Genomic DNA, 113,100 nt, shown 5'->3' with positions numbered 1-113,100 from the left:
ATATGAGCAGAAAGTTCCTTCCACTTGTCTTGCCACTCGTTAATTTGATCATTTAAGGAGTTTCCAGTTAATTGTTTCACGTAATCTGTGTATTGGTTATTGAACTGAGCAGTGAGTTGTTGTAGTTCTTTTTCTAGTTCATCTACTCCTGATGTTAATTTATGCAAAGCGTCTTGTTGTTGTTTTAATGTTTCTAAAGTAAGTTGCTCTAACTGTTTTCCAGCTGAAGAGAAAAGGGAAAGTGATTGAGACCAGTTTTTCCAAAATGCATCGACTAATTCGTATGGTTTAGTTTCCATTGTTTGACCCCCAAATGTTTTTTTGCATATTGTGAACGCAGATTACTCTGCTGTACCACCAGGTGAAGATGAAGAATCCTTTTCATCCTTTTCTGGAGAAGTAGAAAATGGAAAGAATGCATTGGTGTATAACGTGAAAAACGTTCGCAACATATTTTGATAATGTTCAAAAGAAGTCGCACAGGTTGTTAAATATTGCTCTCCATATTCAGTTAAAGAATAAATTCTTTTTGCCGGCCCTCCATCGCTTGTATCCCAAGTAGAAGAAATAAGGTTTTCTTTTTCTAATTTGCGTAGTGTTCTATAAACATTACCTTGGTCAACAGAAGAAAAGCCGATATCCATTAGCATTTGAATAAGTTTGTAACCATGAAGACTCCAGTCTTTTAGACAGAGAAGTAAGAAGGGAACTAAGAAGTTTTTTGGCATGGAGTTTGGTTGTTTCGCTTGGTTCTTCTCCAAACTTTCGCGTTGTTCTGGTTCATTTTGTAGCATGATTGTGCATCACCTCATGAATCAGTTAGATGGAATTTTTTGCTTATAAGTGCAATTTACACCTATCTGTTTTTAAAGTCAACACATTTGTTAGAAAATAGAAAAAAATAAAATATAGACTTGAAGTTTTATTCAGAATATTAGAAAATAGTGAATAGGTTGAATTGTTTCAAAAACGAAAAAGGGAGTGTAGGTAAAGTGATTGATCAAAAATTCGATCCACTACAAGCATGGAAAAATGCTTATGAACAAACCGAAACATTTTGGGGAAAAGCGCTCAATGAAACAATTAAAACAGAAGAATATTCAGCTTGGATGGGCAGCGTTCTAGATTTGAATTTGTTTTATCAAAAAGCATTAAATGATACGACAAAAAACTATTTAGAACAAGTAAATGTGCCGACGAAAGAGGATATCGCAAGAGTGGCTACGCTTGTTATTAACTTAGAAAATAAAGTAGATAACATTGAGGAGTTTCTAGAGGAGAAAGTAGATTCTTTAGGACAAGCCCCTACATTAAAGCGTGATGTGACGAAAGTGAAACAAGATATTCGTACGCTTGAAACAAAAGTAGATCGAATTGTAGAATTGCTAGAAAAGCAAAATGCAGTACTAGCTAAACTACAAGTACCTGTAAAAGAAGAGGTAAAGCCTACGAATAAACCAGAAAATAAAAAATGATAAAAGCGCTTGTTTATAACAGGTAAAAGAGAGCGGGAGAATCTCTTTTCACGTATAAACAGCGAAACATAATTATATATGGACTCTATAGTATGAGTACCAAAATGATTCATAACAATCGTTCACAAATTCATTTAAGGGGGAAAAGAAATGGTTCAATTAAATGGAAAAGTAGCAATCGTAACAGGTGGAGCAAAAGGAATTGGAAAAGCAATTACAGTAGCATTAGCACAAGAGGGAGCGAAAGTAGTTATTAACTATAATAGCAGTAAAGAAGCAGCTGAAAATTTAGTAAATGAATTAGGAAAAGACGGACATGACGTTTATGCAGTGCAAGCGGATGTTTCTAAAGTAGAAGATGCAAACCGACTTGTAGAAGAAGCTGTGAATCATTTTGGTAAAGTTGATATTCTTGTTAATAATGCTGGTATTACAAGAGATCGTACATTCAAAAAATTAAATCGTGAAGATTGGGAGCGCGTAATTGACGTGAATTTAAGCAGCGTATTTAATACGACAAGCGCGGTGCTTCCATACATAACGGAAGCGGAAGAAGGAAGAATTATTAGCATTTCTTCTATTATTGGTCAAGCAGGTGGATTTGGCCAAACAAACTACTCAGCAGCAAAAGCGGGTATGTTAGGATTTACAAAATCATTAGCATTAGAACTTGCAAAAACAAATGTCACTGTAAACGCTATCTGCCCAGGATTTATTGATACTGAAATGGTAGCAGAAGTACCAGAAGAAGTACGTCAAAAAATTGTTGCAAAAATCCCGAAAAAACGTTTTGGTCAAGCTGATGAAATTGCAAAAGGTGTAGTATACCTATGCCGTGATGGTGCGTATATCACAGGTCAACAATTAAACATTAACGGCGGATTATATATGTAATGAAGTAAGAAAAAAGTGCATATCCATAGCAGGAATGCACTTCTTTTTTTAAGAAGGAAATCGACCAAAAAGGAGATAAAAAAATGACTACATTCGCAACAGAATGGGAAAAGCAATTAGAGCTATACCCAGAAGAGTACCGAAAAGCGTACCGCCGAGTGAAAAGGGCGAGTGAAATTTTATTACGTGAACCAGAGCCGCAAGTCGGATTAACGCCGAAAGAGGTTATTTGGACGAAGAATAAGACGAAGCTTTATCGCTACATTCCAAAACAAGAAAAAACACAAAGAGTTCCAATTCTGTTAATATATGCTCTTATTAATAAACCATATATTATGGATTTAACTCCTGGAAATAGTTTAGTGGAATATCTAGTGGATCGTGGTTTTGATGTATATATGCTTGATTGGGGCACATTTGGTTTAGAAGATAGTCATTTGAAATTTGATGATTTCGTGTTTGATTATATTGCAAAAGCAGTAAAAAAAGTAATGCGAACTGCAAAATCGGACGAGATTTCTTTACTTGGTTATTGCATGGGTGGAACGCTAACTTCTATTTATGCAGCGCTTCATCCGCACATGCCAATTCGTAATTTAATTTTCATGACAAGTCCTTTTGATTTCTCTGAAACAGGATTGTATGGTCCTTTATTAGATGAGAAATACTTCAATTTAGATAAAGCGGTTGATACATTTGGAAATATTCCTCCAGAAATGATTGATTTCGGAAACAAAATGTTAAAGCCAATTACGAACTTTGTTGGTCCATATGTTGCTCTAGTAGATCGTTCAGAGAATGAACGCTTCGTCGAAAGCTGGAGATTGGTTCAAAAGTGGGTTGGTGATGGTATTCCGTTCCCAGGTGAATCATACAGACAGTGGATTCGTGATTTTTATCAAAATAATAAATTGGTTAAGGGTGAACTCGTTATTCGCGGACAAAAGGTAGATCTTGCAAATATTAAGGCGAATGTCTTAAATATTTCCGGGAAACGTGATCATATCGCTTTGCCATGTCAAGTAGAAGCATTACTAGACCATATTTCTAGCACAGATAAACAATATGTATGTTTACCAACAGGGCATATGTCTATCGTTTACGGTGGAACAGCTGTAAAACAAACATATCCGACGATTGGAAATTGGCTTGAAGAGCGTTCTAATTAAAAATAAAAAATCCAACTAGCCTATGCTAGTTGGATTTTTTTATGAAAAATAACAAAACATAGAAAGGAGAAATTTATATTTTAGGAGTATAATTATGAAACTTATGACAGGTAAGTTGTTTTGGAATACAGGAGTTTCAGTACCTTGTTATCCACCGTTAGGAAATGATATGATATGTGATGTGCTTGTAGTCGGAAGTGGCGAAGCAGGTGCCCATATAGCGTATTCTTTAGCGAAAATAGGTATGAGTGTAATGCTTATTGAAAAAAGAGAAATTGCATGTGGTAGTACATTTGCAAATGTAGGTGTATTACAGTTTCTTCATGATAAATCGTTAACCTCACTTATCCATACATTTGGTGAAGAAAAAGGGGTACGAGCATATAAACTGTGTTACGAAGCGTTACGGACAATGGAGAAAGTGGTACCTACTCTCGATATTGATCCCTATTTTATTCCGAGAAGTAGTTTATATTATGCAAGTAAAAGTGAGGATGTCTCATTTTTACAAGAGGAGTACAATACGTTACAGAATTATGGATTTCCTGTTGAGTATTTTACAGAATCTGATATTAAGAAACGTTATCCTTTCATAAAACAAGCGGCATTATATACACACGGTGATGCCGAGGTGAATCCGTATTTATTAGCGCACAGTCTTTTGCATAAAGCAAATCAAATGGGAGCTAATATATATGAACATACAGAGGCAATACATATAAAAAAACGCAAAAATGATTTAATTTGTTACACGAAAACAGGAAATCAAATTGTAGCAAAGAATATTATTATGGCGACAGGTTATGAAGCGCTTTTTGGAAAGAAAGAAAGAAAAAATACAACAGTAGACACCTCTTATGCAATTGTAACAAATGAAATATATCAGTTTGAAGGCTGGCATGAGCGATCGTTAATTTGGGAAACGGCACGGCCCTACTTATATTTTCGAACGTATCGAAACCGCATTATTGTAGGCGGATTAGATGAAGCGCTGCAAATTCAAACAATTGGTGATACGAAATTATTGCATAAGCGTGATATCCTTATTAATATTGTAAAAGAGATGTTCCCGCAGTATAAAAATATACAGGCAGACTACTATTGGGTAGCCGCGTTTGGTGGTACTCATGATGGTCTCCCCATTTTAAAAGAAGACGAAAAGATACATAATTTGTTTTACGCATTGCCGTATGGAGGTAATGGAACTGTATATGGAATGGTCTTTGCCAAATTATTTGAGCAGTTATTTACAAATAAAGAAAGTAAAGATTTTTCTTTATTTAATCGATAGAAAAAAGGTAGCGAAGTGATGGAATGAGAGATATAAAAAAGTTTTTACAAAAATTACGTCCTGTACAACTCATCGTTTTGTTTTATTTGTTAGCAGTAGTTGTATCGGTGATATTGCTTAGTTTACCGTTTGTTACGAAGCCTGGTGTGAAATGGACATTTATAGATGCGCTTTTTACATCGGTTAGTGCGGTAAGCGTTACGGGACTGTCTGTTATTACGATTTCAGATACGTTTACTACAGCAGGAATTATTGTTTTAGCCCTTATTCTACAATTAGGTGGCTTAGGAATTATGGCGCTTGGTACATTTGTTTGGATCATTACGGGGAAAAAGATTGGTTTGCAAAGAAGAAGATTAATTATGGCAGACCATAATCAAGGGAATTTATCGGGTCTTGTAGAATTGATGCGTTCTATTTTGATTGTAATTATTTCAATAGAACTTATTGGAGCAATCCTATTAGGTACAAGATTTTTACTTTACTTTCCGACTTGGAAAGAAGCTTATTTTCACGGTTTCTTTGCAGCTGTTAGTGCGACTACGAACGGCGGATTTGATTTAACAGGACAATCATTAATTCCTTATAAAAAAGATTATATTGTTCAAATGATTCATATGTTACTAATTATTTTAGGAGCGATTGGTTTCCCTGTGCTAATGGAAGTGAAACAATTCCTTAGTAAAAGGAGACAACAATTATTCCGTTTTTCATTATTTACAAAATTGACGACAACAACATTTTTTGCACTCGTTGTTGTTGGTACAATTATGATTTTTTTACTGGAGAGAAATCATTTTTTAGTAGGAAAGTCATGGCATGAAACTGTATTTTATACATTATTCCAATCTGTGACGACGCGAAGTGGTGGACTTGCTACGATGGATATACGTGAATTGTCACAACCGACGCTTTTATTTATGAGTATATTAATGTTTATAGGGGCATCTCCAAGTTCGGTTGGGGGCGGAATACGTACAACAACATTTGCTGTTAGTATATTGTCACTATACACCTTCGCAAGGGGCGGTAGAACAGTTAGAGTCTTCAAACGTCAGCTACATGAAGAGGATGTGCTGAAAGCATCTGTCGTTATGACGATGGGGATTTTGTTATGTGCTACTGCGCTATTCATTTTATCTATTACGGAAAATGTACCGCTTATGAGCTTAATTGTTGAAGTTTGTTCTGCTTTCGGAACGACGGGACTATCAACAGGTGTTACGCCTGATTTAACAACTGTTGGGAAACTTGTACTTATTGTGCTTATGTTTATCGGACGCGTTGGTATTTTAACATTTATACTAGCTAGTGGTGGAAGGGAACAACCACCTCGCTATAAATACCCGAAAGAGCGGATTATTATTGGATAGTATGAAACCATTCTACCTATGTTAGGTAGAATGGTTTTTTAGTCGTTAATGCCAAATTGTGGATGCATAAAAGCTTCATTTTTATTATCCACTTCGTTTTTTAGTAACTCTTGATTTTCTTCTGAAATCCACCCAATATCATTTGTAGGATGGATCCACTCATCGCCAGCCATAATGGCAGGATCTACTTCATCACTCCAATTGTTAAGCGGACTGTTCTCGGAATTATATTGACTGTCTCCAATTACAACATCATATTGATTCACAAAAGGTTGTTGCATCGTTCTTCCTGTTCCTTTAAAAGATGGAAAATTCATTTGATGCGGGAGCGTTTCGTCTAAAATTGGTGATTGAATCTTTTCTTTTTTCTTCAAAATTATCGCTCCTTTTTATAATGATTTCTTCATATGTAGTATTTCCATCTAACGCCTCTTATGTACTTGTTAACACTTGCCAGTAATAATTATTTTAGCTTGCTTCAAACTAGAGTAGAAAGTGATTTCTTGAGAGCAGGTGAATGTATTGGTAAAAAGAAAAGTGAAACAAAATGCGGCAATCAATAATAATAAAACTCCGAAAGAAAGCTTACCAGATGCAGAATTTGCATTAGAGTATGAAGGAGAAAATAGCGCAAAGTATGCTAATCGTAATTCAAAAAAAGGTAAACAAAAATGAGGCGTTTTTTACAAACGCCTCATTTTTTTGTGGGATTATAAAGGTTTTTTTAATTATTTGTAAATTTAGTGTTTTCTATTAGCAGAAAAATGCGAAAAAACATAGAAGTAGCAACGTATTACACAAAAACAAACAACAAACAAAAGATTAATGTTGGTTTAATACTGCTTTTACACTAGTTGTTTATATTTGAGTTGTACATAAGATTTGTAAAAGGAGAGAGAAACAGTGAAAAAAACAATCTTTAAAGCTGTAGCGACTGGAATGGTATTTTCGTTATTAATGGGTTGTGGTGCAAAGAAGGAAGAAAGTGCTGGAGCGAAAGTGAAAGATGACAAATTATCTGGATCATTAACTGTTTACACAGCGATTGAAGAAGAGCTTGTACCAATTTATCTTGATTCCTTTAAAAAGAAATATCCTGATGTGAAATTGAACATTGTACGTGATTCAACAGGAGTTATTACTGCGAAATTGCTAGCTGAAGGAAAAAATACACAAGCAGATGTTGTATGGGGAACTGCGGCATCAAGTCTATTAGCTTTAGATAAAAAAGATATGTTAAAAGGGTACTCTCCAAAAGGAGCGGACCGCGTTCTTTCGCAATTTAAAGATGACAAACAACCTGAAAAATGGGTAGGAAATACTGCATTTATGACGGGGATTGCTATAAATAAAGAAGAATTAAAGAAGAAAAATTTACCGATGCCAGAATCATACGAAGACTTAACGAAACCAGAATATAAAGGAACGCTTGTTATGCCACATCCGGCTTCTTCTGGAACAGGATTTTTAACAGTTTCTGCATGGCTACAAATTATGGGTGAAGATAAAGGCTGGGATTACATGAAGAAACTTCATGATAATATGGCAACTTATACGCATTCAGGCTCAAAACCAGCGAAATTAGCAGGTGCAGGTGAATATCCAGTTGGCGTATCGATGGTTTATAGTGCTTTAAAAGAGAAACAAAAAGGTGCACCAGTTGAAGTTGTATTGCCGAAAGAAGGATTAGGTTGGGAAGTAGAAGCGAACGCACTTATTAAAAAAGATAATGCAAAAAATGAAAAATTAGCGCAAGCATTTTTAGATTGGGCAATTACTGATGATGTAATGAAGTTATACTTCGAGAAAAATGGATTTGCGACAATTAAAAATGATTATAAACTTCCAGATGGATTCCCGAAAGATGTGACGGAAAAATTATATAAAAAGAATGACTTTAAGTGGGCAGCAGAAAATCGTGACAAAATTTTAGAAAAATGGGAAAAAGAGTTTGGCCAAAAAGCAGAACCGAAAAAGTAAGTGAGTGGGAGAGAGAAAAAATGAGCGAATATTTATCAATTCAACACATTCAAAAACAGTTTGATGCATTTACAGCGTTAAAGGATATTTCTTTTACTGTGAAAAAAAATGAGTTTGTATGTTTATTAGGCCCAAGTGGCTGTGGGAAAACAACATTGCTTCGAATTTTAGCAGGGCTAGAAGAGGCGACAACAGGTAGTATAGCTGTGAATGGAAAAGATATTACAGCATTACCTCCTGGAAAGAGGAATTTCGGAATGGTGTTTCAATCATATGCATTATTTCCGAATTTAACAGCACTTGAAAACATTGAATACGGCTTAAAGACAAAAAAGTATGGAAAAGCAGAAGTAAAAGAGAAGGCGCTATCGGCGTTAGAACTAGTTGATTTACTGAATGTAAAAGATAAATATCCTGCTCAAATGTCTGGTGGACAACAGCAGCGAGTAGCACTTGCACGTGCGCTCGCTCTGTCTCCGGATATTTTGTTACTCGATGAGCCGTTATCTGCTTTAGATGCAAAAGTACGTGAAAAGTTACGTAGAGAAATGCGTGATTTGCAAGAGAAAATAGGAGTAACGACGATTATGGTCACGCATGATCAAGAAGAGGCATTAACGATGGCTGATAAAATTGTTGTGATGAATCATGCGGAAATTATGCAGATTGGCACACCAGAGGAGATTTACCAAAGACCAGCAAATCCGTTTGTGGCAGATTTTATTGGTTCTATTAATTTCTTTTCAAAAAATAATGAAGAACATGCAATTCGTCCGGAGCATGTAACAGTCGTACAAAATAATGGCATTAAAACAATGGTAGAAAGCATGGAGTTTCGTGGGTCTGTATACCGGACAGAAGTGAGAGTTATAGATGAGAAAACACACCTATATAATGAGAAAATCGTTGTAGATATATTGGCATCAGAAGTAGAAAAAACAGCCATTAGGAAAGGGAAGCCAATTCAAATCTCTTTCTCAGAAAATCATATGTTGTCATATGGAAAGAAGGTTGTTGTATAGATGGAGATGTTAGAAGATTTAAAGGTAGAAAATACGGAAAAAAAGATTAAGAGACGTATCGGTAAAGAAGAGTGGGTACAACGACTATTAATTATTGGTATGATTTTTGCCTTTTTGATTATGCTTGTATTGCCGCTATTACAACTATTTACACAAGCTTTTTATGATAAAGATGGAGCTTTCATTGGTGTTGCGAATTTCAGTAAATATTTCACAACACCAACGCTAGTTCAATCATTACAAAATACGGTATGGGTTTCGGGTGCGACAACAATTATTGCAGTAACACTGGCTTTCGCTTACGCCTATGCGATCGCTCGTACGAATGTGTTTGGAAAGCGTGTATTTCAGTATGTAGCGTTATTACCATTGTTCGCACCAACGATGATGCACGGTATAGCACTTACATATTTATTTGGTAATCAAGGGCTAGTAACGAAAGGAATGTTTGGTTTATTTGAAGGTATACAAATCCCTTTATATGGCCCAGTAGGAATTGTAATAGCTGAAGTTATGTATACATTTCCGCAAGCCTTTCTTATATTGCTAATTGCCTTCCAAGGATCTGATTATCGTTTATATGAAGCTTCTAATATGTTAGGGGCGAGTAAAACAAAGCAATTTTTCACGGTTACTTTACCTAGTGTAAAGTACGGATTAATTAGTGCAATGTTTGTTGTGTTTACACTTAGTTTTACTGATTTTGGGGCACCAAAAATTGTTGGTGGTCAATATAATGTGCTTGCTACTGACGTATACAAACAAGTAATTGGACAGCAAAATATGCCGATGGGTGCAACTGTCGGAATGATTTTATTAATCCCAGCTATATTCGCATTTGTAGTTGATCGTATTACGCAAAGAAAGCAGGCAAATTTCTTATCTTCAAAAGCAGTACCATACAGAATAATAGCTAATAAGAAAAGAGATGTCATCTCATTCATATATTGTAGTGTGATTACACTTATGATCATTCTATTATTTGTTGCAGTTGGTATTGCTGCAAGTGTGAAAGTATGGCCATATAATATGAGTTTTACATTTGAGCATTTTAATTTTTCGAGTTTAACAGGAGATGGACTTGAAGCATTTAAAAATAGCGTAATTGTTTCAGCAGTTACAGCAGTTATTGGGGCGATTTTAACATTTGTATTCGCATATGCAATTGAGAAAATAGACCAGCTACAATTTTTCAGAAAAACAGGTTACTTTTTCTCTATCGTTCCTTTAGCGATACCAGGTTTAGTACTCGGATTAGGATATGTCTTTTTCTTTAGTCAACCAACGATTCAAATTCTGGGACTATCCGTAACGAATCCGTTTCATTCTTTATACGGAACAATTGCTGTGTTAGTACTAGTAAATATCATTCATTTTTATTCTGTAACATTTGTCACGGCAACGACGGCCTTAAAGAAATTAGACCGAGAGTTTGAGCTTGTTTCGCAGTCGATGGGTATTCCGTTTTATAAAACATTCTTCCGAGTAACAGTACCAATGTGTTTACCAGCAATTTTAGAAATGGTAATGTACTACTTCGTAAATTCAATGGTAACTGTATCGGCAGTTGTATTCCTATATGCAGCTGATTTTAAACTAGCTGCCGTATCAATCGTAAATATGGATGATGCAGGAAATGTAGCGCCAGCAGCTGCAATGAGTGTACTTATTGTTGTTACAAATATTGTAGTGAGAGTTGTATATGAACGGGGAACGAAAGCACTTCGTAACCGAACTTCACAATGGCAAAAAAGATAAGTAAGAAAGGTGATGGACAGAATGAAAATTGAAGCAGTTATTTTTGATTGGGCAGGTACGACGGTTGATTACGGATGTTTTGCACCACTAGAAGTATTCATGAAGATTTTTCAAAAACGCGGCGTTGAAATTACAGCAGAAGAAGCACGTAAGCCAATGGGATTATTAAAAATAGATCATGTAAGGGCACTAACAGAAATGCCTCGTATTGCGGATGAGTGGAAGCGTGTCTTCGGTCAATTACCAACAGAAGCAGACATTTATGAGATGTATGAAGAGTTTGAAGAAATTCTCTTTTCTATTTTACCAAGTTATGCTACGCCGATTGATGGGGTAAAAGAAGTAATCGCTTCTTTACGTGAGAGAGGCATTAAAATCGGTTCAACAACGGGCTATACGAGAGAAATGATGGAAATTGTAGCAAAGGAAGCAGCGTTACAAGGATATAAACCTGATTTTCTTGTTACGCCCGATGATGTTCCAGCAGGCCGTCCATATCCATGGATGTGCTATAAAAATGCAATGGAACTTGGTGTGTATCCGATGAACCATATGATAAAAGTAGGGGACACAGTATCAGATATGAAAGAAGGTAGAAATGCTGGAATGTGGACAGTTGGTGTAATTCTTGGAAGTAGTGAGCTCGGTTTAACGGAAGAGGAAGTGGAGAGTATGGATTCGGTAGAGCTTCGTGAAAAAATTGAAATAGTTCGTAATCGGTTTGTTGAAAATGGGGCTCATTTTACGATTGAAACGATGCAGGAGCTCGAAAACGTAATGGAACATATCGAGAAACAAGAACTTATTATTTCATAAAAGGGGCACGGGATCATGAATGAAAATCACTACTTATTATTAACACCAGGACCATTAACGACAACAAAATCAGTAAAAGAAGTTATGCTATACGATTGGTGTACGTGGGATGATGAATATAATACGATGGTGCAAGAAGTAAGAGCTAAACTTGTATCGTTAGCGACGAAGGAGGAAGAGAAATATACAACAGTGTTAATGCAAGGAAGCGGTACGTTTTCAGTTGAAGCAGTAATTGGTTCTGTTATTCCGGGAAATGGGAAGCTCCTCGTTTGTACAAATGGTGCGTACGGTAAGCGCATTGTGCAAATGGCAGAGATGTTACAGATTGATGTAGTGATCAGTCAAACAGAAGAGTGGGAACCTACTAATATTGTAGAAGTAGAAAAGTTATTGCAAGAAGATAAAGAGATTACACATATTGCAGTTGTTCATTGTGAAACGACGACAGGAATTATAAATCCAATTGTAGATGTATGTAAATTAGGACAACAGTATGGAAAGATTACAATTGTTGATGCGATGAGTAGTTTCGGCGGGATTGAAATAGACATTGCTGATTTACAAATTGATTTTTTAATTAGTAGTGCGAATAAGTGTATTCAAGGGGTTCCTGGATTCGGATTTGTAATCGCAAAACGTGATGAATTATTGAAGTGTAAAGGGCAAGGACGCTCTTTATCTCTTGATTTATATGATCAATGGGAAACGATGGAAAAACAAAATGGGAAATGGCGTTTTACTTCACCTACACATGTTGTACATGCTTTTTATCAAGCACTACTTGAACTAGAAAAAGAGGGAGGAGTAAGAGCGCGTTACAATCGATATTACAACAATCAAAAACTACTAGTAAATAGAATGGGAGAAATCGGATTTAAGCCACTAGTAGATGAGGAATATCAATCTCCTATTATTACATCTTTCATTTATCCAAAAGAGGGGTTTGTGTTTCAACAGTTATATAACGAATTAAAGCGTTATGGATTTGTTATTTACCCTGGAAAAATTTCGAAAGTAGATACGTTTCGCATTGGAAATATCGGTGATGTACATGAAGAAGATATTAATCGCTTAGTTGATAGTATTGCTAAAGGAGCTGTTATTGGGTGAAAGTATTTTGCTTAGGTGGAGCAGGTAAAATTTGTCGCGAAGCTATTTTAGATTTAGTTCAATTTTCATCTTTTGAGACGATTACTGTAGCTGATTTTAACGAGGTAGAGGGCCGTAAAGTAGTAGAATGGCTCAACGACCCTCGTGTTGATTTTGTAAAAGTAGATGTAACGAATCACGAGGATACGGTTGCAAAAATGATTGGTTATGACATTGTAATGGACGGTACGACGATAAAGCTAAACGGATTGTCGACTCGCTGTATTGCAGAAGCAGGCTGTCACGGTGTGAACTTAAATGGATTTGGTGAAGAAAATGAATCGCATGCTATATTTGTTCAAAATGAAAAAACATGTTTACCTGGATTTGGCATGACGCCAGGTGTAACGCAAATGATGGCAATGCATGCAGCAAATCAACTGGATACTGTAGAGTCCGTCCGTGTAAGTCACGGTTCGTATCGTCCGATTGCTTTTTCTGCTTCAATTACAGAGACAACGACATATGAATATGATCCACATTTACCATCGCGTATAGTGTATGAAGATGGTGAATTTAAGCAAGTACTTCCGTTTGCGCGTCCGAGAGAAATAGAATTGCCAGCGCCTTATGGTAAGGCAACGCAGTATATCATTCCGCATTCTGAAACGATTACGTTAGCAAAGGCACTAGAAAATAAAGGTGTCAAACTGATAGAGACGAGAGGAACTTGGCCAAAGCAAAATATGCAACTTGTACGTGCTTTATATGATTACGGCATATTGCGTAATGATCAGATTGAAATAAACGGGAAAGAAATAGGAATTATGGATTGTATTTCGCAGTATTTATTACAATCGAAAGAAGGACAAGAAACAGAGCTTTATGGATATGCACTTCATGTAGAAGTAATAGGTATGAAAAATAATGAGAAGCAAAGACATGTGTTATATCATACACACCCGTTATCTGATGGTTCTGTTGTAGGATGGGAAAAATTAAGAGCGTATACGAGAAACGTCGGTATTCCATTTGGGATTGCTGCAGAGTTAATTGCAAATGGAAATGTAAATAGGGTGGGTGTTGTTACGCCTGAAGAAGCCTTTGAAAATCCACAATTGATTTTTGATGAGCTAGCAAAGCGTGGTATTCATATTCATGAAGAAGTTGCTACTTACAAAGAAAATTATAACTTTGTATAAGTAAGGAAGTTTATGAGGGAGATATAAATGGGGTGAAGCTATGTCTGTAGTAGGAGAAGAAAGAAAGCGAACCATTCTTGAAAAGGTAGAATTTAAAGGGAAAGTAAAGGTTTCAGAATTAGCGAGAGAATTTGCTGTATCAACAGAAACGATTCGTCGATATTTAGAAGAATTAGATCGTGAAAAGAAGCTGAAAAAAGTGTATGGTGGAGCTGTTCAACTTCCAGGCGCTGGAGTAGAGGCACCAATGTTAGAAAGAGAAATGCTACATATAGAAGAGAAGAAAAGAATTGGTTATAAAGCAGCGACATTTGTAGAAGATGGTGATGTCATTGTAATTGATGATGGAAGTACACCGCTTCAAATGGTTCCATACCTTGTTCATCGTAAAAACTTAACAATTGTAACAAGTTCATTTCCAGTCGCAACACAATTAATTTCTTCTATTAATAAAAAGATGTTTCACGGTGAAGTTTTATTTATAGGTGGAAAAGTATCTCCAAAGCATTCGCGTGTATCAGGTTCTATTTCTCAGCAAGTCATACAGCAATTCCATTTTCATAAAGCGTTCGTTTCAATTGATGGGTTATTACCTAGTTTTGGAGTTTCCAGCTTTGAATTAGAAAAAGCGAAATTGTCAGAGGCGATGATGAAATTAGCTGAGAAAACATATATTTTATGTGATTATACGAAGGTAGGCGTGAAAGGGAATTATCGTATAGCAGCAATTTCGCGTATTCAACACGTAATTTGTGATAAAAAAATGCCATATAGCTTTGAAGAAGAACTTATGAAGCATAATATTCAGTGGACAGTTTGTTAAATACAGTGAAAGCACATAAACTCCCGCCTAATTTTTAGGAAGGAGTTTTATTGTCTGCAAATCGTAAAATAAAAGATTTGCATTTATGCAAAAAGTGGACACATTTTCTCACCTCTTTCATATAATTTACCAATACAAAAAAAGTTGGTCGAAGGAAAGAAGGGAGAACATGTCAGAACGAATATATAATAAACTTGTATTGTACGCGAATATTTTGCAAAAAATCGGTGTCATCAATGAGAAGGAAAAAAGTGAAATTCTTCATACGATAGGTAAAAAAGCCCTTTGAATAAAGGGCTTTTTTATTTTTATCTTTAAAAATATAAATTTAATGTAATATTCTCATTGACAATGATAATGATATTCATTATCATTTATTTGTGAGTAATTGATAAGTATTATCAATTAAGAAAATTATATATGATAGGGGATATTATTTTGAAAAAAAATTATATGAAGGCGCTAGTAGTAGCGACAACATTAGCAATTCCATTTGCTACGTACTCTACTCCAGCATTAGCGGCATTAAAAGTTGAAGCAAATCAATCGGTAGCAGCAGCGAGTGATCGCACGTATGATACTGAGATTAAAATATATAAGGACCAAAAAGACGAGCCATCTATGGTTTCTCAATATATAAAAGATCCTAAAGTAACGATTGCAGCTGGCAAAAAAGTTGTCACTGTAACAATGCAAGATAGCGATTATTTTCAATATCTTAGAATAGAAGATAAAAACCAGCCTGGTGTATTTCATGATGTGAAGGTTTTGTCAGAAGATAAGAGGAAGAATGGAACGAAGGTAGTTCAATTTGAAATTGGCGAGTTTGAGAAGAAGCACAATATGCAGATGCATATACTTATTCCAGCTATTGGATATGATCACAAATATCAAGTTCAATTTGAAATTAAAGATCCAACTGTAGGTAACAAAGAAACAGAGAAACCAGATGATAACTCTAATTCAGGAAATACGGAAACGGATAATCCAGTTGATAATCAAAATATGATAACAGATAACAAATTAAGAGAGCTTGTTAATAAAAAAGTATTTAATAGAAAAGATTTAAATACACCAATTACGAAAGAAGATTTATTACAAGTAAAGGATTTGTTTTTAAATACAAATGAGATACTTGATTATAGTGCATTAAAATATATGCCAAATTTAAAATCTTTAACAGTTGCGAATGCGAAGATAAAGGATCCGTCGTTCTTTGCGAACTTAAAACAATTAAATCATTTAGCTTTGCGTGGTAATGAATTTGCAGATGTAACGCCACTTGTTAAGATGGATAATTTAGAATCCCTTGATTTAAGTAATAATAAAATTACAAACGTTGCACCACTAACTGAAATGAAAAATGTAAAAAGTTTATTTTTATCAGGCAACCAAATAGAAGATGTAACAGCATTAGCGAAAATGGAACAACTAGATTACTTGAATTTAGCAAATAATAAAATTACGAACGTTGCTCCATTAAGCAATTTGAAAAATGTAACATACTTAACTTTAGCAGGTAATCAAATTGAAGATATTAAACCGCTTTATACGTTACCGTTAAAAGATTTAGTATTAACACGTAATAAAGTGAAAGATTTATCAGGCATTGATCAATTGAATCAATTACAAGAGCTATGGATAGGGAAAAATGAAATAACAGATGTTACTCCTCTAAGTAAGATGACACAGTTGAAAATTTTAAACTTACCCAACAACGAGTTAAAAGATATTACTCCATTATCAAGTTTAGTAAACTTACAAAAGCTTGATTTAGAAGCGAATTATATTTCAGACTTATCACCAGTTAGTAATTTAAAAAAATTAGTATTTCTAAGTTTTGTTGCAAATGAAATTCGTGATGTCCGACCAGTTATAGAACTAAGTAAGACGGCTTATATTAATGTCCAAAATCAAAAAGTATTTTTAGAGGAAACAGAAGTAAATAAAGAAGTAAAAGTACCTATATATGAAAAAGATGGTGAGATTTCTACGAAAATCCGTCTGAAGAGCGATAATGGTACGTATAGTAATGGTGTAGTGAAATGGAGTACACCAGGTGAGAAAGTATATGAATTTGGTGTGAAAGATCCATTCGCGGATACAGGAATCTTTTTTACAGGATCTGTTATTCAAAATGTAGTAGAAAGTAAAGACGGTAATACATCTAAAGAAGATGAGAAAACAGAAGTGGTAGAATTTAAAGATGTACCAAAGGGACATTGGTCAGAAGAAGCAATTAATTACTTAGCGAAAGAAAAATTATTTATAGGCTATGGAAATGGTGAATTTGGATTTGGTGATAACATTACTCGTGGACAAGTAGCACTTCTAATACAAAGGTATTTAAAATTAGAAAATAATCTAGAACAAAAAACGGCATTTACAGATACGAAAGGAAATATGTATGAATCGGCTATTGATGCAGTGGTTCAAGCTGGAATTATGACAGGCTATGGAAATGGTATGTTCCGTCCGGATGGAGTATTAACTCGATATGAAATGTCAGTAGTACTACAAAGAGTATTTCAGTTAAAAGAAAATGAAAATAGTGCAGAGAATTTTAAAGATGTACCAAATGGCCATTGGGCGAAAGGATATGTGAAAGCTTTAGTGGATAATAAAATATCAAAAGGCGACGGGGAAGGGAATTTTTTAGGAGATAATTTCGTAACACGTGAACAATACGCACAGTTTTTGTATAATGCAATAAAGAAATAAAGTGAAACTTTATTCAGTGGGGGTTTTGTTCATTCCCCACTGATTAGTAGCCCTCACCAATCGGGCTGCCCGTTAATGCGGAATAAAAAATGAGGAAAATACGCTATTCTTTAATTAAAGAATAGCGTATTTTTATGTGCAAAATGAAATAGGAAATAGATAGGAGTATAGACATATGAATAGCCTATTTTAAAGAAGAACCACGAAACTATATTGACAAAAAAGCGTTCTCATGTGATAATTCAATTAAATTTTTAGAATAATCAAAAAATATTCCTTTTACATAGAAAGGATTCGAACCTTATATGAATATTATGCCGGGGGTGACGAAATGTTATTTTTTCTGAAGAAATGGAATGAATTAAAAGATGTGAAATCTGAATTGGCACTTCGTGATTGGTTTTATGGTACCAAAATTAGCTTATCGCTATGTACGTCAAAAGAGCCGTTAACATTTTTAGTAAATGTTGAGGGAAGAGATAAAGGGCTATTTTCGGAAGAAGATTTTATTGTCGTAAATTGCATGTGCGAGTCAGTATTTGAAAATGAAGAAAAACCAGCTGCAGAGTCATTTATGCATGCGGATATTTATAAAAAAAGTAGTGCAGGATGTATTTTACAAGTGCAGACTGTAGATAGTCATTTAATATCAGAGTTATATGGGGAAGAAGGAGAAGTAACGTTCGATAAACGCAGTGTGGAGCGTGTTTTCGGAAAAGAAGGTATAACAGAAATGACAATTCCAATTGTAGAAGATGAAAAAAAATTCGCTGATTTATTAGAAAGCAATGTTCCGAATTTCATTGAAGGTGGAGGAGTAGTTCTTGTTCATAATTACGGCATGATTGTGTGGGGAAAAACGCCAGAAGAAGCGAAAAAATGGCTAGAGGGTATAGAATATTTAATGAACTATCATGTAAAGTTATTAATGATTAAGGGTGCAAGGAGCTCTGTTATATAAAAATGGATGTGATATGGATACAAGTTAACAAACAAATGAAAGCGTTTTAAAAATAATTTCACTCATAAAATATAGGTCTCCTTATTATATATAGATTACATGTTGACATGTAAGGAGGAACATATTTTGCGAGTTAAATATCATTTTCTGCCAAAGCAGCAAGTAACATTTTGCAAGATAAATGATTCTGGTGAAGAGGCACTGCAAATGATGAACGAAACGGGATTTCGAGCCATCCCGGTATTAGCAGAAGATGAGAAGAAATTCATGGGGATTATTTATAAAGTAGATTTATTAGAAAAAAAATGCAATAGCGGATTAGAGCATGTAAGTGCAGGAGATATGCTCGACGATTCCAATGCATTTATTTTTGAAAAGGATTCCTTCTTCAGAGCTTTTTATGTAATTCGTCGGCTTCCGTTTTTAGCCGTGCTAAATGATTATAATGAATTTGTCGGTATGTTAACGCATTCGAATATATTTGATGTTATTGAAGATTCATTTGGTATGCGAACAGGTGGTTATATATTAACAATTGCAACACAAGATTGTAAGGGAACGATTAAAGAGCTTGGGACATTGTTAAAAGCATATAATATTGGTGGCCTATTTACGCTAGATAACGGTGATCAATATATCCGCCGCGTCATTGTAAATATATCAGATGAGTTAGATGAAACAAAATTAAAGCAATTAATCGGAAAAATAGAGAAAAAAGGATTCAGAGTGAGTCACGTAGATTATATTTAAGTTAAAAAGAAAAGTACCTATCTATTATATATAGATAGGTACTTTTTTGTCCCACTATTTGTGGGTAGTAAAATCCACGCCTCAAAATTTGGTGAAAGCAAAGAAGTTAGGTGGGCGGGTGTTCCCCGTAAAAGCCTAATTGGTGAGGGCTGATTAAAGTTTCACTTTATGTGAGTAATGAACTTTATTTTGAAACAGGAGGCGGGGATAATGCTAGATCAGATAAGAAAATAAAGTCTGCGTGCTCACGAATTTTAGGAATAGAAGTTTCAATAACGCGTGATGTAATTTCACCTGGAGGGCCCACATGCCCGATAGCTACCATAATAGGTTTTTCTTGAATTTTTTTGATGAGTAATTGGGCTTGTTTTGAAATATGTCCTGCTGTATACACATCATCAAAAAATAGTTGGTTTTCAATAATAGGAACTCCTAATTCTTTTCCGATTTTTGGGACGACACTATTAGGATTCGTTTTACTATCTAAGTAAAATAAACCGTGTTTTTTACAAGCAGCAAGTATAAGGCGAACAATTCTTTCATCCGCTGTTACTTTTGACCCCATATGATTGTTCATTCCAATTGCATGCGGTACTTCTTGAATCGCTTGTTCAAGTCGGTTGTTTATTTCTTCATCGCTTAAATCAGTTGTAATTGCTTTCGGCCCAAGCCATTCTTTTTTACCTTTTATAGGTTCCATTGGCATATGTATAATAACTTCATGGCCTTTCTTATGGGCAGCTATTGCATCTTCTTTTGTGGAAGGAAGAAAAGGCATAACAGCAACAGTGAGTGGAATGGGAAGTGATAACATTTGATTAGTCCCCTTCATATTATTTCCGAAATCATCAATGACAATAGCAACTTTATTCGTATGAGCATTTGCTTGAATAGGAAATAAGAAGGACGGTAAAAACAAAATAATGATGAATAATGCAATCGTATATTTTCGCATATAAATATTTCCTTTCTATTGTTATCCCGCTATTTGTGGGGAGTAAGACTCCCACCTCAACATTGGGCTGGATAGGTGGGAGATTCACTGCCTACCCGATTGGTGAATGCTAATAATCAGTGGGGGCTGAACAAAAAACACTGATTAAAGTTTCACTTTATCAATCATCATTATGTTTTGCTTTTTTATATAAATTAAACAAAAAATGTCGAAGAAAAGTAGGTGGAAAATTAAGAATCCCTGGTTTACGTAGCATTTATAAAAAAACAAGATGAAAAAAATGTCTATTATTGCGAATGTATTTACAAAGATAGAATAATTTGTAATAATTCTCAAAGTGAGGGTAAAGATTTGTAAATTACAGGGAGAAAATGTTAAAATTTCTGATTCTTCAAATTTGCATATGATTAAGTAGTTAAAAAAGTCAATGGAGAAGTGAAGTTAAGAGCATGGAAGTATAATAAGGGGGATATGGATGTTTACTGTAAAAAGGAAGTACACATTAGAAAAGCTTTCACGTGATATTCATATGAAACGTGAAGAAATGATTCAACTAGGATTAACAAGTGGGCTAAATAGTAGGGAGACAATTCAAGTTAGTCAAGAATTGGACAAGCTTATTTTACAATATCAATGTTATAAAGAAAAACAAACACCGAAATGGTTTTCAATTATAAAAATACCTATTTTCCAAATCGGGTATGAAGGAAAATCAAATAATTTTTGGCGAATGCTTGTGGCTGGTTTTATGAAATAAGTATAATTACCCTTATAGGATAAGGATAATTATACTATGTGTAACGGAATTTCGATATGAACTGTCGTTCCTTCGTTTTCTGTACTGTCAATAAAAATATGCCCATTATACATCTCTACAATTCGTTTACATATGACAAGTCCAAGACCTGTTCCAGTATCTTTATTAGTAAAGAACGGATGAAAGAGGTGTTTTTGAATATGTTGCGGAATCCCTTTTCCAGTATCTGTAATCTGTAATTGTGCGTGTGTTTCATTGTTTTTTACTACAATGGTTAGTGTATCGCTAGAAGTCATGGCCTCAATTGCATTTTTTGTAATGTTTAAAACCACTTGTTTCATATGGTCTTTCGAACAACGGATATGAACAGGATGGTTTGGCAAATGTAAATGGAATACAATGTTATGTAAATTCGCCTCAGATTGAATAATTAATGCTACCTCATTTAGAATTTTTCTTACATCATACGTTTGTTCGATGATGGCGGTTGGCTTTCCGAGAATAAGAAATTCACTTACAATTTCATTGATTCGCTCTATTTCTTGTTCAATTACGGAAAAGTAGAACTGATCTTGCTCATCTTTATATTTCTCTTTTAATAGAGCGACGAGTCCTTTAATTCCAGTAAGAGGATTACGGATTTCGTGTGCTGTACTCGCTGCAAAAGTTCCAACTAATTCAATTTTTTGTAGTTCATTTTGTTGCCTTTCAAGTTTTGTTTGACGTTTTAACAACATATATTGAGCAAGTAAAAATAAAATAGACATTAAAAATAAAGTAGCTATACACTCTATTGCAACCCACTGGTATAAGGCTTTTTGATGAATAGGTAATGGAGAAACAGAGACCTTCCAATTTAATCTTTGGAGTGGGGTAGTAAGCATATTAGAATGCGTATCACTTGTGTCGTTATTATCATCGGTTAGAAAAACTACACCATGTTTATCAGTTACCTCAAAATGGTATTGTGGTTTAATGGCATTTAAAGAAGATGAAATGTAATCAAAGCGTAAACTAGCTAATAATAATCCTGAGAGCTCCTTCTGTTTATTAAATATGGGGGCAGCAATCATAATAGCTTTATGTCCAAGAACGCGATCAGTAATGACGGATGATACAGTGGTTTTTTTAGTTTGGAGCGCGTCTTGAATATATTTACGGTCCGAAACATCTATAGGCTTTGATTCATCTTCAGATGCAATTGTAATGACTCCTTCTGGTGTAGCGTAATATAGACCAGAAAAGCGTGCATCGTTTCCATCTGTATCATGTACAATTTGTTTAATGCCATTTATATTACCAGTCTCGGTGCCTACAACTTTTGCAAGCATGTCTAAAGCAGAAATTGCTTCACCAAGATGATGATCCAAATAATCTCTATATAAAAAGAGAACTGTATGAGCAGATAATTTGTTTTCCTGTTTCATTTTATATGTATGATACGAATAAAATGTAGCACCAATCCCTATTGTCGGTAGGATAACAAGCAATATATATACAATTATGCTTTGGAATTTGACTTTCAAATGTGGTACTCCTTCTTTTTTTATTATCATTATATATAAACTATGTTAAAATTGTCATGTTTTTATTCAAGAATGATCCTTAATATATTAGGGGAGAGGAAATGGATGAGTGAATGCTCATTCGGAATTCACAGGAAGTATGAACTGGCATTTTCTTTTTATTGCTGAGAATTTAAGTGAAGGGTTGAAAGTTGTATGACATCAAATAATGAACGAGAAGATATTTCTCAATCTTTAAAAGTATTTATTGCATTATCTCGTGTACATCGTTCTGTTATGGATACTACAAATAAATCTATACAAAGTAACGGGTTAAATCCAACTGAATTTGCTGTATTAGAACTGCTATATCATAAAGGCGGTCAACCACTTCAGCAAATTGGTGAGCGTATTTTAATAGCTAGTGGCAGCATTACATATGTTGTAGATAAGCTGGAGAAAAAGGGATTAGTAAAGAGAATTCCATGTCCGAATGACAGACGTGTTATTTACGCGCAATTAACTGAGTCTGGCGAGAACTTTATTGCTTCTATTTTTCCGGGGCATGAGAAAGTTATACATCAGTCTTTTGAAATGTTAACGAAAGATGAAAAAGATGAATTACTTGATTTATTAAAAAAAATTGGGAAGTATGAAAAATAATATGTTCCAAAGGAGCTTTGGATAAATAAATCCAAGGCTTTTTTATTTGTAATGAACTCAGGGCAATCACTGCCGAAATTTGTTGAAAATTAAGAGGGAATTCAAGAATACGTATTGAATTATAATAAAGGTATGTAATGGAGAGGAGGCCCGTTCATGTCATTTAAAGACTATGAATATAAACGCCCAAATATTGAAGAGTTAAAAGAGAAATTTACTGTTGCTTTAGAGAAGTTTGATAACGCAAAAACTGTAGAAGAACAAAAACAAGTCATTCATTCAATTAATGAGATTCGCAACGATTTTGGTACAATGGGAAACCTTTGTTACATTCGCCATTCTGTTGATACGACGGATACTTTTTATAAGGAGGAGCAGGATTTCTTTGATGAATTCTCTCCAGTTGTACAAGGATATGGTACAAAATATTATAAGGCACTCATTAATTCTCCATTTCGTGAAGAATTAGAGGCGTATTATGGAAAACAATTATTTGCTCTAGCAGAATGTGATTTAAAAACATATTCAGATGAAGTCGTGAAAGATTTGCAATTAGAAAATAAATTATCATCGCAATATACACAGTTATTAGCATCTGCAAAAATTGACTTTGCTGGAGAAGAAAGAACGTTATCGCAACTGATTCCGTTTATGCAAGGAAAAGAAAGAAGCGAACGTAAAGCAGCAAGTGAAGCATACTACGGATTTTTAGCTGGAAATGAGGAAGAACTAGATCGTATTTATGATGAGCTTGTTAAAGTGAGAACGAAAATCGCAAAATCTTTAGGTTTCAAAAACTTTGTTGAACTTGGATATGCAAGAATGTACCGTACAGATTATAATGCGGAGATGGTGGCTAATTACCGTCAGCAAGTGCTAGATTATATCGTTCCCGTTACAACGGAATTAAGAAAGCGACAACAAGCACGTATCGGTGTAGAGAAGTTAGCTTATTACGACGAAAACTTTGAGTTTGCTACAGGTAACCCAACTCCAAAAGGAGATGCGGATTGGATTGTTGATCATGGAAAGACAATGTATAAAGAGTTATCGGCTGAAACAGATGAATTTTTCAATTTCATGCTAGATAATGATTTATTAGATTTAGTTGCGAAAAAAGGAAAAGCTGGTGGCGGATATTGTACATATATTGAGAATTATAAAGCGCCATTTATTTTCTCAAACTTCAATGGAACATCTGGTGACATTGATGTATTAACACATGAAGCAGGTCATGCTTTCCAAGTATATGAAAGTCGTAAATTTGAAATTCCAGAATATAATTGGCCAACATATGAGGCGTGTGAAATCCACTCTATGAGTATGGAATTCTTTACATGGCCATGGATGAAGCTATTCTTTGAAGAAGATGCAGATAAATATTACTTCTCTCACTTAAGTTCAGCACTTCTGTTTTTACCTTATGGTGTATCTGTTGATGAATATCAACATTATGTATATGAAAATCCTGAAGCATCACCTGAAGAGCGTAAGACAGCATGGCGTAACATAGAGAAGAAATATTTACCACATCGTGATTATGAGGAGAATGATTATTTAGAGCGCGGTGGTTTTTGGCAACGTCAAGGGCATATTTATAGCTCACCGTTCTATTATATTGATTACACGCTTGCTCAAATTTGTGCGCTACAATTTTGGAAACGTGCAAGAGATAATAGACAAGAGGCGTGGGAAGATTATGTGAATCTGTGCCAACAAGGTGGAAGTAAATCGTTCTTAGAATTAGTAGAGGTTGCAAATTTAACATCACCATTTGCTGAAGGCTGTGTGAAAAGTGTTATTACAGAAATTGAAGCATGGTTACATGCGATTGACGACACAAAATTGTAAAAAACATGCGCTTTTTTTCACATGTTTAACATCGACATAATGGGAAAATGATGAGATAATAAAAGAAAATTCAGAATACTAAAGGGGTGTTTCTAATAAGGAGCACCTCTTTTCACCAACAAAAGGGGGGAACAAGTATGCTTCAATCTAATATGGATGTAAGTTTAGAAAGTTTAGTAAACTCATTACAGGCTACTCGAAGCACGCTATTATCAGAAATTGAAATGTTAAATGACACAGAAGTGAATGTAAAGCCACGCCGTGATAAATGGAGTATTATTCAAATTTTACACCACTTGCATTTAGTTGAACAATCTGTCACGTCTGCCCTTGTATATGCTTTACAAAAAAATGAAAGAAACATGACTCCATTTAAAGACCTCCAACTTACGCTTGATCGCACACATAAACGAGAAGCTCCTCAGCAAATGCAACCAACAGAAACTTTAATGAAAAAACAGCAAGGAATTCAATTGCTAGAACATTCACGCCAAGAACTATTACACGCGCTTCATAGTGTTATAGATGAAAAAGATTTATTTGAAAATGGATTAAAGCATCCTGTTTTTAATGATTTGAATTTGTATCAATGGGTTCAATTTCTTGATTTGCATGAACAAAGACATCTTACGCAGTTAAAAGAGGCAAAACATGCAATTTTGCAACGCTAAAGTGGCAGAAGTGGGAAACCACTTCTTTTTTGATACGTGCATAGTTTTCTTTCTTATTTTGGAATACTACATGGAGAAAGAAAAGAAGGAGTTGAAAAAACATGTCTAAGAAGAAGCGAGAAGAAGAGCGCGCCTGGAAAGCACGTAAAGAAAATCAACAACCGCACGGAAAAGTGAAAGCTTTTGCTGAATTAGTTGAAGGAACAGAAAAAACGTGATGAGTATTTCATCACGTTTTTTGTATGAGTGGAAAAGTTAATAAAAAGGTTGTACCGATTCCTTTTTCACTTATAATATCAATTTTTCCATTCATAGCTTGAACAACACTGAATACGACCATCATTCCAAGTCCAGTACCTTTTTCTTTCGTTGAATAAAAGGGCGAACCAAGACGTTTTACTTGTTCTGAATCCATACCGACTCCTGTATCTTTTATATATAACTGAATATGCTTATGATCAGGAACTAATGTGAAATAAAGATCACCGCCTTTTGGCATAGCCTCAATGCAATTTTTTAAAATATTTAATAAACATTGATTTAGTTTTTGCTTTTCTCCAGCGATAAAAAAAGAAGTGCTTTGCTTTATATAATGAGTACGTACATTTGTTAAATTAGCAAGCGGTGTAATTAACGACAATGCATGTAGTAATTCTTCTTCTAACTGTAATGTTTGTTCTTTTTCAATGCTTGGTTTAGCAAAGGTTAAATAATCTGTAAGAACATGATTTGCTTGTTCGATGCCATTAATGGCAATGTCGATATATAATTTTCGTTCCTGCTCAGTGCATGTATCTGATTGTAACAGTTGTAAAAAACCTTTCGTTGAAGTTAATGGATTGCGAATTTCATGAGAGATAGACGCTGCCATTTCACCAATTAAATGAAACTTTTCAGCATTTATAAGTTCGTTTTGGAGACGAACTTGAGTTTGTAATATGTGTAGTAAATATAAAATTAGAATCGTACCAAGCATTGAACATAATTCATACACAATAATATGCGGTATATAATCAGTCTTATTTGTAACCTTTGAAAGGAAGAAGGGTATCCAACTAAATCCGTATGTGAGACTGTAGATAATAGCAAGTGTTATTTTTATACGATTAGAAGTTCGATTGAAAAATTTATATGTTAATAATAGAACAATAAATAGAAGAACAGAACCGATAAGAGATGGGAAAACACCTACCCCACCTAATAATAAGCGATATATGTTTAATACAACTAAGATAGAACCACCAGCAATAGGCCCTCCCGTTAATGTACCGACAATTAATACAATATGGCGCATATCAAATTGAAAACCATTATTTGTTTTTGCTGCAAATGTAATACAGAGTACGGTAGCAAGGCAACAGAGTACAATGAATATAGCTGAATTTAATTTAGGAGAGCGTTTCCCTTTTTGATTCCAAAATAAATGATATACGAGCATTGTAATCAGGATGAATAATATATTTAAAAAGAGATAAATAATAAAGGGTTTCAGTGGGATGCCTCCTCTCTTCTTATATTAAATTAATCATACTATAAAATGAAAGAAATGAAATAATAAATAGCTGAAAAATCAGAAATTTTTACGCTAGTATACAATATGTTACAATAAGCTGTGTCAATGAAAGAAGAAATTCCGTGCACCGCGCGGGAGAGGTTCGCGAACTCCCTCTATAAAAAACTATGGAAACAACAATATCCTTAGGTATTGTTTTGTTTTTTTATTGTGACAGTTCAAGAACGTTCTTTCTTCTTATTTATAGTAGAGAAGGAGAATGAGTGAAATGAAAAAAGAAAAAGCAGTTGTTGTTTTTAGTGGAGGACAAGATAGTACGACATGTTTATTTTGGGCAATAGAGCAGTTTGCAGAGGTAGAAGCTGTAACGTTTAATTACAATCAACGTCATAAGCTAGAAATTGATTGTGCAGCGGAAATTGCAAAAGAACTAGGAATAAAGCATACGGTACTAGATATGACTCTATTAAATCAACTTGCTCCAAATGCGTTAACGAGAACGGATATGGAGATTACACATGAAGAAGGTGAATTGCCATCGACATTTGTAGATGGACGAAATTTACTCTTCTTATCATTTGCTGCTGTATTAGCAAAACAAGTTGGAGCACGTCATATTGTAACGGGTGTATGTGAAACTGATTTCAGTGGTTATCCAGACTGCCGTGACGTGTTTGTGAAATCGTTAAATGTTACTTTAAATTTATCTATGGATTACCCGTTTGTCATTCACACGCCACTTATGTGGATTGATAAGGCTGAAACATGGAAATTATCAGATGAACTTGGAGCATTTGAGTTTGTTCGAGAAAAAACATTAACATGTTATAACGGAATCATTGGTGATGGTTGCGGTGAATGTCCAGCATGTCAACTTCGTAAAGCAGGATTAGATACGTACCTACAAGAACGCGAAGGAGCGAACAACTAATGGATAACTTTTTTGGATTTCGCATCGTAGAGAATTTGCAAAAAATGGACAAGGATATTCAGCGTAAACAACTCAAATACCATAATAAAAGAGTAATGGTCAGCAAGGAATTTACATTTGATGCAGCACACCATTTACACTGTTATGAAGGGAAATGTAAAAACTTACATGGTCACACATATAAAGTTGTATTTGGAATTAGTGGATATGTAAATGAAATAGGTCTTGCAATTGACTTTGGAGATATAAAAGAAATTTGGAAGAATGAAATAGAAATTTATCTAGATCATCGTTATTTAAACGAAACGTTACCTGCAATGAATACGACTGCTGAAAATATGGTCGTTTGGATTTATGAAAAGATGGCAGAAGCACTAACAAAAGAGAATCGAGTGAACGAATATAAAGGAGCTCGCGTTGAATTTGTTCGTCTATTTGAGACGCCGACTAGTTATGCGGAAGTAAGACGGGAGTGGATGCTTGATGAGTAAAATCCCTGTCTTAGAAATATTCGGTCCGACTATTCAAGGTGAAGGAATGGTTGTAGGGCAAAAGACAATGTTTATCCGTACAGCTGGTTGTGATTATAGCTGTGCTTGGTGTGATTCTGCTTTTACGTGGGATGGATCAGCTAAAGATCAAATTAGACAGATGACACCAGAAGATATTTGGGATGAGCTTGTTGCAATTGGAGGAGAAAATTTTTCTCATGTTACGATTTCAGGTGGAAATCCGGCATTACTGAAAAATATTGAGTTTCTTCTTTCTATATTAAAAGAAAATGGAATGCGAACGGCAATTGAAACGCAAGGGAGTAAATGGCAAGATTGGTTACTTCAAATTGATGAGATAACAATTTCTCCAAAACCACCAAGTTCAACGATGAAAACAGATTTTCAGAGGCTAGATGCTATTATTCAGAAACTAGCAGGAAAAGATATTAGTTTAAAAGTAGTAGTATTCGATGATTATGATTTTGAATATGCAGTTAAGATGCACGAACGTTATCCAAAGGTACCATTTTTCTTACAAGTAGGAAACGATGATACAAAAACAGTGGATGATGCGATGCTTATAAAAAAATTATTAGATAAGTATGAATGGCTGATTGATAAAGCTGTAAATTGTAAAGAGATGAATGATGCAAAAGTATTGCCTCAGCTTCATGCGTTAGTATGGGGAAATAAGCGCGGCGTATAACGAGAAGGGATGTTTAAAATGACAGGAAGATTAGATGAAGATTTAAAAGATGTAACATTACTAGGGAATCAAAATACAAAATATTTATTTGAATATAGCCCAGAAATATTAGAGGTATTTGATAATAATCATCCAAACCGTGATTATTTTGTAAAATTCAATTGTCCTGAATTTACAAGTTTATGCCCGAAAACAGGACAACCAGATTTTGCAACAATTTATATTAGCTATATTCCAGAGCAAAAAATGGTAGAGAGTAAATCTTTAAAGTTGTATTTATTTAGTTTCCGCAATCATGGTGATTTCCATGAAGATTGCATGAACGTTATTATGAACGATTTAATTAAATTAATGGATCCACGTTATATTGAGGTATGGGGGAAATTCACACCACGTGGTGGCATTTCAATTGATCCATATTGCAACTACGGGCGCCCAGGGACGAAGTATGAACAAATGGCTGATTACCGCATGATGAACCACGATCTATATCCGGAAACAATTGATAATCGTTAATAGAAAGAAAGGGCCTGTATAGTATACAGGCCCTTTCTTTCTATTATATTATGCATTTTGATTAATGACAGTATAGTTTTTATGACTTACAACTGTAAGAGGTTCCATATCTAGTTCTCTAAAATTCTTCATAATTGTTATATCAACAATAACAGAGTTTTGATTTACTTTTTGAACACGGCCTTGCATTCCACCTTTAAATTCGATGATATCTCCAGTTTCTGCGATCTGCATAAGCAACTCTCCTTGTTACAGTTTTCCCAAAAAAAGAATAAATTTGGGTTTTTTTATTTCCTCCTATTTTGAACCATATTTCCTACTTTGTAAATGTTTCCAAAGTAAAAATTCGAAAAATATTCACTTTTTGTAAGAAAATATGTAGAAAATCCATGTTTTTTGGAAAAAATAGCAAAAATGCGAGAATCTTTATATCAAGGTATAATGAAAAAGTAGAATAACCTGCTGAAGTGGGAGAAATTAGAGGCGGTAAAATGATGTTTGAATTTGTGGGGAGTGTTATAGCTTTAATTTTATTTTTATTTTCTTATATGCATTTAAAAAAGATTCGTCAATATGATACGAGTACATATTTTGATGGGATGGATGGTATCCATGCTTCGATAACACATGATAGTGGTGGGGAGATGTAAAGGTATATAACTTTATTTTCTTGCGTGGTATGATGTTTAGAACTAGTGCATAATAGAGTTCATAAGTGATGAATGGAGAGTGAAAAGAATGAAGATTTCTTTTATTCGTCATGGTCGCTTAGATTGTACTATAGAACCAATGACGGTTACATCCTTTCATGAATGGATAAAAGGATATGACTTACATACTATAACAGAAAAACAACCTATACCATTGGAAACAAGAGAAGCGGTTGAAGTAGCGAAATTGATTGTAACGAGTGATCAAAAGTGTGCTGTACAGTCAGCAGCTGAATTAATGGATTCTTTATGTTTTATACAAAATTCTCTTTTTAGGGAAGCGGCAGTTCCGGCGAGCTTTTATGCGCCAAAATGGTTGAAGTGTAAACTTAACGTATGGATGTGTATTGGACGAGCATTATGGATACTTGGTTACCATAAAAATGTTGAATCTTATAAGGAAGTAAGAGAGAGGGCAAGGCAAGCAGCTTACGTATTACATCGTTATGCTCTCGTACATGGAAGTATTGCTCTTGTAGGTCATAATTATTTTAATTCGATGATTGGAACGGAGCTGAGGGCAATGGGATGGTCTGGTTCGCCTATTTTGCATAGAAAGCCATGGGGATGTACAACATATACGTTTCACGAGGCGATGGATGGAAATATATTAAATACGAATTTAACATAAAAGCACACGATTTATATAAATCGTGTGCTTTCTTTTTAAGATACAGAAATTTTGACGTTTAATGGTTTTACGAGATGAGCATAAGGTTCGCCTACTAGCATAACAATTTCATCTTTTTTATAACCTAACTTTTCGTATAGTGAATAGGCGCGTGTGTTTTCTAAATTAACAAGTAAAGCGATTTTTTCATGCCCTTTTTCAGTTGCATAGATTTCGGCAGCTTCAATTAATTTAGAACCGATACCTTTTCCGCCGTGTGCACTTGAAACTGATAGTGTATCAATGTAATACTCATCAAGCTCAGCTTCTTTTTCTAACGTAATTGATTCATCTTTATGTAATTCTCTTAAGTGATGTACAATTGGTGCGTCAAGCTGTGTTGCTTCACTACCGTGATAAGCGACAATAACTCCAACTGCACTCTCGTCTTGTTCATAGACAAAACAGTTTTCGTAGCTCAGACGGTTATTTTCTTTTGAGAACCATGTCTCAAGTCCTAGTAATACTTCTGCTTCATCTGTGCTACCTGTGATTTTTTCAGCAATTTCATGCAGAGCATTATACAATAAAGGAGCTATTGCCATTGCATCTGTCTTTTTTGCTTTCCGAATCATAGTATCCCTCCTAGTTCTATTTGTATATTGTAGCATAGTGGTATGGAACTTTGCATAATTGAATGCCGAAATGTTTGATATAGAGAAGTAGCTATGTTAGTATATGATATTTAGTGGACATATAGTAAAACGATATTGTTTGCGAAATAACGAAAATAAAATCATGGCATAACAACGAGATAAAGTGAAACGTTAATCAGTAAGATTTTTTGTTCATTCCACGACTGATTAGTAGTCAACACCAATCGCACTACCTGCAAATAGCGGGATAAATTTACAGTTGTTGACCTATAGAATATACGATAAAATAAAATATTGCAGAGAGGTGAAATACATGGATAAAGAATTAGCAAATACAATTTTAGATCAGCTAAAAAATGGTGAAATAAAGGAGTATGTTGTTACGAAAGATGTATTTTATACGTTCAGAGAAGTTGTTGTAAATAGAGAAGACTTTAAGCATTTCATTGGTAACGCACAGCGAGGCGGGCAAGTGATTTATACATATTCAGAAACGCCACGTTCATAAAGGGGAATTTTGATCAGCAGGGCATCTCTCACTGATTAGTAGCCTTTCACCAATCGGACGTTTAATGCGGGATAAATAAAAGATAAAGGAGAGGGGAATTATGGGCGATTTTAAACAAGGCATTTTACCACATTGGGATTATATGTGGAAAGATAGAGCCGGCAATCGATTTATGGGAATGGTTATGTATCCAGAGAAACGAAAATGTTCAGCAAAAATGCTTCAGAAAATAAAAAGAGCATATGAAGAAGCAGTAGAAATTAAAGTAACTGTACAAGTTCGACATACATATCAGTACGTAGAAGGAATGATTGTATACTTTGATGAAGAGGCTCCGGTATGTACAATGATTGATAAAGATGAAAATCCGCATCATATATTTGTAAAAGATATTTTGCGCATTGAGCACTCTGAATAAACTTTTCATAAATAAATTGAAGTTCCATAATAATAATCTTTTTCTATAATAGTTATCTTTTAGTATGTAACGAGAAACGAAAGTATATGTATAATATATTTAATAAGGTAAATTTGATAAATGTAATCGTTTTTTAGAGCAGATTATAGTTTCATATCTGTTCTTTTTTGCGTGATGCTGGAGAAATATATTTCTTCAGCATCTACCGTTTTATGACAAAATATATTGTTAACTTTTTTAAAAATAAGGTTAAATTCGTTGACAACTTTTTTGAAAAGCACTTTATTGACATGAGTTTTAGAATGTTGTTTCATAGTCATTGTATTGAAAAAAAACGGCTATCATGTCGAAAAGTAAAAGTTAAAAAAAGAAAGAATTTATACATATATCTTGTGTCTTATTTTGAAACGTAATACAATATATAGAGAAATCAAGAACAACATATAGAGAATATAGATTTGAGAGGGAGGGTCGGAAATGTTAGTTGCATATGATTCTATGACAGGAAACGTGAAGCGTTTCATTCACAAATTAAATATGCCGGCCGTTCAAATTGATGAAGATCTAGTAATAGATGAAGACTTTATTCTTATTACGTATACAACAGGTTTTGGCAATGTACCAGAACGTGTTTTAGACTTTTTAGAGCGCAATAATGAAAAATTAAAAGGCGTATCTGCAAGCGGCAATCGTAACTGGGGAGACATGTTCGGTGCAAGTGCTGACAAGATTTCTACTAAATATGAAGTGCCTATTGTATCAAAATTTGAGTTATCTGGAACAAATAACGATGTAGAATATTTTAAGGAAAGGGTGCGGGAGATTGCGACACATTGAACTGAATAATGAAATCACGCAAATGCAGGACGGTTTTTATCAGCTTCATAAAGATAAAGAGGCATTAGAAGTCTTTATGGAAGAAGCTAGAGAGAATACCGTTCCTTTTAATAGCGTGGCAGAGCGAATGGAGTATATGAAAGAACATGATTACTATTACAACGTTCTGGACGAGTATAGCTTGGAGGAAGTAGAGGAAGTATATAACATCGCTTATGGTGAAAACTTCGAGTTCCAATCTTATATGGCAGCATCTAAGTTCTACAAAGATTATGCGTTAAAAACGAATGATCAAAAACAATACTTAGAAAGCTATGAAGATCGTGTAGCAATTGTTTCATTATACTTAGGACGCGGTGATGTTTCGAAGGCAAGACAATTCGCAAGCATGATTGTAAAACAAAACTACCAACCAGCGACACCAACCTTTTTAAATGCGGGAAGAAGCAGAAGAGGAGAAATGGTGTCTTGTTTCTTGTTAGAGATGGACGATAGCTTAAATTCGATCGGCTTTAACATTAATACTGCGATGCAATTATCGAAAATCGGCGGGGGAGTAGCTTTAAACTTATCTAAGCTACGCGCACGCGGTGAGCAAATTAAAGGTATCGACAACGCTGCAAGTGGCGTAGTACCTGTTATGAAATTGCTTGAAGATTCGTTTTCATATGCGAATCAGCTTGGCCAACGAAAAGGTGCCGGTGCAGTATATTTAAACATTTTCCATTGGGATATTATTGAATTCCTTGATACAAAAAAAATAAATGCCGATGAGAAGAGCCGTATTCAGTCTCTATCAATCGGAATTATCGTTCCAAGTAAGTTCTTTGAGCTTGCTGAGAAAAACGAACCTTTCCATGTTTTCGCGCCTTATACGGTTTATAAAGAATATGGTAAGCATTTAGATGATATTGACATTGATGAAATGTACGATGAATTAATGAGCAATCCGAAAGTGAAGAAGAAGCCACTAGATATTAGTGCACGTGATATGCTTATTAAAATCGCTATGATTCAGCTTGAGTCTGGTTACCCATACTTAATGTTTAAATCAAATGCAAATAATCAACATCCATTGAAGGATATTGGAACTGTGAAGATGTCGAACTTATGTACAGAAATCTTCCAGCTTCAAGAAACTTCAGAAATAAATGATTACGGTACAGATGACATTATCCGTCGTGATATTAACTGTAACTTAGGATCGTTAAATATCGTAAACGTAATGGAAAATAAAGAAATTCGTGAAGCAGTTCATGCGGGAATGGAAGCTTTAACAGCTGTTTCTGATATGACGATTATTCCGAATGCACCAACTGTGAAAAAAGCAAATGACGAGCTTCATTCAGTTGGACTTGGAGCAATGAACTTACACGGATATTTAGCAAAAAATAAAATCGCTTATGAAAGTGCAGAAGCGAAAGAATTCGCTCGTACATTCTTTATGATGTTAAATTACTACTCTATTGAGAAAAGTATGGAAATCGCTACAGAAAAAGGCGAGACATTTAAGGACTTCGATAAATCTGATTATGCGAATGGCACATACTTCGAAAAGTATGAAACGACAGATTACAGCCCAGTAACTGAAAAAGTTCAGCAACTATTTGAAGGAATTCATATTCCAACAAAAGAAGATTGGACAAGTTTAAAAGAGCAAGTGCAGAAGAATGGTTTATACAACTCATATCGTCTTGCCATTGCTCCAACACAATCAATCAGTTACGTTCAAAATGCAACTTCAAGCGTAATGCCGATCGTAAGTCAAATCGAATCAAGAACATATGCGAATGCGACAACATATTATCCAATGCCGTATTTATCAAAAGATACGTTCTGGTACTATAAATCTTCTTACGATATGAATCAGTTTAAATTAATTGATTTAATCGCAGAAATTCAAGAACATATTGACCAAGGAATTAGTACAATTCTTTACGTTAATAGTGATATTTCAACACGTGAATTAGCACGTTACTACATCTATGCACATAAAAAAGGCTTAAAGAGTCTGTATTATACGAGAACACGTAAATTAAGCGTGGAAGAGTGTGTGGCTTGTACCGTTTAATGGCATATTGCCATACTAAATGAATAACCCAATAGTATGAGCAGGGTTATGAACCCTGCTCATACTTGGTTTGTTCTACTAAACGGTTAGCTTTTCATTGTTAGATGGAAATTTAACCGTTCAGTAGAACAATAATAGATATAGGGGTGATTCAATGCGCGCTGTTAACTGGAATAAAAAGGAAGATGATTTCAGTTTAATGTTTTGGAAGCAAAACATCGCTCAGTTTTGGACAGAAGAAGAAATCGCGGTTTCTTCTGACAAAAATACTTGGGTGCAATTATCGAAAGAAGAGCAAATTGCTTATAAGCGTGTATTAGGTGGTTTAACACTTTTAGATACGAAACAAGGTGGCGAAGGAATGCCACTTGTACTTGTTCATCTTGAAAATTTACAAGCGAAAAGTGTATTAGCTTTCATGGGAGCTATGGAAGAAGTACATGCGAAAAGTTATAGTCACATTTTCACAACATTAGCTACAGAAGAAGAAATTGATGATATTTTTGACTGGGTAGACAATCATCCGTTACTTGAGAAAAAAGCTGGTATTATTACTAGTTACTATCGTCGTTTATTAAAGCCTGAAGTAACGAAAAAAGAGTTATACATGGCAATGGTAGCAAGTGTGTTCTTAGAAAGTTACTTATTCTATAGTGGATTTTTCTATCCACTTTACTTAGCTGGTCAAGGTAAACTGACGGCAAGTGGTGAAATTATTAACCTTATTATCCGTTAACTTATGGCGGCTTTTGGTAGAGATACCAATTGAAAAACCCTTTTAATTGCTGGGACCCCCTATTGTAAATTTATCTGTATTATTATTGATGAATATATGCATTCAGGTTATTCTCTAACTATCAATAGATGGAAAGGAGAATAGCTGATAGGGCAATCAGCAGCGAAGCCTTTATCTAGCGATAACATGTACGGAATTTACTATTTAAAAATCAATGGGAAGTATTATATTGGTAAAGATGTGAACGTTTCAAATTTAAAACGAATTAGGGAACATATGTGGATGTTAAAGAGTGGTACACATTATAATAGGTATTTACAAGCAGTATACTGTAAATATGAATCCACTTTAGAATATGGAATTCTAGAGGAAATAGAATGTTCATTGGAAGAATTGAGTGAGATTGAGCAACAGTATATTTGGCTGTATGATTCTTATAATAATGGCTATAACTTGACGTTAGGCGGAGAAGGATTGGGTGGAATTAAATTCACTGAAGAACAATTAGAGAAGAAAAGGCAACGTGTTATAGGTGAAAAAAATCCACAATCAAAAATTACAGATGCACAATTTTTTGAGATTGTAGAACTACTAAAGTGCGGAAAGACAAATCCAGAAATTGCTGATATGTATAATCTTCATCCTAATTATGTATCTTTAATTCGACATAAGAAACGTTATAAATATCTTTGGGGAAAAGTGCAAAATTATATGCCGGTTAAATCTGAACACCAACTGAAAACAAGGGGACGTGTGACTCTTGAAATGTTTTTGGATATCGTTCAGATGCTACAAGCCGGTGAATCTAATGCATCCATTGAAAGAAAACATGGGTTATCGAGCGGCACAGGAAGCCGTATCAGACATCGAAAACTGTATAAACAGTGGTGGGTGCGATACGTAGATAAAGGAACGTTCAACGACTATCCCAATGGCGGTGAAATTCCGCAAGAGGAGTAGGGCCAAGCGGTGGGTGAGAATCCCTTAAATCGAAATGGAGGGCTACCTGAGAAGGTAGATGATATAGTCTCTTCTTACAGGAAACTGTAAGCTGTATAAACGGCATAGGAGTAGCGAACTTATGTGAAGGTAAAGGATGAGTCAATTCACGGCGTATTCGTCGGTATTTTAGCACAACAAATCTTTGCAGAACTTTCTGCAGAAGAGCAACAAGAAGTGCAAAAAGAAACACAAGAGTTATTAATGGAACTATATGAAATTGAAATGGCCTATACAGAAGAAATTTACACTTCTATCGGTCTTGTAGAAGATGTAAATCGTTTCGTTCGTTACAATGCGAATAAAGGGCTTATGAACTTAGGACTTGAGCCGAAGTTTGAAGAAGAAGAAATTAACCCAATCGTTTTAAATGGTTTACGTACAGATACGAAAAACCATGATTTCTTCTCTGTAAAAGGAAATGGTTACGTAAAAGCAACGAACGTTGAAAAGTTAGCTGACGATGACTTCGTGTTTAACTTTTAATATAGGATTATAAAGAAAAACTGTCTTATTCATTGATAAGACAGTTTTTCTTTATAATTTTGTTTACATAACACTATTATTTTTGTATAGCGATTTATATGTGGGAAGTTCTATTCGTTTAACGGATAGAACTCTTTTGTAATTAAATGGGTATTTACAAACTTTTTGTATCGGTGTATTATTTAACTAGTACACTGATACAAAAGGAGGGAAGCAATGAAAATAGAGTTTTCTCCAAATACACCAATTTACATTCAGGTAATGGAATACATAAAAAAAGAGATCGTAACAGGACATTTATTACCTGGTGATAAAATTCCCTCTGTCCGTGAATTAGCGAGTGAATTACAAGTGAATCCAAATACGATTCAGCGTACATTTCAAGAGCTAGAACGGGATGGAGTTGTTGTCACACGTAGAGGAATGGGACGGTATGTAACGAATGAAGGGGAGAAAATTATGGAGCTGCGAAAAGAGATGGCGAAAGAATTACTTCATTCTTTTATAGATGGAATGGACAATTTAGGTTTTTCAGAAGAAGAAATTCTTACAATTCTTCGTTCTTCATTACATGATAAGAGGGAGGAGAGCCAATGACAGAGCTATTGAAAATAGAAAACTTATGGAAGAGATACGGATTAAAAGCAGTGATCCGTGAATTAAACATAGAGATTACGGAAGGGAAAATCGTTGGGCTTGTTGGAGATAACGGGAGCGGGAAAACGACGTTATTGAAAATGATTGCAGGCTTGCAACACCCTTCTGAAGGTAGTATTACAATAGACGGTAAAAAGGTAGGGTTACAGACGAAAGAAATTGTTTCATTTATGTCCGATAAGCCAATCTTTGATGATTGGATGACTGTAAAAAACGCTTTATTTTTTTACCGAGATTTTTATAAAGACTTCGATATTCAAAAAGCGGTAGATACGATTGCAGAATTTAAAATACCGTTAGAAGAAAAAATTACAGCATTGTCAAAAGGTATGGTTGAGAAGCTGCAGATTATTTTAACGTTTTCTCGAAAAGTGAAGCTATACGTACTGGATGAGCCGTTGGGCGGGATAGATCTTGTTTCTAGAGAACATGTACTTGAGCTAATACTTAAATTTTATCGTGAAGATTGTACGCTACTTATATCGACTCATTTAATAAGAGAAATCGAAAATATATTCGATGAAGTAATCTTTTTGAAAGATGGAGAAATAATATTGCATGAAAATGTGGAAGAACTACGATTTCAAAAGGGTAAAGCAGTACATGAGCTGTTTAAGGAGGCCTATGAGAAATGAGTCAGCTTTTTCGTTATCTGTATAATTGTAATAAGAGAAAGATAGCCATTATTTACTTTGGTTTTATTACAGTTTCATTCATTCTTTTATTTAATATGAAAGGAGTTTCAGGAGTTAGAATTTCAGGTAGGCAAGATATAATTATTATTATATTCTTTATCGTACTAGGTATAAATGGATTTGCAATTCTTTTAACAGGTATATCGTCTTTTCGGAAAATGTTAAAAAATTCTATGCTACGTTATACTTCTATTTCAGCAAAAAAGTATATATGTGCAAATATTTTATTCTGTGTACTACTCTTTATGATTTTGCTAGGAATAGGAATCATTTTTCTATACTATTTTTCTTTAAATATTTACAATGGAAAAACTAATTTAGGTATTCAGCAAGCAATACACAGTTTATATAATTATGGAATATTACATCATATGTTATCTATTTTCTTATGGGGACTAGATTTTCTTAATATGCTAGTTTCTATTTATTTCATTATAGTAATTGTAAAACTATTAAATGTGAAATCATCGATGAATAAAGTTGCTTGTTTAGTTTTATTCGTCATTTTTACCGCATTTAATGGAGGAATAACGTATATTTTTCAGCAAATAGAAAAGTATGTGTTTGCTATAAATAATATTGGATTTATAGATCAAAATGGTTTTTTAAATACATCATTTTATTCTGGTACAGAGGTTACAATTTTAAATCTATTTTTTAATTGTTTATTAACAATTATATTACTAGTAGTTACAGGTCACATAGTCGATAAAAAACTAGAAGTCTAAAGGAGGAATCAGCATTGGGAAACGTAGTAGTAAAGTTAGAGAATGTTCGAAAAAAGATTGGTGGAACGGAAATTATTCGTGGTTTATCATTTGAGGTTCGTGAAGGAGAAGTATACGGATTCCTTGGACCGAACGGTAGCGGTAAGACGACGACAATCCGTATGATGACAGGTCTTATTTCAATGACAGAGGGCGATATTACAATTTGTGGACATAGTATTCGCTCGGAGCGTGAAAAGGCACTAGAGCAAATTGGAGCGATTGTAGAAAATCCTGAACTATATGATTATATGACAGGAATGCAAAACTTAAAGCATTTTGCGAACATGGCCATTACACCAATTAGTAAAGAGCGCATTGCTGAGATTGTAAAGCTTGTTGAGTTAGAGCATGCGATTCATAAAAAGGTGAAAACATATTCACTTGGCATGAAACAACGTTTAGGAATTGCACAGGCATTACTGCATCAGCCGAAAATCTTAATTTTAGATGAACCGACAAATGGATTAGATCCAGCTGGTATTCGCCAAATTCGTGATTATTTACAACGTTTAGCGAAAGAAGAGAATATTGCTGTAATCGTATCAAGTCACTTATTGAGTGAAATTGAATTAATGTGTGATCGCGTCGTTATTATTAAACAAGGTGAGTTTGTACAAGAGTACAACTTACATGAAAAAGTGAAACATGATGAGGCAGTCGTTGTAGCGTTTGAAGTAGATGAAGTTCAGAAAGCAAATGAAATCATTAAAGGTAAAGCAAAAGGGAATGTAATTGTAGCATCTGTAACAAAAGACAACATTCCGCAACTTGTAAAAAAACTTGTTCATGCTGATGTGCTTGTATACGGAGTTACTGTTCAAAATAAAACGTTAGAGGATGAGTTCTTAGCGATTACTGGGGGAGTGAAAGCGTAATGTTTAAATTAATTCAAAATGAATTTTTAAAGTTGCATGCGAAAAAAGGTATGTATATTTTAATGGGTGTCATTGCGGCACTCGAAATTTTAGGTACTTTAGCAATGTTGAAGTGGGGAAAAGGTGATGAGTTTAAGGGATCATATTTAGATTATGCAAACTCAGAGATTGGCTTAATTGTTTTATTTACAACGATTTTTGGGATTACACTTGCTGCCCGTACTCTTACTGATGAGTTCCAAAAAGGTACAATTAAACAATTGTTAATCCGTCCAAGAAAAAGACTTGCAGTTTTATTTTCTAAATATATTACAGTGTTATTAGCAATGTTATTTATCGTATTAGCTGGTATGCTAATTGCAATGATTATTGGCGGTATTGTAATGGATGGTAGTAAAACAGAATTAACATTAGGAATCGTTATGAAGTCCACTTTATATCAACTACTTTCACCGTTCTTTTTTGCAACACTTGCATTTTTCCTAGCAAATGTCTTTAGAAAATCTGTATTACCATTAATTATTACGATGTTCCTATTCTTCTTACAAGGTGCAATTAATATGGTATTAATAATGTTTGCAAAAGGTGTAGCGAAGTTTGTAGTATTCAACCATTTGGATTTAAGAGCTTACGATAGTAATAAATTAATCAATGGTGGAATGGAACCAACATTTACAGAATTTACGTTTACAACTTCATTATTACTTGTAGCTGCATACTTTGTTGTGTTACTTGTAGCATCAAGTGCATTATTCCAAAAACGTGACGTATTATAATAAAAGAAATCCCCGCTTGTAAAAACGGGGATTTTTATTACATAAATTTTACTTGGATTGCAACTTGAAGAACAGCGATATGGTATTTTAAGAGCTATGTTGTTTGAAAGTAATTGAGAAAAATAGGAAGAGTTTCAACTATATTCATATTATAATGTAGTTATCCGACCATTTACTTTTACTATCTTTGGAGGTGTTCTATATGCACTATGCATTTTCACGTATAAGGCTACGTAGCTTTTTTGGATGGATGATTATAGGGGTGTTCCTTATAATGATACCATTAGGTCTAGCAAATGTTTCTGAGAATACGATGGAGGTTATTTCACAAATAACTGTATTTTTTGTATTTCCGTTACTTTGGCTATACGTAAAAACAAATAAAAATAATATTGTATTTAACAGTTTTTTTGATAAGCCAGGACGTTTATCTTGGGGATTAATTGTATTAGCAACGATAATGGGGATGATTTTTTCAGTTGGCATATCTCAGATTCAATTTTACATATTAGCACATACGTTACCGAATTTCTTAGTTACTATGCTAGAAGACGGAAATGTTATTAATACGAGTAACGTATATATGACGATATTTACTTTCATTTCAGCATGTGTGTTAGCACCTATTATGGAAGAGGTTATTTTTAGGGGATTTTTCTTACAGCGAATGGCTCATAAATGGGGAATTAAAAAAGCTGTAATTATATCTTCAATTATTTTTGGCCTAGGACATTTTGATGTTATTGGTGCGTTCATGTTTGGTGTCGTTATGTGTCTTTTATACATAAAGACAAAAAATATATGGACGAATATAGCTGTGCACGCTCTAAATAATTTGATTGCAACAAGTATGCAATTTTTCGGTGGAGAAGAAAGTGGTACAATCTCAATTACTGAATTACAAGCGCAAAGTAATTTATGGATTGGTATCGGTCTTACAGTTGTTGGATTACTATGGTTAATTCCGTATGTTTGGAAACAATGGCGTACAGTAAAAGAAGTTGGCGTGCCACCAGTGCGTTTTATAAATGAGCAAAAAGTAGTGAATTCATCACAAGAAAATGAAGTGTATAGTCAAGTGATCGTTACAGATAGATTAATGGCTGTAGAGCTACCAGATGAGGCTGTAAATAAGCTTCGGTTAGAAGAAAATGATTATGTAACAGTAGCTGTAGAAGAAGATAAAATCGTTATAAAGAAAGCACATAATAGATAATTAAAAAGTAGCTCTTAGGAGCTACTTTTTAATTTGTAATAATTTCTACTCGAAAATTATTACCGTTCTTTACATATTTAATATCTGTAACAGTGCGGACCGTCTTTAAAATCTCCACTTTTTCACCAATTCGCGGGATGGTCGGAACGTTGTCCCAAATACCAAGCAAGTCATCTAATTGTGCCGTTTTTTCATAAAACCAGATTTTCAATGTAAAGCCCCTTTCTCGAACTTTATGTATTTTAATACATAATATATTATTTTTATTCTTATTGTAAGGGGTTTTTTTATATTTTATGAATAAAAATAAATTAATCTTCTGGGAAGATATGTTCAATATCAGGAGTAAGAGATACTTCTGATAATACGATATGAGAAACTGTCGTTGCATATGAAGAAACATCATTGATAAATTCTTCAAGTTCAACGAGTGAAGGAACAGAAATTTTTACAATGTAGCATAAGCTTCCTGTTACTCGGTAACAAAAACTTGCAGATGGATAAGACTGAATAAACTGTTGCATACGTGTTGTATCACCATTTTTTAAAGTGATTTCTAAAATACAATCTAAAACGAGTCCTGCCTTTTTATAATCAATATCGATTGTATATTTTTGAATAACACCTTCGCTTTCGAGCTTACGAACACGTTCTGAAGTAGACGGAGCAGATAAGTTTACTCGTTTCGCCAATTCACGCATAGAAAGGCGACTATCATTATATAATTCATTTAAAATTTTTCGATCAACACGGTCTAATTGCATTTGTAAATATACCTCCAGTAAAATGATGGTTTTTGTAAAGGGAAAATATAAATTAAGATTCATATGAAATGTAAAGTGAACGTTATTTATTTTACAATAAAACAGAAGGAAATAGGAGGGGAAATGATGGAGAGAATTTCATTATCAAATGTAGGAGATACAAAGTTTCAAAAGTTATTAGGGCATAATTCGGACATATTACATTCGTGGAGTACGTTAGAAGATACACTGTACAATACAGGAACTCTTTCAGCAGAGTTGAAGGAGCAAGTGAGAAGAACATTAGCGTATGGGAATGAATGTCCGTACTGTATGGCAAAGGGAAGACCTACTGATGTGCAAATGGCAGAGGAGATTGGTGTAGCCGTTACTTTTGCGCATACATTTGTTCATAACCGAAAAGCAATAGATGATACTATGTTTCACGTATTAAAACAATATTGGACAGAAAAAGAAATTGTAGAGCTTTGCGCCTATGTTTGCTTTATTACTGCGTCACAACAACTTGGTTTTCTATTTCAATTACAGCCAAATTAAGGGGGAAATGATGACAAATCAAATAGCACTTATCATAATCGATGTACAAAAGGCATTTCAATTACCAGATTGGGGCGAGAGAAATAATATTTTTGCTGAAGAAAACATGAGAATTTTGTTAGAAGAATGGAGAAAAAGGGAACGACCAGTTTTTCATATTCAACATGTAAATAAAGAAAATGCTCAGTCAATGTTTTATGAGAGAGCGGAAACGGTAAACTTTAAAGAAGAAGTGCAACCACTACTTGGTGAAGTGGTTATTCAGAAATTCGTTAACAGCGCGTTCATTGGGACAAATTTAGAAGAGCAATTAAGAAAGAACAAATGTAATGCAGTAGTGGTTGTAGGATTAACGACAAATCATTGCGTGGAAACTACGACACGAATGGCAGGGAATTTAGGATTTACAACATATTTAGTGAGTGATGCAACGGCTACGTTTAACCGTAAAGGTTTAGAGGGTAAGGAGTATAGTGCAGAGGATATTCACAATATGACACTTGTAAATTTACATGAAGAGTTTGCTACGATTGTGACGACAAAAGAAGTATTAAAATTATTTTAAGAAAATAATTGCGAATTATGTAGAAAAAAATAAGAATATTTCGTATAATCTAAGTACAATCATTTTGAAAATAGGGGTGGCATCATATGGAGCAAATTTCAGTAAAGAAATTAGAAGAGGTACTTGTTGTAGCAGGGGATGATAAACAGAAGCAAAAGGAATTTTATGAATTGCTTTTATCTACTGAGTTTTATGTTGCTGGTTCACTAGAAGCAGAGGACGGGGCAACAGAAGGAATACTTCGTTTGCGTCATTTCCAAGGAGAAGGTAGATGGATCGTTCCGTTCTTTACACAAATGGAATTTGTAAAAGATGTGTTGCCAGAAGGAACGCCCCTTATTACGATACGTGGGAAAGAGTTATTTGGTAGCATTGAGAAAGATGCTACAGCTGTATTAAATGTTGGCACTGATATAAGTAAAACATTTATTCCAGAAGAAATTGCAGATATCGCATCTGGACGAATTTTTAATTATTATAAGTAAAAGGAAAAGCGTAATGGCTTTTCCTTTTTAATTTGAATATGGAGTGGCTATACCAGAAGAAATAGAGACTGTTTTATTATTCGTGTTTATTGTTGCTGTAGCTCCAAGTGGAATACCGATGTTTGGACTTATATGTCCAATTGGTAAATCGAATAGGACAGGTATATGATATGGCGCGAAATATTCATATAATATTGTTTGCAATGATTGAGAGGGCTTTGAAGGAGTGCAGTCGTGACAACTTGTGAAAATAACGCCCCTGCATTCATTAAACTTTCCAGATAAAAGTAGCTGATTTAACATACGGTCAATGCGGTACGGTTCTTCACCAATGTCTTCAAGTAATAAAAGTGTATTGTCCGTATTTATCTCGTAGGGCGAGCCAATTATACTTGTTAACACAGCTAAATTCCCTCCAACTAACGTACCTGTAACTGTACTGTGAGAGCTAGGTACGATACATTCTGATGCAGATAAAATGGTTGAATACGGATGGAATAGCTGATTAAAAGAGGATAAAGATAGGGAATCAATGCCTTTTCCTAGTTCTTCAATCATCGGACCATGAAATGTTATAAGCTTTGCATAACGTGAAACAGCAGTATGTAAAGCTGTAATATCGCTATATCCCCAAAAGATTTTTGGATTTTGCCTAATAACTTCATATTGAATGTGAGGAAGAAGACGAGCACTTCCATAACCACCTCGTGCACAAAAAATTGCCTTCACTTCATTATTTGTAAATGCTTCATGTATATCGTCAAGCCGAACTTGATCACTTCCGGCTAAAAATCCATATTTCTCGTAAACACTCTTCCCGATTATTACGGATAACCCCATCTCTTGTAATACATTCACACCTTTTAATACATTTTCGATTGTAGGTGGACCAGATGGTGCAATAATCATTACTGTATCACCTTGTTTTAATGCATTTGGATAAATCATTAAGCTCAGCCTCCTTCTCTTTCAATATATTCGCTTCATATGAAGTTCAACCCTTGCAAAAGCAGGGGAAAACTTATCAAATAAAGAAGATATAAAGGAAATAGGAGGGGAAATGATGTTTACAAGTCGAGTAACAGACATATTAAAAATTGAGTATCCCGTTGTTCAAGCCGGTATGGCAGGCGCGATTACGACGCCAGAACTTGTTGCAGCAGTAAGTAATAGTGGAGGATTAGGGACGCTTGGAGCCGGCTATATGAGCCCAGAACAAATTCGTGAAGCGATTTATAGAATAAGAGAACTAACAGATAAGCCTTTCGGTGTTAATTTACTTGTAACGAAAGAGATAGAAATAGAAGAAGAGAAGGTAAATGAGGCGAAAGTATTACTAAGCGGAGTGAATAGAGAATTAGGTATAGAAGTAGAAGGAACGTTAAAGCTTCCAAAAAGCTATAAGGAACAATTACAAGTGTTATTAGATGAAAAAGTACCGGTCGTTAGCTTTGCATTTCAAACGTTAGAAAAAGAAGAAATAAATGATTTAAAAAGAAGTGGAATAAAAGTTATCGGAACAGCTACCCATGTGAAGGAAGCGAAAGTACTTGCTGAGCTAGGAGCAGATATTATTATTGGGCAAGGTAGCGAAGCAGGAGGGCATAGAGGAACGTTTATTGGGAAAGAACGAGATGCTATGATTGGTACGTTTGCGTTAATACCTCAGTTAGTAGGGGCTGTTCCGCATATCCCAATTGTCGCAGCAGGTGGTGTAATGAACGGACAAGGGCTTGTTGCGGCATTGGCACTAGGAGCAGAAGGTGTTCAAATGGGATCAGCCTTTTTAACAAGTGAAGAGAGTATTACGCACGATGTGTATAAAGAAGCGGTTTTACATAGTACAGATACGAGCACAACTGTAACTCGTGCGTTTTCCGGGAAATATGCACGCGGTATTCGGAATGAATTTATAGAAAGATATGAAGGAAAAGAAGAAGGGCTTCCGATGTATCCAGTGCAAAACGTATTAACTTCTAAAATACGCCAAGAGGCAGCGAAGCAAAATAAGGAAGAATATATGTCACTTTGGGCAGGACAGGCAGCATCATTGGCACGAATCGAATCAGCTCAGCATGTAGTGGAGCGAGTTATGAAAGAAGCGGCGAATGCAATCGAGCAATTACAAAATATATACAAAAAGACCACTTGAGTAATTCAAGCGGTCTTTTCGTTAGTTTGCTTTATAAAATTGTTGGATGGCTTCGTCGATGTAAACCCAGCCTTTCCAACCTAAGTGCATATGATCTTTTAAGAAGTATTTATCGTATTCATGATTTGAGAAGTCGGCAATTGGATAACCAGCTTTTTCAATTTGCTCATGAACTTTCTTATAGTATGCTTCGCGGCGTTCTTTCGGGAAGCCAGCGTAGTCGTACCAAGGACCTTTGACAGGAACAGAAATGAAGAGTGGTTTTGCACCAGATTGTTTTAATAAATCAAGTACAATTTGTAAATCTTCATATTCTGGCGATTGGTCATAAGCATCATTTTTTAAGTAACCTTCACGTTGCTTTAATTTTTTCTTAATTTTGCTATTGAAGTAACCATCTTCGATACCATATTCATTAGATCCAGATTCTGCCGCACCTGTTTGATCCGCATGTTTACGAGCCTCTTCCCAGTTCATTTGTTTTAATGAAGGATCGAGCTTCTCTTTATGCGGTTTAATATTAAACATAGCTGTAAATAAATCTTTACGATCTAGAATGTTACGGTAAATATAAGCGAAAGGTTTAGCAGCAAGTGCTTTTACTTTATACTTCGTATCATCATAAGCGATGCCTTCAAGCGAGATTTTTAATAAAGTTTCTTTTTTTACAATCTCAAAGTTTAATAAACGCTTTGCAATTTGTTTTTTCATTTCAGGTTTTAAATCATTGTTGAAAATGAAGTGGTAACCTTGTTGTTTTGAAAAGTTAGGTGCAAAGTGCGTTTCATCAATACCTTGTGGTACAAACCATTGCGGAGAAAGAACGAATACCATTTTCTTATCTTTCAATTGATCCATTGTAGATGCAAAGTTTAATACATGTACAAGGTCTTGTGTTCCGCCGCGTCCAAGAAGGAATGGTGTGAACCCTTCAGGCTTTACTTTAAAATAATTAGATGGATGGAAAGCATCCATACGTGCGAATTCCGATGAACCGTACATCGGAAGATATTTTGGATCTGCTAACATCTTTTGCTGTAAAATCATACTTTGAATTTTTTCTTCTTTTAAAGAAGTAGCAGCTTGTTCTACTTTTTCATCACTTAAAAGTGGAAGTAGGAAGCGCGTTGGAATAAGTAAGAATACAGCAAAAAGGGCCAATGCTAAAAGCATCGGACCAAATTTTGCTTTGTTCATCGGATTTCTTCCAACTTTTTAATAACCATGTTTGGTGTAGCCCACTCGTCACGGTCAAAATCAGAAATAGAAACTTCAATATCTAAACGCTCTTGGAATTCAACTAATAAAGATACTACAGCGAAAGAATCAAGGATACCTTCTTCAAATAATTGAACATCTAAGTTTTCTTTCACAATATCGTTTTCACATACTTCTTCTAAAATATCTAATACTTGCTCTTTGAATTCTGCCATTTTTAAAATCTCCTTTATATCCGAAATATATTATATGTGCAACTTCTTAATGGAATAAGAAGGGTGCATTAAAAGTATCTGTTAAGGTGTCCTGAGAAGATTAGGAAACCGAAACATACAACGTGGAACGTAATTACAATCGCAAGGACGTGTGTAAATTTATTGTTTGGCCAAAACTTATGCTTTTTGTTTTTTCGTTCGAAAATATCGAATAAAATGAACAGTGCGGCATGATAGAGACCATAAATAACATATTGTGCAACAGCGCTTCCTTGGATGTGCCAAATTCCCATAATGAAGAAGTTTAAAAATGCACCGATATACGAAATTGTGTAACGGTTTTTAATTAACTTTTTCTTCGTTGCAAAAAAGACGAAACGCATGTAAATAAAATCACGGAACCAGAATGATAAACTCATGTGCCAGCGGTTCCAGAAGTCTTTAATATTACGACTAAGGAATGGCTTATTGAAGTTTTCTGGCGTTTTAATTCCCATCATATAACTTACACCAATTACAAAAGAGCTATAACCAGCAAAATCAAAGAATAGATATAAGCTATAGCTATACATGTAAATCATATTTGAAAATATTGTATCGTGTTGAGCGAATGCTGGATCCATACAATATTGCTTTATTAAGTAAGCAATAATAAATTTATACAAGAAACCTTGGAAAATACGATTTAGTCCTGTATATAGTAAATTTTGATATTCTTCAGCGCTAGGTGGCTTTTGAATATCTTTTTGGAATCTTCGGTAACGATCGATAGGTCCTGTTGAAATAGCAGGGAAGAATAAAACGAATTCCCAGAAGTTAAAGAAAGAAAGCTCTTTAATTAAACCATCACGAACTTCAAATACCATTTGAACTGCTCTGAATGTTACGTAAGATATACCTAGGAAAACAACAAGTTTTAACTCAGGTAAAAACGATGCAAACGGCGCGATTTTTGCCAAAATAAGAGGCAAAATCGATAAAATAACAGCTATGCAAAATGTGAATGTACTATTATTTTGTTTTCTTAAAATTAAATAGCCTTTAATAAGGACATATTGCCAAATAATAAATGCAGCTAGCATCATTGCTTGCTTTGGTTTATCTGAGAAGATAATAGCAATCATGACTAATGTTAAAACGGCATTATATTTGCGCAACATTTTACCTTTTAATCCAGCTATGATAGTAGGTATTAATAAAATGCCCACTATAGCGAAAAAATAAAATGATCCATATGCGGTCATGCTGTAACCTCACTCAATAATTTTTTGCGATCTACCTTTCCATTTGGTGTCATTGGAATAGAAGATTGATACATGAATTTACGTGGAATCATGTAGTTTGGTAATCGCTCATTGAGTTCTTTTTTGATTGCAGATGTTAATTTGAATTCTTTTTCAAATGAATGTTCTCCAGGAACAACAACCGCTAATAAATAATCGTATTTCTCACCTTTTTTAATTGGAACGATAACTGCTCCTTCTACGTAAGAACACGCACGAAGGTGATGCTCAATTTCTTCTAATTCCATTCGATAACCATGCAGCTTAATTTGGAAATCAAGACGACCATTATAGAATAGAAGACCATTTTCAACATAGCCAGCATCGCCTGTTTTATAGGCGCGCTCACCGTCAATCATAGTAAATGCTTTTTCTGTTAATTCAGGGCTTCCTAAATATCCAACGCTTACGCTTGGACCGACAATTACGATTTCACCTTTTTCACCATCAGGTGCGATCGTGCCATCTTCTTTCATAATAAGAAGGCGACAGTCTGATTTACAATAGCCAACTGGAAGTGATTTGTATTGATCAAGCACTTCTTCTGTAACGTGAATACCTGTTACAGCGACCGTAGCTTCTGTTGGACCATACGTATTCATAATTGTTGCTTTAGGGAAACGTTCAATTAATTTTCTAGCCACTTCATTTGGTAACACTTCGCCGCAGAATAAGAATGTTTTCATGTTCGGTAGCATACTCTCAGAGAAAGATGCTTCCATTAAACACATTTCAGCGAAAGAAGGTGTGGAAGTCCATACTTGAATATCCGATTGCTCTAAAGAAGCAAACAAGTCTTTTGGACGCGCAATCATATCTTTATCGATTGCCCAAAGTGTACCACCTGTTACTAATGATGGGTAAATATCCATTACAGATAAATCGAATGAGAAAGGTGCTTGGTTTAAGAATACTTGCCCTGTTTGTAAGTTGAAATCTTCTACAGCCCATTTTGTAAAGCTAACAAGGCAGTTATAAGTAATCTGAACCCCTTTCGGATTACCTGTGCTTCCTGATGTGTAAATAATGTAGAAGTTCTCATCACCTTTTACCGCATGTTCAGGATTTGGAGTGTTCCCTTTATGAGTAAAGAAAATATCTTTTAAGTTATCTTCACTTACGATGCGAACTGGTAAATCAGTTACAGTTACTGCTGTTGCCGATAAAAGTAATTTCGCACCAGAATTTTCAGCAATACGTTGTACACGATCAGCTGGGATAGATAAATCTACAGGAATGTAAGCATGTCCAGCTTTTACACATCCTAAAAAGTTAATAATCATTTCAGGTTGCATATGGCCATACACCATAATTGGTGAACGATCGTCTGGATACTCAGAAGAAATCCAATGTGCTAACGCATCAGAATCTTCCTTTAATTGTTTGTACGTAATTTTCGCATCTCGCCAAACAAAAGCGGTTTGATCAGGCGTTTCTGCAGCCCACTTTTCAATTTGTTCTAATAACTTCATAACGTTCCCACCCTAGAATTCATTGTAAATAAATGTACTTGTGTTTGTATCATGGAATCCATACAACCAAAGTAATGCAAATAAAATTGCAAGATAATAAACCGTCTTTGCAACCCATTGTGTGAGTGGTCGAGACCATATCTCTTTTAATCTTTCCATGTCTTTCCCTCTCTTAATGAAATAATAGCTCTTTGTAGGTATCATGTCCTACATTATTGTGAAAAAAACAAAATCCCACATTTTAGGTAAAAATAAGTCAAAAGGCTCTTTTTTGATATTAGCACTAAATACTAAAAAAGAAAATCCCTAACTTAGCAATTATATTACATTCAGCATGAATTTGTAATGGGTTTGACATGTAAATAGAAAGTGGATTGTGTGAATACATAAAAGTGGACTATAAGAATACGTAAAAATACAGTGTTTGTTTTTATTAATCATTTAAGACGGAGTAAACTTTTAAATTTCTAGTTCTTTTGAAAAGGAGGAAATTATCATGAATAGAGTGTGGAAGAATCTAATTTCGGAAGAAAATATCGTGAAATGGAGAAGGCATTTCCATAAGTATCCGGAATTATCATTTCATGAAAAAGAAACTTCGCAATTTATATATGATACATTATGCTCATTTTCTTCTTTTGAAGTAACGAGACCGACGAAGTATAGTGTACTAGCAATTAAAAGAGGTGTGAAGCAAGGGAAAGTAATTGCGATTCGAGCTGATATAGACGCTTTGCCAATTCAAGAGGAGACAAGTAAATCTTATACATCTGTGAATAAAGGAATGATGCATGCATGTGGGCACGATGCTCACGCAGCTATTTTATTAAGCACAGCAGAGGTGTTATCAAATATAAAGGAAGATTTTGCAGGTGAGATTCGTCTATTCTTTCAGCACGCAGAAGAGGTGTATCCCGGCGGGGGACAAGAAATGGTTGAGGCAGGTGTAATGGATGGTGTTGATTATGTAATAGGTTTACATGTTATGTCAGGACTTGAGAGTGGAAAGATAGGAATTGCATATGGACCGATGATGGCAGCGCCAGACGTATTTACAGTTGAGATTCAAGGCAAAGGAGGACATGCGGCGCGACCAGAAGAAACGATAGATCCTATTGCTATCGGAGCACAGATTATTACAAATCTACAACATATCGTATCAAGAAATACAAGTGCTTTTATGCAAAGGGTTGTTTCAGTTACACAATTTCATGGGGGAACGGCTGACAATATTATTCCTAGTACAGCAACTTTAATGGGAACTGTTCGTTCATTTAATCAAGCATTGAGGGTGGAAGCAGAAGGGAAAATCGAGAAAATTGTGAAAGGAATTACAGAAGCACATGGAGGATCGTATACATATACGTATCGATATGGATATGATCCGGTTATTAATGATGAATATATTACGAAAATAGTAGAAGAAAGTGCACTACATTTGTTTGGGAATGAGCGTGTTGTGAAGCTTGAACCTTCTATGGGTGGAGAAGATTTTTCAGCATATTTAAGAAAAGCACCTGGTTGTTTCATTAAATTAGGAACAGGTAATGAAAATATATATACTTGTTATCCACATCATCATCCGAAATTTGACGTGGATGAATCAGCATTAATTTGTGGAGTGGAGCTATTTTTAGAGACGACTATAAGATTACTAAAATCATAGAAAAACAAAAAAAGGCAACTGCACTCTATTGCAGTTGCTTTTATTTCTTTCCGTCAGAGAGGGCTGAGAAAGAACTATGCTCATTCATAGTATATGAATAGCTAACGGACAAGCTTGTACATTTTAATCATTTTTTTTAAAATAGTTGTTGACATTGATAATCAATGTCAATTAATCTAAATATAGTTGAAATTGATAATTATTATCAATAGGATGGATGCGACATGTTAATGAGAAAGAATTTTCACCTTCTGCGGAGGGGATTAAAAGATAAAAATAAAGATGTTGATCAGCATATGGAATGGCAAAGAAATGTAATTCGGTCTGAATATGTAGATGAGAAGAAGAGCATTCAAACAGAAAAAGAGATACAAAGTAAAGGGAGAGGTTCAGTTGAGTAAGTTAGTAATGATTTTTGCAAGTATGAGTGGAAATACAGAGGAAATGGCTGACCATATTGCCGGCGTAATTCGTGAAACAGAAAATGAAATTGAAGTTATTGATATTATGGATTCACCAGAAGCTTCTATATTAGAACAGTATGATGGAATTATTTTAGGTGCATACACTTGGGGAGATGGCGATCTTCCTGATGATTTCTTAGATTTTTATGATGCAATGGATTCTATTGATTTAACTGGGAAAAAAGCGGCAGTATTCGGATCATGTGATTCGGCTTATCCGAAATACGGAGTGGCAGTTGACATTTTAATAGAAAAGCTACAAGAGCGCGGGGCAGCAGTTGTGTTAGAAGGACTAAAAGTAGAATTAACGCCAGAAGATGAAGATGTAGAAAAATGTTTACAGTTTGGAGCTGAATTTGTAAAACACCTTTCTTAATGGCAGAAGGGAGATGAAGAGCAAGTGCATGAGAAAATCTCAATCAAAACGATGACAGATTATCATTTGTATGATTTTATGCGTTGTCCGCATAAATTTTATTTTCGTCACATAAAAAGAAGAGAACCTTCTTCATTTGAATGGCAACAAATAGCACAAATGATTGTCAATCAAATTATTAACGAGTATTACACGCTACCTGCGGGTCAACAAACGAAAATTGTACTTTTAATATTAATAGAAAAGTATTGGAAAAAAGTAAGGATTAATATGTTTGCTTCGAAGACAGAATACTATATTGTATTAGCGAAGCTAACGGATCACTTATTACAGTTCGTTGAAAAGGATGATAGTCAGACACCACCATTGTTTTTATACGAGAAGTTTCAAACATATATGGAAGAGTTAGGTGTCCACATGTCATTGACATTTGAAGTTGGTGAGTGGAGTGCTGAGTCGTTTGTAATTAAAAAGTATGTCGTCGATGCGGATGAGGAAATGCTTGCTCTTTGTCAGAAGCTAATGACAGTATTCAGTTATAAAGCTTTCGGCGTTCTTCCAGGAAAGATTGAAGTTATTAATTTAATAGAAGGAACTAAGTATGAGTACATTCCAAAACAGGAAGATATTATAACTGGAATGGCTGATTTATCTAGAATGAAAGAAATGTTAGAGCAACCTGAGCATTATACAGAGCGTCATTTTCGTTCTGAGTGTATAAGTTGTGCATTTCGTAGTGAATGCCAAGGGGAAGAAGTAAAGAAAGAAGCGGAGCAGAAGAAAAATATCGTACATTAAAGGATGCAACTTTGCATCCTTTTTTGTTGTTGACATGAAAAGCTTTTCATCATTTACCGTATATTTGTAGCAGATTTTAATAAAGGGAGGAATAATCAATGAAAGATGAAACGAAAGTATTTCAATGGTTAAAAGAACAGAATGCTCCTTTTGAAATTCAACTGCAAATTTTACAGGCATTTCAATTGTATAAAGTTATTGTTGAAATGGATAAAAAGTTAATGATGTATGAGGAGAGAGTATATAGGGAGAGAATGTAATCTCATCCCTGTAATATCGTTTTTAGCTGTTCTGTGCCTGTAATGAATTCGAGTTCATTCTCTGACTCAAAGTTATAAATAATATTATGTAGTAAAGGACTGTATTGATAAAAGGTAGTAATACGATGAATGAGTAATGGATCATGATGAGAAATAAGTGTACTGTACTGTTCATATACAGATGTAGTAAACTCATCTCCGAAATCATAATATAGTCCTGCAAAATCAAAAGCAGGATCGCCAATTTGCGCATCACCAAAATCGATAACACCTGAAATGCTTTTGTTATGCTTGTTAAATAAAATGTGATGATGAGTAAAATCAGCGTGAATGATTGTGTTTTGAAAAGTGGATGTAGCTAAACATGCAAAGAAATTTTCAAATAAGCGATTTAAGGCTAGTTTCTGTAATGAAGTAAGGCTAGTAGTGAGATATTGGTTTAATTTTGTTTGTAGCTCTTTCCAGTAGGTACATGTTTTTTCAATAGGGAAACATAGCTTTGTAACTTGGTGTAAAGGAATACTATGTAGTACCGCAAGGAAAGTAGCTAATTGTGTAATAATTGCTTTCAGCTCTGGATCCTCCAGCGTGGCAACTGTTTCTGTTTTTAATGGTTCACCATGAATGAGAGTATAGTAACTACAAAGAGGAACCTCATCAGATTCATTTTTATAAATTAGGTGATATTGTGGAACTTCGATTTCTTGTAGTGATTGAGTGAGAATTGTGCATAGTTCTTTTTCTAACGGAATTCGCATCGCATATTCCTGTTTTCGCGGGAAACGAAACAGTAGCTCATCATTTACTATAACTGCTACATTATCCCATCCTTCTTCATTTTGTTTATATGAATGTATAGAAAGATTAGGCAAAGCTTCTTTTATATAATGTTTGTAAGAGTCCATAATTGTTCCTCGTTTCTGAGTTAAGTTATTCTATTTTATGATATCAGAATTTTCTTTCTATATGTTAAAATATATCTATTATTATGAAGAAGGGCGGGAGTATTACGAAAAAAAGACTGTTAATCATTTCTCTATGTATCGCTTTTGTATTGTTTTGGTCATATAAAGAGGAGGTTTTTGCTACCTTTAAACCGATTGATCAGTACGAGTTAAATAAGGAGTTAAAGAACAAAAGTATAGAAAACTTAACTCATAATGAAATGAAAAAGGTAGGAGAGCATTTTGTGACCGAGCAACTATCAGTGTTTGGGTCTACTAATAAAGAAGATGTGAAACGAAAAGGTGAAGAACTATTTTTAAATAGAGGGTATGAACAATTAATGGGAAATTATTATCCAAATCGTTTTCGAGATTTAGAGTATAAATTTACAAACGAGGAGATACGTGAAGAGACCGATGAGAGTTTTCTTTATCAAGCTGTAGCGTACGTTGCGGGTACTGAAAATGGTAAGAGAAGCGAAATGAAATTGAATTATGAAGTGAAAATAGTAAAGGTTAATAATATATTTATGGTGCTAGAACAAAAGCAGCGCGTACAATAAAGGAAATTCATTGCTCAATAGATCATTTGGGGGGGGGACTACTTAATGCGGAATAAAAAGGCCCTCAAGGAATCAAGGACCTTTAAAGATTTTCATTTTGTTGACCAAGTTCTTTTTGAGCAATATATAAATTTCCTTGCTCCACTTGTTTAAGTGTATGAACAGAATCGCCTGCATATCCTTTTTGTGTTTTAACAGTTCTTTTTGAACGATTGGAATTTTGTCTCTTCATATAATAGGCCACCTTTCATTAAAAATAAACGAAAATGATAAGTATGAGTAATACAGCAGCGAAAATGGTAATGCCCATTAAAAACGAAGTGTTTTTATATTTAGGTGGCTTATGTACATCTTGCCGATATCCAGGTGAAATTTCAGGGGCAAATTCTTCATCGAATGATTGCTTTTTTTCTTTGTCGTCCATATGTACCCACCTTTCTTTTTCATTATATTATACGTTACAAGAAAAAATATGCATAAAGAAAACAGCCCCTTTATTATTAGCGGCTGTTTTGTGTTGTATATTTTCGTTGTACTTGAAAGAGACGGATAAGTAGGAAGGCAGCGCCAAATGCTAGACCGATAATAAGACCGATCCAATAGCCTTTTGCGGCCCATTCTGTATACGTTGCTAATATGTAACCTAGTGGTAGACCTATTACCCAATAAGCAATTAAAGTCATAATTAGAGCAACATTTACATCTTTATAACCACGCAAAGCTCCTTGTACAGGGGTTGCAATTGCATCTGAAATTTGAAATAAAATTGCAAAGATAAGAAATTCTTTTGCTAAATGATGAACTTTTGCATCTGTCGTATAAATAGAAGCAATTTGATTATCAAAGAAGTAGAGAAGAATCGAATATAATAAAGCAAAGGCAAGGGCTAATCCAATTCCAATCAGTCCGTATTGTTTTGCATTATCGTAACGTTTTGCTCCAACTTCGAATCCGACCGCAATAGTCATTGCCATTGCTAAACTTAGCGGAGTCATATATAACAAGGAAGCAAAGTTCATAGCTGCTTGGTGAGCTGCAATAGTTGTCGTACTAAAATTACTCATCATGAGCGTTACCGCAGCGAAAATACTCGTTTCAAAAAAGATAGCAAATCCGATAGGGACGCCAAGTTTTAAGAATGCTTTCCAACTCGAAAGAGAAGGTCGGTATAATTGTTTGAAAATGTTGAAAGAGGCAAAAGGCTCTTTCGTCTGAATAATAATGACTGTAATAATTAAAATGCACCAATATGTTGCAGTGGAAGCAATTGCTGCTCCGACACCACCAAGCTTCGGGAAACCGAAGTTACCAAAAATTAATAGGTAATTTAATATTACGTTAATTGGTAATGATAGTAATGTAATAATCATTGTTGTTCGAGTTTTTCCTAATGCATCAATAAATCCGCGTAAAACAGTGTAAGTGAATAAAGGTATAATTCCTATTGCGATAATACTTAAAAATTGCGCTGCAATACGTTCCACAGGTTCTTCTAAGCGCATGCCATTTAAAATAGGTGAAACGACGAAGAAACCGATGAGGATAACAACGAAGCTAGCACAAATTGCTAAATAAACCGCTTGTATGACAACGTGGGGAACGTCCTCCTTTTTCTTGGATCCAACGAGCTGTGCAACAATGGGGGTAGTAGCCATTAAAATTCCTGTTAATCCCGTACTAACTGGAATCCATATACTTGTTCCAATTGCAACACCTGCTAAATCAGTTGGACTTGCATGTCCTGACATTGTTGTATCAAAAAAACTCATCGCAAATAATGACATTTGCGTTACGAAAATCGGAAAAAATAGTAATAAAAATTGCTTTAACTTTTGTGAGAATGAAGTAGTTTCTTTCATAAAATCCCCTTTCCGTATAAAAAAACAAACTCTTACTATCATACAATTTAATCAAAGATTAGAAAAGAAATAAGCGCCTACAACATATGAAGTCAATAAAAAAAGGATGCACTTTGAAAAGGGATAAGGTATTATGATAAGGTGTGAAAAAATTACATATTATTTGTTATTAAGGAGGCACTACTTGTGGCTGATTGGTTAATTGGTTTAATCATGGGTGCTGTTGAAGGATTAACAGAGTTTCTACCAGTATCATCAACAGGACATATGATTTTAACAGGACATTTAATTGGATTTGACGATGAGAGAGCGAAAGTTTTTGAAGTTGTTATCCAATTGGGATCGATTTTAGCAGTTGTTGTTATATTTTGGAAGCGTCTATGGTCGTTAGTTGGAATAGGTAAAGTAACAGACGGACCATCGTTAAATTTATTACATATTATTATCGGGATGATTCCTGCCGGGGTACTTGGCGTATTATTCCATAGCACTATTAAAGAGGTTTTATTTGGTCCAGGACCAGTTGTTATTAGCTTAGTAGCCGGTGGTATTTTAATGATTGTTGCTGAGAAGTTTTCGAAACCAAGTACAGCAAGAACTTTAGATGAAATCACATATAAACAGGCATTTACAATTGGAATGTTCCAATGTTTAGCTCTTTGGCCAGGATTTTCTCGTTCTGGTTCTACAATCAGTGGTGGTTTATTAGCTCGCGTGTCGCATACAGCGGCAGCTGAATATACGTTCATTTTAGCGGTACCGATGATGGTAGCTGCAAGTGGCTTAGATTTAATTAAAAGCTGGGATGTATTAAGCTCAGCAGATATAACGCTATTTGTAACAGGATTTGTAACTGCATTCGTTGTTGCGATGCTTGCAATTGTTTCATTCTTGAAATTATTATCTCGTGTAAAACTAACACCGTTCGCTTATTATCGTTTCATTTTAGCTGCGGTATTCTATTTCTTCATTATGTAATAAAAAAAACCTGCCGAGCTCGGCAGGTTTTTATTTTACTACTTTTTCCATCATGTTTTCCATTACATGTTCCCAAAGAGAAGTATCATCAGCTAATGTAGCACGGAAATTAGCATACATTTCTTTTTGTTTTTCTTCGAATGTTGGATCTTCTTTTTCAGGTAATGTAGCGCGCATTGAAGTTACTAATTCTTGTACTTTTGGAGCGCGTGGTCCCCAAACAGCTTGTTCATTTCCGTCTTTATCAATGAAAATAAAGATTGGAATCGCACGTGCTGTTCCATTTGTTAAATATTGATCCATTAATTCTAAGTTTTCATCGCGAATTAATAAACTCATATCAATATTTGCAACTTCAGAAATCCGTTTCATAACAGGTACGCATAAAAGAGCATCGCCACACCAATCAGCAGTTAATACGATAACACGCCATCCATCATTTTGACGTTCTTCTAATACAGGAAGTAATTCATTTGGAATTAAAAAGTTATTGTAAATGTGTAGTAGTTCGTATTGATTTACTTTCATTTCATTCACATATGTATCAAAGGACATACCTTTATCAGCCCATTGTTGTAAGTTCATAATTAACACCTCTTTAGTAAGATTTGTTTTCATTGTACCAATTTTTATATAGAAAAGCTTGTATTCTTACTCTTTCTCGTCACTTAATAATTTATTTAATAGAAAAAAGAATAGTACGACACATAATTCAGTTAAGTTGGATATTTGTACGCTTTCTATCCAATCATCAGCAGTATGAATGACGAACCAATCTAGTGTAATTTCAATGCATGAGAAAAGAGTGATAGAAATCCAATTTGGCATGTTTTGAGTCAATGGATATAGCAGCGCTTGGAAGAAACTGAAAATAAATAATGTAATACCATCTAAGAAAGTGATTAATAAAAAAAAGTGAAGTAAAGCAGTACGTGAACTATACGCTATACCTGTAATTTGAAAGATTCCTACATATACAAAAAATATAAATGCAAAAACTATAATGAGAAAAAGAGCAATAATACTAATGATAATTGTTTTATCTTTTAGGATGAGATTTGAGAGTCTCTCCTCCTCATGCATTAAAATACCCCCTTTTTCTGGAAGTTGACTTCATTTTATCATGAAATACATATTAAAAAACTACGAATTATGGGAAAATAAGGTGACAAAAAGTAAGATTTCATGTAAAATTATTAATAAGGTTTTTATTTAACTAAATGAAATAAAAGGAGCTGTCAAAGTTGTCTCAAAATCGAGAGCAATTAATGGAAGAACTATCGACAAATGTGTTTGCTATGTTTCGCACGTTGCGTAATGATATCGGAAAAATATTCGGTGGTTACATACCGTGGAATGAATTCATCGTTCTGAGAATATTAAATCGTACGAATAAAGAAATGGTATCGCGTGTAGCAAATGAATTAAATGTGTCGAATAGTCATATTACAGCTGTTACAGAAAAATTAATTAATAAAGGTTTTGTAACTCGTTCACGTTCTACATCAGATCGCCGAGTTGTGTATTTAGAGATTACAGAACAAGGGAAAGATTTAGTTGCGAAAATGGAAGATGCGAAAAAACAATATTTACAAGAAAGATTTTCTGCACTTTCAGAAGATGAAATGAATGTAATGATTTCAATTTCCAAAAAACTTATTTAAGTGATTACAAACAAGAAAACGCTTACGTGATGAAATAGAAGATCTTCCTTATATATGGAAGGTCTTCTTTCGTGTGTAATAGATGTTAAAAAATAAAATGTGTATGAAAAAAGATAGAGCGCCATACTACTAATACAAGGAAGGGGGGAGAAGTATGACGAATCGTAACGGTAGTAAAGGAAGCGGTAATCAAGGGTCACCAAAGTCCGGCCAGTTTAATCAGGAATTTAGCACTGAATTTGAAACTGGTAATGATAATAAAGGAAAAGAATATCGTTCTAAAAAAGGGAGTAAATCAAAAAAGGAGTGAAATAATTCACTCCTTTTTTGATTTAAGATGCTGCCGATTGATCCGTATTATATTTTTCTTCTGATTTTGCGACAATCATTGCGCAAATTGCATCACCAGAAATGTTTACAGCTGTTCTAGACATATCTAGAATACGGTCAATACCGATAATTAAAGCGATACCTTCTACTGGTAGATTTACTTGATTTAAAACCATTGTAAGCATTACAAGTCCAACACCTGGCACACCAGCAGTACCGATACTAGCTAGTACAGCAGTTAATACGACCATAGCTAATTGCGGTAATGTAAGTTCAACTCCGTATACTTGAGCGATAAATACAGTTGCTACCCCTTGCATAATGGCAGTACCATCCATATTAATAGTTGCCCCCAGTGGTTGTACAAATGAGCTTATCGATTTTGGAACGCCAAGCTTATCTTGTGCTGTTTTCATTGCAAATGGAAGCGATGCATTAGAGCTAGATGTACTAAATCCAATTGCCATTACTGGTCCGAAATGTTTAAAGAAACGAACAATACTTTCTTTTGCTAATACCTTTAATAAGCCGCCATATACAAAGACTCCGTGAATAATGAGTACTAACATAACGACAATCATATACTTGAACATCGCAGCGACGCCTGCAAGACCCATTTTACCAACGGATGAAGCGAGCAAACCGAATGTTCCAATTGGGGCTAATTTCATAACGAGATTAACAAGATACATCATTAATTCGTTGCCCTGTTCAAGTAATGAATGGATACCTTGGACTCGCTTTCCTAAAATAGCTATACCGAGTCCAATCAATACGGCAAAGGCAATGATTTGTAACATGTTTCCGTCAGCCATCGCTTTTGCTGGGTTATCTGGTACGATATTTAGCAATGTGTCGACGAAAGATGTTTCAGTTTTTGCACCTTCATACTTAAGACCTTCTGTTTTAAAATTACCGCCAGCTCCTGGTTTTATAATAAGTGCAAATGTAACCGCTATAGAGATGGCAACCGCAGTTGTTACGAGAAAGAATGAAATTGATTTTAAACCGATTCTTCCAAGTTGTTTCGGATCTCCAAGGCCGGCAGCACCAAGTACGATAGAAATGAACACAACAGGAACAACTAGCATTTTAATAAGTCGAATAAACAATTGACCAATTGGGTTGAACACATATTGATTTAGTGGCTCAAAGATAGATGGAGCAGCTAAATTTAGAGTGAGTCCAACAACTAGACCTAGAAATAATGCGATTAAGATTGCTTTTGTTTGTTTCAATAAAATCCCCCCTTTTGTTTTTGCGAAATTTCTTTCTAAAGTAATTATACCGAAAAAATACCTGATTTGACAATATTTTCTGAATTTTTAGTTTTTGTTTAAGTATAGATAGACTGATTTTGTGTTTGGAAAATAAAATAGACCATCACATAGGATGGTCAAGGGAGGGGGACAATTTATGTCAATTTAATTAGGGATGGAAGTTGCTTTAAGACACTGGGGAATGTCTTATAAATTAGGGAGGAACAACTTCGATACATATACTATAAAAGGTAGGTGTGACTCTCATGTGAACATAGGGTGAAAGAGAGGGGGAGTTTTAAATAAGAGATAGAAAGACAAAAAAATAAGACCATCATATATAAGATGGTCAAGGAAGGGGACAATTTATGTCAATTTAATTAGGGATGGAAGCTGTTCAAAGACACTGGGGAATGTCTTATAAATTAGGGAGGAACAACTTCGATACATATACTATAAAAGGTAGATGTGACCTCTGTGTGAACATAGAGTGAAAGAGAGAGGGAGTTTTAAATAAAAGATAGAAAGACAAAAAAATAAAACCATCATATATAAGATGGTCAAGGAAGGGGACAATTTATGTCAATTTAATTAGGGATGGAAGCTGCTTTAAGACACTGGGGAATGTCTTATAAATTAGGGAGGAACAACTTCGATACATATACTATAAAAGGTGGATGTGACCTCTGTGTGAATATAGAGTGAAAGAGAGAGGGAGTTTTAAATAAAATGAAAATTTAATGAGTATTTTTTGTTCATCCCCTGTTGATTATTAGCCTTAACCAATCGAGCGTTTATTGCCCACAAATAGCGGAATAAAAGATAGAGCAAACAAAAAAATAAGACCATCATATATAAGATGGTCAAGGAAGGGGACAATTTATGTCAATTTAATTAGGGATGGAAGCTATTCAAAGACACTGGGGAATGTCTTATAAATTAGGGAGGAACAGCTTCGATACATATACTATAAAAGGTGGATGTGACCTCTATGTGAACATAGAGTGAAAGACATGGGGATTTGAAAAATAGTACATATGAAATTGTTATTGTTAGCAATATTGAGTTAGGATATAGAGTTTTCCAGCATAAAACGAAAAGGAATCTGAATATAAATAAAAGTTGTAATCTATGAAAAAAAGGATTATGCTCAACTATATTATGAGAATATAAGGTTTGTCCCAATTATTTAAGGGCTTTTAAAAAGCTTTTTATTGTATGAGGGAAAAGCTTCACTTTAATAAGGGAGTTAGTGATATGGACGTAACAAAAAAACAAGGGCTGTATAATCGTCTTATACGATTAAACCCACCACAAATATTAGCATTAGGCTTTTTCTGCTTAATTGTGGTTGGCGGTTTGTTATTAAAATTACCATTCGCAACGAAAGTACATATTAGTTGGGTAGATGCTTTCTTTACAGCAACGTCAGCAGCGACCGTAACTGGTTTGGGAGTAGTGGATACAGCAAGTACATTTACGATGTTTGGCGAAATTGTTATTATGTTTTTAATTCAAACAGGTGGTCTAGGCCTTATGACAATTGCCATTTTAATTGTTTGGGTACTAGGTAAAAAAATCGGATTACGCCATCGTTTGTTAATTGGAGAAGCATTTAATCAAACAAATATAGGTGGTCTTGTAAAATTAGTAAAGCGTGTCTTTATATTTTCGATTTGTATTGAACTTATTGGGGTCATCTTTTTATCATTTCGCTTTATTCCAGAGTTTGGTTTTGGAAAAGGTTTATACTATAGTATTTTTCATGTAATTGCATCTTATAATAATGCAGGATTTGCTTTATGGCCAGATAATTTAACAAGATATGTAGGGGATCCCATTATTAATATCGGGATTTGCTCTTTAATTGTAATAGGTGGACTCGGTTTTACCGTATTAATTGATATATGGTATAGTCGCAGTTTTCGAAAATTATCACTTCACTCAAAAATAATGATTATTGGAACAGTAGTGTTAAATGTTATAGCAATGATTGTGATTTTTGTATTGGAATATAATAATGTGAAGACGTTAGGGAATTTATCTTTAAATGAAAAACTATGGGCTTCCTTCTTTCAAGGTATTACCCCGCGGACAGCTGGATTTAATACGGTTGACTATGGAGGTATGGAAGAATCATCTATATTGTTTACGATGATTTTAATGTTTATTGGTGCAGGAAGTGTATCGACAGGTGGAGGAATTAAATTAACAACGTTTGTTATCTTAATTACATCTGTCCTTTCTTTCTTTAGAAAAAAAGAGGAAATTGTTTTATTTCAGCGTACAATTAAAATATCTACAGTAACGAGGGCCTTAGCGATTGCTGTTGCCAGTCAAATACTTATTTTTGCAGCGGTATTTATATTAATGCTTACAGAAAACTTCAGCTTTATTCAATTATTATTTGAGACAATATCAGCGTTTGGCACAGTCGGATTAACGATGGGAATTACTGCAAAGCTATCGGCATTCGGAAAATGTATTATTATGTTTGTTATGTTCTGCGGATTAATCGGACCATTAACACTTGTGTTCTCTTTAGCGCGACCAGCAAAACAAAAAATAAAATATCCATCGGAAGATGTGTTTACAGGATAAGGTATCCCGCGTTAAGCGAGATACCTTTTTCTTTTTTAGAACAGGGAGAACAATAGACCAATAAGTGCTACTCGGAATAAAATTGCGATAAGTGCAGCAATCCCACCGACAACTGCAGCGATACCGCCAGTTACAGTAGCTCCGCGATTATAAGCGTAAATACCGAGTAAAACAGAAACAAGACCAAATAGTGTTGGGAATGTAAATAGCGATAAGATAGATAGCGCAAGAGCGATAAAACCAGCAGTTGATCCAGCAGCAGACGATTTTACAACATCTTTATCGTCTTTATCATCGTAATCATAATTAATGCGTTGTGGTGCAACCTCAGCGGCGTACTCTTCTTTATAGTCACTATAATCACTATCTATTCTATCTTTTCTTTTATAATCATCAAATTTCTCAGTCAAAGTCATGACTCCTTTCATAACAAGGTTCAATAGTAGTATGTATCTCTTTTTCTTTTTTATCCCGCTATTTGTGGGAGTCGAGCTACGTACACATCCCACTGATTAAAGTTTCACTATACCGGAGCATGTACAGGGAGTAGTATCTTTTAAAAGGAGGAAAATGTTTTCTTGAAATAGGAAAAGTTAGTATGACTTCCTCTATTTTGGAAAATATAAAAAGGAATAATGAGGAAAGGGTGCAATACATAATGGAACATCCAATTGAAAATTTAATGAAAACGGCAATGACAAATTTAAAAGAAATGGTAGATGTAAATACAATTGTTGGGAGCCCGGTTTCAACAGCTGACGGAAATGTAGTATTAACAGTATCTCAAGTGGCTTTTGGTTTTGGAGCTGGTGGAAGTGATTTTAAAGGGGATTTCATTACTGAAAAACATAACGGTAGGCAAAATCAGCATACAGAGAACAAACAAGGGCATCCATTTGGAGGAGGAAGCGGGGCTGGGGTTTCCATTAGTCCAGTAGCTTTTTTAGTAGTTGGTTCTAATGGAGTGCAAGTATTACATCTCAACAGCAGTACACATTTAATTGAAAAGGCTTTAAATACTGTACCAAGCACTGTAGATAAATTTGTGAATGGTCGTCAAAAGTGAACTTGCATTTTTTAGGAATTATGATATATTAGAAAAAGTGCGCTTTAGGATGATCGGAATAATTGAAATGTAAATATATATGATGTGTGGAATAAGGGAGAGGAATTTATGATTAATATCAAAAACTTAGTAGTTGGCTTATTTATGTTAGTAAGCGGCTTTGTTGTATATGTAATAAAAGAAAAAGCTCCATTCTAAAACAGACAAACCGTTAATGTCTGTTTTTAATTTGCGGAAAAATATTGACAAGTTATTGTATTGGTGTTATAATTTTAATTCGTGTCTCGGTTACAGCTAGTGTAAAGTAAATATCTCTTATGAATGCAATACGAAAAGTTTGCGAAAGATCGGGTAATTTTATCAACAACTTTTGTGAACAAACCCTATAAATTGTATTTGTAAGCTATATATGTATACTAGTGAATCAAGGAGCGGTCAGTGGAACCGTAATGATGAGAGAGAGGTAGGGCTTTCATCCAGTATATGTTACTTTCCCGTTAGGTGAATATAAAAAAGAGGACTCCTTTTAAAAGGAGTCCTCTTTCATTTTTTAAGTGCGACTTTCAACTTGTTGACAAATTTCATCCGTTGTTAAACCGTGAGCTGTAATGACTGATCCTTTAATTGATGTATCTGCAATGCCCATCACATTAGAATCTTGCCCAGTTACAACGCAACAATCACAACCTTGTGCATCCTGTTCTGAGTTAAGTGTAACAACTTCATGACCTTGTTGCTGAAGAGCTTGTTGAACGTCTGTTAATGAGTTTTCAACGCCAATTCTAGCCATAATTCTCACCTCCTACCATCTAATTGCTAGTATGCTCAAGTTCACTGCATTTATGAAAAGACGGTAGGAAGTAAATCTTTGTTTAGTCGTTATATACGCCAGTAAGCATTTGACTAACGAATTGATCGTTTAATGTATCTTGGGCAGAAGAAGTATTTGAATGGATGTCGATTGAAGCAATAAAATGATTATGTTCTTGCGTATTTGGTTCTACCTCTACGTAATTATCGAATTTACAAAAACCTTTCGTATCCATTAGATCAAATAATTGCAGCATTTCTACTACCTCTTGTCTCGTTCCTTTAATTTGTACACACGCCATATTTATTTCCTCCTTCATTTTGACAAATTGTTTTTTAAAAATAGGATTATGATTACGAAATGAAAAATATGAATGTTATTTTTAGACAGCGCTATTTTTGTTATTTTCCCCCTTTTTCAGCAAAAGTCGTTATATATTCCCGGATTTATAAAATTGGACGTCCGTTTATTGAATACAATAGATTCGCATCAATTGATGAAAATCCTTCTTTTAAACAAATATTTTTTTAGTGGAAATTGGCGAAAAAAATTTTTTGACTTTTTGTAAACGTTAACAATGTTGTTAAATCAATATAAGTAAAGAAGTACGTACGATTAAAAATTATAAATTTTCTAAAAATTCACTTGATTTATTTAGAAAGGAGAGTAAACTAGGAAACAATAAAAAATTCATAGAACATAGGAGGCGCTTCTAGTGAATGAGCAATGGATTTTCTTAAATGGAGAATTTGTTCCAAAAGATGAGGCAAAAGTTTCAGTATATGATCATGGCTATTTATATGGCGATGGAGTGTTTGAAGGAATTAGAGTTTATAGCGGTAATGTTTTCCGTTTGAGAGAGCACCTTGTCCGGTTGTATGAATCAGCAAAATCAATCCTTTTAGAAATTCCATATTCATTAGATGAAGTAACAAATATTGTTGTTGAGACGATTCGACAAAATAAATTATCTAATGGATACATTCGCCTTGTTGTATCAAGAGGAGCAGGAAATCTTGGATTGGATCCCGATTCATGTAAGAAGCCGAATGTAGTAGTAATTGCAGAACAATTATCTTTATTCCCACAAGAATATTATGAGAAAGGGATTCCAGTTGTAACAGTTGCAACGCGCCGAAATCGTCCCGATGTTTTATCCCCTCAAGTAAAATCTTTAAATTACTTAAACAATATTTTAGTTCGTATTGAAGCGAAATTAGCTGGAGTACAAGAAGCACTTATGTTAAATGATCAAGGATATGTAGCTGAAGGCTCAGGAGATAACGTGTTTATTGTTAAAGGAAATAAATTAATTACACCACCAAGTTCTGCTGGAGCGTTAGAAGGTATTACACGAAACGCCATTTTAGAAATCGGCGAAAAACTTGGATATGACGTAAGAGAAGAGTTATTTACAAGACATGATGTATATGTAGCTGATGAAGTGTTTTTAACAGGAACAGCTGCTGAAGTTATTGCTGTTACGACAGTAGATGGTAGAACGATTGGCTTAGGGCAAACAGGTCCACATACGAACCGTTTATTAGAAGAGTTTCGTAAGTTAGTTGTAGAAGATGGAGAGAAAATTTACGAAGAAAATAAAGTTGGATAACAACTTTTTTAACATAAGAAAGCGTTGATAGGGAGGAGTAGTTGATTGTGAAGCCTCACAGAGAGTCGGTGGTTGCTGAAAACCGATGGTTCACGTCGACGAACATCGCCCTTGAGTGCTAAGCTAAAGCATTTGTCTAGGCTTAGACGGTAGCTCCGTTATTAGCTAGATCCATTTATGGATCACTGAGGCAAGAGTATTCTTGCAAAGAAGGGTGGTACCGCGAAATCTTTCGTCCCTTCAGCACATAGCTGGAGTGTGGACGTAGGATTTTTTTATTGTATAAAAGTTTGAAAAAGGGGGCTTATAAGAACAATGTCTTCAAAAACGGAAGAGAAACTGGCAACTGGTGCACAGCTATTGTTAGAAGCGCTAGAAAAGGAAGGCGTAAAAGTGATTTTCGGTTATCCGGGTGGTGCCGTTTTACCTCTCTATGATGCACTGTATGATTGTGAAATTCCGCATATTTTAACAAGGCATGAGCAAGGGGCAATTCACGCTGCTGAAGGGTATGCCAGAATTACAGGGAACCCAGGGGTTGTAATTGCAACGAGTGGCCCAGGTGCTACAAATGTAATTACGGGTCTAGCGGATGCGATGATTGATTCATTGCCACTTGTTGTATTTACAGGCCAAGTAGCAACAACGTTAATTGGGAGCGATGCTTTTCAAGAGGCGGATATTATGGGACTTACGATGCCAGTGACAAAACATAACTATCAAGTGCGAAAGGCCTCAGATTTACCTCGAATTATTAAAGAAGCATTTCATATTGCTAAAACAGGAAGACCAGGACCAGTCGTTATTGACCTTCCGAAAGATATGGTAGTCGAGAAAGGTGAGCGATGTAGCAATGTACAAATGGATTTACCAGGATATAACCCTAATTATGAACCGAATCTACTTCAAATAAACAAATTACTACAAGCAATTGAAACCGCAAAAAAACCGTTAATTTTAGCTGGAGCAGGTATACTGCATGCGAAAGCTTCGAAAGAATTGACAAGTTTTTCCCGTAAATATGAAATCCCTGTTGTGCATACGTTACTTGGACTTGGTGGTTTTCCGCCAGATGATGGGCTATTTCTAGGGATGGGGGGAATGCACGGTTCTTACACAGCCAATATGGCGTTATATGAATGCGACTTACTCATTAATATAGGTGCGAGATTTGACGATCGTCTTACTGGGAATTTAGATTTTTTTGCTAAAGGGGCGACTGTTGCACATATCGATATTGATCCAGCAGAAATTGGGAAAAATGTGCCAACAGAGATTCCTATTGTTGCAAGTGCTAAGCGGGCGTTAGAAGTATTGCTTCAATCAGAAGGAAAGAAAGAAAATCATCATGAATGGCTCTCTTTATTAAAGAGTAGAAAAGAAAAGTATCCATTCTCTTATAAACGAAATTCTGAAAGTATTAAACCTCAATACGCGATTGATATGCTATATAAAATCACGAAAGGAGAAGCGATTGTAACAACAGACGTTGGGCAACATCAAATGTGGGCAGCACAATACTATCCGTTGAAAAATCCAGATAAATGGGTAACTTCTGGCGGATTAGGAACGATGGGGTTCGGATTTCCAGCAGCAATCGGTGCGCAAATTGCAAAGAGAGATGAACTAGTTATTGCAATTGTTGGTGATGCTGGGTTTCAAATGACTCTGCAAGAATTAAGTGTATTAAAAGAACACGCTTTACCCGTTAAAGTATTTATTTTAAATAATGAAGCTTTAGGAATGGTAAGACAATGGCAAGATGAATTTTACAATCAAAGATATTCACATTCTTTATTGCCATGCCAACCAGATTTCGTCGCTCTTGCGAATGCGTATGGTATAAAAGGTGTTCGTATTGACGATCCACTTCTTGCAAAGAAGCAAATCCAGCATGCGATCGAATTACAAGAGCCAGTCGTAATCGATTGTCGTGTACTTCAATCAGAGAAGGTTATGCCGATGGTTGCACCAGGAAAAGGTGTTCACCAAATGGAGGGAGTGGAAAAAGGGTGAAGAGAATTGTTACAGCGACAGTTCGAAATCAAAGTGGTGTGTTAAACCGAATTACAGGGGTTATGACACGAAGACATTTTAATATTGAAAGTATTTCAGTAGGTCATACAGAATCATCAGATATATCGCGAATGACGATTGTTGTACACGTTGAAAGTGAACAGCAAGTGGAGCAGTTAATTAAACAACTGCATAAGCAAATTGATGTTCTGAAAGTATCAGATATTACAGAAGAAGCGATGATTGCTAGAGAGCTTGCTCTTATTAAAGTAGCAACTTCTGTAGCGAGGGCAGAATTATATAGTTTAATTGAACCATTTCGAGCCGCTGTAATAGATGTTGGGAAGGATTCCATAGTTGTGCAAGTAACAGGTACGCAAGATAAAGTAGAAGCGTTAATTGAATTACTTCGTCCATACGGTTTGAAAGAAATTGCTAGAACAGGTGTAACAGCATTTACACGTAGTATGAAAAAACAAGATAAGCAAGTTATGTTAATTCAATAATCATTTAAATATAGGGGGAAATGAAAATGGCAAAAGTTTATTATGAGAAAGATGTAACAGTAAATGTATTAAAGGAAAAGAAAGTAGCAATCATCGGATATGGCTCGCAAGGTCATGCGCATGCGCAAAATTTACGTGATAACGGATTTGATGTAGTAGTAGGTTTAAGAAAAGGTAAGTCTTGGGATAAAGCGAATGAAGATGGGTTTTCTGTATATACAGTAGCAGAAGCTGCGGAAAAAGCTGATGTAGTAATGATTCTATTGCCTGATGAATTACAACCAGAAGTATATGAAGCTGAAATTGCACCAAATTTACAGGCTGGAAACTCTCTCGTGTTCGCACATGGATTTAATGTTCACTTTGATCAAGTAAAACCACCAGCGAATGTAGATGTATTTCTAGTAGCGCCAAAAGGACCGGGGCATCTCGTACGCCGTACGTTCGCCGAGGGAGGGGCTGTTCCTGCATTATTTGCAGTATATCAAGATGCAACAGGAGTTGCGACTGAAAAAGCACTTTCTTATGCTGACGGAATTGGAGCAACGAGAGCTGGTGTATTAGAAACGACGTTTAAAGAAGAAACAGAAACAGATTTATTTGGAGAGCAAGCTGTACTCTGCGGCGGAGTGACTGCACTTGTAAAAGCAGGATTTGAAACGTTAGTTGATGCGGGATACCAGCCTGAACTTGCATATTTTGAATGTTTACATGAACTGAAGCTAATCGTTGACCTTATGTATGAAGGTGGACTTGAAAATATGAGATATTCAGTTTCAGATACAGCGCAGTGGGGAGACTTCGTATCAGGACCACGCGTTGTTACTGAAGATACGAAGAAAGCGATGGGGGCAGTATTAGCAGAAATTCAAGATGGTACATTTGCAAGAGGCTGGATTGCAGAGCATAAAGCAGGAAGACCAAATTTCCACGCGACAAATGAGAAAGAGAATGAACATGAAATCGAAGTAGTAGGACGTAAATTACGTGAAATGATGCCTTTCGTACAGCCGCGAGTAAAGGTAGGGATTAAATAATATGAAGCAGATTTTGTTCATGGATACAACGCTTCGTGATGGCGAACAATCACCAGGAGTAAATTTAAATGAACAAGAGAAGTTACAAATTGCTAGGCAATTAGAGAGGCTTGGTATTCATGTAATGGAAGCTGGATTCGCGGCAGCTTCCGAAGGTGACTTCCAATCGGTAAAACGCATCGCGAATACAATTCAAAACGCTACGGTTATGAGTTTAGCTAGAGCGAAAGAAAGTGACATTCGAAGAGCATATGAAGCTGTGAGAGGCGCTGTATCTCCTCGTCTACACGTATTTCTAGCTACGAGTGATATTCATATGAAATATAAACTTTGTATGTCAAAAGAAGATGTGTTAAATAGTATTCATCGCTCGGTTACGCTCGGAAAATCATTATTTCCGACAGTACAATTTTCTGCAGAAGATGCGACAAGAACATCGAGAGCATTTTTAGCTGAAGCAGTAGAAATTGCGATTCGAGCAGGAGCGAATGTAATTAATATTCCGGATACAGTTGGATATACAAATCCGGAAGAGTATTATTCTCTTTTTAAATACTTACAAGAATCCGTTCCATCATATGAAAAAGCGATTTTTTCTTGTCATTGTCACGATGATCTTGGTATGGCAGTAGCAAATTCGTTAGCTGCGGTTGAAGGGGGAGCAGTGCAAGTAGAAGGAACGATTAATGGCATTGGAGAAAGAGCAGGGAATGCAGCGTTAGAAGAAGTTGCAGTAGCTCTTCATATTAGAAAAGATTTTTATAAAGCAGAACCTTCGATGACTTTAAAAGAAATTAAGGCGACGAGTACATTAGTAAGCAGGTTAACGGGTATGGTTGTACCGAAAAATAAAGCAATCGTTGGAGCGAATGCATTTGCTCATGAATCAGGCATCCACCAAGATGGGGTTTTAAAAGAAGTAACAACTTATGAAATTATCGAACCAGCGCTTATAGGAGAATCTCAAAATCTCTTTGTACTTGGGAAACATTCTGGCCGTCATGCGTTTACGGAAAAAATGAAAGAGCTTGGTTATGAATTTACAAATGAAGAGCGAGATGCGGCATTCGAAGCATTTAAAAAATTGGCGGATCGTAAAAAGGAAATTACTGAGGAAGATTTACGCGCAATTATGCTTGGTGAAGCAACATTTGCAGCCCAGCAATATAACATTACGCAATTACAAGTGCATTTCGTATCAAATAGTACACAATGCGCAACAGTTGTGCTGAAGGATGAGGAAGGAAATGTATATGAAGATGCAGCCACTGGTTCTGGTAGTATTGAAGCGATATACAATGCGATTCAAAGAATTTTAGGATTAGAATGTGAATTGGCAGATTATCGCATACAATCTATTACACAAGGTCAAGATGCACTTGCTCACGTTCATGTTGAATTAAAAGAAGGTAGTCACCAAATATCAGGTTTCGGAGTTGCGCAAGACGTATTGGAAGCGTCGGCGAGGGCTTATGTCCATGCAGCAGGGAAATTAAAATCTCTTATAGCGCTTGTGAAATAAATAATTGCTAGGTGAGAGAAGCTTTCCTCACCTAGCAAATTAAAGTTCTGAAAATTCGGTTAAAAGGAGTGTTAAAAATGGAAAAACGTATCGTTTGTTTAGCTGGTGATGGTGTCGGTCCAGAAGTAATGGAGAGTGCGAAGGAAGTATTGCATATGGTAGAAAGGCTATATGGACATCATTTTCATTTGCAAGATGAGTACTTTGGTGGTATTGCTATCGATTTAACTGGGCAACCATTACCACAGCGAACACTTGCCGCCTGTTTAGCGAGTGATGCGGTTTTACTTGGAGCAGTAGGTGGACCAAGGTGGGATAGTGCGAAAGAAAGGCCTGAGAAAGGATTATTAGCATTAAGAAAAGGACTCGGTGTATTTGCGAATGTTCGCCCTGTAACGGTAGAAAGTGCAACTGCACATTTATCACCATTAAAAAACGCTGATGAAATTGATTTCGTTGTCGTTCGTGAATTAACAGGCGGAATTTATTTTTCTTATCCGAAAGAGCGAACGGAAGAAGTGGCGACAGATACACTTACGTATCATCGCCATGAAATTGAACGTATCGTTTCGTATGCTTTTCAATTAGCAAATAAGCGGAAGAAAAAAGTAACATCTATTGATAAAGCGAATGTTTTAGAGTCTAGTAAATTATGGAGAACTGTGACAGAAGAAGTAGCACTTCGCTACCCAAATGTGGAAGTAGAACACATTTTAGTAGATGCAGCAGCTATGGAATTAATTCGGAATCCAGGAAGATTTGACGTTATTGTAACGGAAAATTTATTTGGTGATATTTTAAGTGATGAGGCTTCAGTATTAGCTGGATCATTAGGAATGCTTCCATCAGCAAGTCACGCTGAAAAGGGACCTTCATTATATGAGCCTATTCACGGATCAGCACCGGATATTGCGGGGAAAAATAAGGCGAATCCAATTGCGATGATGCGTTCTGTTGCAATGATGCTTGGGCAATCGTTCGGATTAACGAGAGAAGGAGATGCAATTGAAGAAGCAGTTTCTGCAGTCCTTAAATCAGGGAAATGTACAGCAGATATCGGGGGGACTGAAACGACAACTTCATTTACAAAGGCAGTTATTCAAGAAATGGAAGAGCAAGCGTTAGTAGGGAGAGGAAGATAATGGGAAAAAGGTTACTAGATAAGCTTTGGGAAAGACATGTAGTTGCGACTAATGAAAATGGATTGGATTTATTATATATCGATCTACATCTTGTTCATGAAGTAACGTCACCGCAAGCCTTTGAAGGCTTGCGGCTTACAAATCGAACAGTCCGCAGACCAGATTTAACATTTGCAACGATGGATCATAATATTCCAACGAAAGATGTTTGGAATATTACCGACCGCATTGCGAAGCAGCAACTAGATACACTTCGGCAAAACTGTAAACAATTTCAGGTGCCATTAGCGGATATCGGAGATGAAGAGCAAGGGATCGTTCATGTAATAGGACCAGAACTTGGACTCACACAGCCAGGAAAAACGATTGTTTGTGGTGATAGTCATACAGCAACACACGGTGCTTTTGGCGCACTAGCGTTTGGTATTGGTACGAGTGAAGTGGAACATGTATTGGCAACGCAAACGTTATGGCAACGAAAGCCGAAAGCGATGGGCATTGAGTTAAAAGGAAAGTTACCGCAAGGTGTCTATGCGAAAGATATTATTTTACACCTTCTTTCAAAGTACGGAGTAGCAGTTGGAACAGGTTACGTAATGGAATTTTACGGAGAGGCCATTCATGCTATGGATATGGAAGAGAGGATGACGCTTTGCAATATGGCAATTGAAGGGGGAGCAAAGGCTGGCATTATTGCACCAGATGAAAAAACGTTTGCTTACGTAAAAGGGCGTAAATATGCACCGAAAGACTATGAATCTATTAAGGAAAAATGGTCAGAACTTTATACAGATTTAGATGCAGTTTATGATTTACATATTCTAGTAGATGTTACGGATTTAGCGCCGTACGTTACGTGGGGAACAAATCCTAGTATGGGTGTTCGGATCGATGAGAAATTGCCAGAAAAGCATGATGCAAATGATGAAAGAGCGTTTTCTTATATGGGATTGAGTCCCGGACAAAGTACGTATGACATTCCAGTTCAACATGTTTTCATTGGATCTTGTACAAATTCCAGGCTTTCTGACTTAGAAATTGCTGCATCTGTCGTGAAAGGTAAAAAAGTAAAAGAAGGTGTGCGAGCACTTGTTGTACCTGGATCTCAAAGGGTAAGAGAAGCAGCGATGCATAAAGGATTACATCGCATATTTGAAGAAGCTGGATTTGAATGGAGAGAGCCCGGATGCTCAATGTGTCTAGGTATGAATCCAGATCAAGTGCCTGAAGGAGAACATTGTGCCTCTACGTCCAATCGCAATTTTGAAGGAAGACAAGGAAAGGGAGCACGAACGCATTTAGTTAGCCCGGCAATGGCGGCAGCGGCTGCGTTATATGGTCATTTTGTTGATATTAGAAAGGAGAGTTATGATGGAGCCATTTCGTATTCATAAAGGTACTGCCGCAGTACTGATGAATGATAACATTGATACAGATCAAATTATTCCGAAGCAATATTTAAAGAGAATTGAAAGAACTGGGTTTGGGAAGTTTTTATTTGATGAGTGGCGATATGATAATAATCGCCAAGAAAACCCTAATTTCCCGCTTAATGCACAAGAAAGAAAAGGAGCTAGCATATTAATCACAGGTGATAATTTTGGATGTGGCTCGTCTAGAGAACATGCTCCATGGGCACTTGCTGATTATGGTTTCCGCGTTATTATCGCTGGAGGATTTGCCGATATCTTTTATATGAATTGTATGAAGAATGGCATGTTACCGATTGTAATGGATAAAGATATGCGTGAACAACTTGCAAAAACAGATGCGAGGGAACAAATCACAGTTGATTTAGAAAATGAAATAATTATAACGAATATGCATAGATTCCATTTTACAATCGAGAAAATGTGGAAAGAGAAGTTATTGAATGGTTTAGATGAAATTAGTATTACAATGCAATATGAACAAGAAATAAAAGAGTATGAAAGAAAAGTGGCTTTACATTAAAAAAAGTGACGGAATATTAAAAATGTATTTACATTCAAAATTAACTGTTATATACTATGTGAAAATCAGAGGAGAAAGGGAGTAAGTATTATGAATACAATAAAATCTATTACAATGCTTACACAACTACATCATCATACATGAAACCCTTGAACCTAGCGTGAAAACGTGTAGGTACAAGGGTTATTCCCGTTGTACCTACACTCTACTGAAGAGCCTTGTAGGTATTTTGTCTACAAGGCTCTTTTTATTTTCGGCTTAGGTGAATGAAATAGGCATACATTAGAAGGGGAAAGGTGTGAAAATTTAGATGACAAAATGGAAACGGGCGAACCCGAATGGAACGAGAGATTATTTATTCGAAGAATGTACGTTAATTGAAGAAGTGGAGCAAAAATTAAGGCTTACTTTTTTAGAGAGAGGTTATGAGGAAATAAGAACACCTACAATTGAATTTTATGATGTTTTTGCATTTCAAAATAGACCGATAGATGAAGAGAAGATGTATAAATTTTTTGATGAAAAGGGAAGGATTATCGTTTTACGTCCAGATATGACAATTCCTTTAGCAAGAGTGATTGGAACACAGAGATGGGATACGCCACTTAAAGTGACGTATAGCGGGAATGTATTTCGAGCGAATGAATCCCATTCTGGAAAATATAATGAAATCGTACAAAGTGGTATTGAAGTTATCGGGATTGATAATGTAAGAGCTGAAATTGAATGTGTAATAAGTGTCATTCAAGCACTTCAAAAGTTGAATGTGCAATCTTTTACAATTGAGATTGGGCAAGTACAGTTATATAAATGTATTGTAAAAAAGCTCTCCATCCATGATGAAGAAGAAAGAGTACTTAGAACGTATATAGAAAGTAAAAATTATGCTGCCCTCTCAAATTTTATCGGAGAAAAGAAATTAGATCGATGCGATGAGACAGTAAGATTACTTGAGAAATTACCAAGGCTATTTGGAAATTTAGAAGTTATTGAGGAGGCAGAAAAGCTTGCTTCAAGTAATGAAATGAAAATGGCAATTGCAAGAGTAAAAGAAATGTATGAAACAATTGAAACGTTAGGATATGGTTCTTACATATCAATTGATTTGGGCATGATTCAACACTTAGATTACTATACGGGTGTTATTTTCAAAGGATATATATATGAAATTGGAGAAGAAATCGTTAGTGGCGGAAGATACGATGAGCTAATTGGGAATTTTGGAGAAATGCTGCCAGCTGTTGGACTCGCGGTACAAGTAAATCAAATTGTGAAGGCGCTGCAAGAGCAGCAAGAACCATATGAACGAAATCAAATTGATATTGTGATTCATTATGAGTTAAATAGATTAGCGGAAGCAGAAAGGTTACGAAATTTACTTCGAAAGGATGGGAAAAATGCTTGGTTATCTCTATTCTCTAATTTAAGCGATACCTTTCAATTTGCAAGAAAAAATAAAATAGGAACGGTCGTTGAGGCAAAGAATGAATACTTAGTGGAATATGTATGGAATGAGAAATGGGTAGTCCAGAAAGAAGGAGAGGCTTCATGCGTAACATTCAAATTGCGTTAACGAAAGGAAGATTAGAAAAACATGTCATTCCACTTTTTGAGCAGATTGGAATTGATTGTTCCGAGCTCAAAAATAAAGGTCGGAAGCTTGTATTTCAAAGTAAAAATACAAATGTTTCATTTATTTTAGTAAAAGCGGTTGATGTTGCTACTTATGTAGAACATGGGGTAGCTGATATTGGCATCGTTGGAAAAGATATTTTAATGGAAAACGAGAAAGATATTTATGAAATGCTGGATTTAGGAGTGGGGATTTGTAAGTTTTGTGTTGCTTCTATTCCTACGTATAATCCGAAGAGTTACCGGAAGAAAAGAATCGCTACGAAATACCCCCATATTACTTCTACTTATTTTCATGATAAGGGAGAGGATGTAGAAATTATTAAGATAGAAGGTTCTGTAGAAATCGCTCCTCTTCTTGGATTGGCAGATGCCATTGTAGATATTGTTGAAACAGGAAAAACATTACAAGAGAATGGACTCATTGTATTTGAGGAAATGTACTTTATATCGGCTCGGATGATTGTAAATAAGGCAGCCTTAAAAACTAAAAAAGACGAAATATTCAGTATTATAAATATGATGGAGCAAGAAATCTTATCAGGGAAATAGGAGGATTTAAAATGGAAATCATTTATGAAGAATTTAAGGAGGCATTATCTAAAATAAAAGTGCTAAGAGAAAACGCTAATATAATAGAAGAAACTGTTCAAATAAGTGTAAGAGAAATCATTAGACATGTAAGGGAAGGGAAAGATGAGGCTTTATCTTTCTATACAAAAAAGTTTGATGGTGTAGAGATGAAAAATTTTCGTGTAAGTGAAGAAGAAATACAGCAAGCGAGTATGTTTGTAGAGAATTCATTTTTAGAAGCTTTAAAAGAGGCGAAGAAAAACATTGTTTCGTATCACGAAAAGCAAAAGAAGCACTCAATATTCGATTGTGAAAGTAAAGGGATAATTAGAGGGCAACTCATTCGGCCGTTAGAAAATGTAGGTGTATATGTACCGGGTGGGACAGCCTCATATCCTTCTTCAGTATTAATGAATGTATTGCCGGCGAAATTCGCAGGTGTGAAAAAGATTGTAATGGTAACACCGCCGAGGAAAGGAGGAATTGATCCGCATATATTAGCTGCTGCAGATCTTGCGGGAGTAGATGAAATTTATACGATAGGTGGCGCACAAGCAATTGCTGCTTTAGCATACGGGACGGAATCGATTCCGAAAGTGGATAAAATAGTTGGACCGGGAAATTTGTACGTCGCTCTAGCGAAACGAGAAGTATACGGAATAGTAAATATCGATATGATTGCTGGTCCATCAGAAATTGTAGTTGTCGCGGATGAAACAGGTAATGCAAAATATATCGCAGCGGATTTATTATCGCAAGCAGAGCATGATGAGAGAGCAACGGCGATTTGTATTACAACGAATATGGAACTAGCTAAAGAAGTAGAAAAAGAGGTAGAAAGACAGTTAGAAACGTTACCAAGAAGTGAAATTGCACGTGAATCAATAAATAGAAATGGAGCCATCTTTATCGTTCCTTCTTTAGAGGAGGCACTAAAGTTATCAAATGAAATTGCTCCAGAACATTTAGAGTTACATATAAAAGAACCAATGAATGCTCTAGATTATGTGAAACATGCAGGCTCTATTTTCCTTGGGCCATATGCACCTGAACCGCTCGGGGATTATTTAGCGGGACCGAATCATGTATTACCGACGAGCGGAACGGCAAGATTTTTTTCTCCGTTATCAGTCGATGATTTCGTGAAAAAATCAAGTTTTATTTCTTATACGGAGGAAGCATTAAAAAATGTACAGCATCATATTGTAGAGCTTGCAAATAAAGAAGGGTTACATGCACATGCGAGAGCAATCCAAATAAGGTTTGAGGAGGAACAATAATGCGTCAGTCCAGTCAAGTACGTGAGACGACAGAAACAAAAATTAAATTAAGTTTGCAGCTTGATGAAAATACAAATGTATCTATTCAAACGAGGGTTGGTTTTTTCGATCATATGCTTACTTTATTTGCTAGACATGGAAGATTTGGATTGCAAGTTGAAGCAGAAGGTGATGTATTTGTCGATGCACATCACACCGTTGAAGATGTTGGAATTGTACTCGGAAATTGCTTGAAAGAAGCATTGCAAAATAAAGAAGGAATTAATCGTTACGGTTCCGCGTATGTACCGATGGATGAATCTTTAGGATTTGTTGCAATTGATATAAGTGGACGCTCATATTGTGTATTTCAAGGGGAATTAACAAATCCGAAGCTCGGGGATTTTGATACAGAATTGACGGAAGAATTTTTTAGAGCAGTTGCACATGCTGCCAATATTACATTACATGCGCGCGTTCTATACGGAAGTAATACACATCACAAAATTGAAGCATTATTTAAAGCTTTTGGTAGAGCGCTTAGAGAAGCGGTCGAAAAAAATGCCAACATTACTGGTGTAAATTCAACGAAAGGGATGTTGTAATTGATTGCCATTATAGATTATGGAATGGGGAATATTCGCAGTGTAGAGCAAGCATTAAAATATATTGAGGCAGAGTACATTGTAACGAGTGATAAAGAAGAGATATTGAGAAGCGATGGCGTGATTCTACCGGGAGTAGGTGCATTTCCGAAAGCGATGGAAGTATTAAAAGAAAGAGATTTAGTGTGTGTACTAAAAGAAGTTTGTGACATAGGAAAACCACTCCTCGGTATATGTTTGGGCATGCAACTTTTATTTGAACGAAGTGAGGAACTAAAAGATTGTAGCGGGTTAGGTTTACTACCAGGGGAAATTCGTAAGTTAAAAGTTTCGTATAAAATTCCTCATATGGGATGGAATGAATTAAGGAAGGAAAGAGAATTTCCGCTTTGGAATGGATTAGTGGATGGTTCTTTCGTGTATTATGTTCACTCATATTACGCGGATTGTCCAGGTGAAATTGTATGTGGAGTAAGTGATTATGGAATACAAATACCAGGGTTTGTCGCGAAAGGAAATGTATTTGGTGCACAGTTTCATCCAGAAAAAAGTGGCGAAATTGGCATGCAAATATTAAAAAATTTTCAAGGAGTGGTAGAAGCATGGAAATCTTCCCAGCTATCGATTTAAAAGAAGGGCGATGCGTTAGACTTTATCAAGGAGAGTTTAGTAAAGAAACGGTGATGAATGAAGATCCGGTAGCGCAGGCGATCATATTTGAAAAGCTTGGAGCGGAAATACTACACATTGTTGATTTAGACGGTGCAATTGCTGGCGAGTCGTTAAATTTGCCCGTCATTGAAAAAATCTGCAAGGCGGTACGTATTCCTGTGCAAGTGGGAGGAGGAATTCGTTCACTTGTAACGGTGGAGAAGTTATTGTCAGCAGGTGTAGAAAAAGTGATTTTAGGAACAGCAGCTCTTTATGATAAGTCATTTTTAGAGGAAGCAGTTCGTCTATATAAAGAGAAAATCATTGTTGGAATTGATGCGAAAAATGGTTTCGTAGCAACGAGAGGTTGGCTTGATCTGTCTGAAATTTCTTACGTTAGTTTAGCGAAACAAATGGAAAGTTTAGGTGTTCAAACGATTGTGTTTACAGACATTTCGAAAGACGGGACGCTTGCAGGTCCAAATTTTGAACAATTAGCGATACTTCAAAAGAGTGTGGGCATTCGTCTCATCGCCTCTGGAGGAGTGGCATCTATTCAAGATGTGAAAAAGTTAAATGATATGAATATATATGGTGTCATAATTGGAAAGGCGCTTTACGAGAAAACGATTGATTTAGAAGAAGTGTTACAGGTAACGAAGTTATGTTAGCGAAACGAATTATTCCATGTCTAGATGTGAAAGAAGGGCGAGTCGTAAAGGGTGTAAATTTTATAGGATTACAAGATGTCGGTGATCCGGTTGAAATAGCTGAAGCATATAACGAGGCAGGGGCAGATGAAATCGTATTTTTAGATATTACAGCGACTCATGAAGGAAGAAAAACGATTATAGATGTTGTAGAAAAAACAGCAGCAAAAGTATTTATTCCTCTTACGGTTGGCGGGGGGATATCAAGTGTGAAAGATATGTACAATTTACTAAGAGCTGGGGCAGACAAAGTTTCAACAAACTCAGCGGCAGTGCGAAACCCGAAGTTAATAGAAGAAGGGGCAGAACACTTTGGATCACAATGTATTGTCGTGGCAATTGATGCTAGAAAAGTAGCAGAAGGTAAATGGAACGTATATGTCAACGGCGGAAGAGTTGACACAGGAATGGATGCCATAGAATGGGCGAAGCGTGTTGTTAAACTTGGGGCAGGAGAAATTTTGTTAACGAGTATGGATGCAGATGGAACGAAAAGCGGATATGACCTTCGTTTAACAGAAGAAATTTCAAAAAGTGTTTCTATTCCAGTCATCGCATCAGGGGGCTGTGGTCATACGGATCATATTATAGAAGTTTTTCAAAAGACAACAGTTGATGCAGCGTTAGCGGCATCCATCTTTCATTATGGTGAGGCGACAGTGCAGAGTGTAAAGCGAAAATTAAGAGATGCAAATATTGAGGTGCGGTTATGAAACCTAATTTTTCAAAAGGATTAATACCGGCAATTGTCATCGAAGAAGGTACGAAAGACGTTTTAATGCTAGCTTATATGAATGAAGAAGCATATGAAAAAACGTTAGAGACGAAAAGAACATGGTTTTATTCTCGTTCTAGGCAGTCGTTATGGAATAAGGGGGAAACATCAGGGAATGTTCAATATGTGCAATCTTTATATTTAGATTGTGATCAAGATTCAATTGTTGTGAATGTGAAACAAGTAGGATCTGCTTGTCATACGGGAGAGAAGACATGTTTTCACTATCAAATTATATAGGGGGATACATATGGAAAATGCCTTTAAGTTGCTGTATAAAACAATTGAAGAACGAAAGGAAAGCCCACTTCCTGAATCGTATACAAATTATTTATTTTCAAAAGGAGAAGATAAAATTTTAAAGAAGATTGGTGAAGAGTGTGCTGAAGTAATTATCGCATGTAAAAATAATGATAAAGAAGAAGTAGTGAAAGAAATGGTTGATGTATTTTATCACTGTTTCGTTTTATTAGCTGAAAAAAATATTGCATTGGAAGATGTGATGCGAGAGGTGAAAGAACGAAATGGAAAGCTTTCGAGAGTTGGGGATAGAAGGGAAATAGATACATTATAAGGGGGAATGTATATGAAAGTAGATTATCATCTTCACTTAGAAGAAGGACCGTATTCAATAGGATGGCTTGCTAAAATAAATGAAGCGTTGGAATGTTATGAACCGCTTCAAGAAAGACATTCTATTGATTGGCTTATGAAAACACAAGAGCGTTTGCAAAAGCGTGTGAAGGAAGGGCCATTTACAACAGAATGGATAGATCTATATTTAGAAGAAGCTGTGCGAAAAGGAATAAAAGAAGTGGGAATTGTTGATCATCTATATCGTTTTCATGAAGCAAAAGGATATTATGAAAAATATGTAGATATTAGTGATTCTAAGCTCGGTCGTATACAGAAAGAATGGTTGGATCAAGTAAGGGTAGTTTCACTGTATGATTTTACAAAGGCAATTGAAGAGGCGAAAGAACGATGGGGGAAAAGAGGTGTCACACTTAAACTTGGAATTGAAGTGGATTATTTTATTGGTTGTGAAGGAGAGTTAAAAGAATTATTAGCGCTAGGAGACTTTGATTATGTAATTGGTTCCGTTCATTTTCTAAATGGCTGGGGATTTGATAATCCAGATACGAAAGAATATTTTGAGGTGCATGACCTACGCGCATTATATGATATGTTTTTTAAAACAGTTGAGAGTGCGATTCGTACCGAGTTATTTGATATTATCGCTCATCTTGATAATCTAAAGGTATTTAATTATCGATTGGATGAGAATGAACAGCTTTCTTATTATGAGGAAATTGCCTGTGCGTTAGTAGAAACGAATACGGCAACAGAAATAAATGCAGGATTATACTATCGTTATCCTGTTCGTGAAATGTGCCCAAGTCCACTATATTTACAAGTATTAGCTAAGTATGGTGTTCCAATTACGATTTCTTCGGATGCCCATTACCCAAATGATTTAGGGAATTATGTACAAGAAAATGTACAAACATTACGAGCTCACGGTGTTACTCAGGTTGCAACATTTACGAAGCGAGCAAGAGTAATGAGGTCGCTTGAAGAAGAAGTAACAAATTCAAAATGAAACGCAATTTTTTGATGAAAACTGTCCTTTTTGTTCAAAATAAGAAAGAATGAAAAGGAGGGTAAGAAATGGCGAAACAACAAAATAAACAAAATGTACAAGGTGCACAGCAACAAGCTTATACTTCTGAAACGAATGCTGCATCTCAATCGGTTATTGAGGAGCAAATTAGCGATACGGTTGCAGAAGGAACTATTGATGTGAAGCTCGGAAAAGAATCGCAGGAAAAAGCGTAAGAAAAGGGGAGAGTTGCATCTCCTCTTTTTTCATGGAAAAGTGTCGATTTTCAAAACTATAATCAAATTCCTTGGTTTTTATATGTGGATTTCTTACAATGAAATATAAGAGATGTCTTATTTTCTATAGAAGAGGTGTTAGTAGTGGCAAAAATATTAGTAGCGGGAAAAATTCCGGAAATTGGATTAGAACTATTAAAAGATCATGATGTAGAAATGTACGATAAAGAGGAGTTAATTTCTATAGATGAATTAACAGAGCGTGTAAAAGATAAAGATGCATTGTTAAGTTTACTTTCGACAAAGGTGCCAAAAGAAGTTATTGATGCAGCGCCTCATTTAAAGATTGTTGCAAACTATGGTGCTGGTTACGACAATATTGATTACACGTATGCGGGCGAAAAAGGAATTGCAGTTACGAATACACCGAAAGTATCAACGGAAGCGACTGCAGAATTAACATTTGCACTTCTTTTAGCAGCGGCGCGTAGAATTCCTGAAGGGGATACGTTATGTCGTACGACTGGATTTAACGGATGGGCACCGTTATTTTTCTTAGGACGAGAAGTTCATGGTAAGACAATCGGAATTATAGGTCTTGGAGAAATCGGGAAGGCTGTTGCAAAACGTGCGAAAGCATTTGGAATGGATGTTTTATATACAGGGCCAAATCGTAAGCTTGAAGCTGAAAGTGAGCTGGGGGCAACGTATGTGATGTTGGAAGAATTATTACAAACAGCAGACTTTATTACAATTAACTGTGCCTATAATCCAAAATTACATCATATGATTGATGAAGAGCAGTTTAAAATGATGAAGAAAACAGCGTATATTGTAAATGCTTCACGTGGACCAATTATGAATGAAGCAGCACTTGCTCATGCATTAAAAACGAATGAAATTGAAGGAGCAGCTCTTGACGTGTTTGAATTTGAGCCGAAAATTACAGAAGAGCTAAAAGAATTAAAGAATGTAGTACTTGCTCCACACGTAGGGAATGCAACATTTGAAACTCGTGATGCGATGGCTGAAATGGCTGTCAGAAATATTTTAGCTGTATTAAACGGCGAAGAGCCAGTAACACCTGTAAATGAAAAGGTATTAGTTACAAAATAAAAAGAAACCTTCCGGACTCGGAAGGTTTTCTTATTTTTCTTTATTCGCTTTTTTAGACGGTCTTTGTCTAATGAATTGAGATAACATGTACAAAATATATAGTGGAATGGCAATGAATAAGAAAACAGAAAAATTTCCAAATCCTGTTTGATACATTGTAATAATGATTCCAACTAAAAATAGTGTAATAATGATGCTATATCGTGGAATTGGTACATCTTTTAAACTTGGGATACGAATGCGGCTCACCATTAAAAATGCGAACGTTACAAATACGGTAATAAGAACGATTTTTGGAATGGTATGTGAAAATAATGTTAAGAAAGCAACAAGCCCTCCCGCTGCTGTAATCGGTACTCCAGTGAAATATTTCATTGAAGTAGAAGATGGTGTTACATTAAATCGTGCTAAACGATATGCTCCGAAAAGAGGGAATAATCCCGCTATGTATAATCCGATGATTCCGTAGTTTGAGAAAGATGTGTAATACATTAAAACAGCTGGTGCTGCACCAAATGTTACGACATCTGCAAGCGAGTCGAGCTCTTTTCCCATTTGTGAATCAACACGTAATAAACGAGCAACACGACCATCAAGACTATCTAACATCATCCCGATAAGTACTAAAATAGCAGCTGATTTATAATATCCTAAAGATGCATAGCCGATTGATAAAAATCCGCTATATAAATTTCCGAGCGTAAATAAGTTTGGAATAGCTGCTCTATACAAAATCTGATCCCTTGCTTTCTGTAATAAATTCTTAATTAGTGTATGAAAGTTTACTTATTTTATCATACCATAAATTTATTCCTCATACGAAAGAAATTACCAATTTGTGAAAGATTTCATAGAAGGATGGTTTGAAAATTAAGTGAAATAAAAAGAGGAAGCAACTTGTATAAAGTTGCTTCCTTTACTATTCAAATTTCGTTGTCATCGTTCCAGTTTTATATCGATTATTAGGATCGAAGCGTAATAAATCTCCATAAATTAATTTATCGGAGAGTTTTAATTCTGTTTTTGCTTTTTCAATATACGGCTGACATAGCGTCATGTCAGCTTCTTCACCCGTACTTCTTTTGTAGCACATATTTTTTGTATAAACATACTCTTCAGAAACAAAGCTACCATCACGCATTACCATAAGCGGGTCTTTCTCTTTAATAAATAAGTCAGTTCCAAATTCAACGGATTTATTTGTTTTAATACCAAGTAAATGAAGGAGCGTTGGCTTAATATCAATTTGACCGGATACTTTAGAAACAACTTTTCCTTCTTGGCCAGGCACATGAATAATAAGAGGGACTCGTTGTAATTGCATAGAATCGAATGGTGTAATAGTATCTTTTCCTAAGAACTGTGCCATAGCTGCGTTATGGTTTTCGGAAATACCGTAATGATCACCATAGATGACAATAACGGAATTATCATACAATCCTTCTTCTTTTAATTGTTTAATAAATAATTTAAGAGCTTCATCTGTGTAACGAACAGTTGGGAAGTAGCGGTTTACAACACCACTTTCCGAGTTGAATTCGTCAACATATTGATCTTCCGGATTTAGAAGAAACGGAAAATGATTTGTTAATGTAATAAATTTTGTATAGAAAGGTTGCGGTAAAGATTTTAACTTTGGAATAGATTGTTCAAAAAACTCTTTATCTTTTAATCCCCAACCGACAGACATTTGCTCCGTTCCTGCGTAATCATTTAAATTAAAATAACGATCATATCCAAGCGCAGGATACATTACATCGCGATTCCAAAACGTTTTATCGTTTGAATGGAAGACGGCAGAAGAATATCCGTATTTCTTTAATTGTTCTGGTGTCGCTGTGTATTCATTTGTTGCATGAGTAAAGAATACAGAACCACGATCTAGCGGATAAAGTGAGTTTTCAACGATAAATTCAGCATCAGAAGTTTTGCCTTGTCCAGTTTGATGATAGAAGTTATCGAAATAGAAACTATCCTTAATAAATTCATTCAAAAATGGTGTAATTTCTTTTCCATTTATTTTTTTATTAATAACAAAGCTTTGTGTAGATTCCATTGAAATTAAAATTACATTTTTACCTTTTGCAGCTCCAAATAAGTTTTTATCAACTTGTTTGTCTTTTGAGTCTGTATAGTTTTTGATTTCAGAAAATCCATCCCCACTTGCAAATACACGCTCAGCTGAGGACTTGGATTGAAGCGTAATATCAAATAGATGATATGTGTATAAACCTAAATTCTTCACGACAGTTTGACGGTCAAATGAGCGTGAGAACATTTGTGGTTTATAAATAACTGATACAACAATTTGTAGTGCTAATAAAGCTGTTACACCGCTAAAGAAAGTTCGCTTCTCTGAGCGGGAAAGTGGTGTTTTGTCGCCAAATGATGGGAATTTACGCGAAATAAACATTAAAATAATTGCATCTGCAAATAAAAGTAATGTTTTGTACGTAAAGAGTTCTTTTATACTTGTCCCTAAATCAGCCATATTGTTTGTTTGGAATAAAACCGGGAAAGTAACGAAATCGTTATAGAACCCATAAAACATTGCGTTTCCAAATAAAATAAATGACAGTATAAAACTGATTCCAATTATAATTCGGTTTCGGTGCTTAGATGCAAGTAAAGCTAAGCCGAAAAATAAAAGTAACGCAGCTAGTGGATTGATAAAAAGCATGAATTCTTCAAAGAAATTATCAATTTTAATATCAAATGCTAGCTTGTACACAATATATGTTTTAATCCATAGTAAAACGACTGCAACGAGTGCAAATCGCAGTTTTGGAAACAGATGTTGTAGCATAATATACTCCTCTCCTAAAAAGCATGACAGTTCTTGTGAGTCAGTTTGCTTAAAGACTCATTTTATATATACGAACAGTCCTTTGTTATTATGATTATTATACTATGAGTATCATTATACGAAAATAAAAGAAGGTTGTGGGCTTTTTTATAATAATCGAGTAGAAAAAGAGTGGTGGGAGACAATAAAACAGAATTTCTATGTATGATAATTATCGTACGCAGAAAGAATCGCGTGATAATACGGAGGTTATAATGCGAAAATTATTATATTTTATAGCATGCAGTAGTGTTATACTTTTTACTTCACCGAGTGTGTCGGTAGCCCAATATGATGCACCTCTTATGGAAGATGCACTTTATTCTGTTTTATTTCCAAAAATAAATAAAGCAATTGAAAAACAATATGGAAGTTTGAAACCTTATCAATGTCCTAAAATTATTAGTTTAAAAAAAGTGTATAGCGGTACATATTTATTTCAAGCAAGTATTGAAGTGACAAAGTATGAACGTGTTGCTGGGAAAATTGCTCCACCATTTGAGAAGGTAACGATTACATTTAATAACGAAGAAGGCGAATGGGAAGTGACAAAGATTTCAGTAAAGCGCTTACCAAATGATACGAAACTAAACTGTAAAAAAACAATATAAAAAATTGTTTGACAAATAAAATGGTCCTTTGGTATTGTTAATAGCAACAATTAGATGTTTGAAAATTAAATAGACTTACCTCATCTACTCTCAAAGGTAGAGGCCGCGATAGGAAAGAGTAAGCTATGGGAGATTTAATGGAATCTGTGATCATAGGTTGAAAGGGACTATTGCCGAAATATAAGAATAACCATCTTATTCATATATTGGGACTGCATTGAATAAATGTAGTACTGTCATAAGATTTATTTTATGGAGAGCTATTTGGAGATGTTGATGCGGTTTCTTATTTTGAGGAGATAACAACTCGTTTATTTTTTCAATATATATTTTTCCTAATAAGAAACGCGTGTGAACATTGTTCCGCGCGTTTTTTGTCTATCTAAAAGCGTGCTGCAATGAATAGAAGATTGGGGTTATGAGTTTTAGAGGAAATAAGGGAGGAATTTAAATGTATTTACACGGCACAAGCCGAATTAATGGGCAAGGACACTTAGAAATTGGAGGGTGCGATACGACGCAGCTAGCAAAGCAATACGGAACACCACTTTATGTATACGATGAAGAGTCTATTCGAGGAAAATGCCGAGCATTTCATCGTGCTTTTAAAGAAAGTGGTTTCTCTTACCAAGTAGCATATGCAAGCAAGGCGTTCTTGTGCATGGAGATGTGTCGAGTAGCTCGTGAAGAGAGTATGTCATTAGACGTTGTTTCTGGGGGAGAATTATATACTGCGCTCCAAGCAGGATTTCCGGCATCACGTATTCATTTTCATGGAAATAATAAAACAGAAGAAGAAATAGTGATGGCTCTTCAGGCGAATATCGGTTGTTTTGTCGTAGATAATTTCTTTGAATTAGAAGTTTTACACGATTTAGCGATGCAACATGGGAAATTTGTGAACATATTAATTCGTGTAACGCCTGGAGTAGAGGCGCACACACATGAATATATTACAACAGGTCAAGATGATTCGAAATTTGGATTTGGTGTTTCAAACGGTCAAGCGATGCAGGCAATTGGATTTGCTTTACAAAAATCAAATTATAATGTGCTAGGGATCCATTCACATATTGGGTCGCAAATATTTGAAACAGCTGGTTTTGTTCGAGCAATTGAAGTTCTTCGCCAATTTTTAGAAGAAGTGAGAGAGCAAACAAACTATGTAGTAAAAGTGTTAAATGTAGGCGGGGGATTTGGAATACGTTACACAGAGTCAGATACACCATTAACTCTTGAGACATATGTGCGAGCTGTAACAAGTGCAGTGAGAGAACAATTTACTGTATGTGAATATCCATTGCCAGAAATATGGATTGAGCCAGGCCGTAGCATTGTAGGTGATGCTGGGACAACAATTTATACAGTTGGATCTGTGAAAGATATTCCTGGTATTCGGAAATATGTATCAGTCGATGGTGGAATGACAGATAATTTAAGACCTGCTTTATATAGTGCGCGTTATGAAGCGATGTTAGCGAATCGAGGGAATGATGAGAATGAGGAACTCGTTTCGATTGCTGGGAAATGCTGTGAGAGTGGAGATATGTTGATTTGGGATATTCATTTACCGAAAGTCGCTGCTTCTGATTTACTAGCAGTTTCCTGTACAGGAGCATACGGGTACTCGATGGCGAATAATTACAATCGGATTCGAAGACCAGCCGTTGTCTTTGCAAAAGGCGGAACATCGCAAGTAGTTGTGGAACGCGAAACATATGAAAATATTATTGGGAACGATCGCATACGTATTAAAGAGCTTGTCTAAATAGGAAAAGGAGTTGTTCGAATGGACAATTCCTTTTTTATAAAATAAAATAATTAAAATATATCGGAAAACTAGGATTGAAAAAAATCAGAATTGTGATAAAATACAAATACAAAGCTTATCAAGAGAAGCGGAGGGAACTGGCCCGAAGAAGCTCGGCAACCTGCTTATAGAAAGCAAGGTGCTAAATCCAGCAAAATGGGATCCATTTTGAAAGATAAGGTAAAATATATTACCGAACAGTCTTTTCGAAATGGGAAAGATTTTTTTTATGAATAAAAAGGGGGGGCTGTTCGCGTGAGTGTACGGGAACATTTTGATGAAGTATCCGAGAAGATTGAAGCGATGCTTGCTGATATGAAATATGGTTCAATTACAATTGTTGTGCAAGATGGAAAAGTAATTCAGTTAGAGAAAAGTGAAAAAGTACGTTTAAAGTGAAAAGCGCTGACTAGAAAAACTAGAGGCGGTTTTAACCTATTTTCATTAGGTTAAAACCGTCTTTTTGCTTTTACAGGGGGAAAAAACATGTTGACGTATGAAACGTGGGAAGAAAATGTTGTTTCGTTTTCGGAAGAAGATGAAACAAAAGGCGCGTTATCAGTATTAAATTGGGCTTATGAAGAGTATAAAGATGAAATCGTCTACGCATGTAGCTTTGGGGTGGAAGGTATGGTATTGCTGCACATTATAAACCAAGTAAATCCATCTGCTAAAGTTGTATTTTTGGATACAAATGTTCATTTTCAAGAAACGTATGAATTAATTCAAAAAGTGCGGGAACGATTTCCTTCATTGAATATTATAGAAAAACAGCCAGAACTTACACTTGATGAACAGGCGAAGTTGCATGGTGAAAAACTGTGGGAGAGCAATCCGAATCTTTGTTGTAAGATTAGAAAAATTTTACCTTTAGAAAAATCATTAGTCGTTGAAAAAGCATGGATATCGGGCTTAAGAAGGGAACAATCAGAAACACGTAAGCATACAAAGTTTATAAATCAAGATCATCGTTTTCAATCTATTAAAGTTTGTCCACTCATTCATTGGACGTGGAAAGAAGTTTGGCGATATGTATACAAACATAGCTTGCCGTATAACCCGTTGCATGATGTTGGCTATCCAAGTATTGGGTGTGAGAAATGTACGTTACCTGTAGGGGATGGTGGCGATTCAAGAGATGGTAGATGGGCTGGAAAAGTAAAAACTGAATGTGGTCTTCATTACCAATAAGATGAATCTTGAAATAAAGCTAAGAGAGGATATAGAAAAATGAGCATAGTAAACGAATTAGTAAACCGTATAGATGAGACATATGACGTATCGCAAATTGAAAAAGAAATTAAATTAGACAATATTGCGTTAAGTGATTTAGAACTATTGGCGACAGGTGGATATAGCCCCCTTACTGGTTTTTTAGGGAAGGAAGATTATGATTCAGTTGTAGAAACGCTTCGTTTAACAAATGGTAGTGTGTGGAGTATACCGATTACATTACCGGTAACAGAAAAAGTCGCAGAAAGCCTGAAGGCTGGAGAGGAAGTAAAGCTTATCAACAACGGAAATATATACGGTGTCATTCAAATAGGAGATATTTTTGTACCAGATAAAGAAAAAGAAGCGTTACTTGTATATAAAACAACGGATGAGGCTCATCCAGGAGTGAAAAAATTATATGAACGACCAAACGTTTACGTTGGAGGAACTATTATTCTGACAAAACGCTTTGAAAATAATCAATTTCCTTCTTATCATTTAGACCCAATTGAAACGAGGGAAGCATTTAAAAAACGTGGGTGGAAAACAGTGGTCGGATTTCAAACGAGAAACCCGGTACATCGTGCCCATGAGTATATTCAAAAATCTGCTCTTGAAATTGTAGATGGTCTCTTTTTAAATCCGCTCGTCGGAGAAACGAAATCAGATGATATTCCTGCTGATGTAAGAATGGAAAGCTATGAAGTCCTTCTTCAAAACTATTATCCGAAAAATCGTGTCTTTTTAAGTGTATTTCCTGCTGCCATGCGTTACGCAGGACCAAGAGAAGCGATATTTCATGCGTTAGTAAGAAAGAATTTTGGATGTACCCACTTTATAGTAGGGCGTGATCATGCTGGAGTAGGAGATTATTACGGAACGTATGAAGCGCAAGAAATCTTCACAAATTTTACGATAGAAGAGTTAGGAATTACACCACTATTCTTTGAACATAGTTTTTACTGCATGAAATGTGAAGCGATGGCTTCAACGAAAACATGTCCGCACGGAAAAGAAGATCATGTTATTTTATCGGGTACGAAAGTAAGAGAATTATTAAGAAACGGTGAGATTCCGCCAAGTACATTTAGTCGTAAAGAAGTAGTGGAAGTGCTAATTAAAGGCTTGAAAAAAGAAGTAGTAACAGAATAGGGAGAGAACGAGATGGATACGAATATTACTTGGCATACAGCTTCGGTTTCAAAAGATGAGAGAAGAGTGAAGAATGGACATCATAGTTTTGTAATTTGGTTTACTGGTTTATCAGCTTCGGGTAAATCTACAGTAGCGAATGCGGTCGCTCGTAAACTGTTTGAAAAGAATATTGGAAATTATGTGCTGGATGGGGATAACATTCGCCACGGTTTAAATAAAGACTTAGGATTTTCTGAAAGTGATCGCATGGAAAATATAAGACGTATTGGCGAAGTGGCAAAGTTATTTGTAGACCAAGGAGCAGTTGTCCTTACAGCATTTATTTCACCATTTCGAGTAGACCGCAAACAAGTAAGAGATTTATTAGCGGCAGATGAATTTATTGAAATTTTTGTGAAGTGTCCGATTGAAGAGTGTGAGAAACGTGATCCGAAAGGACTTTATAAAAAGGCAAGAAAAGGTGATATTAAGGATTTCACAGGTATTGATTCGCCTTATGAAGAGCCAGAGCAAGCGGAATTAATTGTAGAAACGCACAAATATTCTATTGAAGAATGTGCAGAACAAATCGTGAAGTACTTACAAGAGCGTAGTTTTATATAGGGGGATAAACAATGAGTTATGAAAAAGTATGGGCTAACAATGAAAAATTAAATCAGACCGAGAAAAATAAATTAGAAAAAGATGGCTTAGAAATTTTTAATGATATTCCTTACTATGCGGAAAATGGTTTCGAATCTATTCCGAAAGAAGAGTGGGATGCCTTTAAATGGGCAGGCTTGTATTTACAAAGACCGAAAGAAGCTGGTTATTTTATGATGCGGGTAAATATTCCGTCAGGGATTATTACAAATGCACAGGCAGAAGTACTTGCTTCTATCGCTGAAGATTATGGACGTAATGTAATAGATATTACGACGAGACAGGCGATTCAGTTTCACTGGTTAGAAATTCAGCAAATTCCAGATATTTTTAAAAGATTGGCAAGAGTTGGGTTATCTTCAGCGGGGGCTTGTGGTGATATAACGCGGAATATTACAGGTAATCCGCTTGCTGGCATTGATGCAAATGAACTATTCGATACAACGCATATTGTAAAAGAAGTATACGATTACTTCCAGCATAATGAAGAGTTTTCTAATTTACCACGTAAATTTAAAATGTCTATTAGTTCTAATATTTATAACTCAGCAAACGCAGAGATTAACTGTGTTGCATTTACACCTGCTACGAAAGAAATAGATGGTGAGAAAAAAGTTGGTTTTCATATAAAAGTAGGCGGAGGGTTATCAGCTCGACCGTATTTAGCTGATGAATTAGATGTATTCGTTTTACCAGAAGAAGTGAAGGCGGTGGCGATTGCGATTGCTACTATATTCCGTGATTTTGGGTATCGTGAGAAACGTCATTTAGCACGTTTGAAATTTCTTGTTGCGGACTGGGGAGCAGAGAAATTTAAAGAGAAACTAATAGAGTATACAGGGCCTTTACAAAGTAAAGGGGAAAGTGCACTCAAAGGATGGAATGCAGGCTATTTTTATGGTGTTCAAGACCAAAAACAAAAGGGATTAAAATATGTAGGTTTTAATGTACCGGTAGGTCGTTTACATGCAGAAGAAATGTTTGAGATTGCAAGAATCGCAAAGCAATATGGAAATGGACAAATTCGTACATGTAACTCGCAAAACTTCATTATTCCGAACATTCCTCCAGAAAATGTAAAAGGGTTACTTAGTGAACCGCTGTTTGAAGCGATATCTGCTAGTCCGAAATCATTTATTGGTCATGCGGTTTCATGTACCGGTATTGAATATTGTAATCTTGCACTAGTAGAAACGAAAGAAAGATTACGAAAAATTGCAGAATACTTAGATACACAAATTGCACTCGATGTTCCAGTTCGAATTCATATGGTAGGCTGCCCGAATTCATGTGGTCAACGCCAAATTGCTGACATTGGGTTACAAGGGGTGAAAATGAAAACGAAGGAAAAAGGTATTGTTGAAGCGTTTGAAATATACGTAGGTGGAACATTGTTAGATGGCGGTGCCTACAATCAAAAGTTAAAAGGAAAAATAGATGGCGAGGATCTACCTGATGTACTCGCATCATTTATAAGTTATTTCAAAGAGAATAAATTACCAGCCGAAACATTTTATGATTTTGTAGGTCGTGTTGGTGTAGATACATTACAAATAGCGTTAAATAACGTGCTAGAAGAAGTAATAGCGTCTTAGGAGGGACGATATGGATTTATATCGATTTGAAGCTGTGTTAGTAAATAGTATTGTTCCGATTGTTGTTGTTGCTCAAAGTGAAGAACAGGCATTTAAGCTTGCGGAGATTGAGCTTGAAAAGCATTTTTTACCGTTGCCAGAGGTAAAAGAGATTTCTTTGTTTGAAAAAAAGAAGATTCGAAAAGGTGGGGCATTTGTTATCCATGAGTAGAGATCAGTAATACGAAAAAATAAAAACTTCCATTCTTATATACGAATGGAAGTTTCATTTTAATAGAAGAAATGAGGAGAGATGATGGGAAAGGTTTATATTGTTGGAGCGGGTCCTGGCGATCCAGATTTAATTACTGTTAAAGGGTTGAAATGTATTGAGAAGGCAGATGTTATTTTATACGACCGACTTGTGAATAAAGAGCTACTTTCATACGCAAAGCCTGACGCGGATTTAATTTATTGCGGAAAACGCCCGAATTATCACACGATGAAGCAAGAGACAATTAACACGTTTCTTATTAAGTATGCGAAAAAAGGAAAAGTTGTAACGAGGCTTAAGGGCGGCGATCCATTTGTGTTTGGTAGAGGGGGAGAAGAAGCTGAAGCATTAGCAAAGCAAGGTGTACCATTTGAAATCATTCCTGGTATTTCAGCTGGAATAGCTGCTCCTGCTTATGCGGGCATTCCAGTGACGCACCGTGATGCAAGTGCAAGTTTTGCTATTGTGACTGGGCATAGGAAAGAAGGTACTGAAGAAGAAGTGAAATGGGAAAGTTTAGCGAAAGGTGTAGAGACTTTAGCGGTATATATGGGGGTTAGTAATTTGCCCTACATATGTGAGCAACTTATGAAGCATGGAAAAGATAAAAGTACGCCAGCTGCTATTATTGAGCAGGGGACGACGTCTATGCAACGCACAGTTGTTGGAACGTTAGGGACAATTGTAGATGTTGCGAAAAAAGAGCAAATTCAAAATCCGAGTATGATTGTAATTGGAGAGGTTGTCCGTTTTAGAGAAAAAATTCATTGGTTTGAGGAGCAGACAGAAAATGCTTATCAAGTAAGTGGAGTGTTGTAAAATGAAAGCCGTCTTATATATATGTCATGGAAGTCGTTTGAAGACAGCGAAAGAAGAGGCGATTCAATTTATTACATCGTGCATGAGCCGTATAGAAGCGACTATTCAAGAAGTTTGTTTTTTAGAGTTAGCGAATCCTTCTATTGAAGATGGTTTTCGTACATGTGTGAAGCGTGGGGCCACTGAGATTATTGCTATCCCTGTTTTTTTATTAGCGGCAGGTCATGTAAAAAAAGATATCCCTTTTGAATTGGAAAAGTTAACTAATCAATTTTCGGATGTTAAAGTGACCTATGGTAATCCGTTTGGTGTATCAGAAACACTTGTTAAATCGGTGTATAGCGGAAGTGGCATCGAACAGGAAGATAAAAATGAAGTGACGTTACTTCTTGTTGCAAGAGGGAGCAGTGATCCTGAAGTATTAAGAGATATAAACTGGATTGCTTCTTTATTTCAAACAAAAGAGAAGGTTAAAAAAGTAGAAGTTTGTTATTTAGCGGCTGCAGAGCCAAAATTTGAGGAGAAGTTAAAGGAAGTTGTAGAACGAAAAGAAAAGAACATCGTTGTACTGCCTTACTTGTTATTTACAGGTTTACTTATGAAACATATTGAGAAAGAAGTGCGCCAATATGAAGTGGAAGAGATAAAAATTAGTCCATATTTAGGGAAGAATGAAGCGTTTCAAGATATGTTAATTCAGAAAACGACGGAGTTATTGAAAGGAGATCAGTATGTATCCACTTACAGTGCGAGTTAATGAGAAACGCGTTGTTGTTATTGGCGGGGGAAAAGTTGCAGGATTTAAAATTATTCCTTTACTCAAACAGGGTGCGGATATAGTTGTGATAAGTCCAGAATTAGATGCGAATTTAGTAAAACTTGTGGAAGAAAAGAAAATTCGTTGGTATCAAAGAGAATATGAAAAAAGTGATATTAAAAGTGCTTTTTTAGTTGTTGCAGCGAGTAGTGATTCAATATTAAATGAACAAGTTGCTGAAGATGCCGCTGAGAATCAATTAGTAAATGTTATTACAAATCCGGAAAGTGGTAATGTTCATTTTCCGGCAGCGATTCATCGTGGTTTACTTAATATAGCAGTTTCTACTGGGGGAGCGAGCCCGAAGCTCGCAAAAAAAATTCGAGATGATATTGCAAATAAATATGATGAGACATATGAATCGTATTTAGATTTTTTATATGAAGTAAGGTTGAAGTTAAAAGATTTACAGTTAGAAAAGAGGGAACGAAATATATTGCTCCAAGAAGTGTTGAAATCAGTATATGTGCAAAATGAGGGGAAAAGAGAAAGTTTTTTACGTGAGTTAGAGGAAAAGGTTTTAAAATAATAAAAGATAAAGTGCGCTTTACAAATATAAAAATATAATTTATAATCACAAGTAACTTCAATAGATGAAATCGATGAGCAAGAAGAGTACGTATATTTGATGCGTTCAGAGAGCTGGGGTTAGGTGGGAGCCCGGTACGATAAAATATACAGAATGGGCTTGCGAGAGGTATGTTGAACATTGTAGTAGGCAACCCGGGTTCCGCCGTTAAAAGGATAGAGTATCGGAATTATTCCTGTACTTGAACAAGTGGGATTTATCAATCCAATTGAGGTGGTACCACGGTATTTACATTACATATATCGTCCTCTACATGCATATTTGCATGTAGGGGACTTTTTTATTTTCTAAAGGAGGTGTGCGAGTATGAAATGAAAGTGTATAATTAACAAAAGTTTAAATATTCAGAAAAGGAGAATTTATGATGAAAGAAACACAGCAATGGACGTCGAAAATAGGCTTTGTACTCGCAGCAGCCGGAGCCGCAGTAGGTCTTGGTGCGATATGGAAATTTCCATATGTTGCAGGTAATGGCGGGGGAGGCGCATTCTTCCTTGTATTTTTACTATTAACTTTATTTATAGGTATGCCTCTTCTAATAGCGGAGTTTGTTATTGGACGTAGCACGCAAAAAGAGGCGGTTACAGCTTATAAAGTACTAGTGCCAAATAGCAAATTATATCCTTGGATTGGTCGTATGGGAGTTGTTACTTGTTTTAGTGTACTATCTTTTTATAGTGTTGTAGGTGGATGGATTTTACTTTATTTATATTATAGTGTGACAGGAAGTTTCTGGAATGGAGCAGCTGATTATGGACAATTGTTCGGTGAAACGATTTCAAATCCATTAAGTGCGATTGGAGCACAATTTATCTTTATGCTTTGTACGATTTTTGTTGTAAGTAAAGGTGTAGAGAAAGGTATAGAAAAGGCAAGTAAGTACATGATGCCGCTATTATTTATTTTATTTATTGCGATTATTGTTCGTGCGTTAACACTCGATGGTGCTTTTGCTGGAGTAGAGTTCTTCTTAAAGCCAGATTTTTCAAAGCTTACAGCAGATACGATTTTATATGCAATGGGACAATCTTTCTTCTCGCTAACAGTAGGTGCCTCAGTAATGGTAACGTATAGTTCGTATTTAAAGAAAGAGGAACATTTAACGAAATCAGCAACATCTATTGTAAGTTTAACTGTTTTTGTTACAGTACTTGCAGGATTAGCAATTTTCCCAGCGATTTTCGCATTAGGAGTTAAACCGACTGAAGGACCAGGATTACTGTTTATCGTCCTTCCAGCAGTATTTGCAAAAATACCATTTGGTCAATTTTTCTTTATTATGTTTTTAATTTTATTCTTCTTTGCGACTTTAACATCAGCAATTTCAATGCTTGAAATTGTAGTAGCATCTGTTGCGAAAGGTAATGAGAAGAAGCGTCCTTCAGCATCATTATTAATTGGTATTCTTATTTTTGCAGTCGGTATTCCATCAGCGTTATCATTTGGGATTATGAGTGACGTGAAAATATTTGGGAAAACATTCTTTGATTTAGTCGACTTTTCGGTAAGTAACGTATTGCTACCGTTAGGAGTACTAGCTATTTCATTATTTGTACCAAATAAAATGAGTAAAGAATTGTTGATGAAAGAATTAGAAGTGACGGAAACGAAAGGGAAAACGTTATTTAACATTTGGTTCTTCTTACTTCGTTATGTTATTCCGGTAACTGTAATAATTGTATTTTTAAATGCGATAGGTGTATTTAAAATGTTTGCATAAAAAAAGGCGGGGATCTCCCGTCTTTTTTTATGTTGATGAATGTAATAGACGATTATACGCTTTATAGGCTGTGGTGACTGCGAGGAATGGAGCGATTAAAAATAAAACTGAGCCGCCAAATGTAAATATCCGGCCAATATACGTTTCTCTAGCTTCTTCTATTTTTTGTTGTAATTGCGTATTCATATGGATCACCTCGTAAACTATAGGCATTTAGTTATAGTCTATGTAGAATGCCTATATTGTGTGAAGTGTAAATGAAAAACCTCGGTAGGCACCGAGGTTTTTTATAATCCGATATAAGGAGATGGGTCAACTGCGTTTGTCTTGCCGACATTCCATTCTCCAAGATGAAGTTCGAAGTGTAAATGTTGTCCGTATGATTGGCCCGTATTCCCCATAAATCCAAGCTGATCGCCTTGTTTTACAGTTTGTCCATTCGATACAGAACGACTATTCATATGAGCATATACTGTCGTATATGTTTTTCCGTTTATACGGTGAGATAAATACACTACGTTTCCGTAACTAGATGATAATTCTGAGCGAATAACAACGCCATCTGCAGCAGCGATAATTGGAACCGTTCCCGAAGCAGCGATGTCAATTCCTTTATGGTTATCTAAAGAACGTACACCAAATCCGGAAGTTTTTGATCCAGCTGCTGGTTTAATAAAACCACCGATATTTGTATCATGTGGTGTTGGGGCCGCTTGAGCAGATTTAGTAGCTTGTTGTTTGCGAGCCTCTTCTGCCTGGCGAGCTTCTTCCGCTTTACGAGCTTCTTCCGCCCGTTTTTCTTCTTCAATTGCTTTTTGAACAGCTTGACGTTGATTTTCTAAAATGCCCTTGGATTCTTCTAATCCTTCAATCTCTGAATCTACTTTTGCTACTTTCGTATGTAGATCGTTAATAAGAGTTTGTTGCTGCTGTTGGTTATTTTGTAATTCTTGTTGTTTTTGTTCTAGTTTTTGTTCAGAGTCTTTCAGTTGTTGTTCTTTTTTCTCAACAGCCACTTTTTCTGTCGTTACAGCATTTTGATCAGATGTTTGTTTTTTTACAATATCTGTATCGTTGTTTAATATTAAACTTACGGAGTACATATTATCAACAAGATCAGCAATGTTTGTAGAGTTTGTTAATACTTCTGTAATGATATTTGTACGCGGTTTTTCTTGCATAGATTGTAATCGTTGTTTAATAACTTCCTGACGTGTATCTATGTTTGTTTGTAATTGTTCTATATGTTTCTTTTTGTCAGTAATTACTTGTTGTGTTTTGCTAATTTCTTTTTTTGTATCGTTTAATTCAGTCTCATTTTTATTAATGGAAGTAGTTAATTCATCGATTTTCTTCTGTAATTCTTGAATTTCTTTTTCTATTTGTTCTTTCTCGACTGATTTATTTTGTAAGTCACTTTGTTTGCCTTCTAATTCAGATTGAATGTTAGATAATTTATCTTGATTCGTTTCAGCGTATACGGGTGAAAGTAACGGGGAAGCAAAAATCGTTCCTGCTGCTAAAACACTAAACGCTGCAAATTTCTTTTTCATTGTTGTCTGACTCCTTTCCCTATGAATGTTATATATCATAAGAAGAAGGGTGTCTATCGTTGTAATCATAATGTAAAGAAAATTTTATAAAATTGCTAAGTTTTGTCGGAATTTATCATTTTTCAACTGTAATTGTCATAATGCTTACATTTTATTCATACGTACACAAAGGTAAATTTTGGGATTTATCTGTGAAATGAAGGAGGAAAGTAATCGTTTTTATGAGGTGAAATATTACTTTGAAAGCTAATAAAACACTAGTAAGGAATCGTTCTCATGTTAGGTTTTCTAACATGGGTCTGCTTTTTGTCAAGAAAATTATTTGTGTTCGGGCAAAGTTATTTTGTTGTCAGATTTAAATTTTTGATTTATGATTTTTAACAGGGACAAAATGTAGTGAATTGTCGAATAATATGTAATACTCTTAATTTCTTAGTTTTATAGAGATAGAATGAGAGATAGAGTGACACATCGAAGAGGGGGTTACAACAAATATGAAAAGAATAGGACTTGCATGGCAAATATTAATAGGACTTGCGCTTGGTATTGCGGTTGGTGCGATTTTCTTTGATAATCCAGCTGTTGTGAAGTACTTACAACCAATTGGTGATATTTTCATCCGATTAATTAAAATGATCGTTGTACCAATTGTTGTAGCAAGTATTGTTGTTGGGGTTGCTGGTGTTGGCGATGTTAAAAAACTAGGTCGACTAGGCGGAAAAACAATTATTTACTTTGAAATCATTACAACAATTGCAATTATTGTTGGTCTATTAATAGCGAATATTTTCCAACCAGGAAAAGGCGTAAATATGGAGCAGTTAACAAAGACAGATATTTCGAAATATACACATACGACAGAGCAAGTACAAAGTCATTCATTTGCAGATACGTTTGTAAATATTGTTCCAACGAACATTATGAAGTCGTTAGCTGACGGAGATATGCTTGCTATTATCTTCTTCTCTGTACTATTTGGTTTAGGTGTAGCAGCAATTGGTGAAAGAGGAAGACCAGTTCTTCAATTTTTCCAAGGTGTAGCTGACGCAATGTTTTATGTAACAAACCAAGTTATGAAATTTGCACCATTTGGTGTGTTTGCACTAATTGGTGTTACAGTTTCTACATTTGGTCTTGCTTCATTAATTCCATTAGGGAAATTGCTAATTGTCGTATATGGGGCAATGATCTTCTTCGTCGTAGTTGTCTTAGGACTTACAGCGAAAATATTTGGAATTAACATTTTCCAATTCTTTAAGATTTTAAAAGACGAGCTGATCTTAGCGTATTCTACAGCAAGCTCAGAAACAGTTTTACCAAAAATCATGGAGAAAATGGAGAAATTCGGTTGTCCGAAAGCAATTACATCTTTCGTTATTCCGACAGGTTATTCATTTAACTTAGATGGATCAACTTTATATCAAGCAATTGCGGCTATTTTCTTGGCGCAAATGTACGGTATTGATTTATCTATTACACAACAAATTACATTATTACTTGTATTAATGGTTACATCAAAAGGTATCGCAGGTGTACCGGGCGTATCATTCGTTGTATTATTAGCGACACTTGGTACAGTAGGTATTCCACCTGAAGGTTTAGCGTTCATTGCTGGTATTGACCGTATTTTAGATATGGCTCGTACAGCAGTTAACGTTGTAGGAAACTCTTTAGCAGCTGTAGTTATGTCTAAGTGGGAAGGTCAATATGACGCTGAAAAAGGACAAGCTTATTTAAAGGAGATTTCTGAAAAGGGTCAAGCGGCTTAATTATAATATGAACAAGCTCTCACATAATATGTGGGGGCTTTTCTGTATATAGAAGAGGAGCAGACATAATGAAACGTAAATATGGTGACGGTTCTTCGTGGAAGAGACTAATAGAAAAGAGTTATACGGTTAAGCAAATAGAAGAGGGAATGCTCGGAATACTGGATATAAAAAAGGTGAGAGAGCCTAGTTGTAAAGAATATGATGGTGAAGAACTTTGTATTGCAGCGGATCAGTATACGTGGATTCAATATTTCATAGACGGGAAAAACTTTGCGATTACCGCTATGTTAGATGATCAGAAAAAATTAGTGCAATATTATATCGATGTGGCGAAAGAATATAAAATAGACGATCGTGGTTTACCGTATTTTGATGATTTATATTTAGATGTAGTATTATTATCTAGCGGTAAGGTGTATGTATTAGATGAAAAGGAGCTAGAGGATGCTTATAAAAGTGGTGATGTCACGAAGGAAGAGTATGAGCTAGCTTGGTACACGACGAAATGGATATTAGCAACAATAAAAAATAGTGAATTTTATTGGATTTCAATATTGGAAGAAGAAATCGAAAAGTTAAAATGATTGTTGTATTCAAATTTTTGTATAATTACCAAAAAAATCTATACAAAAAATAATTGACTTTTGTTTTGTAAGCGAGTAAAGTTAGGGAAGAAATTATTATTAAAAAATAAATATGAAACCTTCTTATAAAGAGAGGCGGAGGGACTGGCCCTACGATGCCTCGGCAGCGGACTCGATTTCAGAGTGCTGTGCCAAATCCAGCAAGCGTGTGCTTGAAAGATGAGAAGAGTGTTTCTTATAGATGTATAAGACCTCTTCTCATCGGAAGAGGTCTTTTGTTATTCATTAGAAAAAGGTTGAAACTAGGGAGAGATGGTACTTTGAAAGAAACGAGAGGAAATGGTTTAGCTTTATTACCACTTGGGATATTTTTGGCGCTATTTATTGGTTCTGGAATTATTACAGGTGATTTCTATAAATTGCCGATACTTGTAGCGATTTCAATTGCTGTAGGAGTCGCTTTAGTGATGAATCGTAAAGAAAGTTTTAATGTGAAAGTAGAGCGGTTCGCTAAAGGTGCAGGAAATCCGGATATTATGATTATGGTATTAATTTTTGTGCTTGCAGGTGCGTTTTCTGAAACTGCTAAAGGAATGGGCGGAGTAGACTCAACTGTTAATTTAGCGTTAACTATTTTACCGCCAGGATTTATCGTGGCTGGAATCTTTGTTATTGGTGCATTTATTTCATTAGCGATGGGAACTTCAATGGGAACAATTGCAGCATTAGCGCCGATTGCTGTAGGTATTAGTGGTCAAACTGATATCTCAATTGCGCTTGCAATGGCTACTGTTGTTGGCGGAGCGATGTTTGGTGATAATTTATCATTTATTTCAGATACAACAATCGCAGCTGTTCGTTCACAAGGAACAGAAATGAAAGATAAGTTTAAAACGAACTTTTTAATTGTGTTACCAGCGGCTATTATTACAATTGTACTATTAGTAATAGTTACTTCAGGAAGTGACACGCAGATTAAAGCACATAGCTTTGATTGGATAAAGATTTTACCGTACGCAGGAGTACTTATTACAGCGCTACTTGGCTGGAATGTACTTATTGTATTAACTGGTGGAACTGTACTATCTGGTGTTATCGGCCTTATAGATGGAAGTTACACGTTAGAAAGTTTCTTTAAAAGTGTAACGACTGGAATGGGCGGTATGATGGAGTTAGTATTACTTGCTATATTAATTGGCGGTATGGTTGAATTAATCCAATATAATGGTGGTATTCAATATTTAATGAATGTATTAACACGTAATATTCGTTCGAAAAAAGGAGCGGAATTTGGTATTGCTGGTTTAGTGAGTATGACGAATATGTGTACAGCGAATAATACGATTTCAATTATCTTTACAGGCCCGCTTGCAAAAAATATTGCAGATCAATATGAAATAGACCCTCGTAAATCAGCGAGTGTATTAGATCTTTTCTCATGTTGTGTGCAAGGATTAATTCCGTACGGTGCCCAAATGTTAACGGCAGCAGGATTTGCGGCGTTATCTCCGGTTGAATTGTTGCCATATGCATTTTATCCAATCTTAGTTGGAGTATGTGGGATTGCTTCTATTTTAATTGGGTTTCCAAGGTTTTCGAAAGTAGCTGAGAAAAAAGAGTATCATAAAACAGCTTAATTTAATATGAATGTTAGTAATTAAAAAACGTGCAGAGGATAGACTCTGCACGTTTTTTTGCGTAAAGGGCTGAATATGACTCGGTCTTAAGTCTGAGTTAAAAACGGTTCTTAAGCTCGTTATGGAAAGATGAAAAAATAGTTAAGATAAGAGTATCAAATCGAAGGGAGGCAAGCACAAGATGAAACAATTTCTAGCGTTTATCGCAGCCGGTATTTTGGCTTTAATTGCTCTTGGTAGTCTTGCTGGTATTGTAGGGTTCGCAATCGGAGCAGGAGTTGTATATTGGAGCTATAAATCATTTGTGCGAGCTAAATCATTTTTTGGAAAGTTAGCTTGGGGTATTGTTGGTTTAATCGGTTTATCCATTGCACTTTCTCATTCGCCAGCATTAATCGGTATCGCTGCTTTAGTGGTTTTATACTACGGATACCGTGAGTGGAAAAAAGAAAAAGATGTAGTTGTTGAATCTGCTCCAGAAAGTTCTAAACCATATAGTAACTTTGAAGATGAGTGGAACAAATTAATGAAAAACTAAAACAATAAATCAAATTATAAATAAAGTAGAAGAGAGGAAGATTTATAATGAAACAATCTTTATTCGGACGTGTACGCGATGCAATTTTAGCTGATTTTCATAACGTGTTAGATGAGAAGGAAAGAAAAAATCCAATTGCGATGTTAAACCAATATTTACGTGATAGTGAGCGTGAAATAACAAAAATTGAGAAGTTAATTGAGCGTCATAAAACATTAAAATCTAACTTTGCTCGTGAGCTTGAGCAAGCACGTTATTTCGTTAATAAAAGATCAAAGCAAGCTATCATTGCTCAAGAAGCAGACGAATTACAATTGCACGAACGTGCGTTAGAAGAGGTAGCTTATTATGAAGGGCAAGTAACTCGATTAGAAGAAATGTATGCAGGTGTTGTAGAGCAAATTGATGAGTTAGAGCGTCGTCTTTCTGAAATGAAAAATAAATTAAAAGAAATGCACGCAAAGCGCATGGAACTAATGGCACGTGAAAATATGGCACATGCAAATCGTCGTATGAATACTGCGATGCATAAAATGGATGAAAATAATCCGTTCTTACGATTTGAAGAGATTGAAGATCATATTCGTGACTTAGAAACTCGTATGAATGAAGAGCATGAGCGTGACACGTTTGATATGAAAATTGCAAAACTTGAGCGTGAAATGAAAGAAAAGAATGATGTATCGTTAACGAAAGAGTTAACAAAATAATAGTAGTATATTATAAAACAGGCTTATGATATAGTGATAGGAGAAAAGGTGTTGGAAAGCAATGCCTTTTCTTCTATGTATATGTGACAAGAAGGGGGGAGCTGAAATGAAGAAACATTTTTCAAAGACACAATTAATGGGGATGCTCCTCATCATATTTGGATTCGGTCTTTTTCTTGATATGATACTTGGACATTTTGAACCAGGTGGTCTCATTTTTGCATTTATTATGCTTATGTTTGGAAGGCATTATCGTAAAAAGAATCGTTATGTACGGGGAAATGTATTTTTATTTGTTGGTGGTATCGTATTTTTATTCTTCTTATTTTCATCAGCAGCATTTGTTCTTGTCGTATTTGCTTGTTTAGCTTTAATAGGTTATCAATTGATTCAGCAAGGACATCAGCAAAAAGCAATGAAGATTGAAATTAAAGAAAAAGGGATGATAGACGAAGAGAAGCAAATATATCGTACAGAACCATATTTAAAAAATATGTTTGTAGGCAATGTACGAATGATGGATCATATTTATGAACTTGAGGATATTAATGTTCAATATGGTGCCTGTGATGTGGAAATAGATTTAACGACTGCTATGATTCCAGAAGGGGAAACGGTAATTGTTATTCGGGGTGTCGTTGGTAATATTCGTTTATATGTGCCATATGATATTGAACTTTCTTTAAATCATTCTGTTATTGTCGGACGTGTGCTCTTGCCAGGTCATGAAGAGACAGGGTTTAACCGCAATGTTACATTTAGAACAGAGCAGTATAAAGAGGCTCCTCGTCGTATTAAAATTATTTCTTCGCTTGTCGTAGGCGACACGGAAGTGAGGAAAGTATAATGAAGAAACAAAAAAATATTTCGTGGATGTATATTCGTTATTCTATGTTGTCCTCTGTTAGTATCGCACTCATTTGTACAATTGTATATGTATGGAAAAGCGAGCAACAAGTGTATGATTTATTATGGAAGGAATCTATCGCTTCTGTTCCAATTGGCTTGTTTATTATGACTACAAGTTTACTTATCGGGGGAATTGTAGGATATGCAATCGGTTACTATATAGAGCAGCGTATACAAGGATTAAATACGTTTCTATTTGAAGTAGAGCGAGGGAATTTTCCGAGCGATGTTTCGTTTACTGCAGATGATGAATTTCATGAAGTGGAACGAAAAGTAATCGTTCTGGCTCGTCGATTAGAGGAGCAAGCTGGACTCTTTCAAAAAGTAACGAATGAACGAGCTCATTGGAATGAAGAGATGAGACAAGAAGCGATTTCTCAAGAAAGGCATCGTTTAGCAAGGGAGTTGCATGATTCAGTAAGTCAGCAGCTTTTCGCAATGTCGATGATGATGTCAGCGATTAATGAACAAATAACTGAATTTCCAGATGTGACAAAAAAACAATTGCAACTTGTTGAAAATATGGTTGTAAATGCTCAATCAGAAATGAGAGCATTGCTCCTTCATTTACGTCCTGTACAATTGGAAGGTAAGAAACTGACAGAAGGTATAGAGGAATTATTAACGGAATTATCGCGAAAACAACATATGAAAATTGAATGGCTTATTGAGCCAATAGAATTAAAAAAAGGTGTAGAAGATCATTTATTCCGTATTGTGCAAGAAGCGCTATCAAACACGTTGCGACACGCGAAGGCAAAGAAAACAGAAGTGCGCCTTCGAAAAATTGATCAATATGCGATTTTAAAAATCATTGATGACGGCGTTGGGTTTGAAGTAGGGGTTAATAAGGCTGGTTCATATGGCCTAAGATCGATGCAAGAGCGTGTTCATGAAATTGGTGGGACACTCAAGGTACTTAGTTTCCCGGCCAAAGGTACACAAATAGAAGTAAAAGTACCGATTATGATTGAGAGAGGAGGAGAAGTATGATAAAAGTATTGCTTGTCGATGATCATGAAATGGTTCGTATGGGTGTATCGGCATATTTATCTACACAGCCAGATATTGAAGTAGTAGGGGAAGCTGAGAATGGAAGAAAAGGATCAGAATTAGCATTGCAATTAAGGCCGGATATTATTTTAATGGACCTTGTTATGGATGAGATGGATGGTGTCGAAGCAACACGTGCTATTATTCAAGAATGGCCAGAAGCAAAAATTGTAGTTGTAACAAGCTTTTTAGATGACGAAAAATTGTATCCTGTTATTGAGGCTGGGGCGACCAGTTACTTATTAAAAACATCAAGAGCAAGTGATATTGCTGATGCTGTACGAGCTACTTATGATGGAGAAACAGTATTAGAGCCGAAAGTTACCGGGAAAATGATGTCCCGTATGCGTCAAAAGAAAGAGCAACCTTTGCATGATGATTTAACGGAAAGAGAGTTTGAGATTTTGTTATTAATCGCAGAGGGAAAAAGTAATCAAGAGATTGCGGACGAGTTATTTATTGCACTGAAAACGGTAAAGACACATGTGAGTAATATATTAAATAAATTGAATGTAAGTGACCGTACTCAGGCGGTTATTTATGCATTTAGGCATCAATTAACGAAGTGATAAAGTGAAACTTTAATCAGTGGGGAGGTTGTTCCTCCCCCACTGATTATCAGCCCTCACCAATCGGGCTTTTACGGGCAGTTAATGCGGGATAAAGTGAAACTTTAATTGGCGGGGAATTCCTCGCTGATTATTGGCTCGATACAATATAGATTTGGCGTTAAAACTATTGAATGTTTTTATTGACGATAAATAATGTAAGCGTTATCATTGAGGTATTAACAGTACATATAAAGGGGAGAATGTATATGTTAGTTCAAACTATATTCGGAATGGATAAGTCTAAAAAATTAGGGGATTATGTGAACGCATTACAAGCGCTTTGTGAACAATATAATGTTGAAACAGATAAAATTGCGATTATTGAGGCTACAGAGGAATACTATTTATTTTTAGTAAAGCAAGAAGAGCACTATGATGTTGTCAAGGTAGAAACAGTTGATACGAATATTGAATATTATACGAAGGCTTATAAAATAAGCAGTTTTAATCATACTGCGTATCAAATGTAAAAAAACTCCCTTTTGGGAGTTTTTTTAGGAGGCTTTTACTTCGTGAGATTCGGTTACTAATGGAACTTTTTTCGTACCGCTTAACTTAGCCATTGCAAGACCAATAAGAGCTCCTACTAATGCTGGTATTAGCCAGCCGATTCCTTCATTATATAAAGGAATAAATTCAAAATATGGTGTGATAAATGAAACTGAAATACCACCTTGTTTTAATCCATCAAATACGCTCACTACAGCTGCTCCAATTAAAGCACCTACATAAACAGAGCGATATCCACCGAAGTATTTATGAAGTAATGATAGTAGTACGAGTACAATCGCAATTGGATACACAACAAGTAGAATTGGAACAGAGATTGCGATAATTTTCGTTAAACCTAAATTGGCAACTAGTAATCCTAATGCGCAAATGATACTCGCGAACGTTTTGTATGAAAATGTAGTCAATAATGTTGAAAAATACTGGCTGCACGCAGATACGAGTCCAACGCATGTCGTTAAACAAGCGAGTGTAACGATAAGAGATAATAGGAGCAAACCGTATGGACCGAATAATTGTTGTACGATAACAGTAAGTAGCTGTCCGCCATTTTTTGCATATCCGAGCGAGACGCTAGTTGCCCCAAGCCAGCCGAGTGCACCGTATACAAGTACGAGCCCTGTAGCGGCAATAAGCCCTGCTTTTGCTGTGGCGATGGCAATGGACTTACGATCATTCACACCTTTAGAGCGAATTGCATTTACAACGATAATTCCGAATGCAAGTGCTGAAATAGTGTCCATTGTTAAGTAGCCTTCCATAAAGCCTTTGAAGATTGGAGAAGTTTGATACTCTTGCATTGCTGGTCCTGATTGCCCAAGTGGTGTAAATACACTTTTAACAAATAATAAGAAAATAGAGAGTAATAAAATAGGTGTTAATACATTTCCAATACGATCAACAAGTTTAGATGGATTCAAACTCAGCCAAAATACGATAGTAAAGAAGATGATTGTATATACAAATAGCACTAGGCTGCTAGAGCGGATTGTTTCTGGTAAGAAAGAACTAACACCCATTTCATAAGCGACATTTGCAACACGTGGGATGCCCATAGATGGACCGATAGCAATGTATACAATTACTGTAAAGAAAATTCCGAATAATGGATGAACATGACTTGCAAGTTGCTGCATTCCATTTCCTGATAGAGAAATTGCGATAACAGTTAGTAGTGGTAAGCCAACTCCTGTTAGTAAAAATCCAATCATTGCTGGCCAAAAGTTTTCACCTGCGTTTTGCCCAAGCATGGGAGGGAAAATTAAATTACCTGCCCCAAAAAATAAAGAAAATAGCATAAGACCCGTGAAAAAAATATGTTTTTTTGATACAGTGTTCATTGTTTTTCCTCCTTTTTCATTCATTTGTAAGAACACAAAAAACTCGTCCCTAAAGAAAGGGACGAGTTATATTTACCCGCGATACCACCCTAATTTACACATGTAGAAATAAATCTATATGTATACGGCTTTGCAACGTACAACATGATACGTGTTCCTTGTAACGGGGGACGGCCGGTAAGAACTTACTGTAACATTCGGTTCTACTTCTCGGAGATGATTTTCGGTTACGCACTGAACGTTGGCTTTCAGCAAATCGCCAACTCTCTGGGGAACAGTTCTATAACGTACTCGTTCTCGTCAATGAATTTTTATTCAAGTATTCTGACAGTATTGTTGCATGTTTTTTTTAGAAAGTCAATATGTTTTTTGAAAGATATATTTATATACGGAAATATCGAAAGTGATATTCGTTGTTGCAAAAGGAATAATGAATTGTAAAATAGGAGTAAAAATTTGCGGAGAATTGTAAAATTTATAGAGAAAGTTGATATTTATAGGAGTAAAGAAGGGATTGTTTGAATTTACAGAGAATAATACAACAATCCACTTGCTGGAAAGAACAAACCAAAAGAGGTGACTGAAATGCTTGCGATGGGAGTATTATTTGGCATTATTGCTATAATTGGTTTTATGTGGTTATATTATTCGCGTTCGTTTAAACAAGCAGAAGTTTTACTCTTTCAAAAAGGTAGTTTGTTGACAAATCAGTCTAGATATTTAGTATGTCCGAAGTGTGGAAGTGCACAGGCCAGAAGTGGAGGATATCAAGAGTGTTGCAAAATTAGATTATGAAAGAAAGGAAGCCTCACATTATTTTGTGAGGCTTCCTTCCTTACAACTTCATGGCGCTCCAAATTGTCCATCGATCTCTTTCAATAATAGGAGAGACGTTTTGTAATGCGGTCTGTATATGTTGTAGAAGTTGAGAAAGTTCATCATCTGTTAACTCATATAGAATGGATCGACCTGTTCGAGGAGATAAATCTTGCAATAATGCTTCTACAGAATCATGTATTTTTCGTATTTCCCATTGTGTTTGTGCGGGAAGTACATGAAGAGAATGTTTTTGTAATTCTGTCTGTATAGTGTTGGTTTTTGGACGTCTTTTTGACTCTATTTCAATAAGTTTTGGAAATAGAGAGAAAAAATATCCGCGAATGTGTTCGGGACTTCCTGGAATTGTACAATCTTCAATTGTTCGATCTTGTAAAATAAGTACACCGTTTTTATTTAATATACGAGAAGCTTCACGTAAAAATGTAGGAATGTCTTGTAAATGATGAATAACTGCACGCGAAATAACTATGTCGAATGTTTCATTAGAGTATGGGATATTATGTGCATCACCGTGGATGAATGAAATGTTTGAAAAGTTGTTACAATTTTCTTTTGCAGCTTGTAATATTTCTTTTGAAAAATCAAGTCCCACAACATTTTTGGCTCCCATAAGAGCGAGTTCTTTCGTATAAATCCCACCACCACAGCCGATATCAATTATTTGCTTGTTTTGTATTTCTGTAATGTTTTTTACCATTTCAGCCCAAGAAATATGAGCGTTTCTTGTTGCATATGTGTACTTATTATTTTCATCATGAAAATTAATGGACATGATAAAGACCTCC

At 35.4% G+C, this 113,100-nt stretch carries 128 protein-coding genes, 2 pseudogenes, 4 riboswitches and 3 other annotated features (1 of these 137 running past the window's edge); of the genes and pseudogenes, 98 read left to right on the top strand and 32 right to left on the bottom strand.

Features of this window, described 5'->3' with window-relative positions:
- Both phaP and phaQ read right to left on the bottom strand, forming a co-directional pair.
- Nucleotides 1–299, bottom strand: partial view of a polyhydroxyalkanoic acid inclusion protein PhaP gene (phaP, locus tag MKY38_RS15395; protein ID WP_000448594.1) — the 5' portion only. 226 nt of this gene lie to the left of the window's left edge; 299 of the gene's 525 nt are visible here — the first part of the coding sequence; its start codon is at nucleotides 297–299; the stop codon falls past the left edge of the window.
- 42 nt (nucleotides 300–341) lie between these two features.
- On the bottom strand, nucleotides 342–794 hold the full coding sequence (phaQ, locus tag MKY38_RS15390) for a poly-beta-hydroxybutyrate-responsive repressor (RefSeq protein WP_000939953.1): 453 nt from the start codon (nucleotides 792–794) through the stop codon (nucleotides 342–344).
- A gap of 198 nt (nucleotides 795–992) precedes the next feature.
- On the opposite strand from phaQ, the gene phaR reads away from it, so the two are divergent.
- From phaR to MKY38_RS15365, 5 genes are all read left to right on the top strand, one after another.
- On the top strand, nucleotides 993–1,475 hold the full coding sequence (phaR, locus tag MKY38_RS15385; RefSeq protein ID WP_000566945.1) for a polyhydroxyalkanoic acid synthase subunit PhaR: 483 nt from the start codon (nucleotides 993–995) through the stop codon (nucleotides 1,473–1,475).
- Nucleotides 1,476–1,625: 150 nt separating this feature from the next.
- The gene (locus MKY38_RS15380; RefSeq protein ID WP_000250407.1) at nucleotides 1,626–2,369 is read left to right on the top strand and encodes an acetoacetyl-CoA reductase; all 744 of its coding nucleotides are present in this window, start codon (nucleotides 1,626–1,628) and stop codon (nucleotides 2,367–2,369) included.
- A gap of 83 nt (nucleotides 2,370–2,452) precedes the next feature.
- Complete coding sequence (phaC, locus tag MKY38_RS15375; protein WP_000206336.1) at nucleotides 2,453–3,538, top strand: class III poly(R)-hydroxyalkanoic acid synthase subunit PhaC; 1,086 nt, start codon at nucleotides 2,453–2,455, stop codon at nucleotides 3,536–3,538.
- 94 nt (nucleotides 3,539–3,632) lie between these two features.
- Nucleotides 3,633–4,829 (top strand): NAD(P)/FAD-dependent oxidoreductase, encoded by a 1,197-nt coding sequence (locus tag MKY38_RS15370; RefSeq protein WP_078439326.1) that lies wholly within the window; start codon nucleotides 3,633–3,635, stop codon nucleotides 4,827–4,829.
- Between the two features lie 23 nt (nucleotides 4,830–4,852).
- On the top strand, nucleotides 4,853–6,202 hold the full coding sequence (locus MKY38_RS15365) for a TrkH family potassium uptake protein (protein WP_001204705.1): 1,350 nt from the start codon (nucleotides 4,853–4,855) through the stop codon (nucleotides 6,200–6,202).
- Nucleotides 6,203–6,240: 38 nt separating this feature from the next.
- On the opposite strand, the gene MKY38_RS15360 is transcribed toward MKY38_RS15365, so the two are convergent.
- Complete coding sequence (locus MKY38_RS15360; protein WP_065223912.1) at nucleotides 6,241–6,576, bottom strand: DUF3905 domain-containing protein; 336 nt, start codon at nucleotides 6,574–6,576, stop codon at nucleotides 6,241–6,243.
- Nucleotides 6,577–6,724: 148 nt separating this feature from the next.
- Between MKY38_RS15360 and MKY38_RS15355 the strand changes: the two genes are divergently transcribed.
- The 11 genes from MKY38_RS15355 to cbpA all read left to right on the top strand — a co-directional run bounded on the left by MKY38_RS15355 (nucleotide 6,725) and on the right by cbpA (nucleotide 19,327).
- Nucleotides 6,725–6,877: a hypothetical protein gene (locus MKY38_RS15355; RefSeq protein WP_000240799.1), complete on the top strand. Its 153-nt coding sequence runs from the start codon at nucleotides 6,725–6,727 to the stop codon at nucleotides 6,875–6,877.
- Between the two features lie 228 nt (nucleotides 6,878–7,105).
- Nucleotides 7,106–8,182, top strand: coding sequence for a putative 2-aminoethylphosphonate ABC transporter substrate-binding protein (locus tag MKY38_RS15350; protein ID WP_063535928.1), 1,077 nt, complete (start codon nucleotides 7,106–7,108; stop codon nucleotides 8,180–8,182).
- 20 nt (nucleotides 8,183–8,202) lie between these two features.
- Entirely contained in the window at nucleotides 8,203–9,204 is a 1,002-nt protein-coding gene (locus tag MKY38_RS15345; RefSeq protein ID WP_063535929.1) for a putative 2-aminoethylphosphonate ABC transporter ATP-binding protein, read from the top strand.
- Nucleotides 9,205–10,962 carry a putative 2-aminoethylphosphonate ABC transporter permease subunit gene (locus MKY38_RS15340; protein ID WP_114555978.1) on the top strand — a complete coding sequence of 586 codons (1,758 nt, stop codon included), beginning with the start codon at nucleotides 9,205–9,207 and terminating at the stop codon, nucleotides 10,960–10,962.
- Between the two features lie 21 nt (nucleotides 10,963–10,983).
- Entirely contained in the window at nucleotides 10,984–11,778 is a 795-nt protein-coding gene (phnX, locus tag MKY38_RS15335; RefSeq protein WP_065223914.1) for a phosphonoacetaldehyde hydrolase, read from the top strand.
- Nucleotides 11,779–11,793: 15 nt separating this feature from the next.
- A complete protein-coding gene (gene phnW, locus MKY38_RS15330; protein ID WP_065223915.1) occupies nucleotides 11,794–12,891 on the top strand; it encodes a 2-aminoethylphosphonate--pyruvate transaminase in 1,098 nt (365 codons plus the stop codon).
- Nucleotides 12,888–14,072, top strand: a complete 1,185-nt coding sequence (locus MKY38_RS15325) for a saccharopine dehydrogenase family protein (protein WP_000862177.1) — start codon at nucleotides 12,888–12,890, stop codon at nucleotides 14,070–14,072. Before phnW ends, MKY38_RS15325 begins: the two co-directional genes overlap by 4 nt.
- A gap of 40 nt (nucleotides 14,073–14,112) precedes the next feature.
- Nucleotides 14,113–14,895: a DeoR/GlpR family DNA-binding transcription regulator gene (locus MKY38_RS15320; RefSeq protein WP_114555976.1), complete on the top strand. Its 783-nt coding sequence runs from the start codon at nucleotides 14,113–14,115 to the stop codon at nucleotides 14,893–14,895.
- Nucleotides 14,896–15,315: 420 nt separating this feature from the next.
- Nucleotides 15,316–17,616, top strand: coding sequence for an NEAT domain-containing leucine-rich repeat protein (locus MKY38_RS15315; protein ID WP_078384967.1), 2,301 nt, complete (start codon nucleotides 15,316–15,318; stop codon nucleotides 17,614–17,616).
- Nucleotides 17,617–17,947: 331 nt separating this feature from the next.
- Nucleotides 17,948–18,577, top strand: coding sequence for a class II aldolase/adducin family protein (locus MKY38_RS15310; protein ID WP_000896006.1), 630 nt, complete (start codon nucleotides 17,948–17,950; stop codon nucleotides 18,575–18,577).
- A 126-nt stretch (nucleotides 18,578–18,703) separates the two neighbouring features.
- Nucleotides 18,704–19,327, top strand: a complete 624-nt coding sequence (gene cbpA, locus MKY38_RS15305) for a cyclic di-AMP binding protein CbpA (protein ID WP_065223918.1) — start codon at nucleotides 18,704–18,706, stop codon at nucleotides 19,325–19,327.
- Between the two features lie 184 nt (nucleotides 19,328–19,511).
- On the opposite strand, the gene MKY38_RS15300 is transcribed toward cbpA, so the two are convergent.
- Nucleotides 19,512–20,282 carry a divergent polysaccharide deacetylase family protein gene (locus MKY38_RS15300; protein ID WP_065223919.1) on the bottom strand — a complete coding sequence of 257 codons (771 nt, stop codon included), beginning with the start codon at nucleotides 20,280–20,282 and terminating at the stop codon, nucleotides 19,512–19,514.
- A gap of 475 nt (nucleotides 20,283–20,757) precedes the next feature.
- On the opposite strand from MKY38_RS15300, the gene MKY38_RS15295 reads away from it, so the two are divergent.
- Nucleotides 20,758–21,039: an aspartyl-phosphate phosphatase Spo0E family protein gene (locus MKY38_RS15295; protein WP_000495536.1), complete on the top strand. Its 282-nt coding sequence runs from the start codon at nucleotides 20,758–20,760 to the stop codon at nucleotides 21,037–21,039.
- Between the two features lie 29 nt (nucleotides 21,040–21,068).
- Here MKY38_RS15295 and MKY38_RS15290 read toward each other — a convergent pair whose 3' ends face one another.
- The gene (locus MKY38_RS15290; RefSeq protein ID WP_065223920.1) at nucleotides 21,069–22,565 is read right to left on the bottom strand and encodes a DUF3149 domain-containing protein; all 1,497 of its coding nucleotides are present in this window, start codon (nucleotides 22,563–22,565) and stop codon (nucleotides 21,069–21,071) included.
- 195 nt (nucleotides 22,566–22,760) lie between these two features.
- On the opposite strand from MKY38_RS15290, the gene MKY38_RS15285 reads away from it, so the two are divergent.
- The 4 genes from MKY38_RS15285 to MKY38_RS15270 all read left to right on the top strand — a co-directional run bounded on the left by MKY38_RS15285 (nucleotide 22,761) and on the right by MKY38_RS15270 (nucleotide 25,947).
- On the top strand, nucleotides 22,761–23,207 hold the full coding sequence (locus MKY38_RS15285; RefSeq protein ID WP_000203336.1) for a MarR family winged helix-turn-helix transcriptional regulator: 447 nt from the start codon (nucleotides 22,761–22,763) through the stop codon (nucleotides 23,205–23,207).
- A 156-nt stretch (nucleotides 23,208–23,363) separates the two neighbouring features.
- Nucleotides 23,364–25,058, top strand: a complete 1,695-nt coding sequence (locus MKY38_RS15280; RefSeq protein ID WP_000008577.1) for a M3 family oligoendopeptidase — start codon at nucleotides 23,364–23,366, stop codon at nucleotides 25,056–25,058.
- A gap of 137 nt (nucleotides 25,059–25,195) precedes the next feature.
- Nucleotides 25,196–25,729: a DinB family protein gene (locus tag MKY38_RS15275; protein ID WP_000941961.1), complete on the top strand. Its 534-nt coding sequence runs from the start codon at nucleotides 25,196–25,198 to the stop codon at nucleotides 25,727–25,729.
- 101 nt (nucleotides 25,730–25,830) lie between these two features.
- A complete protein-coding gene (locus MKY38_RS15270) occupies nucleotides 25,831–25,947 on the top strand; it encodes a DUF6254 family protein (RefSeq protein WP_000038355.1) in 117 nt (38 codons plus the stop codon).
- Nucleotides 25,948–25,958: 11 nt separating this feature from the next.
- On the opposite strand, the gene kinB is transcribed toward MKY38_RS15270, so the two are convergent.
- Nucleotides 25,959–27,167 (bottom strand): sporulation sensor histidine kinase KinB, encoded by a 1,209-nt coding sequence (kinB, locus tag MKY38_RS15265; protein ID WP_048655979.1) that lies wholly within the window; start codon nucleotides 27,165–27,167, stop codon nucleotides 25,959–25,961.
- A 206-nt stretch (nucleotides 27,168–27,373) separates the two neighbouring features.
- Nucleotides 27,374–27,417: riboswitch (PreQ1 riboswitch) on the top strand.
- A gap of 93 nt (nucleotides 27,418–27,510) precedes the next feature.
- On the opposite strand from kinB, the gene queC reads away from it, so the two are divergent.
- The 4 genes from queC to queF are packed head-to-tail and all read left to right on the top strand — an operon-like array spanning nucleotide 27,511 to nucleotide 29,889.
- On the top strand, nucleotides 27,511–28,173 hold the full coding sequence (gene queC / locus MKY38_RS15260; protein ID WP_065223921.1) for a 7-cyano-7-deazaguanine synthase QueC: 663 nt from the start codon (nucleotides 27,511–27,513) through the stop codon (nucleotides 28,171–28,173).
- Nucleotides 28,173–28,664 carry a 6-carboxytetrahydropterin synthase QueD gene (gene queD, locus MKY38_RS15255; RefSeq protein ID WP_000368414.1) on the top strand — a complete coding sequence of 164 codons (492 nt, stop codon included), beginning with the start codon at nucleotides 28,173–28,175 and terminating at the stop codon, nucleotides 28,662–28,664. The genes queC and queD overlap by 1 nt, the downstream gene beginning before the upstream one ends.
- Entirely contained in the window at nucleotides 28,657–29,373 is a 717-nt protein-coding gene (queE, locus tag MKY38_RS15250) for a 7-carboxy-7-deazaguanine synthase QueE (protein WP_000036295.1), read from the top strand. Before queD ends, queE begins: the two co-directional genes overlap by 8 nt.
- Nucleotides 29,374–29,391: 18 nt before the next feature.
- Entirely contained in the window at nucleotides 29,392–29,889 is a 498-nt protein-coding gene (queF, locus tag MKY38_RS15245) for a preQ(1) synthase (protein ID WP_001986050.1), read from the top strand.
- A gap of 48 nt (nucleotides 29,890–29,937) precedes the next feature.
- Here the strand turns inward: queF and MKY38_RS15240 are convergent, their stop codons facing one another.
- Nucleotides 29,938–30,123 (bottom strand): YkvS family protein, encoded by a 186-nt coding sequence (locus MKY38_RS15240; protein WP_001165082.1) that lies wholly within the window; start codon nucleotides 30,121–30,123, stop codon nucleotides 29,938–29,940.
- A 260-nt stretch (nucleotides 30,124–30,383) separates the two neighbouring features.
- Between MKY38_RS15240 and MKY38_RS15235 the strand changes: the two genes are divergently transcribed.
- Nucleotides 30,384–30,539, top strand: a complete 156-nt coding sequence (locus MKY38_RS15235; RefSeq protein ID WP_000461432.1) for a hypothetical protein — start codon at nucleotides 30,384–30,386, stop codon at nucleotides 30,537–30,539.
- An 88-nt stretch (nucleotides 30,540–30,627) separates the two neighbouring features.
- The gene (locus MKY38_RS15230; RefSeq protein ID WP_000703101.1) at nucleotides 30,628–31,230 is read left to right on the top strand and encodes a hypothetical protein; all 603 of its coding nucleotides are present in this window, start codon (nucleotides 30,628–30,630) and stop codon (nucleotides 31,228–31,230) included.
- Nucleotides 31,231–31,265: 35 nt separating this feature from the next.
- On the opposite strand, the gene MKY38_RS15225 is transcribed toward MKY38_RS15230, so the two are convergent.
- Nucleotides 31,266–31,844, bottom strand: coding sequence for a GNAT family N-acetyltransferase (locus MKY38_RS15225; protein ID WP_000619542.1), 579 nt, complete (start codon nucleotides 31,842–31,844; stop codon nucleotides 31,266–31,268).
- Nucleotides 31,845–32,178: 334 nt separating this feature from the next.
- Between MKY38_RS15225 and MKY38_RS15220 the strand changes: the two genes are divergently transcribed.
- The 13 genes and pseudogenes from MKY38_RS15220 (at nucleotide 32,179) to MKY38_RS15160 (ending at nucleotide 42,909) form a co-directional block, all read left to right on the top strand.
- Nucleotides 32,179–32,373 carry a hypothetical protein gene (locus MKY38_RS15220; RefSeq protein ID WP_000356684.1) on the top strand — a complete coding sequence of 65 codons (195 nt, stop codon included), beginning with the start codon at nucleotides 32,179–32,181 and terminating at the stop codon, nucleotides 32,371–32,373.
- A 100-nt stretch (nucleotides 32,374–32,473) separates the two neighbouring features.
- A complete protein-coding gene (locus MKY38_RS15215; RefSeq protein WP_000502205.1) occupies nucleotides 32,474–32,791 on the top strand; it encodes a hypothetical protein in 318 nt (105 codons plus the stop codon).
- 477 nt (nucleotides 32,792–33,268) lie between these two features.
- Entirely contained in the window at nucleotides 33,269–33,628 is a 360-nt protein-coding gene (nrdI, locus tag MKY38_RS15210; RefSeq protein ID WP_000959447.1) for a class Ib ribonucleoside-diphosphate reductase assembly flavoprotein NrdI, read from the top strand.
- Nucleotides 33,615–35,699: a class 1b ribonucleoside-diphosphate reductase subunit alpha gene (gene nrdE, locus MKY38_RS15205; RefSeq protein WP_001215839.1), complete on the top strand. Its 2,085-nt coding sequence runs from the start codon at nucleotides 33,615–33,617 to the stop codon at nucleotides 35,697–35,699. Before nrdI ends, nrdE begins: the two co-directional genes overlap by 14 nt.
- Nucleotides 35,700–35,853: 154 nt before the next feature.
- Nucleotides 35,854–36,432, top strand: a pseudogene (locus MKY38_RS15200) (ribonucleotide-diphosphate reductase subunit beta); the annotation flags it as partial.
- Nucleotides 36,433–36,621: 189 nt separating this feature from the next.
- Nucleotides 36,622–37,395 carry a GIY-YIG nuclease family protein gene (locus tag MKY38_RS15195; protein WP_000274263.1) on the top strand — a complete coding sequence of 258 codons (774 nt, stop codon included), beginning with the start codon at nucleotides 36,622–36,624 and terminating at the stop codon, nucleotides 37,393–37,395.
- Between the two features lie 129 nt (nucleotides 37,396–37,524).
- Nucleotides 37,525–37,920: pseudogene (locus MKY38_RS15190) on the top strand (ribonucleotide-diphosphate reductase subunit beta); the annotation flags it as partial.
- Nucleotides 37,921–38,136: 216 nt separating this feature from the next.
- Nucleotides 38,137–38,517 carry a GntR family transcriptional regulator gene (locus tag MKY38_RS15185; protein ID WP_000687512.1) on the top strand — a complete coding sequence of 127 codons (381 nt, stop codon included), beginning with the start codon at nucleotides 38,137–38,139 and terminating at the stop codon, nucleotides 38,515–38,517.
- A complete protein-coding gene (locus tag MKY38_RS15180; RefSeq protein WP_065223922.1) occupies nucleotides 38,514–39,212 on the top strand; it encodes an ABC transporter ATP-binding protein in 699 nt (232 codons plus the stop codon). Before MKY38_RS15185 ends, MKY38_RS15180 begins: the two co-directional genes overlap by 4 nt.
- A complete protein-coding gene (locus tag MKY38_RS15175) occupies nucleotides 39,209–40,000 on the top strand; it encodes an ABC transporter permease (protein WP_065223923.1) in 792 nt (263 codons plus the stop codon). The genes MKY38_RS15180 and MKY38_RS15175 overlap by 4 nt, the downstream gene beginning before the upstream one ends.
- Nucleotides 40,001–40,014: 14 nt before the next feature.
- Nucleotides 40,015–40,917 carry an ABC transporter ATP-binding protein gene (locus MKY38_RS15170; protein ID WP_000528788.1) on the top strand — a complete coding sequence of 301 codons (903 nt, stop codon included), beginning with the start codon at nucleotides 40,015–40,017 and terminating at the stop codon, nucleotides 40,915–40,917.
- Nucleotides 40,917–41,693, top strand: a complete 777-nt coding sequence (locus MKY38_RS15165; protein ID WP_000475456.1) for an ABC transporter permease — start codon at nucleotides 40,917–40,919, stop codon at nucleotides 41,691–41,693. The genes MKY38_RS15170 and MKY38_RS15165 overlap by 1 nt, the downstream gene beginning before the upstream one ends.
- Nucleotides 41,694–41,895: 202 nt before the next feature.
- Complete coding sequence (locus tag MKY38_RS15160) at nucleotides 41,896–42,909, top strand: CPBP family intramembrane glutamic endopeptidase (protein ID WP_065223924.1); 1,014 nt, start codon at nucleotides 41,896–41,898, stop codon at nucleotides 42,907–42,909.
- A 28-nt stretch (nucleotides 42,910–42,937) separates the two neighbouring features.
- On the opposite strand, the gene MKY38_RS15155 is transcribed toward MKY38_RS15160, so the two are convergent.
- Complete coding sequence (locus MKY38_RS15155; protein WP_000707107.1) at nucleotides 42,938–43,120, bottom strand: DUF3913 family protein; 183 nt, start codon at nucleotides 43,118–43,120, stop codon at nucleotides 42,938–42,940.
- Nucleotides 43,121–43,220: 100 nt separating this feature from the next.
- Nucleotides 43,221–43,673 (bottom strand): Lrp/AsnC family transcriptional regulator, encoded by a 453-nt coding sequence (locus MKY38_RS15150; RefSeq protein ID WP_001175505.1) that lies wholly within the window; start codon nucleotides 43,671–43,673, stop codon nucleotides 43,221–43,223.
- A gap of 123 nt (nucleotides 43,674–43,796) precedes the next feature.
- On the opposite strand from MKY38_RS15150, the gene MKY38_RS15145 reads away from it, so the two are divergent.
- The 3 genes from MKY38_RS15145 (at nucleotide 43,797) to MKY38_RS15135 (ending at nucleotide 45,260) form a co-directional block, all read left to right on the top strand.
- Complete coding sequence (locus MKY38_RS15145; protein WP_114555974.1) at nucleotides 43,797–44,210, top strand: carboxymuconolactone decarboxylase family protein; 414 nt, start codon at nucleotides 43,797–43,799, stop codon at nucleotides 44,208–44,210.
- 10 nt (nucleotides 44,211–44,220) lie between these two features.
- Entirely contained in the window at nucleotides 44,221–44,775 is a 555-nt protein-coding gene (locus MKY38_RS15140; protein ID WP_065223926.1) for a cysteine hydrolase family protein, read from the top strand.
- Between the two features lie 86 nt (nucleotides 44,776–44,861).
- Complete coding sequence (locus tag MKY38_RS15135) at nucleotides 44,862–45,260, top strand: SseB family protein (protein WP_000435265.1); 399 nt, start codon at nucleotides 44,862–44,864, stop codon at nucleotides 45,258–45,260.
- 27 nt (nucleotides 45,261–45,287) lie between these two features.
- Here MKY38_RS15135 and MKY38_RS15130 read toward each other — a convergent pair whose 3' ends face one another.
- Nucleotides 45,288–46,208 carry a S66 peptidase family protein gene (locus tag MKY38_RS15130; RefSeq protein WP_000640062.1) on the bottom strand — a complete coding sequence of 307 codons (921 nt, stop codon included), beginning with the start codon at nucleotides 46,206–46,208 and terminating at the stop codon, nucleotides 45,288–45,290.
- 115 nt (nucleotides 46,209–46,323) lie between these two features.
- Here MKY38_RS15130 and MKY38_RS15125 point away from each other — a divergent pair, with 115 nt between their 5' ends.
- Nucleotides 46,324–47,412 carry an NAD(P)H-dependent flavin oxidoreductase gene (locus MKY38_RS15125; RefSeq protein ID WP_065223928.1) on the top strand — a complete coding sequence of 363 codons (1,089 nt, stop codon included), beginning with the start codon at nucleotides 46,324–46,326 and terminating at the stop codon, nucleotides 47,410–47,412.
- A gap of 21 nt (nucleotides 47,413–47,433) precedes the next feature.
- Here MKY38_RS15125 and dltD read toward each other — a convergent pair whose 3' ends face one another.
- The 5 genes from dltD to MKY38_RS15100 all read right to left on the bottom strand — a co-directional run bounded on the left by dltD (nucleotide 47,434) and on the right by MKY38_RS15100 (nucleotide 51,759).
- On the bottom strand, nucleotides 47,434–48,609 hold the full coding sequence (gene dltD, locus MKY38_RS15120; protein WP_001030268.1) for a D-alanyl-lipoteichoic acid biosynthesis protein DltD: 1,176 nt from the start codon (nucleotides 48,607–48,609) through the stop codon (nucleotides 47,434–47,436).
- Entirely contained in the window at nucleotides 48,606–48,845 is a 240-nt protein-coding gene (gene dltC, locus MKY38_RS15115) for a D-alanine--poly(phosphoribitol) ligase subunit DltC (protein ID WP_000807310.1), read from the bottom strand. The genes dltD and dltC overlap by 4 nt, the downstream gene beginning before the upstream one ends.
- Before the next feature lie 68 nt (nucleotides 48,846–48,913).
- Nucleotides 48,914–50,089 (bottom strand): D-alanyl-lipoteichoic acid biosynthesis protein DltB, encoded by a 1,176-nt coding sequence (gene dltB / locus MKY38_RS15110; protein ID WP_063535947.1) that lies wholly within the window; start codon nucleotides 50,087–50,089, stop codon nucleotides 48,914–48,916.
- Nucleotides 50,086–51,600, bottom strand: a complete 1,515-nt coding sequence (gene dltA / locus MKY38_RS15105; RefSeq protein WP_000770505.1) for a D-alanine--poly(phosphoribitol) ligase subunit DltA — start codon at nucleotides 51,598–51,600, stop codon at nucleotides 50,086–50,088. Before dltA ends, dltB begins: the two co-directional genes overlap by 4 nt.
- Before the next feature lie 12 nt (nucleotides 51,601–51,612).
- Entirely contained in the window at nucleotides 51,613–51,759 is a 147-nt protein-coding gene (locus MKY38_RS15100) for a teichoic acid D-Ala incorporation-associated protein DltX (protein WP_000440293.1), read from the bottom strand.
- Nucleotides 51,760–52,096: 337 nt separating this feature from the next.
- Here MKY38_RS15100 and amaA point away from each other — a divergent pair, with 337 nt between their 5' ends.
- The 5 genes from amaA (at nucleotide 52,097) to MKY38_RS15075 (ending at nucleotide 55,164) form a co-directional block, all read left to right on the top strand.
- Complete coding sequence (gene amaA, locus MKY38_RS15095) at nucleotides 52,097–53,266, top strand: N-acyl-aliphatic-L-amino acid amidohydrolase (protein WP_025688941.1); 1,170 nt, start codon at nucleotides 52,097–52,099, stop codon at nucleotides 53,264–53,266.
- A gap of 224 nt (nucleotides 53,267–53,490) precedes the next feature.
- Nucleotides 53,491–53,667, top strand: a complete 177-nt coding sequence (locus tag MKY38_RS15090) for a hypothetical protein (RefSeq protein ID WP_000929023.1) — start codon at nucleotides 53,491–53,493, stop codon at nucleotides 53,665–53,667.
- A complete protein-coding gene (locus MKY38_RS15085; protein ID WP_000041153.1) occupies nucleotides 53,660–54,106 on the top strand; it encodes a flavodoxin in 447 nt (148 codons plus the stop codon). The genes MKY38_RS15090 and MKY38_RS15085 overlap by 8 nt, the downstream gene beginning before the upstream one ends.
- Nucleotides 54,107–54,130: 24 nt before the next feature.
- Nucleotides 54,131–54,904: a hypothetical protein gene (locus MKY38_RS15080; protein ID WP_065223930.1), complete on the top strand. Its 774-nt coding sequence runs from the start codon at nucleotides 54,131–54,133 to the stop codon at nucleotides 54,902–54,904.
- A 98-nt stretch (nucleotides 54,905–55,002) separates the two neighbouring features.
- On the top strand, nucleotides 55,003–55,164 hold the full coding sequence (locus tag MKY38_RS15075; RefSeq protein ID WP_000651086.1) for a hypothetical protein: 162 nt from the start codon (nucleotides 55,003–55,005) through the stop codon (nucleotides 55,162–55,164).
- 2 nt (nucleotides 55,165–55,166) lie between these two features.
- Here MKY38_RS15075 and MKY38_RS15070 read toward each other — a convergent pair whose 3' ends face one another.
- Nucleotides 55,167–56,069 (bottom strand): aminoglycoside phosphotransferase family protein, encoded by a 903-nt coding sequence (locus MKY38_RS15070; RefSeq protein WP_065223931.1) that lies wholly within the window; start codon nucleotides 56,067–56,069, stop codon nucleotides 55,167–55,169.
- Between the two features lie 83 nt (nucleotides 56,070–56,152).
- Here MKY38_RS15070 and MKY38_RS15065 point away from each other — a divergent pair, with 83 nt between their 5' ends.
- Nucleotides 56,153–56,671, top strand: a complete 519-nt coding sequence (locus MKY38_RS15065) for a biotin transporter BioY (protein WP_065223932.1) — start codon at nucleotides 56,153–56,155, stop codon at nucleotides 56,669–56,671.
- A gap of 82 nt (nucleotides 56,672–56,753) precedes the next feature.
- On the opposite strand, the gene MKY38_RS15060 is transcribed toward MKY38_RS15065, so the two are convergent.
- The 3 genes from MKY38_RS15060 to MKY38_RS15050 form a co-directional block, all read right to left on the bottom strand.
- Nucleotides 56,754–56,903: a hypothetical protein gene (locus MKY38_RS15060; RefSeq protein WP_000828707.1), complete on the bottom strand. Its 150-nt coding sequence runs from the start codon at nucleotides 56,901–56,903 to the stop codon at nucleotides 56,754–56,756.
- A gap of 18 nt (nucleotides 56,904–56,921) precedes the next feature.
- Nucleotides 56,922–57,095 (bottom strand): hypothetical protein, encoded by a 174-nt coding sequence (locus MKY38_RS15055; protein WP_000341062.1) that lies wholly within the window; start codon nucleotides 57,093–57,095, stop codon nucleotides 56,922–56,924.
- Between the two features lie 76 nt (nucleotides 57,096–57,171).
- Entirely contained in the window at nucleotides 57,172–58,530 is a 1,359-nt protein-coding gene (locus tag MKY38_RS15050; protein WP_065223933.1) for an MATE family efflux transporter, read from the bottom strand.
- A gap of 186 nt (nucleotides 58,531–58,716) precedes the next feature.
- Here MKY38_RS15050 and uppP point away from each other — a divergent pair, with 186 nt between their 5' ends.
- Nucleotides 58,717–59,508, top strand: a complete 792-nt coding sequence (uppP, locus tag MKY38_RS15045) for a bacitracin resistance undecaprenyl-diphosphatase (RefSeq protein WP_000796256.1) — start codon at nucleotides 58,717–58,719, stop codon at nucleotides 59,506–59,508.
- Between the two features lie 30 nt (nucleotides 59,509–59,538).
- On the opposite strand, the gene MKY38_RS15040 is transcribed toward uppP, so the two are convergent.
- Together MKY38_RS15040 and MKY38_RS15035 are read right to left on the bottom strand one after the other, a co-directional pair.
- Nucleotides 59,539–60,126 (bottom strand): thioredoxin family protein, encoded by a 588-nt coding sequence (locus tag MKY38_RS15040; RefSeq protein ID WP_114555971.1) that lies wholly within the window; start codon nucleotides 60,124–60,126, stop codon nucleotides 59,539–59,541.
- Nucleotides 60,127–60,159: 33 nt separating this feature from the next.
- Nucleotides 60,160–60,591, bottom strand: a complete 432-nt coding sequence (locus MKY38_RS15035; RefSeq protein WP_065223934.1) for a regulatory YrvL family protein — start codon at nucleotides 60,589–60,591, stop codon at nucleotides 60,160–60,162.
- A gap of 161 nt (nucleotides 60,592–60,752) precedes the next feature.
- On the opposite strand from MKY38_RS15035, the gene MKY38_RS15030 reads away from it, so the two are divergent.
- Nucleotides 60,753–61,172 (top strand): MarR family winged helix-turn-helix transcriptional regulator, encoded by a 420-nt coding sequence (locus tag MKY38_RS15030; protein WP_000081432.1) that lies wholly within the window; start codon nucleotides 60,753–60,755, stop codon nucleotides 61,170–61,172.
- A gap of 154 nt (nucleotides 61,173–61,326) precedes the next feature.
- Nucleotides 61,327–61,482, top strand: coding sequence for a hypothetical protein (locus MKY38_RS15025; protein WP_000184928.1), 156 nt, complete (start codon nucleotides 61,327–61,329; stop codon nucleotides 61,480–61,482).
- 22 nt (nucleotides 61,483–61,504) lie between these two features.
- On the opposite strand, the gene MKY38_RS15020 is transcribed toward MKY38_RS15025, so the two are convergent.
- Nucleotides 61,505–62,740: a dicarboxylate/amino acid:cation symporter gene (locus MKY38_RS15020; protein WP_065223935.1), complete on the bottom strand. Its 1,236-nt coding sequence runs from the start codon at nucleotides 62,738–62,740 to the stop codon at nucleotides 61,505–61,507.
- A gap of 1,278 nt (nucleotides 62,741–64,018) precedes the next feature.
- On the opposite strand from MKY38_RS15020, the gene MKY38_RS15015 reads away from it, so the two are divergent.
- Nucleotides 64,019–65,362, top strand: coding sequence for a TrkH family potassium uptake protein (locus MKY38_RS15015; RefSeq protein ID WP_000383525.1), 1,344 nt, complete (start codon nucleotides 64,019–64,021; stop codon nucleotides 65,360–65,362).
- Between the two features lie 35 nt (nucleotides 65,363–65,397).
- Here the strand turns inward: MKY38_RS15015 and MKY38_RS15010 are convergent, their stop codons facing one another.
- Nucleotides 65,398–65,772 carry an imidazole glycerol phosphate synthase gene (locus MKY38_RS15010; protein WP_065223936.1) on the bottom strand — a complete coding sequence of 125 codons (375 nt, stop codon included), beginning with the start codon at nucleotides 65,770–65,772 and terminating at the stop codon, nucleotides 65,398–65,400.
- 188 nt (nucleotides 65,773–65,960) lie between these two features.
- Here MKY38_RS15010 and ytfJ point away from each other — a divergent pair, with 188 nt between their 5' ends.
- Together ytfJ and MKY38_RS15000 are read left to right on the top strand one after the other, a co-directional pair.
- A complete protein-coding gene (gene ytfJ / locus MKY38_RS15005; protein ID WP_065223937.1) occupies nucleotides 65,961–66,428 on the top strand; it encodes a GerW family sporulation protein in 468 nt (155 codons plus the stop codon).
- 108 nt (nucleotides 66,429–66,536) lie between these two features.
- On the top strand, nucleotides 66,537–66,626 hold the full coding sequence (locus MKY38_RS15000) for a hypothetical protein (RefSeq protein ID WP_000608227.1): 90 nt from the start codon (nucleotides 66,537–66,539) through the stop codon (nucleotides 66,624–66,626).
- A 352-nt stretch (nucleotides 66,627–66,978) separates the two neighbouring features.
- On the opposite strand, the gene MKY38_RS14995 is transcribed toward MKY38_RS15000, so the two are convergent.
- Together MKY38_RS14995 and MKY38_RS14990 are read right to left on the bottom strand one after the other, a co-directional pair.
- Nucleotides 66,979–67,218 carry a YkuS family protein gene (locus MKY38_RS14995; RefSeq protein WP_000101022.1) on the bottom strand — a complete coding sequence of 80 codons (240 nt, stop codon included), beginning with the start codon at nucleotides 67,216–67,218 and terminating at the stop codon, nucleotides 66,979–66,981.
- 82 nt (nucleotides 67,219–67,300) lie between these two features.
- Nucleotides 67,301–67,540: a DUF3911 family protein gene (locus MKY38_RS14990; protein ID WP_000752514.1), complete on the bottom strand. Its 240-nt coding sequence runs from the start codon at nucleotides 67,538–67,540 to the stop codon at nucleotides 67,301–67,303.
- A 414-nt stretch (nucleotides 67,541–67,954) separates the two neighbouring features.
- Between MKY38_RS14990 and ilvE the strand changes: the two genes are divergently transcribed.
- The 20 genes from ilvE (at nucleotide 67,955) to MKY38_RS14890 (ending at nucleotide 86,187) form a co-directional block, all read left to right on the top strand.
- Nucleotides 67,955–68,851 (top strand): branched-chain-amino-acid transaminase, encoded by an 897-nt coding sequence (gene ilvE / locus MKY38_RS14985; RefSeq protein ID WP_001005486.1) that lies wholly within the window; start codon nucleotides 67,955–67,957, stop codon nucleotides 68,849–68,851.
- A gap of 15 nt (nucleotides 68,852–68,866) precedes the next feature.
- Nucleotides 68,867–69,094, top strand: a binding site (T-box leader).
- 72 nt (nucleotides 69,095–69,166) lie between these two features.
- Nucleotides 69,167–70,867, top strand: coding sequence for an acetolactate synthase large subunit (gene ilvB, locus MKY38_RS14980; RefSeq protein WP_065223938.1), 1,701 nt, complete (start codon nucleotides 69,167–69,169; stop codon nucleotides 70,865–70,867).
- Nucleotides 70,864–71,373 (top strand): acetolactate synthase small subunit, encoded by a 510-nt coding sequence (ilvN, locus tag MKY38_RS14975; protein WP_000822952.1) that lies wholly within the window; start codon nucleotides 70,864–70,866, stop codon nucleotides 71,371–71,373. The genes ilvB and ilvN overlap by 4 nt, the downstream gene beginning before the upstream one ends.
- A 26-nt stretch (nucleotides 71,374–71,399) precedes the next feature.
- Complete coding sequence (ilvC, locus tag MKY38_RS14970; protein ID WP_001151740.1) at nucleotides 71,400–72,410, top strand: ketol-acid reductoisomerase; 1,011 nt, start codon at nucleotides 71,400–71,402, stop codon at nucleotides 72,408–72,410.
- Between the two features lies 1 nt (nucleotide 72,411).
- Nucleotides 72,412–73,932, top strand: coding sequence for a 2-isopropylmalate synthase (gene leuA / locus MKY38_RS14965; RefSeq protein ID WP_065223939.1), 1,521 nt, complete (start codon nucleotides 72,412–72,414; stop codon nucleotides 73,930–73,932).
- Nucleotides 73,933–74,009: 77 nt separating this feature from the next.
- On the top strand, nucleotides 74,010–75,074 hold the full coding sequence (leuB, locus tag MKY38_RS14960; RefSeq protein WP_000415363.1) for a 3-isopropylmalate dehydrogenase: 1,065 nt from the start codon (nucleotides 74,010–74,012) through the stop codon (nucleotides 75,072–75,074).
- On the top strand, nucleotides 75,074–76,468 hold the full coding sequence (leuC, locus tag MKY38_RS14955; RefSeq protein WP_000518109.1) for a 3-isopropylmalate dehydratase large subunit: 1,395 nt from the start codon (nucleotides 75,074–75,076) through the stop codon (nucleotides 76,466–76,468). Before leuB ends, leuC begins: the two co-directional genes overlap by 1 nt.
- Complete coding sequence (leuD, locus tag MKY38_RS14950; RefSeq protein WP_000433187.1) at nucleotides 76,446–77,027, top strand: 3-isopropylmalate dehydratase small subunit; 582 nt, start codon at nucleotides 76,446–76,448, stop codon at nucleotides 77,025–77,027. The genes leuC and leuD overlap by 23 nt, the downstream gene beginning before the upstream one ends.
- A 310-nt stretch (nucleotides 77,028–77,337) precedes the next feature.
- The gene (locus MKY38_RS14945) at nucleotides 77,338–78,600 is read left to right on the top strand and encodes an ATP phosphoribosyltransferase regulatory subunit (protein WP_000170300.1); all 1,263 of its coding nucleotides are present in this window, start codon (nucleotides 77,338–77,340) and stop codon (nucleotides 78,598–78,600) included.
- Nucleotides 78,576–79,211, top strand: coding sequence for an ATP phosphoribosyltransferase (hisG, locus tag MKY38_RS14940; protein ID WP_001244493.1), 636 nt, complete (start codon nucleotides 78,576–78,578; stop codon nucleotides 79,209–79,211). The genes MKY38_RS14945 and hisG overlap by 25 nt, the downstream gene beginning before the upstream one ends.
- A gap of 11 nt (nucleotides 79,212–79,222) precedes the next feature.
- On the top strand, nucleotides 79,223–80,512 hold the full coding sequence (hisD, locus tag MKY38_RS14935) for a histidinol dehydrogenase (protein ID WP_070179976.1): 1,290 nt from the start codon (nucleotides 79,223–79,225) through the stop codon (nucleotides 80,510–80,512).
- Nucleotides 80,512–81,096 carry an imidazoleglycerol-phosphate dehydratase HisB gene (gene hisB / locus MKY38_RS14930; protein ID WP_065223941.1) on the top strand — a complete coding sequence of 195 codons (585 nt, stop codon included), beginning with the start codon at nucleotides 80,512–80,514 and terminating at the stop codon, nucleotides 81,094–81,096. Before hisD ends, hisB begins: the two co-directional genes overlap by 1 nt.
- Nucleotides 81,097–81,726 carry an imidazole glycerol phosphate synthase subunit HisH gene (gene hisH / locus MKY38_RS14925; RefSeq protein ID WP_065223942.1) on the top strand — a complete coding sequence of 210 codons (630 nt, stop codon included), beginning with the start codon at nucleotides 81,097–81,099 and terminating at the stop codon, nucleotides 81,724–81,726.
- Nucleotides 81,699–82,418, top strand: coding sequence for a 1-(5-phosphoribosyl)-5-[(5-phosphoribosylamino)methylideneamino]imidazole-4-carboxamide isomerase (hisA, locus tag MKY38_RS14920; RefSeq protein ID WP_000402298.1), 720 nt, complete (start codon nucleotides 81,699–81,701; stop codon nucleotides 82,416–82,418). The genes hisH and hisA overlap by 28 nt, the downstream gene beginning before the upstream one ends.
- Nucleotides 82,412–83,170 carry an imidazoleglycerol phosphate synthase cyclase subunit gene (gene hisF / locus MKY38_RS14915; protein WP_065223943.1) on the top strand — a complete coding sequence of 253 codons (759 nt, stop codon included), beginning with the start codon at nucleotides 82,412–82,414 and terminating at the stop codon, nucleotides 83,168–83,170. Before hisA ends, hisF begins: the two co-directional genes overlap by 7 nt.
- Entirely contained in the window at nucleotides 83,167–83,472 is a 306-nt protein-coding gene (gene hisI, locus MKY38_RS14910; RefSeq protein WP_065223944.1) for a phosphoribosyl-AMP cyclohydrolase, read from the top strand. The genes hisF and hisI overlap by 4 nt, the downstream gene beginning before the upstream one ends.
- Nucleotides 83,473–83,482: 10 nt before the next feature.
- Complete coding sequence (gene hisE, locus MKY38_RS14905; protein ID WP_000426355.1) at nucleotides 83,483–83,806, top strand: phosphoribosyl-ATP diphosphatase; 324 nt, start codon at nucleotides 83,483–83,485, stop codon at nucleotides 83,804–83,806.
- A gap of 12 nt (nucleotides 83,807–83,818) precedes the next feature.
- Nucleotides 83,819–84,835, top strand: coding sequence for a histidinol phosphate phosphatase domain-containing protein (locus tag MKY38_RS14900; protein ID WP_065223945.1), 1,017 nt, complete (start codon nucleotides 83,819–83,821; stop codon nucleotides 84,833–84,835).
- Between the two features lie 68 nt (nucleotides 84,836–84,903).
- Nucleotides 84,904–85,071, top strand: coding sequence for a YozQ family protein (locus MKY38_RS14895; RefSeq protein ID WP_001118878.1), 168 nt, complete (start codon nucleotides 84,904–84,906; stop codon nucleotides 85,069–85,071).
- A gap of 144 nt (nucleotides 85,072–85,215) precedes the next feature.
- Nucleotides 85,216–86,187, top strand: a complete 972-nt coding sequence (locus MKY38_RS14890) for an NAD(P)-dependent oxidoreductase (protein ID WP_001062834.1) — start codon at nucleotides 85,216–85,218, stop codon at nucleotides 86,185–86,187.
- A 30-nt stretch (nucleotides 86,188–86,217) separates the two neighbouring features.
- On the opposite strand, the gene pssA is transcribed toward MKY38_RS14890, so the two are convergent.
- On the bottom strand, nucleotides 86,218–86,919 hold the full coding sequence (gene pssA, locus MKY38_RS14885; RefSeq protein WP_000285417.1) for a CDP-diacylglycerol--serine O-phosphatidyltransferase: 702 nt from the start codon (nucleotides 86,917–86,919) through the stop codon (nucleotides 86,218–86,220).
- A 187-nt stretch (nucleotides 86,920–87,106) separates the two neighbouring features.
- A complete protein-coding gene (locus tag MKY38_RS14880; RefSeq protein WP_000939082.1) occupies nucleotides 87,107–88,993 on the bottom strand; it encodes an LTA synthase family protein in 1,887 nt (628 codons plus the stop codon).
- A gap of 254 nt (nucleotides 88,994–89,247) precedes the next feature.
- Between MKY38_RS14880 and MKY38_RS14875 the strand changes: the two genes are divergently transcribed.
- The 12 genes from MKY38_RS14875 to MKY38_RS14820 all read left to right on the top strand — a co-directional run bounded on the left by MKY38_RS14875 (nucleotide 89,248) and on the right by MKY38_RS14820 (nucleotide 100,258).
- Nucleotides 89,248–89,643, top strand: a complete 396-nt coding sequence (locus tag MKY38_RS14875) for a DUF3888 domain-containing protein (protein ID WP_001228823.1) — start codon at nucleotides 89,248–89,250, stop codon at nucleotides 89,641–89,643.
- Nucleotides 89,644–89,732: 89 nt separating this feature from the next.
- Nucleotides 89,733–89,914, top strand: a riboswitch (Lysine riboswitch).
- 180 nt (nucleotides 89,915–90,094) lie between these two features.
- Nucleotides 90,095–91,411, top strand: coding sequence for a diaminopimelate decarboxylase (gene lysA, locus MKY38_RS14870; protein WP_000280676.1), 1,317 nt, complete (start codon nucleotides 90,095–90,097; stop codon nucleotides 91,409–91,411).
- Between the two features lie 115 nt (nucleotides 91,412–91,526).
- A riboswitch (SAM riboswitch) is annotated at nucleotides 91,527–91,635 on the top strand.
- Nucleotides 91,636–91,708: 73 nt separating this feature from the next.
- The gene (locus MKY38_RS14865) at nucleotides 91,709–91,852 is read left to right on the top strand and encodes a YezD family protein (RefSeq protein WP_000116158.1); all 144 of its coding nucleotides are present in this window, start codon (nucleotides 91,709–91,711) and stop codon (nucleotides 91,850–91,852) included.
- 87 nt (nucleotides 91,853–91,939) lie between these two features.
- Nucleotides 91,940–92,644, top strand: coding sequence for a phosphoadenylyl-sulfate reductase (locus tag MKY38_RS14860; protein ID WP_065223946.1), 705 nt, complete (start codon nucleotides 91,940–91,942; stop codon nucleotides 92,642–92,644).
- A gap of 39 nt (nucleotides 92,645–92,683) precedes the next feature.
- Nucleotides 92,684–93,820 (top strand): sulfate adenylyltransferase, encoded by a 1,137-nt coding sequence (sat, locus tag MKY38_RS14855; protein ID WP_114556092.1) that lies wholly within the window; start codon nucleotides 92,684–92,686, stop codon nucleotides 93,818–93,820.
- 12 nt (nucleotides 93,821–93,832) lie between these two features.
- Entirely contained in the window at nucleotides 93,833–94,426 is a 594-nt protein-coding gene (cysC, locus tag MKY38_RS14850) for an adenylyl-sulfate kinase (protein ID WP_000380499.1), read from the top strand.
- An 11-nt stretch (nucleotides 94,427–94,437) separates the two neighbouring features.
- The gene (locus MKY38_RS14845; RefSeq protein ID WP_065223948.1) at nucleotides 94,438–96,060 is read left to right on the top strand and encodes a nitrite/sulfite reductase; all 1,623 of its coding nucleotides are present in this window, start codon (nucleotides 94,438–94,440) and stop codon (nucleotides 96,058–96,060) included.
- Between the two features lie 10 nt (nucleotides 96,061–96,070).
- Nucleotides 96,071–96,271, top strand: a complete 201-nt coding sequence (locus tag MKY38_RS14840; RefSeq protein WP_000366914.1) for a DUF3906 family protein — start codon at nucleotides 96,071–96,073, stop codon at nucleotides 96,269–96,271.
- An 84-nt stretch (nucleotides 96,272–96,355) separates the two neighbouring features.
- Nucleotides 96,356–97,132 carry a uroporphyrinogen-III C-methyltransferase gene (gene cobA / locus MKY38_RS14835; RefSeq protein WP_341049142.1) on the top strand — a complete coding sequence of 259 codons (777 nt, stop codon included), beginning with the start codon at nucleotides 96,356–96,358 and terminating at the stop codon, nucleotides 97,130–97,132.
- Nucleotide 97,133: 1 nt separating this feature from the next.
- Nucleotides 97,134–97,889, top strand: a complete 756-nt coding sequence (locus tag MKY38_RS14830; RefSeq protein WP_000648887.1) for a sirohydrochlorin chelatase — start codon at nucleotides 97,134–97,136, stop codon at nucleotides 97,887–97,889.
- Nucleotides 97,864–98,478: an NAD(P)-binding protein gene (locus MKY38_RS14825; protein WP_000283356.1), complete on the top strand. Its 615-nt coding sequence runs from the start codon at nucleotides 97,864–97,866 to the stop codon at nucleotides 98,476–98,478. The genes MKY38_RS14830 and MKY38_RS14825 overlap by 26 nt, the downstream gene beginning before the upstream one ends.
- A gap of 64 nt (nucleotides 98,479–98,542) precedes the next feature.
- Nucleotides 98,543–98,791: a binding site (T-box leader), on the top strand.
- 111 nt (nucleotides 98,792–98,902) lie between these two features.
- Nucleotides 98,903–100,258 carry a sodium-dependent transporter gene (locus MKY38_RS14820; RefSeq protein ID WP_065223950.1) on the top strand — a complete coding sequence of 452 codons (1,356 nt, stop codon included), beginning with the start codon at nucleotides 98,903–98,905 and terminating at the stop codon, nucleotides 100,256–100,258.
- Nucleotides 100,259–100,285: 27 nt separating this feature from the next.
- On the opposite strand, the gene MKY38_RS14815 is transcribed toward MKY38_RS14820, so the two are convergent.
- Nucleotides 100,286–100,444 carry a hypothetical protein gene (locus MKY38_RS14815; RefSeq protein ID WP_341049141.1) on the bottom strand — a complete coding sequence of 53 codons (159 nt, stop codon included), beginning with the start codon at nucleotides 100,442–100,444 and terminating at the stop codon, nucleotides 100,286–100,288.
- Nucleotides 100,445–100,545: 101 nt separating this feature from the next.
- Nucleotides 100,546–101,811, bottom strand: a complete 1,266-nt coding sequence (locus tag MKY38_RS14810) for a murein hydrolase activator EnvC family protein (protein ID WP_070179977.1) — start codon at nucleotides 101,809–101,811, stop codon at nucleotides 100,546–100,548.
- 494 nt (nucleotides 101,812–102,305) lie between these two features.
- On the opposite strand from MKY38_RS14810, the gene gltP reads away from it, so the two are divergent.
- From gltP to MKY38_RS14765, 9 genes are all read left to right on the top strand, one after another.
- On the top strand, nucleotides 102,306–103,580 hold the full coding sequence (gene gltP / locus MKY38_RS14805; protein WP_000821126.1) for a glutamate/aspartate:proton symporter GltP: 1,275 nt from the start codon (nucleotides 102,306–102,308) through the stop codon (nucleotides 103,578–103,580).
- 68 nt (nucleotides 103,581–103,648) lie between these two features.
- Entirely contained in the window at nucleotides 103,649–104,167 is a 519-nt protein-coding gene (locus MKY38_RS14800; protein ID WP_070179978.1) for a DUF402 domain-containing protein, read from the top strand.
- Nucleotides 104,168–104,287: 120 nt separating this feature from the next.
- Nucleotides 104,288–104,393: riboswitch (SAM riboswitch) on the top strand.
- Between the two features lie 94 nt (nucleotides 104,394–104,487).
- The gene (locus MKY38_RS14795; protein ID WP_000665494.1) at nucleotides 104,488–105,804 is read left to right on the top strand and encodes a Na+/H+ antiporter NhaC family protein; all 1,317 of its coding nucleotides are present in this window, start codon (nucleotides 104,488–104,490) and stop codon (nucleotides 105,802–105,804) included.
- Nucleotides 105,805–105,985: 181 nt separating this feature from the next.
- The gene (locus tag MKY38_RS14790) at nucleotides 105,986–106,342 is read left to right on the top strand and encodes a lmo0954 family membrane protein (protein ID WP_000808640.1); all 357 of its coding nucleotides are present in this window, start codon (nucleotides 105,986–105,988) and stop codon (nucleotides 106,340–106,342) included.
- 47 nt (nucleotides 106,343–106,389) lie between these two features.
- Nucleotides 106,390–107,052, top strand: coding sequence for a PspA/IM30 family protein (locus MKY38_RS14785; protein ID WP_000814124.1), 663 nt, complete (start codon nucleotides 106,390–106,392; stop codon nucleotides 107,050–107,052).
- Between the two features lie 106 nt (nucleotides 107,053–107,158).
- A complete protein-coding gene (gene liaF, locus MKY38_RS14780; protein WP_065223954.1) occupies nucleotides 107,159–107,899 on the top strand; it encodes a cell wall-active antibiotics response protein LiaF in 741 nt (246 codons plus the stop codon).
- Nucleotides 107,899–108,954, top strand: coding sequence for a sensor histidine kinase (locus tag MKY38_RS14775; protein WP_000744326.1), 1,056 nt, complete (start codon nucleotides 107,899–107,901; stop codon nucleotides 108,952–108,954). The genes liaF and MKY38_RS14775 overlap by 1 nt, the downstream gene beginning before the upstream one ends.
- On the top strand, nucleotides 108,951–109,583 hold the full coding sequence (locus MKY38_RS14770) for a response regulator (RefSeq protein WP_000598707.1): 633 nt from the start codon (nucleotides 108,951–108,953) through the stop codon (nucleotides 109,581–109,583). Before MKY38_RS14775 ends, MKY38_RS14770 begins: the two co-directional genes overlap by 4 nt.
- A 173-nt stretch (nucleotides 109,584–109,756) precedes the next feature.
- Nucleotides 109,757–110,095: a DUF3922 domain-containing protein gene (locus MKY38_RS14765; RefSeq protein ID WP_002061028.1), complete on the top strand. Its 339-nt coding sequence runs from the start codon at nucleotides 109,757–109,759 to the stop codon at nucleotides 110,093–110,095.
- Nucleotides 110,096–110,119: 24 nt separating this feature from the next.
- On the opposite strand, the gene brnQ3 is transcribed toward MKY38_RS14765, so the two are convergent.
- Entirely contained in the window at nucleotides 110,120–111,475 is a 1,356-nt protein-coding gene (gene brnQ3, locus MKY38_RS14760; protein ID WP_001099143.1) for a branched-chain amino acid transport system II carrier protein BrnQ3, read from the bottom strand.
- Between the two features lie 54 nt (nucleotides 111,476–111,529).
- Nucleotides 111,530–111,788 (bottom strand) — a binding site (T-box leader).
- A 272-nt stretch (nucleotides 111,789–112,060) separates the two neighbouring features.
- Between brnQ3 and MKY38_RS14755 the strand changes: the two genes are divergently transcribed.
- On the top strand, nucleotides 112,061–112,270 hold the full coding sequence (locus MKY38_RS14755) for a hypothetical protein (protein ID WP_000880630.1): 210 nt from the start codon (nucleotides 112,061–112,063) through the stop codon (nucleotides 112,268–112,270).
- Between the two features lie 40 nt (nucleotides 112,271–112,310).
- On the opposite strand, the gene MKY38_RS14750 is transcribed toward MKY38_RS14755, so the two are convergent.
- On the bottom strand, nucleotides 112,311–113,087 hold the full coding sequence (locus MKY38_RS14750; RefSeq protein WP_065223955.1) for a class I SAM-dependent methyltransferase: 777 nt from the start codon (nucleotides 113,085–113,087) through the stop codon (nucleotides 112,311–112,313).
- Between the last annotated feature and the right edge of the window lie 13 nt (nucleotides 113,088–113,100).

Origin of the sequence: Bacillus sp. FSL R5-0585 (genome assembly GCF_038004545.1) — a bacterium.
Classification (GTDB): Bacteria; Bacillota; Bacilli; order Bacillales; family Bacillaceae_G; genus Bacillus_A; species Bacillus_A cereus.
The sequence above is the reverse complement of the archived record's forward strand: the minus strand, read 5'-3'. Positions and strand labels throughout refer to the sequence as shown.

What these genes read in the sequence shown, in the direction of transcription:
- MKY38_RS15240 (WP_001165082.1), bottom strand. Translation starts at nt 30,123, where the DNA reads ATGCAGATCGCAGAAACTGGAGATATCATCGAATTTAAAGGTGGAATG.
- MKY38_RS14775 (WP_000744326.1), top strand. Translation starts at nt 107,899, where the DNA reads ATGAAGAAACAAAAAAATATTTCGTGGATGTATATTCGTTATTCTATG.
- ilvC (WP_001151740.1), top strand. Translation starts at nt 71,400, where the DNA reads ATGGCAAAAGTTTATTATGAGAAAGATGTAACAGTAAATGTATTAAAG.
- hisI (WP_065223944.1), top strand. Translation starts at nt 83,167, where the DNA reads ATGAAACCTAATTTTTCAAAAGGATTAATACCGGCAATTGTCATCGAA.
- MKY38_RS14860 (WP_065223946.1), top strand. Translation starts at nt 91,940, where the DNA reads ATGTTGACGTATGAAACGTGGGAAGAAAATGTTGTTTCGTTTTCGGAA.
- MKY38_RS15015 (WP_000383525.1), top strand. Translation starts at nt 64,019, where the DNA reads ATGGACGTAACAAAAAAACAAGGGCTGTATAATCGTCTTATACGATTA.
- MKY38_RS15215 (WP_000502205.1), top strand. Translation starts at nt 32,474, where the DNA reads ATGGGCGATTTTAAACAAGGCATTTTACCACATTGGGATTATATGTGG.
- MKY38_RS15280 (WP_000008577.1), top strand. Translation starts at nt 23,364, where the DNA reads ATGTCATTTAAAGACTATGAATATAAACGCCCAAATATTGAAGAGTTA.
- hisF (WP_065223943.1), top strand. Translation starts at nt 82,412, where the DNA reads ATGTTAGCGAAACGAATTATTCCATGTCTAGATGTGAAAGAAGGGCGA.
- MKY38_RS14800 (WP_070179978.1), top strand. Translation starts at nt 103,649, where the DNA reads ATGAAACGTAAATATGGTGACGGTTCTTCGTGGAAGAGACTAATAGAA.
- MKY38_RS14945 (WP_000170300.1), top strand. Translation starts at nt 77,338, where the DNA reads ATGACAAAATGGAAACGGGCGAACCCGAATGGAACGAGAGATTATTTA.
- MKY38_RS14880 (WP_000939082.1), bottom strand. Translation starts at nt 88,993, where the DNA reads ATGCTACAACATCTGTTTCCAAAACTGCGATTTGCACTCGTTGCAGTC.
- MKY38_RS15235 (WP_000461432.1), top strand. Translation starts at nt 30,384, where the DNA reads ATGTTTGAATTTGTGGGGAGTGTTATAGCTTTAATTTTATTTTTATTT.
- MKY38_RS14895 (WP_001118878.1), top strand. Translation starts at nt 84,904, where the DNA reads ATGGCGAAACAACAAAATAAACAAAATGTACAAGGTGCACAGCAACAA.
- MKY38_RS15145 (WP_114555974.1), top strand. Translation starts at nt 43,797, where the DNA reads ATGATGGAGAGAATTTCATTATCAAATGTAGGAGATACAAAGTTTCAA.
- cysC (WP_000380499.1), top strand. Translation starts at nt 93,833, where the DNA reads ATGGATACGAATATTACTTGGCATACAGCTTCGGTTTCAAAAGATGAG.
- hisD (WP_070179976.1), top strand. Translation starts at nt 79,223, where the DNA reads ATGGAAATCATTTATGAAGAATTTAAGGAGGCATTATCTAAAATAAAA.
- hisB (WP_065223941.1), top strand. Translation starts at nt 80,512, where the DNA reads ATGCGTCAGTCCAGTCAAGTACGTGAGACGACAGAAACAAAAATTAAA.
- queF (WP_001986050.1), top strand. Translation starts at nt 29,392, where the DNA reads ATGACAGGAAGATTAGATGAAGATTTAAAAGATGTAACATTACTAGGG.
- sat (WP_114556092.1), top strand. Translation starts at nt 92,684, where the DNA reads ATGAGCATAGTAAACGAATTAGTAAACCGTATAGATGAGACATATGAC.
- MKY38_RS15125 (WP_065223928.1), top strand. Translation starts at nt 46,324, where the DNA reads ATGTTTACAAGTCGAGTAACAGACATATTAAAAATTGAGTATCCCGTT.
- MKY38_RS15310 (WP_000896006.1), top strand. Translation starts at nt 17,948, where the DNA reads ATGTTATTTTTTCTGAAGAAATGGAATGAATTAAAAGATGTGAAATCT.
- leuA (WP_065223939.1), top strand. Translation starts at nt 72,412, where the DNA reads ATGAAGCAGATTTTGTTCATGGATACAACGCTTCGTGATGGCGAACAA.
- MKY38_RS15230 (WP_000703101.1), top strand. Translation starts at nt 30,628, where the DNA reads ATGAAGATTTCTTTTATTCGTCATGGTCGCTTAGATTGTACTATAGAA.
- hisA (WP_000402298.1), top strand. Translation starts at nt 81,699, where the DNA reads ATGGAAATCTTCCCAGCTATCGATTTAAAAGAAGGGCGATGCGTTAGA.
- gltP (WP_000821126.1), top strand. Translation starts at nt 102,306, where the DNA reads ATGAAAAGAATAGGACTTGCATGGCAAATATTAATAGGACTTGCGCTT.
- lysA (WP_000280676.1), top strand. Translation starts at nt 90,095, where the DNA reads ATGTATTTACACGGCACAAGCCGAATTAATGGGCAAGGACACTTAGAA.
- MKY38_RS15070 (WP_065223931.1), bottom strand. Translation starts at nt 56,069, where the DNA reads ATGGACTCTTACAAACATTATATAAAAGAAGCTTTGCCTAATCTTTCT.
- MKY38_RS15195 (WP_000274263.1), top strand. Translation starts at nt 36,622, where the DNA reads ATGTACGGAATTTACTATTTAAAAATCAATGGGAAGTATTATATTGGT.
- brnQ3 (WP_001099143.1), bottom strand. Translation starts at nt 111,475, where the DNA reads ATGAACACTGTATCAAAAAAACATATTTTTTTCACGGGTCTTATGCTA.
- MKY38_RS14750 (WP_065223955.1), bottom strand. Translation starts at nt 113,087, where the DNA reads ATGTCCATTAATTTTCATGATGAAAATAATAAGTACACATATGCAACA.
- MKY38_RS15370 (WP_078439326.1), top strand. Translation starts at nt 3,633, where the DNA reads ATGAAACTTATGACAGGTAAGTTGTTTTGGAATACAGGAGTTTCAGTA.
- MKY38_RS14755 (WP_000880630.1), top strand. Translation starts at nt 112,061, where the DNA reads ATGCTTGCGATGGGAGTATTATTTGGCATTATTGCTATAATTGGTTTT.
- MKY38_RS14825 (WP_000283356.1), top strand. Translation starts at nt 97,864, where the DNA reads ATGTATCCACTTACAGTGCGAGTTAATGAGAAACGCGTTGTTGTTATT.
- MKY38_RS15300 (WP_065223919.1), bottom strand. Translation starts at nt 20,282, where the DNA reads ATGCGAAAATATACGATTGCATTATTCATCATTATTTTGTTTTTACCG.
- MKY38_RS15000 (WP_000608227.1), top strand. Translation starts at nt 66,537, where the DNA reads ATGATTAATATCAAAAACTTAGTAGTTGGCTTATTTATGTTAGTAAGC.
- leuC (WP_000518109.1), top strand. Translation starts at nt 75,074, where the DNA reads ATGGGAAAAAGGTTACTAGATAAGCTTTGGGAAAGACATGTAGTTGCG.
- MKY38_RS15090 (WP_000929023.1), top strand. Translation starts at nt 53,491, where the DNA reads ATGTTAATGAGAAAGAATTTTCACCTTCTGCGGAGGGGATTAAAAGAT.
- leuD (WP_000433187.1), top strand. Translation starts at nt 76,446, where the DNA reads ATGGAGCCATTTCGTATTCATAAAGGTACTGCCGCAGTACTGATGAAT.
- MKY38_RS15025 (WP_000184928.1), top strand. Translation starts at nt 61,327, where the DNA reads ATGACGAATCGTAACGGTAGTAAAGGAAGCGGTAATCAAGGGTCACCA.
- cobA (WP_341049142.1), top strand. Translation starts at nt 96,356, where the DNA reads ATGGGAAAGGTTTATATTGTTGGAGCGGGTCCTGGCGATCCAGATTTA.
- MKY38_RS15225 (WP_000619542.1), bottom strand. Translation starts at nt 31,844, where the DNA reads ATGATTCGGAAAGCAAAAAAGACAGATGCAATGGCAATAGCTCCTTTA.
- amaA (WP_025688941.1), top strand. Translation starts at nt 52,097, where the DNA reads ATGAATAGAGTGTGGAAGAATCTAATTTCGGAAGAAAATATCGTGAAA.
- MKY38_RS15340 (WP_114555978.1), top strand. Translation starts at nt 9,205, where the DNA reads ATGGAGATGTTAGAAGATTTAAAGGTAGAAAATACGGAAAAAAAGATT.
- MKY38_RS15140 (WP_065223926.1), top strand. Translation starts at nt 44,221, where the DNA reads ATGACAAATCAAATAGCACTTATCATAATCGATGTACAAAAGGCATTT.
- MKY38_RS14830 (WP_000648887.1), top strand. Translation starts at nt 97,134, where the DNA reads ATGAAAGCCGTCTTATATATATGTCATGGAAGTCGTTTGAAGACAGCG.
- MKY38_RS15130 (WP_000640062.1), bottom strand. Translation starts at nt 46,208, where the DNA reads ATGATTTATCCAAATGCATTAAAACAAGGTGATACAGTAATGATTATT.
- MKY38_RS14765 (WP_002061028.1), top strand. Translation starts at nt 109,757, where the DNA reads ATGTTTTTATTGACGATAAATAATGTAAGCGTTATCATTGAGGTATTA.
- MKY38_RS15100 (WP_000440293.1), bottom strand. Translation starts at nt 51,759, where the DNA reads ATGGAAAGATTAAAAGAGATATGGTCTCGACCACTCACACAATGGGTT.
- MKY38_RS15285 (WP_000203336.1), top strand. Translation starts at nt 22,761, where the DNA reads ATGACATCAAATAATGAACGAGAAGATATTTCTCAATCTTTAAAAGTA.
- dltD (WP_001030268.1), bottom strand. Translation starts at nt 48,609, where the DNA reads ATGAACAAAGCAAAATTTGGTCCGATGCTTTTAGCATTGGCCCTTTTT.
- ilvB (WP_065223938.1), top strand. Translation starts at nt 69,167, where the DNA reads ATGTCTTCAAAAACGGAAGAGAAACTGGCAACTGGTGCACAGCTATTG.
- MKY38_RS14900 (WP_065223945.1), top strand. Translation starts at nt 83,819, where the DNA reads ATGAAAGTAGATTATCATCTTCACTTAGAAGAAGGACCGTATTCAATA.
- MKY38_RS15065 (WP_065223932.1), top strand. Translation starts at nt 56,153, where the DNA reads ATGAAGAAGGGCGGGAGTATTACGAAAAAAAGACTGTTAATCATTTCT.
- MKY38_RS15035 (WP_065223934.1), bottom strand. Translation starts at nt 60,591, where the DNA reads ATGCATGAGGAGGAGAGACTCTCAAATCTCATCCTAAAAGATAAAACA.
- kinB (WP_048655979.1), bottom strand. Translation starts at nt 27,167, where the DNA reads ATGCTCGTATATCATTTATTTTGGAATCAAAAAGGGAAACGCTCTCCT.
- phaC (WP_000206336.1), top strand. Translation starts at nt 2,453, where the DNA reads ATGACTACATTCGCAACAGAATGGGAAAAGCAATTAGAGCTATACCCA.
- MKY38_RS15295 (WP_000495536.1), top strand. Translation starts at nt 20,758, where the DNA reads ATGTTTACTGTAAAAAGGAAGTACACATTAGAAAAGCTTTCACGTGAT.
- nrdI (WP_000959447.1), top strand. Translation starts at nt 33,269, where the DNA reads ATGTTAGTTGCATATGATTCTATGACAGGAAACGTGAAGCGTTTCATT.
- liaF (WP_065223954.1), top strand. Translation starts at nt 107,159, where the DNA reads ATGAAGAAACATTTTTCAAAGACACAATTAATGGGGATGCTCCTCATC.
- MKY38_RS15050 (WP_065223933.1), bottom strand. Translation starts at nt 58,530, where the DNA reads ATGAAAGAAACTACTTCATTCTCACAAAAGTTAAAGCAATTTTTATTA.
- phnW (WP_065223915.1), top strand. Translation starts at nt 11,794, where the DNA reads ATGAATGAAAATCACTACTTATTATTAACACCAGGACCATTAACGACA.
- dltB (WP_063535947.1), bottom strand. Translation starts at nt 50,089, where the DNA reads ATGACCGCATATGGATCATTTTATTTTTTCGCTATAGTGGGCATTTTA.
- MKY38_RS15135 (WP_000435265.1), top strand. Translation starts at nt 44,862, where the DNA reads ATGGAGCAAATTTCAGTAAAGAAATTAGAAGAGGTACTTGTTGTAGCA.
- MKY38_RS14995 (WP_000101022.1), bottom strand. Translation starts at nt 67,218, where the DNA reads ATGGCTAGAATTGGCGTTGAAAACTCATTAACAGACGTTCAACAAGCT.
- MKY38_RS15315 (WP_078384967.1), top strand. Translation starts at nt 15,316, where the DNA reads ATGATAGGGGATATTATTTTGAAAAAAAATTATATGAAGGCGCTAGTA.
- MKY38_RS15270 (WP_000038355.1), top strand. Translation starts at nt 25,831, where the DNA reads ATGTCTAAGAAGAAGCGAGAAGAAGAGCGCGCCTGGAAAGCACGTAAA.
- MKY38_RS14840 (WP_000366914.1), top strand. Translation starts at nt 96,071, where the DNA reads ATGGATTTATATCGATTTGAAGCTGTGTTAGTAAATAGTATTGTTCCG.
- MKY38_RS14815 (WP_341049141.1), bottom strand. Translation starts at nt 100,444, where the DNA reads ATGAATACGCAATTACAACAAAAAATAGAAGAAGCTAGAGAAACGTAT.
- MKY38_RS15040 (WP_114555971.1), bottom strand. Translation starts at nt 60,126, where the DNA reads ATGAAAACAAATCTTACTAAAGAGGTGTTAATTATGAACTTACAACAA.
- MKY38_RS15275 (WP_000941961.1), top strand. Translation starts at nt 25,196, where the DNA reads ATGCTTCAATCTAATATGGATGTAAGTTTAGAAAGTTTAGTAAACTCA.
- MKY38_RS15345 (WP_063535929.1), top strand. Translation starts at nt 8,203, where the DNA reads ATGAGCGAATATTTATCAATTCAACACATTCAAAAACAGTTTGATGCA.
- MKY38_RS15220 (WP_000356684.1), top strand. Translation starts at nt 32,179, where the DNA reads ATGGATAAAGAATTAGCAAATACAATTTTAGATCAGCTAAAAAATGGT.
- queC (WP_065223921.1), top strand. Translation starts at nt 27,511, where the DNA reads ATGAAAAAAGAAAAAGCAGTTGTTGTTTTTAGTGGAGGACAAGATAGT.
- MKY38_RS14790 (WP_000808640.1), top strand. Translation starts at nt 105,986, where the DNA reads ATGAAACAATTTCTAGCGTTTATCGCAGCCGGTATTTTGGCTTTAATT.
- MKY38_RS15185 (WP_000687512.1), top strand. Translation starts at nt 38,137, where the DNA reads ATGAAAATAGAGTTTTCTCCAAATACACCAATTTACATTCAGGTAATG.
- dltA (WP_000770505.1), bottom strand. Translation starts at nt 51,600, where the DNA reads ATGAAGTTATTAGAACAAATTGAAAAGTGGGCTGCAGAAACGCCTGAT.
- MKY38_RS15320 (WP_114555976.1), top strand. Translation starts at nt 14,113, where the DNA reads ATGTCTGTAGTAGGAGAAGAAAGAAAGCGAACCATTCTTGAAAAGGTA.
- MKY38_RS15380 (WP_000250407.1), top strand. Translation starts at nt 1,626, where the DNA reads ATGGTTCAATTAAATGGAAAAGTAGCAATCGTAACAGGTGGAGCAAAA.
- MKY38_RS14770 (WP_000598707.1), top strand. Translation starts at nt 108,951, where the DNA reads ATGATAAAAGTATTGCTTGTCGATGATCATGAAATGGTTCGTATGGGT.
- phnX (WP_065223914.1), top strand. Translation starts at nt 10,984, where the DNA reads ATGAAAATTGAAGCAGTTATTTTTGATTGGGCAGGTACGACGGTTGAT.
- MKY38_RS15365 (WP_001204705.1), top strand. Translation starts at nt 4,853, where the DNA reads ATGAGAGATATAAAAAAGTTTTTACAAAAATTACGTCCTGTACAACTC.
- MKY38_RS15165 (WP_000475456.1), top strand. Translation starts at nt 40,917, where the DNA reads ATGTTTAAATTAATTCAAAATGAATTTTTAAAGTTGCATGCGAAAAAA.
- MKY38_RS14875 (WP_001228823.1), top strand. Translation starts at nt 89,248, where the DNA reads ATGCGAAAATTATTATATTTTATAGCATGCAGTAGTGTTATACTTTTT.
- MKY38_RS15060 (WP_000828707.1), bottom strand. Translation starts at nt 56,903, where the DNA reads ATGAAGAGACAAAATTCCAATCGTTCAAAAAGAACTGTTAAAACACAA.
- hisG (WP_001244493.1), top strand. Translation starts at nt 78,576, where the DNA reads ATGCGTAACATTCAAATTGCGTTAACGAAAGGAAGATTAGAAAAACAT.
- MKY38_RS14810 (WP_070179977.1), bottom strand. Translation starts at nt 101,811, where the DNA reads ATGAAAAAGAAATTTGCAGCGTTTAGTGTTTTAGCAGCAGGAACGATT.
- MKY38_RS15150 (WP_001175505.1), bottom strand. Translation starts at nt 43,673, where the DNA reads ATGCAATTAGACCGTGTTGATCGAAAAATTTTAAATGAATTATATAAT.
- queE (WP_000036295.1), top strand. Translation starts at nt 28,657, where the DNA reads ATGAGTAAAATCCCTGTCTTAGAAATATTCGGTCCGACTATTCAAGGT.
- MKY38_RS15180 (WP_065223922.1), top strand. Translation starts at nt 38,514, where the DNA reads ATGACAGAGCTATTGAAAATAGAAAACTTATGGAAGAGATACGGATTA.
- MKY38_RS14820 (WP_065223950.1), top strand. Translation starts at nt 98,903, where the DNA reads ATGAAAGAAACACAGCAATGGACGTCGAAAATAGGCTTTGTACTCGCA.
- MKY38_RS15055 (WP_000341062.1), bottom strand. Translation starts at nt 57,095, where the DNA reads ATGGACGACAAAGAAAAAAAGCAATCATTCGATGAAGAATTTGCCCCT.
- phaQ (WP_000939953.1), bottom strand. Translation starts at nt 794, where the DNA reads ATGCTACAAAATGAACCAGAACAACGCGAAAGTTTGGAGAAGAACCAA.
- hisE (WP_000426355.1), top strand. Translation starts at nt 83,483, where the DNA reads ATGGAAAATGCCTTTAAGTTGCTGTATAAAACAATTGAAGAACGAAAG.
- MKY38_RS14845 (WP_065223948.1), top strand. Translation starts at nt 94,438, where the DNA reads ATGAGTTATGAAAAAGTATGGGCTAACAATGAAAAATTAAATCAGACC.
- MKY38_RS15075 (WP_000651086.1), top strand. Translation starts at nt 55,003, where the DNA reads ATGAAAGATGAAACGAAAGTATTTCAATGGTTAAAAGAACAGAATGCT.
- ytfJ (WP_065223937.1), top strand. Translation starts at nt 65,961, where the DNA reads ATGACTTCCTCTATTTTGGAAAATATAAAAAGGAATAATGAGGAAAGG.
- MKY38_RS14990 (WP_000752514.1), bottom strand. Translation starts at nt 67,540, where the DNA reads ATGGCGTGTGTACAAATTAAAGGAACGAGACAAGAGGTAGTAGAAATG.
- queD (WP_000368414.1), top strand. Translation starts at nt 28,173, where the DNA reads ATGGATAACTTTTTTGGATTTCGCATCGTAGAGAATTTGCAAAAAATG.
- MKY38_RS15175 (WP_065223923.1), top strand. Translation starts at nt 39,209, where the DNA reads ATGAGTCAGCTTTTTCGTTATCTGTATAATTGTAATAAGAGAAAGATA.
- MKY38_RS15160 (WP_065223924.1), top strand. Translation starts at nt 41,896, where the DNA reads ATGCACTATGCATTTTCACGTATAAGGCTACGTAGCTTTTTTGGATGG.
- MKY38_RS14785 (WP_000814124.1), top strand. Translation starts at nt 106,390, where the DNA reads ATGAAACAATCTTTATTCGGACGTGTACGCGATGCAATTTTAGCTGAT.
- leuB (WP_000415363.1), top strand. Translation starts at nt 74,010, where the DNA reads ATGGAAAAACGTATCGTTTGTTTAGCTGGTGATGGTGTCGGTCCAGAA.
- dltC (WP_000807310.1), bottom strand. Translation starts at nt 48,845, where the DNA reads ATGGCAGAATTCAAAGAGCAAGTATTAGATATTTTAGAAGAAGTATGT.